The following is a 115,343-nucleotide window of genomic DNA, read 5'->3' on the forward strand; positions in this document are numbered from 1 at the left end:
GCTTTCAGGGACAGGGATTTGTCCCGCAGGTGGTGGTTGGACATGACGGTGTAATTTGTATTTTTCTTGACATGAAATATTGCCATTTCCGCTCCTTTCAGCGTGTAAAGCGACGTCTCCGGCCAGATTGGGGCAGGGAACGCCACTTTTTGTTTCGTACATACCATGCTTGCCCGCCGTCCATACCCATTGATTTTCTTGTGTTTTGAGAAGTATCGTTATCTAACGCCGTCTTTCGACCGGCCTATGTTCAATCAGATGATTGCCGATGCCAAAGCTGGGAAAATCAATCTGATACTATGCAAAGACCTCAGTCGCCTCGGCAGAGACTACATCGAGGCCGGACGGTTTACGGACATCGTGTTTCCCAGCATGGGCTGCCGGTTCATCGCACTCAATGACGGCGTGGACACCATCCACAAAAACAATGAGATGCTGGTCATTTTGAAAAACGTCATGAACGATCTCTATGCACGCGACACCAGCAGCAAAATCCGCGCTGTCAAGCAGTCCACCTTCAGGACGGGGAAGTATGTCGGGTGCTACGCTCCTATCGGCTACCGAAAATCCCCGGCGGACAAGCACATTCTTGAAATCGACCCTGTGACCGCCCCTGTCGTTCTCCGCATTTTCGATATGCGCTTGCAGGGGGACAGCTTTCGGAAAATCGCCCGGACACTGAATGAGGAGGGCGTACCCTCGCCCCGTAGCTTCTACTACATGGCGGAGGGCAGGCCGAACCTGCGGTGCGAGACGTCCTACTGGAACGATGTGACGGTCAAGACCATTCTGCGGAATGAGGTCTACCTGGGCCACATGGTGCAGAACAAAACCGGTACCGTTTCCTACAAGGTCCACAAGCAGGTCAGCAAGCCGAAAGAGGACTGGATCAAGGTGGAGCATACCCATGAGCCGCTCATCTCCCAGGAAGTCTGGGACGCCGTTCAGAGGCTGGACAATCATCCGTCAAAGGGGCGCTCCGGCAGTGATGGGGTGATCTCCCTGTTTGCTGGTGTCCTTTACTGTGTGGACTGCGGAGGCTCCATGCGGTATCAAAGGGACTACCGCAGCCGAAAGCGCCACGCCGATGGGCATTTTGGCGGGTTTCAAGCCTACTCATGTAACCGCTATATGAGCGGTGGCAAAGCGGCCTGTACCTCGCACTACATCAACTGTAAGGTGCTGACGAAGCTGCTTTTGCTGGACATCCACGCCAAGGCGATGCTGGCGCAGAACAGCCCCGCCACCCTTAAGGAGAAAATCCTCGCTCAGAAAAACGTTGCCAGCATGGAGCAGACAAAGGCACTCCGGGCAACGCTGGCGCTGCTGGACAAGCGGCTGGCCGAGTTGGAAAAGCTGGTGGTGTCGCCCTACGAGGACAAGGTGAAGGGCATCATGCCGGAGGCGCTGAGTGTCCAGCTGATAAACCGCTATGAGGACGAACGCCGGGGCAAGCTGGAACAGCGGACGCAGCTCACCGCCCAACTGGAGGCCACCCAGGAGGACGAGCAGGCCACCGACGAATGGCTGGCCGTCATCCGCGATTATACCCAGCTTGAGGAACTGGATCGCCCCACGCTCCTGCGGCTGGTGAAGCGCATCGAGGTGGGCGAGAAGTATGAAATCACCGGGGAGACCCACCGCGACATCAAAATCTATTACAACTTTGTCGGTTATGTGGAACTCTGAAATTTATCATTCTTTATGCGAGGTTATCTAAAATAGCCTTTTGATTCTGGATGCTGCTGGAGATACCTTCTTTCTCATCGTCACGGGACAATCTGGCGTATAATGCAGTAATTCGCTGATTATTTGGCTGCTGCATCTTCAAAATGCGCTCCTTTCCGCAGCCGGGTGTGATATGAATTGCAGGGTAACCTTATCATACCACAACCGGCACAAAGCTTCAATGCTTTACAGTGCGATATTTTGATTGAGAATGCGGCTGACCTTTCCTTCCGCGGTTTCGGCGGCGTCCTTGTTGAAATAAGCGTTGACGGTATAGATCGTCCCGTCAATCTCCCGCACGGGGGAATTGGTGCTTTTTCAGCCAGTCCAGCCGGTCAGCGTGGGACAGTCCGGCGAGAAAAATCGCCGTTACATTAACCTTTTTCATCGCTTCATCATATATTTTTGCATCCTTTTTGGTCGATTTAAGTATTATCGGGTTCATCTGGCAACGCTCCTTCCCCCTGTGCTTATATTGAGTTCGGTCCATGCGCTGGGCCTGCATTTCCTGAAAAGCAGTGTCCTGGTTGCAGTTTACGCCGGTGACGAACATGGCCCGTTCCTCTCCCTCAACGGTCTTTCCCTCGTTGGCAGTGTTAATGGAGAACATTTTGTAAATCTGAGTAAATAGTCTTATCCGGGTTTTGGGCGTAGTCCACTACGCGGGCCAGACTGTCCTTAACAGGCCAGATTTTAGTTGTTGCCATCGTTTGTTCCCTCACTGGTATAAGCTGTCAGGATCAGCCACGCCAGCTCGTTTAGTTGGGCCGCTGTCCGCTACATGGCTGGGTGGTGAGGTTATCCCGCAGGACATTGACCTGCTGATAGAGGGTCTGGAATCGCTGGCGGAGGAATGTCGTAGCGGGTTTCCCTGCGCCCACCCGCCGGAGATACCTGGACAAGGGCAGGCCGCACCGTCTGGCCAGATGCTCCAGCTTCCGCTTTTCCTGCTCAGTCACCCGCACCTGGATAGCTGTCGTTCTCTTTCTGTCGGTCATTTGACGCTCCTTCCTGGCCGGGGTGATAGGGGTGGAACCCCTCTCAGCGCAAAGCGCCGCCCGTTTTTGGGGTGCCCCCGGCAACACAAAAGCTATGCTCGCTACCCCACAAGACAGGGCAGCGGGGCTGTCGTTTAGCGGCCACTTTTTCACGGAGCGACGAGGACAATGTTTCCATATTTTTATAGAGTTTGTTACATACAAATTTTCAGCGTGTTCACCGTTGCGGCATCATCGGTGATACCATTACTTGAACAGACAAAATGGCATCATGTATGATGCCACATGAAAGTGACGGCACATGACACCAATTTTGGCATCATTCGTCAGGGGCAAAAAAGAAGCTGGTACATAGACGCACCAACCCCAGCGGGAGTGTTCCTCTCGCTGGGGTTCTTGTGTGGTTGTCTATGTACCGGCTCAAAAGCCGCATTCAGTTCGCCCATCAAATGGGTGTTTGTCAATACACATCGAGATAATTTTCAAGAGAAAGTAATGATTTGTACTATTCTGCGTCTACGTAAGGCTCCCTTTATTTATCATTTTTTCTTCACTCATATAAGGTGTCCCTTTTCAATGGCAATCAATAGTAGACAAGAAGTAAAAAGAGACAAAAAGCAAGATGAGAAAAGATAAGAAAAAAAGCCCTGAAAGAAAACGAACGCCGGAAGCGGATTGGATGGCGGATTTAATCTGGAGCTAATTGAAAAAAGACTCGATAGGTCGTCTGGAAGAAGCAACAGAGGAGTTAAAGCAATCACCAGAAGATAAAGTATCCGTCGGCTTTTTCTTTCTGGGCGTAATAAGTTCGATTGCCTGGTTATCTCGAAGTGCAGCTTTCCAGGCAGAGTCGGTGTAGGCGCGGTCAGCAAAGAGTTTTCCGTTGGCAACAGGCGCACAATCCAAATCAACCTGTTTGGCAGCCCGGAGGTCACAAAGAGAGGTTTGGCTGATTTGGAACGCATACGGAATGGGTAGTTTTCCTGGCCAAAGCATCACAAAGGCGTGGAGCTTAACTCCATGATACCACTCTTTTCGTGTGGCATGTAGCACTTGTTGCACAACGGTTTTCCGACCTTGACTCCAGTGCTGTTGGAACGTCTTGCCAGCATGATTGGACAGGAATCCACCGCATAGCAATGGGAATCCTCGCTGCGAGCTTGAATTGCCTCCAGCCAAATTTCCGATAAAGCCCAAAACGCTCCAGCAATACGGTTCAATCTGCGGCAAAATGCCTGGTAGCTGGGCAGAGCCGGAAACCACACGAAAAGATGACTTTTCGTGTAGTTATAGATCGCTTTCCGTGTCAACAATTGCTGTCCTTTGTCCCACAGGTAGACCGTAATCAACTCCTCATCTGTAAATTGGGGACAATTGTTGTTGCTTTGGCGTTGTAATTCTTCTCTAAATCTGCTACCATTGCATCGGCAAATGGTGCAGTATAATTCGATGAGGTTGTTTTCCACAAATCCAGTCTCATCCTTTTTGTACCATTCGTCTTTATCTTTTTGATTTCTACTATTGATTCACACTTTTCATATAGGTAACAGAGGAAACATACTATTCGATATACTTCCTCTGATGTCGAAAATATTAAATCAGCCTCAACAGGATTTGTTTTATCAGAATAGATCCTTTAGTTGTGGTCTTTTTTTGAAAATAGTTTCGTCAACAATGTTGTATTTAGACCAAGAATCGTCACTCGTATGATAAACAATAAAGTCGTTTTCGCCACAATCAACCACAGGTATTAAGCCCAAATCTTTGAAGTCAACGTGAAGGTCAGCTTGGGCATCGAGAATTTCTGCAAGTGAAAGCGTCCTAAATTCGTCATCGAAAAAGACGCTTTCCTTTGAGAAAGATAACATCTGCTTCACCATTGTCGGTAGTGTAAGACCACACATGGCCTCCACACAATGCACAACATCATTATTGATAGATACGCTCTCTAGCTTTACGAGATATTCCTTTCGTGTCACGAACCAGCACCTCCAAGCATTTTATCCATCTTAGTATATGGACTATCCGGAGAATGAACACCCTGCTTATCATAATGAACCTCTGCGTTAAGCGGTGTGATATTCTTAACTTCGTTTTTTCCACCCATTCCAAGCGGTTGAATATGATGTGCGTCATAATCGCTTCCGGCTTTTCTGATGAGTCTTCCATTGGCAGAATATACGTCATGTTCGTATTTGGGCCATGGCCGTCCGTGTTCTCCTTCCCATTGTTTTTTCAAATCTGCTTTTACATCATCAAATTCATCCCTCCGCTTGGCAACCTCATCTGGCGGCAATTTTTCCAAGTCAGCCACCTCAAATGGGCGATCAGGGATGGTTTCGGGACATTCAGACTTGTTTTTCAAGTCCTTAAAATACTCATCAAGCGTTTGTTCTAAGTCTTTTTCAGCACCATCGGTTTCTTCCGTTTCTGGAGTATCACACGCTTCGTCGGGTGCTTCAGAGTAGAATAGGTTATCCCAAAAGGTTTTGCACGTTTGGAAATCCACTGTGCCCTCCGGCTTGATTTCTTTATATTTGTTGACCTCTGGCCGTTGCGTTAAATCCTTAATTTCTCCGCCAGCAGCATCATTAAACATCACACAACGCCCCCTTTTTCCCAATACAGCTCTGTAAACCTACAAAAAAGATCCTGATAAGAAATATCCCGTTCGGCTTGTTCATACACAATCAGCGCAAGAACGAGGTTAATCTGCCGTTGTGTATATCCCTTTAAGGATGGCTCCAGCAACTCAACGACTCGGTTTGACCAATTTCCAATATCTTTACATTCTTTAGAAGCTTGAATGGCTTTTTCTGCCCGAAAGAAGTCATATACCAGCGTTCTTAGAGATTCAACCGCTTTTTTACCCTCGGCGGTGATATACTTGATAAAATCACACTTCACCGTTGTGTCCAATCGAGATTGGACAATTCTTTCCCAAAGTTGCTGTATATCAACTCTATCGCCCCTTCGGTAGAGTTCCTTGTTCATTATGAAATCAAGCAAGGTTTCCTCCATAGGCTCACCTTGCGGATCAGAGGCTAAAGACTGTGCTTTTGGTTCTACCCAGCCGACACTCTCGTACTTGTCTACTTTACATAGAACGGGTTCCAGCCAGTCACTCTGCGTAATGGCAGCTATGCCCTTTTCCAATCTACCCAGTTCAATGATTTGTTTGTCATCCAAGCCAGAAGCCCTTCCAACCAGTTCTCTGTCAGAAAAATCAGGCAATCTCAGGATAATTTTTGTATTGGTGTTGCGAATTACTGACATATCTAACAGCCCTGGAGATTGATCAGCAATAATGAATCCCTCGCCATATGTCCGCATCTCAGCAATAGAATTTGCCAACAACTCAACGGATTTTCCAAGCAGGTTAGCTCCTTCTGTTGTTTGCTCTGTAGCCGTCCGTTTTAACTGATTTCTCCATTTTCAGAGATTGCCTTTTGTACTGCTGCCATGAAAGAGTCTCTCTGCTGCTCCAGAAGTTTTTGGCGAAACGAACGGAAATTATCAGTGAAATCTTTGAAAACACTATCTATTATAGAACGAACCGCTTTTTTATCTTTATCCTTAACCTCGACTCTACCCAGGCCGAAGAACCATCCCTTCAGCCTGCGTTTGAGAGCATCCTTTGTATGGCCAACGATGGTTCCGTTCAGTGTTTCTGGGTCAAGTTTCAACTCTTTGAGAGTGCTAATCGGTATAGCATCGGAAGACATACGCATGGCCCCATATGCCTCGGCAATGGCAGCTGTAATTGTATCGTTTAGCTGATCTATATTCCTTTGAATGCCAGAAATTTGCTCCTGATTGCTGTCTTTCAAAGATTTTGCACGATTGGCCAATTTAGCCAAGGCCCGGTCAACGCTATCAATAATCGCAAAGGCTTTAACTGCTGTGGCATATTTCTCGCCGTATTGCATAATCTCCTGCTCAAGAGCGTATAAACCAGCACAAATAGAAAGTGCCACAGGTTCATCGCCATTCCCTTTTGCCTCTGCCAATGCGCTATCACACTTTTCTAGCATTTTACCAGTGGCGTTTTCGGAAGTTGCACAGCGATTTTGGCGATAGCAAAAGCTCGTAGGAACTACATCCATTTCCAGTGTAACTTTTCCAGCCTCAAAAAAGCCTCTGTCTTCGTCAGTTGCAATTCCATTTGTAACGGCCTTTGCGGCATACCCATATCTTGCGGATATAAAAAACAGCTTTTTATCCGATAGCTTGATACTTAGAGTATCATCATCCTTACTTTTGATTGTCTGTTGTTGCAAGATGCACCGCGCATCGGCAGTCTGCGTGTTGGCCTTGTTAATTACGAAAAGTGAGCGACCAAGGTCAATACTTGTCTTGCTGCTGTTTTCTTCAGCTTTCCTTAGATGATCTAACAAGACGTTATTTCCTTCGCCCTCCAAACCATCTGGCTTCACAACAAAAATAAGGATGGATTGACTCTGTTCTTCAAGTGCTTCACCTAATATTTGTTGATGTTCACGATAATTGCTGTCCGTTCCCGGTGTATCATAAATTACAAACTGCACCTTCTCGCTATCCAACGGAATTGGGAACAGGATAGTTATCTCCGAGGCAATTTCTCCGTCTTGGTGTCCATTCAGATGTTGAAGGATTTTATAGATTTGCTCATGTTGCTTGCTTCTGGATTCCTTAACATCATTCATTACTTGCTGAATTTCTGTCCTAACAGTGCTTTCAGCGGGACCCTTAGAGAATTCGAAGCACTGTGCAGCTGAATTCCATTCGATTTCAGAAGTAATTCCGAAAATTGAGAACCCAATTTTGACATTCTCCCCCGGTTTTGGACTGCATATCTTGAACATCTTGGCGGTTTCTGATTTGATGCTCTCTGGTAGTATGCGATAACCCAAAATTGCATTGATGAGGGCAGACTTACCTGCACTGTAAACTCCAGCAAAACAAAGGCTGACGCGATTATCAGAGAGACTATCAATTTTACTCTTAATATTCTGGATTTCCTCATGGATTTGACGTGCGAAACTGTCTGCGCTCTGTTTTACCTGATTATTTTCCAGATCGACTTCATACAATTTCTGTCGGTGACTTGCCAAAATAGATGCGGCCTGTTCGCCATATTTCTTAACCTCTGAATATGTTGTTGCCATATCAGGCAGTTCAGTAAGCGAGGTCAAATTGATTTTACATTTCTTAGACTGAGCATTATACAGATCAACCATCTGAACCAGGTCCTCATAATCAAGTTTCGTTGTAACCACCTGTATATCCACAGACTTCAGCCCATCAAAGGCATTAGCAATATCATCAAAAAAGGCGTTGCCATGATCTTGAAGAACAAATTTCCCTTTTTGATTCATATACTGCATTAGGCGGCTATCGGGCCTGATTGGAATATTGTGTCTATTTTGAAACCGCTGGAACTCAACTTCCTTTTTGCGGGATGATATTTCATCACCAGTATCTGCTTATTCATGCCCTACCTCCAAGCCTACTTTCTATCCTTAATTTCTTGCCATAGCTCCGTTGCTGTGTCCGCAATGAGCAGGGAATCTGCTACAATGAACGGCAGTTTTAGCCACTTGCTTCGCCTGCTTTGCGTAGCCATGAACGCTCCTAAAGATGTCAATAGTAGTAAAGCGTTCTTACGATCCAAGCGATCCAGCCGTTCTTCAATAGTTTTTGGACTCACTGAAATAGCCTCCTTTGTTTTTAACTGATAACTTCAATCAAGTTGCCATGACTTCGTAACCATACATCTATTCCGGTGCCGAATACTTCCAGATCAACGGTATAAACACCACATTCTTCCGACAAAATAGTTGCGGTTGGTAATCTATCTAAGACAGCATCTATGTCATAGTCACAGTATTTGAATTGAACCTTTCTCAACTGACCACTATACATGAATTGAACTCTCTTTCGGAACGCTCCTTCTTCAAAGCGGCTTTTATATGGTAAGGAAAACCTATCTTCCAATACTTTGGATTCTTAATTCTATCAATTTGATAGATGGCAGGGACATGGATCATTTGCAATCGTAAACTTTTTTTTACATTTTCATCTTTAATGAAAGCTGAAAAATAAAAGTAATATTTCGAGAACATGATAGAAACAGGTTTTATTCTGCGCATCACTGCGGTGTGATCCTTAATACGCTCATACCATTCTTCGACACTATCTCCCATGATACAACATATTATATTCTGCTAGGATTTGTTTGTCAATCTTGATAAAATCCGCAGAATGTATAACACTTGCTCCCGCAAATATCTTCTGTGCCGCTGGCCCCAGATACCAATAGGAACACTTTCCGGCACCGTGAGATTCGGGAGAGGATAATCTCCCTCTTGGCGGTAAGTCCCATCAATTTGTTCAAATGTAGACTTCTCCATAAATTTCCCTCCGATATGCTGAATATCCCTGCAATTTAATCACATTCGGTTGTCTACAAATAGTAAGGGAGAGGTAACTTCCTTACATTACCTCTCCCTGCCGGGGGTTCCTATTTATGGTCACCGCAGTTGAAAAGAAGCATCAGTTTCTTTTCAACAAGCGCGGCGATGATTCACCGCGCAGGCCGCGAAAGGGCCTTGCGGTGTCAGCACAGGTTTTTTTACCTCACCCGCCGGCCTTGGCGGATGGCGCAGTTCGGGTCAGGTGTTGGCCAGCCGGTAGAGGAAGGTGACGATCTGGCCCCGGGTGCAGATATTATTGGGGGAGAAGGTGGTGGCGCTGGTGCCGGAGGTGACGCCCTTGGCCACCGCCCAGGCCACCGCGTCGGCATAATAGGAGGGGCTGGCGGGGACGTCGGTGAAGGACACGCTGGCCTTGGAGCCGTCGCCCATCAGCTCGGCCATCAGCGTCACCGCCAGGATGCGGGTGCAGGGCTGGTCCGGCGTCAGGTTCGGAATTTCCAGGAAACTGGAGAACTCCTGGCAGATAGCGCTGATGGTTTCCCGGTCGGGGTTCTCTCCCAGGCCGCGGAGGAGGAAGGTCAGGATGTGGGAGACGGTGCAGGTCTGGCCGGGGCCGAAGGTGGTGGCGGTGGTGCCCTTGGTGATGCCCTTTTCCACGGCCCAGGCGATGGCGTCCCTGTAGGGGGAATCGGCGGCCACGTCGGTGAATCCGGCAGGCGCGGAAGGAGTGGAAGGAGCGGCGGGGGCGGTGCTGTAGTGGAGGTTGACCCGGAAGAGAATATCGTTTTTGCTGCTGATCTGGATTTCCTTCCACTGGGCTTCGGTGCCGCCGTAATACACATCGCTCAGAAGGTCGCACCGCTCAAAGATGTCATTTCCAATCTTTTGGACGCTGGCGGGAATGGTGACGCTGGTCAGGTTTTTGCAGTTTGTAAATGCCCGGTTGTTGATTGCGGTGACACTGTTGGGGAGAACGAGGCTGGTGAGGCCGGTTGAGCCAAGCGCGGTGCTTCCGATGGTTTCGACGCTGTCCGGAAGCGTCAGGGCGGTGAGGCTGGTGCAGCCGCCGAAGGCCTCGCTGCCAAGGGTTTTGATTCCTTTCGAGAGGGTCACGTTGGTCAGACTGGTGCAGAGATTGAAGGCCATTTGGTCGATGTAGGCGGCGCTGCCGGGGATGGTGACGCTGGTCAGATTCCGGCAGCTGTTGAACATGGCGTATCCAACGTAGGGCACGCCGGGGGAGAGGACCGCGGTGGTCAGGCTGTCGCAGCTCTCGAACACGGACATTCCAATCTCGGTGACAGTGGAGGGAACGGTGATGCTGGTCAGGCTCTCGCAGTCCCTGAATGCACTGTCTCCCAGGTAGGTGACGCCCTCCGGAATGGTGATGCTGGCCAGATTCTGGCACTTCCAGAAGGCCTGGGCCTCTATACGGGTGAGACCGCTGGGGAGCGTGACGCTGGTGAGGCCCTGGCATCTGGAGAAGGCGCTGTCCCCAATGGCGGTAACCTCATTGGGAATGACCACGTCGCCGCCCTCGCCGTGGTAGGCGGTCAGCACGCCGTTATTGATGGCGAAGTCGCTGAGGGCAGAGGCGGTGGGAGGGGGGAGCAGGCCCAGACACAGCGCCAGGGCCAGCGCAAGGGACAACCAGTGTTTCTTCATGTCGTTTTCCTCTTTTCTCTGAAATTTGGACACAAAAAAAGCCCGCCTTACCCCGCCAAAGGAAGGGTAAAACGCGCCTGTTCCCGAAAATATGGAATTTGGGGCATGACAAATCAGGTATAACAAGACCTGCATAGCCGCGGCGCTGTGGCTATGCCTGCGTGTTTCCTTTGTCTGATAGTGTGGCACAAAATCGCAGATTTGTCAACCCCCTTTTTCAAAAGAAGGGGTGTCCATCTGCACATTTTACAGCGGGGGTGCCATGTAGGAGAGGGGCTCTGTCCCCTCCCCTCCTTCCGGGCTCTCCATGCGCTCGGGGGCGGGACAGGCCCCTGCATAAAGATGTATCGACGGGCCGCCGGGGGCGGCGGCCCCATACCGCCAGCGTCCGCCCGTGGCGGACCGCCCAGCCGCCGACAAGCACACACCACTTTGTTAACAATAATAAAAAAACCGCTTGCGTAAGTGGTCGAAATAGTGTAAAATATGCTTACGAGACAGCAGAAGCATATAAGGCAGGGCGTGAGGGAGTACCAGTCCCCCACACCCCTATGCAGGAGGCCGTGTTAAGTCCAGTCCCACACAGCAGAAATTATCTGCGCCTAAAGTCCATTATAACGGTTTTCCCGGCAATAATCAATGGGGAAATCAGGTGGACGTGTGCGTAGCTTCGGCGGTGTAGGGCTTTATACCCCTGCGCCGCTTTTGTTGTCTTGATGGGAACGCCTGCGGGGGCCGGGAAGTCCCACCTCCAAGGGCAAGTACCATTAAGACACGGGGAGAAAACCCCTATTAAAAACAAAGGAGAGGACAATATGAGTAAAAAAATGCTATCCCTTACATTGGCCTTGGTTCTATGTCTTGGCCTGACACTTCCAGCCTGTGCCGCTGAAAAAACAGATAGCTCCGTAAACGCCGCCGGAAGTACCACCGTGACGGACACCGGAGGTAAGACCCACACGCTGAGTAGCCCTGTTTTGTACACCATGTCCGGCTCGGACATTGAAAAGGTTAGAGCTCTATGGGTCGGGGGCTTGATGTATGCCGAGGAATATTTGAGCGGTATAGACGTGATTTATGCCGTTGCGCCCGGCACAGTGGTGACCGCCCCGGAAGGCATGGGATATCAATATGGAGCGGCTGTAACTGCGGCCTGGACAGGCGGCCGTTTTATTCCCGGCGGGGTTGGGGACGGCCCCCTGGGCTATCGGGCTTACGACCTTGGAGGGACAGAAACTTCCGAATATATGGAAGAAGTATTTAGCGATTTTACCATACTTGGCTGCACCCCGGAGAGCGAATTGAGCGAGGAAGTTCTTGCAAACGGTTATGACTTCGATACCGATAAAATCGCATTCTATGTTGTGACAGAAGACACAAAAACAAACCCGTTTGCTTCTGCTACTACCCCCAGCACCCCCGAAACACCTGAAACGCCCACCAAAACCGCCTTTACCGATGTGGCGGCGGGGGCATATTATGAGGAGGCGGTAGCGTGGGCCGTAGCCGAGGGTATCACCAGCGGCACGACCGCCACCACCTTTTCCCCCAATGATACCTGTACATTTTCCCAAATTTTGACCTTCCTGTGGCGTGCCAACGGTTCCCCGGAACCCACTATTCAAAATCCGTTTTCCAACATTAAGGAGACAGTCTATTTTTATAAACCCCTGCTTTGGGCGGTGGAGCAAAAGTTGATAGGCTCTGACACTTATGAGGATGGCTGGCCGTGTACCCGTGGAATGACAGTCTTTTTCATGTGGAAAGCATCCGGTGCTGAGTTCGACCAAGGTGCATTTGAGAAACAGCTCTTTGATGATGTGCCGCTTGAAGATAGCAATACATTTGTTCAGCCTGTATACTGGGCTGTGAAAAATGGCGTTACTTCGGGCACAAGCGCAACCACGTTCAGCCCAGAGGCTATCTGTACCCGAGGGCAGATCGTGACCTTCCTCTATCGAGGACTGGCAAAGTAAGAAAACATCGAAACAGCGGAGCGGCCATGTCTGTTACAGGCATGGCCGCTCCGGATTTTTGTTAAGGGTGGACAGACCGTGAACTATATGAGGCCCCGCCGAAACCGGCGGAGCCCCTGCGCAATCCTCACAGCCGGGTCACAACGGGAATGACCATGGGGCTGCGGCGGGTGGTTTTGTAAAGGTAGCTGCTGACGGCGGATTTCACCGTGCCCCGGAGCTCGCCGTCGTCCCGGGCCCGGCGGCGGGATACGGATTCCGCCGCGTCCAGAGCGACAGACTGGAGCTCCTTCATCAGGTCCCCGGACTCCTTCACATAGATGAAGCCCCGGGTGATGATCTCCGGCTCGCTGAGGAGGCCGCCGTCGTGGGCGGAGATGGGCAGAACCACCACCACCATGCCGTCCTCGGCCAGACGCTTGCGGTCCCGCATGACCACGGCGCCCACGTCGCCCACGCCGGAGCCGTCCACATACACCTCGCCGGCGGGGACGGAGCCCCCCAGCTTCAGGGTCTTGGGCATGATCTCAATGACGGAGCCGTTTTCCGCGATGGCGATGTGATTCCGCTCCAGTCCCATCTGCTGAGCCAGCTTGCTGTGAATCTGGAGCATTCTCTGTTCGCCGTGAAGGGGGATGAAGAAACGGGGCTTCGTCAGGGCGTGGATGATTTTCAGCTCCTCCTGGCAGGCGTGGCCGGAGACGTGGAGCATGTCGGCCTTGTCATAGACCACATGGACGCCCTTGCGGAACAGCTCGTTGATGACCCGGCTCACCGTCACCTCGTTTCCGGGGATGGCGGAGGCGGAGATGATGACCTTGTCCCCGGGGCCCACCTCCACCTGCTTGTGGGTGGAGAAGGCCATGCGGTAGAGGGCGCTCATCTCCTCGCCCTGGGAGCCTGTGGTGACAATGACCTGTTTGTTTTTGGGCAGGCCCTTGATTTTGCTGATATCCATGAGGGTATTTTTGGGCACCTTCATATAGCCCAGCTCGGTGGAGACCTTCATGATGTTCTCCATGGACCGGCCCGTCACGGCCACCTTCCGCCCGCAGGCGGCGGCGGCGTCCAGCACCTGCTGGATGCGGTGGACGTTGGAGGCGAAGGTGGTGACGATGATGCGCTCGTCGCAGCCCTGGAACTGGCGCTGGAAGGTCTGGCCCACCATGCGCTCGCTCATGGTGTAGCCGGGGCGCTCCACGTTAGTGGAGTCGGCACACAGCGCCAGGACGCCCTGCTTGCCCAGCTCGCCCAGCCGGGCCAGGTCAATCACCTCTCCGTCGATGGGCGTGGAGTCAATTTTGAAGTCGCCTGTGTGGACCACGGTGCCCATGTGGGTGTGGATGGCAAAGGCAACGGAGTCGGCAATGGAGTGATTCACATGGATGAACTCCACAGTGAACTTGCCGGCCCGGACGGATTTGCCCGGCTCCACGGTGATGAGCTTGGTGCTCTTTGCAAGGCCGTGCTCCTCCAGCTTGAGCTGAATGAGACCGGCTGTGAAACGGGTGCAGTAAAGGGGCATGTTCACCTGCTTGAGGACGTAGGGAATGGCTCCCACATGGTCCTCGTGGCCGTGGGTGATGAAGAGTCCCCGGATGCGGGCGCGGTTTTTAATCAGGTAGGTCACATCGGGGATGATGCAGTCGATGCCGTACAGGTCTTCGTCCGGGAAGGCCATGCCGCAGTCCACCACGATGATTTCCCCGCCGTACTCGTAGGCGGTCATGTTTTTTCCAATCTCGTTGAGACCGCCCAGGGGAATGATTTTCAGTTTTTCTGCCATAGATGATAAAACTCCTATTCTGTTCAAGATGTACCGGCGGCAGTCTCCCTGTATGTACAGCCCCTGCCCGGCGGCGGAAAAATCCCCTGCCGGGCTTTTCAGGCTGCGGACACAGGCACGGAAACGAAGACGCGTGAGCGGAAAAAAGAGCGCACGCAAAGAAGAGACGCCCGCTGTCTGCCTGGCCCCGTTTCGCCGGCAGACGTTTGGTTGCGTCACGCGAATCGACCGTATCCGTATTGTGAGAAACTGTCCGTCATTTATTTGACCGCAGGGGGAAACGCGCCCCGCAGCGGAAAAATACAAAAAAAGAAATGAATCATAGAGAAGAACGGGAAGCCGGGCGGTCCGGAAGGAAAAAACCGGACACAAAAGGAGGCTCCCGTCTGAAAAAAGGGGGTCCGTCCGCAATCAGAGACGGTCCATCCCCTATGAAGCACGATATAGTATAGCACAGGATTTTGAGTTTGTATACATCTATTTTTTCGAATTGGGAAAAGTTTCCTGATTTTTCCTGTACCTGGCAGACGGCGGGAGGCCAAACGGCCCGGGGACCCGCTGCCGGCAAGGAGACGGTTGCCTGAAGCCCGTATGGATGGTATACTGGGCTTACAGTGGACTGAAACCACTGAAATGAGCGGGAAAGGAAATTGGAACCATGTTTACGGTGTTTTTGTATGGCGCGGCCATTCTCTGGCTGACGGCCTCCTTCTTCAGGGACAGGGAGAGGACCAGGCTGGCGCTGAGGAAGGCGTGGAAGTCCTTTGAGAACATTCTGCCCTCTGTGCTGGCGATTCTGCTGTTAATCGGACTCATTCTCACGCTGCTGGACGCGGACACCATCTCCAGGCTGCTCGGCTCCGATTCCGGCGTATTGGGAATGGGGATTGCCGCCGCCGTCGGCTGCGTCACGCTGATTCCGGGCTTCGTCGCCTTCCCCCTGGCGGCCTCTCTGCTTGCCGCCGGAGCCGGATACGCCCAGATCGCTCTGTTTATCTCCACCCTCATGATGGTCGGCATCGCCACGCTGCCGCTGGAAATCCGGTATTTCGGCAGACGGGCCGCCCTGAAGAGGAATGTGCTGTCGCTAATATGCGCGGTTATCACATCCTGCCTGGTGGGCGCGGCGATGGGAGGGTGAACATGAAAAAAACACTGTCGAGATACCGGCTGTTTCTCATCATGCTGCTGGCGGACCTGCTGCTGCTGTGTATGAGCCCCGAGCTTGGACGGAAGGCCGTTTCCCTCTCCGGGAATCATCTTCTGCAAATGCTGTCCGTCATACCGCCGATTTTCCTGCTCCTGGGTCTGATGGACGTGTGGGTTCCCAAGGAGACCATGACAAAGTACATGGGGAGGGGGGCGGGAGCCAGAGGCGGCGTCCTGGCCTTTCTTCTGGGCTCCCTGTCGGCGGGGCCGCTGTACGCGTCCTTTCCGGTGGCGGCGGTATTCCTGAAAAAGGGTGTTTCCCTGACAAACGTCTTCATTTTCATCGGCGCGTGGTCCACCACCAAGGTTCCCATGATGCTGTTTGAGATCACGCAGCTGGGAATGAAGTTCGCCCTCATCCGCTTCGGCCTGAATCTGGCGGCCATCGCCGCGATGGCCGTCATCATGGAAAAGACGGCCTCGAAGGAGGAAGCGGCGTCCATCTGTGAAACGGCCATCCGCCGGGCGGATGGAGATTAGCGCCTGAAAGAGGCCGGATCCTTCCGGCATGGACCCCTGAACCTGACCGGCGGGACCTCCCACAGGAGGCCCCGCCGGTTGATTATGTCAGATAGCGCGCAGTGAGGCTGCCTCCGGCTCCAATCGAAAAGACAAGGGCCCGGTGAGGGGGCAGAGCGAGGCCGGGAAGCTGGGGACAGTCGGAGAACCATAGGGACGTGCCGCTGTCACGAAGCTCCTGGAGCAGCGCCGGGGCGGCGCTGTGGTAGCGCCGGTCGCTGGAGGCGCAGCAGACGGCGTGCCTGGGGCGGACGGCGCGGATCAGGGCGGCGTCCGCTCCGTCCCTCTGTCCGTGGTGCCCGACCTTGAAGAGGTCCGCGGCAAGGTCCTCCCGGGCAATCCCGCCATAACCCAGGCGGTTGGCGTCCCCCGGCAGAAGGATGCGGGAGCCCCGGAAATCCAGAAGCAGGACGGCGCTGTAGTTGTTCATGGCCCCGTCCAGGGCGGTGAGTCTCCGGCGGAACACCTCCGGGCTGCAGGGCCGGTACAGGGCCTTGTAGCCCTCTGCCAGCTCCTCCGAGCCGGTCCGGGACGGACCCAGACAGCGGATGGTCAGGCCGGGACAGGGCCGGGCCTCCCAGCCGGCGGAGAGGGTACGCAGAACGCCGCCCCCGGCCTCCACCCGGCCGCAGAGGGTCCGGTAATCATTGATGGACTGAAGAAATTTCCGCTGGGAGGCGTCGGCCTCCGGCAGAGGCGGCAGAGGGCGGAGAGACCGGTGAAGGTCCGCCGGCAGAGTCTGCCAGAGCTCCCCGGGGACCCACCGGTCCAGCAGGGGGAGGAGCCCGCAGAGATGATCCTCATGGATGTGGGTGGCGGTGATGACGTCGATGCGGTCCAGCTCCCGGCCGGCCAGATAGTCCGCCAGGGGGACGCGGCCTGTGGAGCGGTCCCGGTATTCCTCCGCCTCGCCGCTGCCGCCGTCGATAACCATGACGAAGACGCCGCCAGGCCGGGCCGGGTCCGGGCACTCCAGCACAATGGCCTCGCCGTAGCCCACGTTTACAAAGGTCAGCTTCATATCTTCCATCGGCTCAGCCCATCGCCCGTTTGATATAGAGGCTGGAGAGGAGCAGCACCAGGATGGTCATGACAATGGCGCCTGCGCTGCCAAATCCGAAATCCAGCGATTTGATGCCGTAATTATAGAGGTACTGCGTAATGGTGGAGGTGGTGTTGGCCGGTCCGCCGCCGGTGAGGAGGTTTACCTTGTCGAAGAGGCGGAAGCTGTCGATGGTGCGCAGCAGGGCGCACAGGGCCAGACTGTTTTTGATGTTGGGGATGGTGACGTAAAAGAGGGATTTCACCGCGTTGGCCCCATCAATCCGGGCGGCCTCATACTGGGCCTGAGGCACGGACTGAAGGGCGGCGTAGAGCAGGAGAAAGACAAAGGGGGCGCTCTGCCAGATGTCAATCAGAAGCAGCATCCCAAAGGCGGTGCGCATGTCGGAGAACCAGTTGAACACCGGCAGATTCAGCGCCGTCAGGGCCTGGTTGACGATGCCGTAGTTGGGGGAGAGCATCATCCGCCAGCTCAGGGCCACCGTCACCGTGGGCAGCAGATAGGGAAGCAGCAAGAGGGTCCGCATGGTTTTCTGTCCCCGGGTCAGACTGTTCACCAGCAGCGCCATGGCAAAGCCGATGAGCATTTCAAAGATCACGGCCAGGATGGTGAACTTGACGGTGTTGAAAATGGCCTGGCGGAAATAGGCGTCCCTGAGCAGCTTTGTGTAATTCCCAAGGGCGATGAAGGAGGCGGGCTTTTGGAGATTCCGCAGAAGGTTGTAGTCCGTGAAGCTGTAAAAAAGAGTGAACAGCAGGGGATAGGCCGTCATGACCAGCAGCACCGCCAGGGTGGGGCTGATCATTTTCATGCCGAAGCGTCTGGTGGAGCCGCCGGCGGCATGGGGGTTCGCGATTTGATTTTTTTTCATAGGCGCCTCGCTTTTCAAGAGGTTGCGGCGCCGGAGAGGCGCCCCTGGGGAGACTGTCAGTGAGTGCGTTATCTCTTTTTCGGAAGCCGGAAAGGGGGATAGCTCGAAAGGCTGCGCCCGCAGGCGCGTTTCTGAGGCCAACCGCCCGCAGGGCGGCGCTCAGGCCGGAGGTCAGGGGGCCCTTTCGTTTTGAATCAATCGGTCTGCCGAAAAGATTTTTCGGCAGGCTGGGCCGGGACGCCGCGAGGGCGTCCCGGCGGGGTTCATGCTCAGCCGGCGGTCCGGCGGCCTGTTTCCGGGAATGGTCAGCCCATCAGGGCCTCCAGAGCGGTCTGGGCGTCGGCAAGACCCTGGTCCACAGTCTTGACGCCGTTGACGATGTTATCCATCTCAGTGCCCAGGGTGGTGTAGAACTGGGTCCACTCGGCAATCACGGGGCGGTACATGCCGCTCTCCAAAGCCTGGCAGACCACCTCATACTGCGGATAGGCGGCCAGGACCTCGGGGTCCTGGAGGCTGGAGTACCGGCAGGGCACGCCGCCGGAGGGCACGGTGGACTTCTGGACGTCGGCGTCCATCAGATAGGCCAGGAGCTTGGCGGCCAGGTCCTTGTTTTGGCTGTTGTTGGGGATGCCGATGGTCCAGACGCCGTAAACATTGGCGTTGTAAGTCTGCGCACCGGCGGAGGCGGCCCCGTTCAGAGCGGTGTAGTCCGCGGCGGAGTCGGCGGTGGGGGTGTACCAGCCGGGCCAGCCGATGCCCATGGTGCCTGCGCCGGTGTCCACGGAGGCAATGAGGTCATCCTTGACCTGGGCCTCGCCGGTGGCGATGAGCTTCAGATAGTATTCCATGGCGGCCTTGAATTCGGGGGTATTGACAGTGGGCTTGTTGGCGTCGTCGATGACCCAGCCGCCGAAGGACAGCAGGATGGGCAGGAAGTCCACCACCAGGTTGTTCGGATTGTCGCCCCGGTAAATGAAGCCCTTCTTGCCGGCGGCCTGGGCGCTCTCGCAGATGGCCAGCAGGTCGTCCAGGCTCTGGATTTGGCCGGCGGTGTAGCCGGCGTTGGACACGTTTTCCTTGTTGTACATCAGCACCGTGACGTTGCCGTAGTAGGGCGCCAGATACAGCTGGCCGTCCACATAGCAGATGGCTGTGGTGGCGGGAATGATGTCCTCGTCCAGGGCATAGCCCAGGTCGCCCAGATTGGCCAGCACGCCGCTTTCGGTAAACTCGGCCATCCAGGAGCCGTCCACCATGCACAGATCATAGGTGCCGGCGCTGTTGATGGCGTCCAGGGCGATGCCGGAATACAGGTCGGACTCAGAAAGCTCCTGCACCTCGCAGGTGACATTGTTCTCGGACTCAAAGGCGGGGAGACATTCCTTGATGACGTCGGCGTAAGTGCCGGCCCGCAGAATCAGGGTCAGCTTGGCGGGAGCGGCGGAGCTGCCGGAATCTCCGGAACCGCCGGCTGTGCCGGAGCTGCCGGAATCTCCGGAGGCGCCGGAGCCGCCGGAGGTCCCGCCGCAGGCTGCAAGAGACAGGACCAGAGCCAGGGACAGTATCAGCGCACATAGCTTCTTCATTTCTTTTCCTCCTAATCTTGATGACATGTTTTTGGGGGGAATATTTTGTTACTCTTTGACAGCGCCGCTTGAAAGACCGGAAATCAAGTAGTTCTGTGCAAAGATCACAAACAGGGTAATGGGGATGACAGAGATCACGCCGCCGGCGGCCACCAGACCGAAGTTGGTGAGATTGTCCTCCGTGTTCAGCAGGGCCAGAGCCAGGGGAACGGTGTTGTTGGCGGGACTGCGGGTGAAAATAACGGTGTAGGTATATTCGTTCCAGGCGTACATGAAGGACAGCATGGCAACCGCCGCGATGCCCGGGGCCACCAGGGGAAGAACAATCCTCACAAAAAGCTGCCATTCCGTGGCTCCGTCCACTTTGGCGCTCTCCTCCACCTCCTCGGGCAGGTCCTGGAAGAAGCTGATGAGGAACCAGATAATCAGCGGCACATTGATGAGCACACAGGCCAGGGTTACAGGGAGCTTGGTATTCAGGATGCCCGCCTTGTTGAACATGATATACAGCGGGATGGTGAAGGCCACCGGCGGCAAAACCCGTACCAGCAGCACCCAGTAGGTCAGGGGCCTTTTCAGGCCGAAGCGGAACCGCTTCCGGGCCAGCACATAGGCTGCGCAGATGCCCACCAGCAGCGAAATCACCAAGGAGCTGAAGGTGGTCTGAAGGCTGTTGGCAATGGCCTGGCCGAAGCCCTCGCCGGTAAAGAGCTGGGCGAAGTGCCCGGCAGTCAGCGTCTGGGGCAGGAGGGAGATGTGGCCCCGCATTTCGTCCGTGGGCCGGATGGCCATGGCCAGCAGCCAGTAGATGGGGAACAGGGAAATCAGCAGCAGAACGCCGCAGGCTGCCGCTTTGGCGAAGGAGATGAGTTTTTTCCTGGTTTTCATGGAGCGCCTCCTTGTGACATTTGACCGCGGACTCCTCGCGTCCTCGGGACCGGCGGAGCTATGGATCAAAAATAGTATGCATGTTTTTCCCGAAAAAATTTCCGTGCACCCTTCCGCCGCAGCTGGAAGAGGCAGACGGCCCGTAAGGGCCGGAAAAGGAAAGCGTTTTCCAATCCGGGCCGGTTTATGTGGAGCCCCGGACCCGAAGTCCGGCGGGGACGACGGTGACCTGGGGACAGTCCTCGCCGTTTAAAAGGGCGTGGAGCCGGTCCACACCCAGCTCACCGATGCGGCGGCAGTCGATGTGGACGGAGGTCAGCTCCGGTTCCACCATGCCGCAGACGGTGGAGTCGTCAAAGCCCACCACGGACAGTTCCTCCGGAACCCGCAGCCCCAGACGGTGGGCGGCCTTCAGCACGCCGGCGGCCACCACGTCGTTGCCGCCCAGTATGGCGGCGGGGCGGTCCTTCCGGCTCAGCAGCTCCAGGGCGGTCTGGGCGGCGCTTTCAACGGTGGGGTCGCACATGCGTATGTGCCGCGCGTCGGTTTCCAGGCCGTATTCCCCCATGACCCGCAGGAAGGCGTTGTAACGCTCCCCGGTGATGTATGGGGAGATGCGCCCGGCAATCATGGCGATGTCCCTGCGGCCCCGCTGGAGCAGGTGGCCCACCGCCAGGCGCATACCGCCGTACTCGTCGGACACCACGCAGGGGATGTCAAAGCCGGGCATCCGATGGTTGACCAGCACCACGGCGATGTGCTTGCGCTGAAACTCGGACACCATGTCCGCCTGGGCGCTGCCCCCCAGGATGACCCCCTCCACCTGCTTGTTCTGGGCGGTGCCTGCCGCCTGGGCCCAGTCGGCGGCGGTGGAAATGACCAGCTGCCGGTCCGAACGGATGGCGCGGCGCATAATGCTTTCACAGATGCGGGCATAGAATTCGTCCAGAATGGTGGCGTCCCGCTTGCAGATCAGAAAGGCAATCTTGTCCGTCCGCTGCCGGGCCATGGCCCGGGCGATGGCGTTGGGGGAGTAGTGGAGAATTTCCGCCGCCTCGAAAACCTTCTGCCGGGTGGCGTCCCGGACCCGGTCCGGGTTGGAAAAGGTGCGGGAGACCGTGGCGATGGAGACGCCGGAGAGGCGGGAAACGTCGTAAATCGTGGCATTCATCAGGACACGCCCCCCTTTCTCCGAAAGAATGTAAGCCTTTTCATTTTTGCTGAAACCGTCCCTGAAATGAGGGATTCCGTTTCGCTGTCCACCTGTTTGTTAAATCGAGTCTACCATATTGCCAAAAAGAACGCAAGCATATAGCGGATTTTTTGGATAAAGCTCCATGTTTTTTCTTGAATTCTGTGCAAAACGCCTCAAAATGTAATCGCTTACAGAAAATAGGGGCATTTGCCTGCTTTTTCGGGGGGATCACACTCTTGGCCGTAGCCCCGGCGCAATAGAGAGAATGACCGCCTTTTGTGTCTGCCCGGTCTGCCGGTGCACAGGGGAAAGCCGCCGCGCGGCCTCACCGAATCCTTCAGGACGGATAGGCGTGGATATGCAGTTATAGTCAGCACAGTTGAAAATCGGTAGATACCGATTTTCAAACAGCGGTGGAGCCGCTGACGGGTAAGGTAAAAACCCTCTGTGCTGACTATGAAGTTCACCGCAAGGCCGTTTTGCGGCCTGTGCGGCGAATCATCGCCGCACTTGTTGAAAAGAAGCAAAGGCTTCTTTTCAACTGCGGTGACTATAGAACCTGTATTCACAGCCGTGGGATACTGGACGGGAATTTTTCCTGTCAGACAAGAAAATCTTTCGCACCCGCAGCAATCCTGACGGATTGTAAGGGAAACCGACGCGGTATGGCGGGAAAAAGACCATCCGGACAGCGTTCGGCGGGTGTGAATACAGGTTCTTAAAGGCTGGTCCGCCGGACGGATATTCCTTTGGCGCTGGGGGAGGCCCTGATTGGCAGCAGGGGCCGCGATATAAGGCTTGTATCGGCGGCCCCTGTACACCTCTGCAGGAGCCGGCCCGTTTGTCGGGAATTTTGACGCTTGCTATCATTGGGACTGCAGGACACATCAAATGCCAGCTTCCGCTTTCCGACAGCTTCCTTGGGCAGACAGTGAAACAGGGTCAGCCGTGACTTTACGCCGTCCTGCTGGTACGGCTGTGTATGTGACCGGTTTCTTTACAGGCAGCCCAAAGGGAGGCACTTCCTTACGGAGCGCCCCCCTTCGGCGCAGGATTTTTGCGCGCAAAAGCGGATTCTTTCAAAAAACGCGGCCCCCAAAGCTCCATTCCGGCAGTACGCCCCTCCGCCAGGTCCCACTGGAAGGCCCCCAGACGGATATACCGGCTGTCGTCCCGCTTGTCCAGATGGTCGTAATAGGACTGGCTGTTGAACCGGCCCACCTCATCCCCGCTGTAGATGACCAGGATGCCGCTCTGGGACAGCATTCAGGCGTGGAGGGGGCAGGCCGCGCCAGACGGCCCTGAAATCCCATCGCCATGTTTCTGCCTCCTCCGGCAAAGTTTTGGCTACTATATCACACGGGAATGCCGGACGCAAGAGGGGAATTGCCGCCGGACCTGCGGCCCCTGTCCGCAGAGGGCGAAATCTCGTATATTGCCATATTGTTTTCGGGCCTTTCCTCAAGGCGCAGTCTCAAAAAAGCACCTTTTTATGTTTTGTACAAAATAAAACCGTGCAAATTAGGCGTAAAGTCGAAATTTCGAAAGAATATACCAAGATGTTGCACGGCCTGCACGAAAAGCGCCTTATCTTGCATCTGGGTATATTTTGCGAAATAGAATCTATTTACAGGCAGGCGGGGGCGGGATTATCATAAATTTACAGTTACGTAACAAGACCTGAGCGCGACAAACAAGCAGAGGAGTGGAGTTATGAGAAAGATTCCCCGTATCACAGCGCTGGTTCTGACCGCGGCGCTGCTGCTGGCCCTGTGCGGCTGCGGCGCTTCAGACGGAAAGACCCACCTTAAATTCCAGATCTGGGACATCGCCCAGCGGGACAGCATGCAGGCCATCTGCGATGCCTATACCGCGAAAAACCCCGATGTGACCATCGAGGTCCAGGTCACCAGCTGGAATGAGTACTGGACCAAGCTGGAGGCCGCCGCCGAGTCCAACACCATGCCCGACATCTTCTGGATGCACACCAATCAGATCCTGTATTACTCCGATTTTGGCATGCTGGCCGACGTCACCGACCTGTATGCCGGTGAGGAACCCGGCTATTATCAGAATCACTTTTCCGAAATCTCCATCGGCAACGCCCAGGGCAGCGACGGACGGATGTACGGAGTGCCCAAGGACAAGGACAACATTTTCCTGGTGTACAACAAGGAGATGTTCGACCAGGCCGGCGTGGCCTACCCCGATGAAAACTGGACCTGGGACGATCTGGTCAGCGCCTCCGATCAGATTTACAAAAAAACCGGAAAGTATGGCTTCATGGCCTACAATGATGACCAGATGGGCTATTGGAGCTTTGTCTATCAGGCGGGAGGCTATATCCTCAACGAGGACAAAACCAAGGCCGGCTTCGACCAGCCGGGGACCCGAAAAGGCATGGAGTTCTATGTGGGCATTCAGGATTACGACTGGTGTCCCAACCAGGCCTATTTTGCCGAGACCGCTCCTGGCACCGCCTTTTTCTCCGAGATTGGTTCCATGTACATCGAGGGCAACTGGGAGCTGATGAACAAATGCATCAACTTCCCCAACATGGAGGGCAAATGGGATATCGCCCCCCTGCCCAAGTGTCCCGACCCCGTCAGCGGCGACGGACGGGCCACCATCTCCAACGGCCTGTGCTACTCCACTGCCGCCCACGGCAAGACCCGGGATATTGCCCTGGACGTCATCAAATTCTTCGGCACCGAGGAAGCCCAGCTGCTGGCCAGCTCCTACGGTGCGGCCATCTCCGCCTACAACGGCACCGAGCAGCCCTATTTTGACGCCTTTGAAAAAGCGGGCTATGACCTCAATGTGGAAATGGTCATGGACCAGTTTGAATATGGCGTGCAGAATGTAAACAACTCCGCAAAGCCCAAGTGGAAGAGCCCGGTGCTGGATGAGCTGACCAAGGTCTACAACGGCCAGCAGAGCCTGGAGTCCGCCCTGGCCAACATGCAGCAGATTGTAGATACCGAAACCGCCAAGAAACTGGCGGGAGACTGAGAGGAGGGCGCCTGTGAATAACAAACTGTCCCCCGCCGCCCGGCGGGAAGAAAACTGGGGCTGGATCATGGTAGCCCCCACCATCATCGGCCTGGTGGTGCTGAATCTGTGGCCCTTTGTCCAGACGGTTTACACCAGCTTCTGCGAACATTTGGGCTTCGGACATTACAAGTTTATCGGCCTGGGAAACTACGCCGAGATCTTCCAGAGCGCCGAGTTCTGGAAGGCCACCTGGAACACCGTTCTGTTCTGCATCCTCACCGTGCCGGTGGGCCTGTTCCTGTCCCTGCTGGTGGCCATGCTGCTGAACGCCAAGATCAAATTCAAGGGCGGCTTCCGGACCATCTTCTTCCTGCCCATGGTCTGCGCCCCCGCCGCCGTCACCATGGTTTGGCGCTGGATTTTCAACGGCCAGTACGGCATCCTCAACCAGCTCTTCGGCGCCGAGATAGGCTGGATCACCGACCCCAGATTCGTCATGATTTCCTGCGCCGTGGTGGCCATCTGGAGCAATATCGGCTATGATGCGGTGCTGCTTCTGGCGGGCCTGCAAAATATCCCCAAGACCCTCTATGAGGCCAACAGCATCGACGGAGCGGGGAAGGTGAAGCAGTTCTTCACCATCACCCTGCCCATGGTTTCCCCCACGCTGTTCGTGGTCATGATTATGCGGCTGATGTCCGCCGTAAAGGTCTATGATCTGATTTACATGATGGTGGAGGAGACCAACCCTGCCGTCACCAGCGTGCAGAGCCTGATGTATCTCTTCTATCGGGAGTCCTTTATCGCGGGCAGCCGCGGCACCGGTTCCGCCATTGTCATTTGGACCGTCCTGCTGATTGGCCTGGTCACCGTGATTCAGTTCTACGGTCAGAAGAAGTGGGTCAACTACGACGTGTAAGGAGGGAGCGAGATGAATAAACGTTCTTTAGAGGCCTCCCGGAAGCGGATGACCGTTTACACCTACATTGCGCTGATCCTCGGGGCGCTCATTATGGTTTTCCCCTTTGTATGGATGATTCTCACCAGCCTCAAGACGGTTCCTGAGAGCATGAAGGTGCCCCCCACCATTTTCCCTCAGGAGATGATCGTCACCAACTTCGGGGACGCGATGAAAAGCCTGCCCTTCCTGAAGCTGTATCTGAACACCGGACTGATGATTTTCTTCCGGGTCATCTGCGCCGTGGCCTTCAGCTCCATGGCGGGCTATGCCTTCGCCATGCTGGAGTTCCGGGGCAAGAAGCTGCTCTTCGGCGTCGTCCTAGTGCAGATGTCCCTGCCCTCACAGATTTTCATTATTCCTCAATACCAGATGGTGGCCAAGATGGGCCTGGCCAACAGCATCTTCGCCCTGGTGTTCCCCGGCATCGTCAGCGCCTTCGGTGTGTTCTTCCTGCGCCAGACCTATATGGGTATTCCCAAGGAAATTGGCGAGGCCGCCTATCTGGACGGCTGCACCCAGTGGCAGACCTTCTATAAGGTGATGTTCCCCCTCACCGGCACCTCCGTGGCCGCTCTGACCATCTTCACCGCCGTGTTTGCCTACAGCGACCTGATGTGGCCTCTGGTGGTCAACTCCGACCTGAACATGATGACCCTCAGCTCCGGCCTGGCCACTCTGCGGGGCCAGTTTACCACCAACTTCCCCGTGCTGATGGCGGGCTCCCTGCTGGCGATGCTGCCCATGGTGATTCTGTATCTGATTTTCCAGCGCCAGTTTATCGAGGGCATCGCCTCTACCGGCGGAAAGTAAACGCCTTCAATCTTTTGAATCAAAAAACGGAGGAACTGAACTATGGCTGCCTTGAATTTGAAAGGAATTACCAAGATTTATCCCCACAGCGCCGGTCAGAAAAAAGCAAAGAGGAAAAAGGGCGAACCGGAGAAGAAAACCAACCTTCAGGTGACGGACCAGGGCGTCATCGCGGTGCAGAAGTTCGACCTGAATATTGCCGACAAGGAATTCATCGTCCTCGTGGGTCCCTCCGGCTGCGGCAAGTCCACCACCCTGCGGATGGTGGCCGGTCTGGAGGAAATCTCCGGCGGCGAGCTGTACATCGACGGCCAGCTCGTGAACGACGTGGAGCCCAAGAACCGGGACATTGCCATGGTCTTCCAGAGCTACGCCCTGTATCCCCATATGAGCGTCTATGAGAACATGGCCTTCCCCCTGAAGCTGCGGAAGATGGACAAGGCGGAGATTGACCGCCGGGTGAAGGAGGCCGCCGAGATTCTGGACATCACCCAGTATCTGGACCGGAAGCCCAAGGCCCTGTCCGGCGGCCAGCGCCAGCGTGTTGCCATCGGCCGGGCCATTGTCCGGGAGCCCAAGGTGCTGCTGATGGACGAACCCCTGTCCAACCTGGACGCCAAGCTCCGCAACCAGATGCGGGCGGAGATTATCAAGCTCCGGCAGAAAATCAATACCACCTTCATCTATGTCACCCATGACCAGACCGAGGCCATGACCCTGGGCGACCGGATTGTCATTATGAAGGACGGCTTCATCCAGCAGATCGGCACCCCTCAGGAGGTCTTCGACCACCCTGCCAACATCTTCGTGGCCGGCTTCATCGGCATGCCTCAGATGAACTTCTTCGACGCCCAGCTGGAAGTCAGCGGCGGGAAATACGCCGTGTCCGTAGGCGGCTGCAGGGTGGAGCTGTCCGCCGACAAGCAGGCGAACCTGACGGCCCATAAGGTCCCGGCCCAGAGCATCACCCTGGGCGTCCGGCCCAGCCATATGGTGCTGTCTAAGGAATCCGGAAACACCCTGACCGCCTCTGTGGAGGTGGCGGAGATGATGGGCAGCGAGGTCCATTTCCACGCCAACGCCAACGGGCGGGACGTGGTGGTGATTGTGCCCACCATGGACGCCAAGGGGGAGCACATCGACACCTTCCATACCGGAGACAAGCTGAATCTGACCTTCAGCGGAAGCGTCTGCCACGTCTTCGGCAAAGACGGAAAGAATCTGGAATTCTAATCATCATCCCATATGTCCGCCGTCCCGCGCCGCTTCAGGGGCTGGGCGGCGGGCTCCATGTATGAACAGAAGACCGTGCTTCCGCGCCCTGCCGCGGAAACGGCAGAGGAGTGAGGGCGTTTTATGATTATTTTGGATCAGGAAAACCGGGTGTTCACCCTGCACACCCAACACACCACCTATCAGATGAAGGCGGACCGGCACAATATCCTGCTGCACACCTACTATGGCCCCCGTGTCCGCGGCGGCGACCTGTCCTGCCTCATTCAATATGCCGACCGGGGCTTTTCCCCCAACCCCAACGAGGTGGGCGACGAGCGGGACTATTCCCTGGACACCCTGCCCCAGGAGTATTCCTCCTGCGGCGTGGGGGACTTCCGCCTCCCCAGCGTGGAGTTTGAGCCGGAGGACGGCAGCCGCCTGGCGGACCTGCGCTATGAGAGCTGCGAGCTCCGCCGGGGCAAATATGGTCTGGAGGGCCTGCCCGCCTTCTGGGGCGGGGACGAGTGGGAGACCCTGGTCATCCGCATGAGGGACGCCGCCGCCAAAATGCTGGTCGAGCTGTACTATGGCGTGCTGGAGGAGCGGGACCTGATTACCCGGGCCGTCCGGGTGGTCAACCAGGGGACGGGCGCCGTCCGCCTGCGCCGCTGCGCCTCCCTGTGCCTGGACTTTCAGCAGGGCGATCTGGACCTCATCACCTTTGACGGCTGCCACACTATGGAGCGCTGCCCCAGCCGGGCCCCCCTGCGTCCGGGCATTCAGTGCGTGAACAGCATACGGGGCACCTCCAGCCACCACCACAACCCCTTTGTGGTCCTCTGTGAGCGCGGCGCCAGCGAGGATTACGGGCTGTGCTACGGGGCCATGCTGGTGTACAGCGGAAACTTCCAGGCGGCGGCGGAGCGGACATGGCTGGAAAACAACCGTCTGATTCTGGGCATTGATCCCTATAATTTCTGCTTCACCCTGGCCCCGGGAGAGGCCTTCACGGCCCCGGAGGCCGCCCTGGTCTGCTCCCCCGCAGGCCTCGGCCAGATGAGCCGCCAGTTCCACCGCGGCCTGCGGGAGAACCTGATTCGGGACCCCTTCCAGGGAAAGCGCCGCCCGGTGCTGATGAACAACTGGGAAGCCACCTATTTCGACTTCACCGCCGACAGGCTGGTGGAAATCGCCGGGGGCGCGGCGGGCCTGGGCATTGATCTGTTCGTTATGGACGACGGCTGGTTTGGCTCCCGGGACACGGACCTCAGCGGTCTGGGGGACTGGGAGGTGAATCAGGAGAAGCTGCCCGGCGGCCTGGAGGCCCTGGTTCCCCGCATCCGGGCCCTGGGGATGGACTTCGGGCTGTGGCTGGAGCCGGAGATGGTCAGCGAAAACAGCCGGCTTTACCGGGAGCATCCCGACTGGGCCCTGGGCGTCCCGGGACGGCCCCAGGCCCGGGGGCGGAGCCAGCTGGTGCTGGATTTCTCCCGGCGGGAGGTCCGGGACTGCATCTATGAGGCCATCCGGAGCATTCTGGACAGCGCCGGCATCACCTATATCAAGTGGGACATGAACCGGAGCCTGTCCGATGTCTGGTCCGCCGCCCTGCCGGCAAGCCGGCAGGGCGAGGTCTGCCACCGCTATGTCCTGGGCGTCTACGACCTGCTGGAGCGGCTGCGCCGGGACTATCCCGAACTGCTGATTGAGAGCTGCTCCGGCGGCGGCGGCCGCTTCGACGCCGGGATGCTTTACTACACGCCTCAGATCTGGTGCAGCGACAACACCGACGCCGTCGACCGCCTGCGCATCCAATACGGCACGTCCTTCTGCTACCCCGTCAGCGCCGTGGGGGCCCACGTCTCCGTCTCCCCCAACGAGCAGAACGGACGGGTCACCTCCCTGGAGACCCGGGGCACGGCGGCCATGTCCGGAACTTTCGGCTATGAGATGGACCTGGGCCGGTGCACGCCGGAGGAACGGGCGGTTATCAAGCAGCAGACGGCCTTTTTCAAGGAGCACTATGACCTGATTCAGAATGGGGATTACTACCGTCTCAGCGACCCCTTCACCGACCCCTATGCCGCCTGGGAGCAGGCCGCCCCCGACGGCCATGAGGCCCTGGTCTCTCTGGTTGCCGGACCCGCCCAGGCCGCCGTGCCCTTCCGCCGCCTGCGGCTCAGGGGGCTGGACCCGGCCCTGCGCTACACGGTTAACGGCCAGGGGGACTATCCCGGCGACGTGCTGATGGAAGCCGGTTATCCCCTGCCCTTGTTCCAGGGGGATTACCAGTCCCTCCAGCTGTACCTGTCCGCCGTTTCAGAGGACTGAGGCCCCGGAAAGCCGGACCGGCCCCTTCCCCGCAGTCCTCCGGATTGACGGCAGATGAATGCCCGTCCCCGAAAAACGGGGACGGGCATGCTTTTTGTTCAGGGCGCATATCTCCTCCGCTACTGTTCCGTCTCCGGGTCTTTCGCCCCCCGATTCTTCGCCCCCCGGTTCTCTGCCCTCCGGTTCTCCGCCCTCCGGTTCTCCGCCCGCCACTGCCGGGGCGGCACGCCGTAGCGCTTTTTAAAGGCCCGGGAGAAATGGAGCTGGTTGGGATAGCCGCACCCGGCGGAGATGTCCCGGATGGAGTTGTCGGTGAGCTTCATCATCTCCGCGGCCTTGGACAGCCGCAGGCGAATCAGGAACTCCTGGGGCGGGCAACCCATGCTCTCCCCGAACAGCTTGCTGAAGTAGCTGCGGTTCAGCCTGCACACGTCGGCAATCTCCTCCACCGTCAGGTCCCGCTGGTAGTTGTGCTCCATGAAATTGATGGCCTCCTGGATATAGAAATCCTTGAGCTTTCCGCCGTGAAGGGGCTTTCGGGCGGAGGAGGACAGAATCAGCCTGTCCAAAAAGAGGCACAGATGTCCGATGAGATGGAGAGGGGAGGCGTCGGTCTGCCGGGCGATGTACAGCATGGTGTCCTTCAGCTCGTCCCCCTGGGCCGGAAACCGGGGACGGTAGACGGGCTGGAGGACGCTCAGCCCCGCGCAGTCCAGATACTCCTCCACCCGCAGACCGTCGAACTCCAGCCAGGTGTATTCCCAGGGGTCCGTTTTGCTGGCGGCGTAGGTGTTGATCTGGCCGGGAGAGATGAGAAAGCCCTGGCCGGGCCCCAGCTCATACCTGCGGTCCGCGCCGTCGGGGCCGGCGGAGTCCAGGGTCCCGTGCCCGGAAATGATGTAATGGAACAGATAGTGATTCCGGGCAAAGGGGCCGAAGGAATGCAGGGGCATGCACTGCTCCCAGCCGTATTGATACAGCCTGAAGTCCAGAAAATTCTCGTTGGGAAAAACAGAGAAGGAATAATTGGCCATATCGGGTCCCCCTTTGGGGCGGAATGTCCGCCCTGAGATCGGTCCTTATGTTACGAAAGATTATATAGGACTTCCCCGGCCATGTCAAACGTCCCCGCCTGTTTTCGGTAAATTCCGCCCCGCCTTTGCCGGGGCTGTAGGTTTGTCAGTGATGAGTTACAAAAATGAGAGGAGAAAGAGGATAAAACCCGTCTAGTGGAACGCCAGTTGAGGAGACGCACAAAGAAAACATGATGCTGACGCTGTCTAACAGCGAGCGGCCTTTTTCTGTTCTTGTTACACCCCTTTATAATACCTATACAAAAGGCCCCTTCCATCCCTCGATAATCCTTGACATTTCCCGGAAAAAAAGGGATAATAAAAAAGTATTGTCTGAAGCGCACAGAGAAAACAGATCGCCGGCGGCGGCCGCCGGGCGTATAAACATCGGGAGGTTTTTATGGCAACTGACAGCCGTTTTTTTGAGGAGATGGAGGCCCGCATTCCCAAGGGGAAGGTCCGGACCCGGTTTGCTCCGTCCCCCACGGGCTACATGCACGTGGGAAACCTGCGCACCGCCCTCTATACCTGGCTCATTGCCCGCCACGCCGGGGGCGCCTTCATCCTCCGCATTGAGGATACGGACCAGGGCCGTCTGGTGGAGGGCGCCACCGACGTCATTTACCGCACCATGGCCCAGTGCGGCCTGACCCACGACGAGGGCCCCGACGTGGGCGGCCCCGTGGGACCCTATATCCAGTCGGAGCGGCGGGACCTTTACGGGAAGTACGCCAGGCGGCTGGTGGAGCTGGGGGCGGCCTATTACTGCTTCTGCGAAAAGACCGAGTCCGAAGAGGAGGCCGGGGACTGGGAGCGGGGGGAGGACCCCTGCCGGAACCTCAGCCAAGAGGAGATTGACGCCAATCTCATGGCCGGAGCCCCCTATGTCATCCGCCAAAGGGTCCCCAAGGAGGGGACCACCACCTTCCACGACGCCAGCTTTGGTGACATCACCGTGGAGAACAAAACGCTGGACGATCAGGTGCTGCTGAAGCGGGACGGCCTGCCCACCTACAACTTCGCCAACGTCATCGACGACCACCTGATGGGCATTACCCACGTGGTCCGGGGCAGCGAGTATCTCTCTTCCGCTCCCAAATATAACCTGCTCTATGAGGCCTTCGGCTGGGAGATTCCCACCTATGTCCACTGCTCTCCCGTCATGCGGGACCAGCACAATAAAATGAGCAAGCGCCACGGCGACCCCTCCTATGAGGACCTGATTGCCCAGGGTTACCTGACTCCCGCCGTGCTGAACTATGTGGCTCTGCTGGGCTGGGCCCCCAAGGGGGACCTGAGCGAGCAGGAGATTTTCTCCCTGGAGGAGCTGGTGGACGCCTTCGACATCGGGGGCATTTCCAGGTCCCCCGCCATTTTTGATATGGAGAAGCTCACCTATTTCAATGCCCAGTACCTCCGCGCCATGTCCCCGGAGGACTTCGCCAGAACGGCGGAGCCCTATATCCGTCAGGGGGTCAAAAACCCCGCCATTGATGCCGCCGCCGTGGCCGCCCTGCTTCAGGCCCGGTGTGAGAAGCTGACGGACATCCCGGAGAAGGTGGACTTCTTCGACCAGCTTCCCGACTATGATCCGGCGCTGTTCACCAATAAGAAATCCAAGACCGACCCGGAGGTCTCCAGGCGGATGCTGGAGGCGGCGGTTCCAGCGCTGGAGGCCCTTCCGGACTGGACCCAGGAGGCCGTCCACGACTGCCTGATTGCCCTGGCGGAGTCCCTGGGCGTGAAGAACGCCACGCTGATGTGGCCGGTCCGCATCGCGGCGGCGGGCAAGCAGGTGACCCCCGGCGGCGCCGTGGAGATCTGCCACATCCTGGGAAGGGACGAGGCTCTCCGCCGTCTGAAGGCGGGCCTGGAGCGTCTGCGGGTATGATACGATATCTGAGCGGCGTATACGGCGGTCTCTGGCGGAGGGCCGGGAGTCTGGACTATGAGCTCCGCCGCACCGCCGCGGCCTTCGCCTTTCTGGCGGCGCTGGCCTTCGGCGTCTGCGCGGCCTGTCCCTCTCTGGGGCAGAGGCTGGCGGATTATCTGGCGGCGCTGCTGGGAGGTATGGGCGCGGAGGAGGAGCGTCTGTCCGCGCCTCTGCTGTTCGCTGGCAGCCTGCGGGCCTGCGTGGTGGTGATGCTGTACGGACTGCTGCCCTTTCTGTACCTGCCTGCCCTGGCACTGGGCATGAACGCCCTGGCGTTGGGGGGACTGGGGGCCTGGTATCTCCATCAGGGACATTCCGCCGCCGCCTGGCTGGCGGGGCTGCTGCCCCATGGGGTGTTCGAGCTGCCGGCCCTGGTGCTCTCCATGGCCACGGGGCTCTGCGTCTGCGGCCACCTGAGCCGCCGGCTCCTGGGGGACAAAAGCGCCCTGAGCCTGTGGGAGTGTTTGGCCCTGATCTCCCGGATGCTGTTTCTGGCGGCCGCCCCGCTGATGGCCGCTGCCGCCCTGATGGAGGTCTATGTCACGCCGGCCGCGGCCTCCTTCTTCAATTGAGCCCCGATTTTTAAATTCAACATAAAGGACTGGTTTTTCCTATGAGCAAGCTGACGATCCCCTCCGGCTACCGGATGCCCCTGACCAATAATGAGCTCCAGCGGGCCATTGAGCTGATTCACGCCGATTTTCAGCACAATCTTACCGTCCGGCTGAATCTCCACCGGGTGTCCGCGCCCCTTTTTGTGGACGGACGCACCGGCCTCAACGACGACCTCAACGGCGTGGAGCGCCCTGTCTCCTTTGACATACCGGATGTGGGCGCACAGGGACAGGTGGTCCACTCCCTGGCCAAGTGGAAGCGGCTGGCCCTGAAGCGCTATGAATTCAAGCTGGGTACCGGCCTTTATACCGATATGAACGCCATCCGCCGGGACGAGACCGTGGACAATCTTCACTCTATTTATGTGGATCAGTGGGACTGGGAGAAGCACATCGACGTCCGGAACCGCACCGTCCAGTATTTAAAGGACACCGTACAGGATATCGTAGGGGCCATCTGCGACACCGCGTCCGCCCTGCGGAACCATTTCCCGGCCCTGTCCTTCCGCCCGGAGCGGGACGTCTTCTTTATCACGACTCAGGAGCTGGAGGACCGCTGGCCGGAGCTGTCTCCCGCCGAGCGGGAGACGGAAATCTGCCGGGAGCATCCCACTGTGTTCCTCATGCAGATCGGCGGGGTTCTGCATTCCGGTGCGCGCCATGACGGCCGGGCCCCGGACTATGATGACTGGACGCTGAACGGCGATATCCTGATGTGGAATCCTGTGCTGGAACGGGCCTTTGAGGTATCCTCCATGGGTGTCCGGGTGGACGCCGCTGCACTGAAGAGGCAGCTGAAGGCAGCAGGCTGTGAGGAGCGCCGGGAGCTGCCCTTCCATCAGATGTTGCTGAAGGGGGAACTGCCCCAGTCCATCGGCGGGGGCATCGGCATGTCCCGCCTGTGCATGCTGTTGCTGGGGGCCTGCCACATTGGCGAGGTTCAGGCCAGCCTCTGGGACGAGGAAACCGTAAAGGGCTGTGAGGCGGCAGGAATTACGCTGCTGTAAACAAACCGGTCCTGACGCTGGAGCTCCAGCCGTCAGGACCGGTTTTCTTGTGCGGGCCGCCGTCCGCCCTGCCATGTCCCGGCGGCGGGGAAGAGGGGGGACCGGCCCGGTTTTCTCCGGATGCCTGTCAGGGAATCGGAAGGCCGCCGGGAATCCGTCCCGCCAGCGCAGCCAGGATGGTGAGGCGGTCCGGCGGCACCGGTTGGCTCCCGGCGTTCAGCATCCCCAGGGGGATGGACTTGTTCTCTCCGTGGCAGTCGCTGCCGCCGGAGACCAGCAGGCCCCGGGCCGAGGCAGTTTCCGCCAGCCGCCCGCAGAGGGACGGGGGATATTTGGAGTACCAGCATTCCAGCCCCATCAGGCCATAGCCGGTGAGCTCGTCCAGCATACTGGCGAACTGCTCCGGTCCAATCTCCCGCTCCCCCTCGCCGCCCAGAGGGTGGGCCCACACCGGAATGCCGCCGGAGGCCAGAACCGCCTGGACGGCGGTTTTCGCATCGATGCGGCTGCTCCCTGTGGGACAGCGGTTGATGATCTGGGTGATGGCCCTCTGGAGGTCCGGGGCGTAGCCGTATCGGACCAGCAGATTCCCCAGGTGGGGCTTTCCGGCGCTGGGGATTTGCCGCAGCCGCTCCAGTTCCTCCTCCGGAAACGTCATGCCCTGTTGGCTGAGAAAGGCAAGCCTCTTTTCCAGCTTGGCCCCCCGCAGCGCGGCGCCCCGGGCCAGGGCCTGCTGAAACGCCGGATGCGCGGCGTCGCAGGCATAGCCCAGGATGTGGCAGTTCCCGGAGTCCATGCGGCAGGAAAACTCAATGCCCGGAATGAAGGCCACGCCCTCCGGCGGCTGTTTCCTCAGCTGTTCCGCCCCGGCCACCGTGTCGTGGTCGGTCAGGGAGAACACGCGGATGCCGGCGGCCTCTGCCTGTTCCGCCAGGCGGAGGGGGCTGTCTGTTCCATCCGAGGCGGTGGAATGCGTATGGAGATCCACCCGGCAGGCGCGCTCCAAAGAGTCCGCGCCGCCGTCCAGCACCTGGACCCGGTCTGTGCACATGTCTGTTCCTCCTTCTCCAGTGTTTTTTGGGGGCGGTCAGCCCGGGAGGACAAACCGCCGGAAAAAAGCATTCGGGAGGCGTGAAAACGCCCCCCGGATGCTTTTCTGCTTCCTGGGTTTTATCGGTCATCTTCTCCGGCGGCCGCCCCGTTTTCCGTCCATGCTGCGGTTCAGGTCCGCCATTTTGCCCTCGGAGGAGGAGAGGAACTGCTTGAGCTTGTCCTCAAAGGCCTGATCTCCGGAGGGCGGCGGAGGGGGGACCGCCCGGACCCGGCCGCCCCTGGGCTGAGGGGCCGGCCTGGGCGCCGCCGCGGGCCTCGGGGCTCTGGGAGCCCGCCGCTCTCCCTCCGGCTGCGCCTTTTTGATGGATAAGTTGACCTTTCCATTCTCTGCCGACAGGACCAGGACCTTGACGGCCTGACCCGCCTGGAGAAAATCGTGTACGTCTTCAACGAATGTGTGGGCGATCTCCGAGATATGTACCAGCCCGGACCCGCCGCCCTCCAGCGCCACGAAAGCGCCGAACTTGGTGATGGTGGTGACTTTGCCTTCCAGAATACTCCCAACCTGAGGCTCCATAAGGTTTCTTGTTTCTCCTTCCGATGATTTGCGGTTACGACGGTCAGCTGCCAATAGGGAAGACGTACTCTCCGGGGAGGACCCAGCCAAGCTCCCGCCGGGCGATCTCCTGCATTTTCTCCTGGGTGGCGCCCTCGGCGATATCCGCCGCCAGGGCATCATTCTTCTGGCGCTGGATTTCCACCTCCGCGGCGACGGCGTCCCGCTCCTGCCGGGCGCTTTCTAATTGGTCCTGAAGCACATACAGACGCCAGCCTGCGGCGGTCAGCAGCGCCAGAATAACCAGCTTGACCGTCAGACCGGTGCGAATCCGCTGTCCTGCCCTTCGGGCCTTTGCCGGTTTTGCCAGCTTTTGCGGCCTTTCCCGCCTTGTTATGTCCGCCGCCTCCCCTCGTAAGCACGTTCCTGTGTCCGTCTATTTCTATTGTAAAGCATTTGCGCCAAAAATAAAAGAGATTTTTTCCGCAGAAGGCAATTTTTTTGCAGAGCTGCCTGGTCCACAGCACCGGCAGGGCCAGCAGCCGGGCCAGCCAGGCCAGCGTTTCCGTCCAAAAGGCCCACAGCGGGCGCAGCGGCTGGGAAAAGGCGCTGAAAAACAGCGCGCAGCCTCCCGCGATTCCCAGCAGCACAAAACCCCGCAGCTCCCCCGAGCTCCGGCGCAGCAGAAAGAGAAACACGCTCCCCCCCGCGGCCAGACAATACAGGGCGTCCAGCCAGCTGGTGATGCGGGGAAGCCGCAGCCGGAAGGCCCGGAGCAGATCATAAAAAAGTCCCACAGACAGCCCCAGCAGGATGGACTGCCCGAAAATCAGCAGCTGGCGGAGGGCCGCCCCGTTTCCCGCCCCCATCCTATCCAAACAGACGGCTGAAGAAGCCGCCCCGGGCCGGGCCCTGGTCCTCGTAGGTCACAGAGTCGATCCGTCCGTCCACATGCAGCTCTCCCCCGTCCAGGGACAGCTGCCCGATATGCAGGTCCTCCCCCGTGATCACCAGCGTTCCCACGGAGGTGGACATGACAATTCCCGTCTCGTCGAAGCGCTCCACGTCCTCCACTCCGGAGACCGTCAGGCGCTCCCGCCCGTCCAGTTCCAACCGGTGGGCGGCCTGGGGCATGGTATAGTCGTTCATGTCTTCGTCCCTCCCTGTCCACAGGATATGTCCCGGGGGGCGAAATCATGACTGCTATATTTCTTTATACAGGACTTCGCCCTGCCGGGGGCTCTCCGGCACGGAGAGGACCTCCACCGTCACCGCCCGGCTCCCCAGCCGCAGGGCAATCCGGTCCCCGGGCTTCACCTCGTAGGAGGCCCGGACCGGCCGGCCGTTGACGCTGACCAGGCCGTTGTCACAGGCCTCGTTGGCGATGGTCCGCCGCTTGATGAGGCGGGAGACCTTGAGATACTTGTCCAGACGCATGGTTATCCCTTCCCTTGCTGGTTCCCCTGTGCCAAAACTGCCGGCATGTCTGCCGGCAGCTGTCTGTCTATGGCGCAATGGGGGAACCTTATTTGCCGACGGTATCCTTCAGGACCTTGCCGGCCTTAAATACGGGCACCGTGGAGGCGGGAATCTCGATGGGCTCCTTGGTCTTGGGATTCCGGCCCAGCCGTGCGGCCCGGGGTTTTACCTCAAAAGAGCCGAAGCCGACCAGCTGCACTTTTTCGCCCTCTTTCAAAGCGTCGGTAATGGCGTCAAAGGTGGCGGTGATCACCAGTTCGGCATCCTTTTTGGAGACCTCCGCAGCAGCGGCAACGACGTTGATCAGTTCAGCTTTGTTCATAGTGTGCGATCCTCCTGATAATTCTTTTGTTTTATTTCTTATACGCGGATGCGTTTAAGACAGGTTTGTGGGCGCTGGATACATCTGACATCAGATGAGAAGCAGAGGCGCGAATCTCCCGGAACCTCAGCGCGGCATGGGACGGTGTGAAAGCGCTCCGGGGCCCAGCCGTCAGGCTCCGTCGCCCGGCGCACTCCCCGCAGCCTCCTTGGCCTGCTGCCACAGGGCAATCAGTTCCGCCTCGGCGTACTGGGAAAGGGGCTTGTCCGCCAGGGCTTCCACCCGGCGGAACCGGGCGTTGTATTTGTCACAGGATCGGTGGAGGGCGTCCTCCGGGTCCACGCCGGTCATCTGGCCGATTTTGGCGGCGATGAACAGCAGGTCTCCCAGCTCCTCCCGGACGCCGTGAGGCCTGTCCGGCGCGCCGCCGGCCTCCAGGGCCGTCCGCAGCTCCCGGACCTCCTCCTCCAGCTTGCCCAAGGCGCTGAGGGCGCTGTCCCAGTCGAAGCCGGCCTTGGCGGTTTTGGAGCCGATTTTCTCCGCCCGCCACAGGGCGGGCAGGGTGTGGGGCACGGATTCCACGGCGTCGGCGGTGGAGTCCTGGCGCTTTTCCTTCCGCTTCAGAATCTCCCAGTTTACCAGCACCTCGGCGCTGTCCGCCGCCGTTGCCGTGCCGAAGACGTGGGGGTGGCGGTATACCAGCTTTTGGGTCACGCCGTCCACCACGTCGTCCATGGTGAAGCGGCCCCGCTCCGTCTCAATCTGGCTGTGGAAGGCCACCTGCATCAGAACGTCCCCCAGCTCCTCGCACATGGCGGCGGGGTCGTCCCGGTCCAGGGCGTCCAGCGCCTCGTAAGTCTCTTCCAGGAAATTCCTGCGGATGGAGCCGTGGGTCTGCTCCGCGTCCCAGGGACAGCCCCCCGGAGCCCGCAGCAGACGCATGACCTCCAGAAAGTCCTGCCAGCCGTAATGGCTCTTACATTGAAAATCTACCATAGATTGTCCGCCTTTTCAAGAAATTTCAGCAAAAAACTTCTAAAACAACAAATTTTTATTTTAGACGCAGAATCTTTGTGATTTTTTGTCCATGGGGGATGGACCGCAGATCCTCCGCACGGAGAATCCGCAGGGCAATGACCAGCACCCCGTAGACCAGGACTCCGGCCAGAATGCCGCAGAAAACCGCCGCCGCGTTGGCCCCATAGGCGGAATGCCCCTTCGACAGGGCCCGGCTCACAAAGCCGCAGACCGCCCAGGCCGCTCCGCCCATGAGGATGGAGGCAATAACCGGCTTGGCGAAGATTTGGAGATACCGGGGCTTTTGAGGCGAGTACTTCCACACAAAAAACAGGTTCAGCCCCACGACAACCAGATAGCAGCAGAGGGTAGAGATAGGCGCGCCGTGGATGTTGACGTCTGGGTTTCCCACAAGAATGTAGTTCATGACGATTTTGGTGACGCCGCCGGCCACAACGGTGAAAATGGGCAGCTTTTCCCTGCCGTAGGTTTGCAGGATGGCGTTGGTCAGAATCATCAGGCAGATGAAGATGGTGGCCAGGCCCAGAATCTGGAGATGGGGCCCTGCCGCCAGGGCCGCCTCCCGCCGCCTGGGCAGCATCAGCACCATGATGGGCGTGGAGAGCACGGAGAGGCCGATTCCCGCCGGAATGGCCAGCACGGCAATCAGCCGGAAGGCGGAGGAGATGATGCGGTCCGCCTTGGCGTGGTCCCGCTGGGCCATGGCCGCCGCCGCGAAGGGGATCAGGCTCATGGTGACGGGGTAGACGAAGGAGGACACCATATTGGGCATATCCATGGCCATGCGGTACTGGCCGTTCAGCGCCGCCGCCTCCACCTCGCTCAGCAGCAGGGCGCTCTGGAGCCGTCCCATGACAATCTTCGTGTCGATGAGGTTGATGATGCCCAGGGCGGAGTTCCCCAGGGTGATGGGGATGCCGATGGCCAGCACCTGCCGCAGGATGGTCCCGCCGCCGGGGGGCACGTCCAGGGATCTGCTCCGGTTCCGGTGGCTCAGCATATACAGCACCAGGAAGCACACCGACAGAATGGTGCCGGCGGAGACGCCGAAAATGGCTCCGGCGGCCACGTTGGCCATGTCCCCTCCGGTGCGCTTCAGGAGATACCAGGCCAGAGGCAGTCCGATGCCCACCTTGCAGAGGGCCTCCAGCACCTGGGAGACGGCGGTGGGGGTCATGTTCCCCTGGCCCTGGGTATAGCCCCGCATACAGGCCAGCAGACACACGCAGAACACCGCCGGAGCCAGAGCCCGGATGGCCTGGGCGGCCATGGGGTTGGACTCGAAGGCGGCCAGCCGCGCCGCGCCGAAGAACATCAGCCCGGAGCCCGCCAGACCCAGGAAAAAGAACAGCCAGATGGCCGTGCGGAAGATTTTCCGCTTCTCGTTCTCCCGGCCCTGGGTGTGGGCCTGGCTGGTGAGCTTGGAAATGGCCAGGGGCAGACCCGCCGTGGCCAGAATGTTCAGGAAATTGTAAATCAGATAGGCGGTGTCGAAATAGGTCTTGCCCACCTCGCCCAGGATGTTGTTCAGCGGCACCTTGTAAACCGCGCCGATGAGCTTGACAATGACCACCGCGGACGCCAGAACGGCGGTGCCGCCCAGGAAAGACTGCTTTTTCTTACTTGACATGGAAAGCTTACCTCATATTATCAAAAAAATGCGCCGTCCTCTTCCTCTGGGGAAGACCGCCCCGAAACGCGGACGCCTCCACGGCCTGTCTCCAGTCTATGCGGCGGGAAAAACAGGCATGACAGGCGTGCCCGGCTCACAGCCTGCGGCCGCAGGCGCGGCAGAAGCGGTCCCCCTCCGGGATCACCGCGCCGCAGGCGGCGCAGCGTCCGTCCTCCCGCCGCAGCGAAGCCAGCTCGGCCTTCAGCACGTCGATCTCCCGGAGCTTTTCCAGCAGGGCGTCCGTGGGGGTGGGGGTGCCGGTGTGGGTGGCGTAGACCATCCGGCCCGCCTCCGCCAGGCGCGCCTCCTCCTCCCGCTCCAGCTCCGCAATCCGCTGCCGCAGCCGGACAGCGGAGACCAGCTCCCCCGTTTTCCGGCAGACGCCGCAGGCCGCGCCGGCAGCGGTCCGCCGGACCGTGTGCAGCAGCTCGTTCAGCTTCTCATCCATCCAGTTCTGCCTCCTTTTCCGAATCCCCCCGGCGCTCCCGGGCTCCGGCGGGTTCTCCCTGTCTGTTATGCCCGGTTTTCCCCGCTTTCACCCCGGTCATAAAAGGCGGCGAAGGCCGCCTGATTGGCCTCCTTTTTTTCGGGCCGCTCCATGTACTCCTTGGGATACTTGGGGTTGAAAACCCGCTGGATGCGGCGGCTCTTCAGCACCGGGTCCACCATTTTGGTGGACCCTCCCGCGCCGAAGGAGAGGATGGAGCACAGTTCCGACATGATATAGATGTTGTACAGGCAGGCGCCCCCGGGCAGGCTCCAGCCGATGTTCTCGAAGCTGCCGGACATGTATTTCTGCCTGTAGAGATAATAGGGGGCGTAACCGGCCCGGCGCAGGACGGACCCGGCGTAATCCAGCATCTCCCCCACAGCCTGAGGGCCGGGGATGGAGAGCCCCTCGGTGAGGATACGGCTGCCCTTTTTCAGGGACAGGGTGTGAACGGTGATGTTGTCCGTGCCGAACCGGAGGCAGCGGTCCAGGGAACGGCGGAAGCCCTCCGCCGTGTCCTCGGGGAGCCCGGCGATCAGGTCCATGTTCACGTGGCGGAAGCCGGTTTTCGCCACCAGCTCCATGGCGGCCTCGATGTCCCCGGGGCTGTGCCGCCGCCCGATGGCCCGGAGGACGTGGTCCTCCATGGTCTGGGGGTTCACGGAGACCCGGGTGGCGCCGTGGTCCTTCAGGACGGCCAGCTTTTCTGCCGTGATGGTGTCGGGCCGCCCCGCCTCCACGGTGATTTCACCGCCGGGGTCCAGGGCGGGGCCGAAGGCCTCTTCGCATGCCGTCAGTACCCGGTCCAGCTGCGCCGCCGACAGGGTGGTGGGGGTGCCGCCGCCCATATACAGGGCCCGGACCCGGAACCCATGGCGCCGGACCATGCTCCCGCCGGCGGCGAGCTCCGCCGTCAGAGCGTCCACATAGGGCTCCACCAGAGAAAGGCTCTTCTCCACCGACTGGCTGACAAAGGAGCAGTAGGCGCACCGGGTGGGGCAGAAGGGGACGCCGATATAGACAGCGATGTCCCGGGGCCCCAGATCTCCCCCGGCCTCAAAGGCCGCAAGGCCGGTCTCCGCCGCCAGGGCGGCCCGCTCCGGCGTCACGTAATAATTCCGTTCCAGCAGCGCCCGGGCCTCCTCCGGAGTCTTCCCCTCCGCCAGGGCCTGGGTCGTCAGCTTGTCGGGGCGCACGCCGGTGAGCATCCCCCAGGGGGGCGTGTTTCCGGTAAGGCTCTGGTATGCCTGGAAGAAGCAGGCCCCAATGGCGTGCCGCCGCTGGCCCTCCCGGTCATAGTCCGTGCCGGAGAGGGAAGCGGTGTGAAAGGCCGCCGCCTTCCCGCCAAGATGGCAGAGGTCCGTGGTGACCAGCAGCCGTCCCGCTTCCTCCCGGCAGGAGACCACGGCCCAGCTCTCGTCTCCGGGCTGAATGGGCTCATAGACCGGCAGCTCCCCGGGGAACAGGTTCAGCAGACTCTGCTCCACGGTGTAGCGCTCGTCGTGGCCCTCAAAAATCAGTTTCATGGCGTCTCCTGAAGGGCCTGGCGGAGGTAGGGGTTGTTCTTCCGCTCCTCCTCCAGGGTGGTGGGCTCCATGTGGCCGGGATAGACGGCGGCGTCCCCGTTCATCATCCCAAACACCCGCAGACTGCTCATCATTTTGCCCACATTCCCGCCGGGGAAGTCCGTCCGGCCGCAGGAGCCCTGAAACAGGGTGTCGCCGCAGAACAGGGGCCCGCCGCTGACACGCAGGGTTACGCTGCCCTCGGAGTGGCCGGGGGTGTGGATGGGGTGGATATTCAGACAGCCAAAGGGCAGGTCTTTCGCCTTATGTGTTTCCACATCCCAATCATTGAACGCCTTGTAATAATGAAGCTGCTTCACCGGGCATTTGGGGTCCTTCAGCATGGCCGGGACGGGGAAAAGCTGCGGATCCACGCCCTGGACGTCTTTTTTGTGGATATGGATTTTGGCCTCCGGGAACGCCGCCGCCAGCTCCGGCAGGGCGTCCACGTGGTCATAGTGTCCGTGGGTCAGCAGGATATACTGGAGCTTCACGCCCTGCCGCTGGATTTCCCGGATAATCCGCGGCGCATCCCCGCCGGGGTCAATGACCGCTGCCAGGCCGGCGTGCTTCTCAGTCAAAATGTAGCAGTTTGTCTCCAGCGGCCCAACTTCCATCCGGCAGATTTGCAAAACCGACTGTCTCTGGTTCGCCGGAAGCTCATAGGACAGGTCCTGGAAACCGGTAAAATCCACCGTCCCGGTCTCCCAGACCTGCCGGAACTTCTCCACCGCCCCGGCATAATCGCCGTACCACTCCACCAGGGCAATGCCGCCGGGGGTGGAGGGGCCTTGGGCTCCGGACCAGCCGCAGCCCACGATATACTGCCCCGCGTGAGGTCCTTTCAGGGCCACGGCGCTCTGGATATACCAATAGTCCGTTTCGCCCTCCTGCTCCAGGACCAGGAAGCTGTCGGGATCGGAGGGATGCAGGCGGTCCAGCTCCTGTTCAATGTGCTCCCAGGCGGCGGGGCGTATTTCCCCCCTTACTGTGCGAAGGGTCCAGGTCAGGCCCTTCTCAGGCTGCTTTTGCGGAATCGTTTCCATGTCAGGTCCTCCTTTCAGGTCAGGGATGCTCCGTGTCAAACCAGATGGTCACCGGCCCGTCGTTCCGGGAGTCCACCTGCATGTCGGCTCCGAACTCGCCGTGCTCTACGGTGAAGCCCCGTTCCCGGCAGCGGGCCATGAACCACTCATAGCCCTGGACCCCCAGCTCCGGCCTGGCCGCGCCGGAAAAGCCCGGACGGCGGGAGGAGGTGTCGGCGTACAGGGTGAACTGGGACACCACCAGCAACGCGCCGCCCACCTGCTCCAAACTCAGGTTCATTTTGCCGTTTTCGTCCTCGAAGACACGGAGATTGCAGATTTTGTCCGCCAGCTTCCGGGCGGTCTCCTCTGTATCGCCGGGGCCCACCCCCAGCAGAACCAGAAAGCCCCGGCCAATCCGGCCGTTGACTCGCTCCTCAATGGTGACAGACGCGTGCTTCACGCGGGTGACGACTGCGCGCATAGGCGGTCCCTCCTGATTTCATTTCAATTCTTGTTTTGCGCTGATGCACAGGCCGCTTTCGCGGGGATTCACTCCCATGAGGGCCGTTCCCACGGGGGCCGCCTCCCGGCGGGGTCCACGGCAGTGGGCCACTGCGGCAGCAGTTCTACGCAAAAGCGGCCCCACAGGGAGGTCTCCCGATAGAAGGTCTGTGGGGCCTGACCCCTTGGTCAGGCCATACCCCCACAGGCCCCGGCTCCTTCTATGGCCCGGTCAGGGGACCGGGCCCCACAGAGTTCATCCCATCCATGCGGCCCCCACGGCAGCGGGCCCCCACGGCAGCGGGCCCCTGCGGCAGCAGTTCCCCGCGAAAGCGGGCCCCCACGGGAGTGGAACTCATCCTGCCGGCCGTGTGACGCTGAGGACACCGGAAATCTGATGAAGCTTGTTCATGATGGCCTTCATCTGGGCTCCGTCCCGGACCCGAATCTCCAGGCGGATCAGGGCGAAGCCGTCCTCGGTGCTGCGGGACTGGAGGCCGCAGACGAAGGTATTTGTGGTGGACAGGGCGGCGGAGATGTCCAGAATCAGGTTCATCCGGTCCTTGCAGACCACCTCGATGGATGTGGGATAGCTCTCGTTGGTGTCGCTGCCCCAGGAAACCTTGAGCCAGCGGCCCTCCTGGCCCGCCCGGCGCTCCGGCGCGGCGTTGGGGCAGTCGCAGCGATGGACGGACACGCCGTAGCCCCGGGTGATGAAGCCCACAATCTCGTCTCCCGGCACGGGGGTGCAGCAGCGGGAGAACTTCACCAGGCAGTTGTCCAGCCCCTCCACGATGATGCCCTGCTCGCTCTTCAGGGGCCGGGGAGGGGGGGACTGGACGGGCTCCTCCAGCCTGGAGGCCTGTTCCTCCTCCGCCTGGTGCTGGCGCTGGATGCGCTGGAGCTCTCCCCTCATCCGGCTGACGGCCTTCTGGGCGGTGAAGCCGCCGTAGCCGATGGCGGCATACATCTCGTCCAGGGAGCCGTAGGACACCTTTTTCAGCAGAATGGGCAGGCTGTCCGCCGCGGTGACGTCCTTCATGGACAGGCCCGCGTGCTTCAGCTCCTGTTCAAAGGAGGCACGGCCATTGGCGATGTTTTCCTCTTTTTTCTCCTTTTTGAACCACTGGCGGATTTTGCTCCGGGCCTCGCTGGATTTGGCAATCTTCATCCAGTCCCGGCTGGGGCCCTTGGCGGCCTTGGAGGTCATGATTTCCACTATGTCGCCGTTTTTCAGCGTGTGGTCGAATGTGACAATGCGGTTGTTCACCTTGGCCCCCACCATCCGGTTGCCCACGGCGGAGTGGATGGCATAGGCGAAGTCGATGGGCGTGGCCCCGGCGGGCAGGTTCTGCACGTCTCCGTTGGGGGTGAAGACAAAGACCTCGTCGGCAAACATGTCGACCTTCAGAGAGTGGATATAATCCTCGGCGTCCGCGCCCTCCTGGTTCTCCAGCAGGCGGCGGACCCACTCATATTTTCCCTCGGTGCCGGCGCCCTGGCCGTTCTGCTTGTATTTCCAGTGGGCGGCCACGCCGTACTCGGCAATCTCGTGCATCTCCCGGGTCCTGATCTGCACCTCGAAGGGGATGCCGTCGGGGCCCATGACGGTGGTGTGGAGGGACTGGTAGCCATTGGGCTTTTTGGTGCCGATATAGTCCTTGAACCGCCCCGGAATGGGCTTGTAGATGTCGTGGATGACGCCCAGCACGTTATAGCAGTCCCCCACGTTCTCCACCAGAACCCGGAAGGCAAAGAGGTCGAAGATTTCGTCCAGGGATTTGTTCTGGCTGAACATTTTGCGGTAGATGGAATAGGGGTGCTTGATGCGGCCGTAGACCATGTGCTCAATGCCCAACTGGTCCAGCCGCTCGCCGATCTGAAGCTGAATGCGCCGGGTAAAGGCCTCGTATTCCTGGCTCTTGGCGTCCAGCCGGGAGACGATTTCCTCATAGCCCACCGGGTCCAGATATTTGAGAGACAGGTCCTCCAGCTCCCACTTCATCCGCTGCATGCCCAGCCGGTGGGCGATGGGGGCGTAAATCTCCATGGTCTCCAGAGATTTCTGCTTCTGCTTCTCCGGGGACTGGTATTCCATGGTCCGCATATTGTGGAGCCGGTCGGATATCTTGATGAGAATGACCCGGATGTCCTTGCTCATGGCGATGAGCATTTTCCGCAGATTCTCCATCTGCTCGTCTTCCTTGGTGGCATACTGGATGCGGGTCAGCTTGCTGACCCCCTCCACCAGGTCGGCAATGGTGGGGGAGAAGAGCCGGGCCACGTCGGCGTGCTCCGCCGGGGTGTCCTCAATGACGTCGTGAAGCAGGGCGGCCTCGATGGATTCCGAGTCCAGCTTCAATTCCTCCGCCACAATCTGGGCCACCGCCAGAGGATGGATGATATAGGGCTCGCCGCTCTTGCGCTTCTGACCCTGGTGGCACTGGTCGGCGTATTCAAACGCGGCGTGGATATGGCCCAGGTCGGCGGCGGGGTTGTATCCCCGTATGGTTTTTTCCAGCAGCTCATACTGTTCCTGAACAGTCATGCCGTCACACCTCCTGAGATCCGGCGGGGCGTCCCAGCCGGACGAGATAGGGACAGGCGTCCAGATTCACCTTTCCCTGAATGGGCATCAGGCAGAGGATGATCCGGTCGTCCTTCCGCGTCAGGGCAATCAGGCCCCGCTCCTGGAACACAGCCAGGGCCAGGGCGGCCCGGAGAAAGCTCTCGCTGCCTCCCATCCGGGCCGCCAGCGTCCGGAGATAGGGGAGGTAGTCCTCTTCCGCCTTTCCCTGGCGGAGCCGCCGTTCCAGAGCCACCCAGCAGGCGGCGTACTGGCTGCGGGAGGCCCGGAGCCGGACGGTCTCCTGGGGGGAGAGGGGTCCGGCGTCCTCCACCAGGCGGCGGACCAGGTCCAGGGAGTCCGCCTCGTTCCGGCTGGGGGCCAGGGAGGGACGGATGTCCACCAGCTGAAGCTGTAACGTCGTACAGCCCCGGAAGGTATTGGCCTGGAGGTAAAAGGCGGCGTCCACCCGGCTGCCGGGGACGACGCCGCACTCCTCTTCCGTCACGGAGAAAAAGATGGCGTCAAAGCGGCAGACCCCCTTGGAAAGCCGGAGCTTCAGGTGCCGCCCCTGGCCCACGGACTGGAGGCTTTCCACCGTGGCCCCCAGCAGGGCGAACACAGGCCGGGGATTGCCGGAGCCATAGGGCTCCAGGGGCTCCAGTGAGGCCTCCTGCTCCAGGGTCAGCTCACAGGGGGAGCCCACGGCGGCGTCCACCTCCAGGGAGCTCACCGGGGGCTCCCCGCCGGTGAGGGAACGGACATAGCGGTTCATCTTCTCCCGGAAGGGGCCGATGTTGGCCTCGGAAATGGTGAAGCCGGCGGCCAGCTCGTGGCCGCCGAAGCCGTCCAGAAGGTCGGAACAGGCCTCCAGCGCCGCGAAGAGGTTCAGCCCGCCGTAGGACCGGCAGGAGCCCCGGCCGGTGCCGTCCTTCAAATGAATCATGAAGCTGGGGCAGGAGTACTTTTCGCTGAGACGGGAGGCCACGATGCCCACTACGCCCTGGTGCCAGTGTTCACTGGCCAGAACCAGGGCGCTGCGCTCCTCCGTCCGCAGGTCCCCGATCTGGTTCACCGCGTCGGCGCAGATGGCCTGCTCCACCATCTGCCGCTCCCGGTTCAGCTCGCACAGGGCCCGGGCCAGCTCCTCCGCCCGGGCGGGGTCGCTGGTCTCCAGAAGGTCCGCCGCCAGGTCCGCCGCCCCCATGCGTCCGGCGGCGTTGATCCGGGGGGAGAGGACAAAGCCAATCTGAACGGAGGTGATGGGCCGGCCCAGCAGGCCCGCCTCCCGCAGAAGGGCGTGGACGCCCACGAAATCCGTGTGGGGCAGGGCCTCCAGCCCGCAGGAGACGATGGCCCGGTTTTCCCCCTCCATCCGCATCACGTCGGCTACGGTGCCGATAGCGGCCAGGGTGCAGTACCGGGCAAAGAGGGCGTCCTCCCGGCTCTCGCCCCCCAGGGCCAGCACCAGCTTCAGCGCCACGCCGCAGCCCGCCAGGTATTTGAAGGGATAGGGGCAGTCCGGCCTGTGGGGGTCCACCACCGCCGCGGCGTCCGGCAGGGCCTCCTTGCACTCGTGGTGGTCCGTCACCACCACGTCCAGGCCGATGGAGTTGGCAAAATCCACCTCCTCGTTGCCTGTGATGCCGCAGTCCACCGTAATCATCAGCGTGGCCCCCTGGTCCCGGAGACTCTGAATGGCGGGCTTGGAAAGGCCGTAGCCGTCCTCAATCCGCCGGGGGATATACCGCAGGCAGGGAACGCCGCAGCTTTTCAGATAGTCCAGCAGCAGCACCGTGGAGGTGATGCCGTCCACATCATAATCCCCGAAGACGGCCACGGTCTCCCCCCCGGTAATGGCCCGCTGAATCCGGGCCACGGCCCTGTCCATGTCCCGCATCAGCATGGGGGAGAGGGTCAGACGCCGCTCACACTCCAGAAAATCCGCCGCCGCCTCCGGAGAGGCGATGCCCCGGGACGCCAGCACCAGCGCCATCAGATACGAATATCCCGCGGCCCGCAGCCGGGAGACCTCCTCCTCCGCAGGGACGCCGATATTCCATTTTTTGTATTTCATTTTAAGGGGACCCCCTTTCCTGCATGGCCTTAAGAACCATGAGACTGCTGGATAACTTGTATAGTATAGCAGAAAAGGCGGAAAAGGTAAAGTAAAAATCGCTTGCTTTCCGGCGCTTCCCGGTGAATTTCCCCGGCTTTTTCAGGATTCGACAGGACCTGTTTGACGAAAGGGGAAAAATCTGTTAAAATGAGCTGGATTTTCCCGCCGGGCCGTGCCCCGCGGAAAAGGATTTGAAAGGAGCGATGGAACGATGAAGCGACAATTCCGGCGGCTGTCCGCCAGTCTGGCGGGCCTGGTTCTCTGCGCCCTGCTGGCCCCCGTTCTGACGGCCTCCGCCGCCGCCCCGTCCGACGTGCCCGCCGGGTTCTGGGCGGAGGAGGACATCCGCCGCTGTGTGGAACAGGGTTATTTCTATCTGGAAGGCGGCAGCCTCTTCGGCGTGGGCAAGGAGATGACCCGGGCCGAGTTTGTGGTGGTGCTGTGCCGGTTTTTCGGCTGGAAGCCCACCATCCCCCCCAGAGTGGTCTATGAGGACGTTTCCGACGACGCCTGGTATGCCGGCGCGGTGGAAATCGCCTACCGGGAGGGCGCCATCACCGACCAGAACGGCGGCTTCCGGCCAGACGATCTCATCACCCGCAGCGAGGCGGCCTCTATGCTGGTCCGGGCCCTGGGCTACGGCACTATTGCCGGACTGGTCCAGGATTTTCCCCATCCCTTCCAGGACGTGCGGGCCAACAGCGGCTATATCTCCATGGTCTACGGCCTGGGTCTGATGGACGGCACCTCCGTCACCGTGTTCTCGCCCAACGACACCATCACCCGGGAACACGCGGCGGTGATTCTCATGCGCCTCTATGACAAGATTCACTCCGGCGGGGGCAGCCGGACCGGCCTGATCTCCTCCGCCGAAGACCTGCCCGGCCTGAAGGGCTATGAGTCCGTGTCCATCTCCGCCGCCCGTCTGGTTTACAACGGGGCTCCCCAGATTTCCCCCAGCCTGGAGGACGAAGAGCTGGAGGAAATCCGGGACCTCGCCCGGACGTCCGGGGCCCGGCAGCTGCTCCATGTCTCCGGAGGGCCCTACCAGCTCCGGGAGGGCGGCGCCGGGGAAATGGCGGACGTGCTGCTGGAGGCCGTGAAGAACGGGAAGTACGACGGGCTGACCCTGGAGATTTCCGGCCTGACCACCACCCCCCAGCGGAAGGAGCTGACCGCTGTTGTGGAGGCGGTCCGGCAGGGACTGGGGGAAAAGCTCCTGTACATCATTGTGGAGGCCCCCGCCTGGAAGGGGACCATCTCCGGATATGACTACGCCGCCCTGGGAGAGGCGGCGGACAGGGTGATTCTCCGGGTGAGCTCCCCGGCGGGCAGCAGCGCCGGCGGCACGCCCACCTCGCCGCCGGAGCCTCTGGAAGAGGTCTATTACGCCCTGAGCCGGATGCGGGGCCTGGTGGACGCCGGGAAGCTGAGCCTGATGGTCAGCGCCTCCGGAACCGCCTGGGAGGACGATGAGGCGGCGGAGCCCCTCACCGGCACGGAGATTCAGAAGCTGCTGGAGGACCCGGATACCCGGACCTATTACTCCGGCCGCTATGCCAGCGCCTATTCCCAGCTGGAGTCCCCCCGGAGCACCCTCACCGTCTGGTATCTCAACGGCCCGGCCATTCAGGAGCGGGTCCGGCTGGCCCGGCTGTTTGGCGTGGAGCAGCTCTGCCTGTCGGAGCTCAGCGGCGTCATGGCCGAGACGGCGGAGGCCATGCCCTGAGCGGAGGGCAGAACAAGCGGGCCCCCATCGAACTGCGATGGGGGCCCGGCGCATAGATGACGCTCAGACGGTCAGATATTACAGAAACCGCTTCATCCCGTCGGTGGCCTCGGAGGGATCGGCGCTGATGGTAACGGTGAATTTGATGTTGTTTCGCTCACCGAACGTGTCCAGCCAATTCAGGAAGCCCTCGGTTTCGGCGTCCGCGCCGTGGCCGACGGTTTTGCACAGATTGTCAATAAACACGTGGGAGATATCGTAATTTCCGGCATAAAGGCCGCTGATAAAGCCGCGGAAGAGATCGTAGTTGTTCAGCTTGTATTCCTGCGCGTCTATGAGGCGGATGTGATAGTGGATATCATACGTCATATTCCGGTTGGCCTCAATACAGACCACATTTCCCGGTTCGTCCTTCGCCGCGTTGTTGATCAGTTCAATGAGCTGCTTCGTCTTGCCGGAACCCTTCATGCCCATAATCAGTCTGACCATGGTAAATCACTCCTGTCATTTTAGTATATTGCTGGGGGGAGACTTCTGCATTCAGGATACCACACTCCCGAGAAAAAAACAATGCAAAAACTGAAATTTGCCAAATCGTTCACAGTTTTCCGGCCAGCCTGGGTTCCCTGGCGGGATCCGGGGCGAAAAACCGCTCCCGTTCCGCCGCCTCCGGCGTCCGGAAGGGGTCCACGTCCAGCAGCCCGCAGGAGAGGCCGCAGGCGTATTGAAAGAAGCTGACCAGAGCCCCCAGCGTGCCGGCGGTTTTGCCGGGGGCGCTCAGAAGGACCAGGGGCACACCCTCCGGGCTGCGGCCCGGAAGGGACTCCTGGGACCGGAGCCTGTCCGCCTCGCCCAGGACCAGGACCGTCTCGAAGACCGGCAGCCGGCCGCCCCGGATGGCCTGTCCCAGAGTGGGGAGGTCCTGGGGATAGAGGGCCCAGGCGGGAAACAGGCCCTTGCCCTCTCTGGCCTCGCTGCCGGCGCACAGCCGCTGCCTCCACTCCAGCAGACCCCGGAGGGAGGGGTCCCCGTAGCCCGCCAGCACCTCCGCGGCCCGGCCAGAGCGGTAGAGCTGGTGGCGGATGGAGGCATAGCGCCAGGCGGGATTCTCGAAGGAGTCTGTCCCGCAGAGCTCCATCATCTCCGCCGCTCCCGCCAGCAGGGCATCCACGTCCGCCCCAGCGGCGGCGGCGGGCAGCAGCCCCGCCGTGCTCAAAAGCTCCCAGCCGCTCCAGGGCAGGGGCTCCGGCCCCTCCTCAAAGGAGAGGAAGCGCCGCCGGGCCTCCTCCGGCCCATAGCGCCGTTCCAGCAGGGAGCGGAGCGCCAGGGACAGACGGCACAGGGCCGGGTCCTCCTCCGCGCCGGGCATGACGGCGGCGGAGAAATCCGCTTCCTCCAGAGCCGGCAGGACCCGTTCCGGGGCGTCTCCGCTGTCCAGGAACAAAAGCTCCGGCCCCGCTCCGGGGACGCGGAGGCACTCCGCCAGCCCCCTGGGGCCGGGGCCCCCTCCCAGCACCGCCAGAACTCGGGACCCGGCCCGGAGCCTTGCGGCGGCGGCCCGGAGCCGGTCCGTCTCCTCCGCCTGCCGGGCCGGCAGGCGGACCCAGGGCTCCGACCGGAGCTTTTCCCGGACCCGCCTGAGCCGGGGGGCCAGAGCCGCCTCATAGGGCAGGGGCAGGAAGGTCTGCGCACGGAACAGCGTCACATCCAGCATCATATGTACATCCTTTCTTCCGGGGCGTGTTGTGTTCCGGCAAGTATATCACGCCGCCCCGTCCCGGACAAGCGAAACCCGTCGAAGCCGGTTTTCAGGCCGCGCCCAGAAAGGCGGTGCGCAGCAGCCGGGCCAGCATCTGCCCATAGGTAATCCGGGGAATCTCCTCCCCCGCCAGCAGGGGGAGCTCCGCCACGACCTCCTCTCCGGAGGTGACGGTCAGGGTTCCCAGCTGGTCCCCCAGGGCCACCGGGGCGGGGACCGAGGGCTCCAGCGTCACCGACTGGCCCAGGCTTCCGGCCCTGGACTTCTCCAGCAGCAGCGTGCCTCCCTCCGCCAGCACCGGCTGGACGGTGGCCTGGGTGCCCAGCTCCACCGGCACCGGCGGCAGCGGGGCGTCGGGGGTGATGTTCCGCAGAGCGTAGTTGGCGAAGCCGTAGCTTAGAAGGGTCTGGGCATCCTCGAAGCGCTGGGCGGAGGTGGCCCCCTTCATGACGGCGGCGATGAGCTCCATGCCCTCCCGCTCCGCCGTGGCGGAAAGGCAGTAGAGGGCGCTGTCGGTGGAGCCGGTTTTCAGACCCGTGGCCCCGTCGTAAAAGCGGATGAGGCGGTTGGTGTTCACCAGCTGGGATTCCCCGTTCCGCAGGCTGTCCATCCAGATGGTTGTGAACTGGCGGATGTCCGGGTGGTTCAGAATCAGCTCCCGGCTCATGAGGGCGATGTCGTGGGCGGAGGTGACATGGCCCTCCGCCGGGAGGCCCGTGGCGTTCCGAAAGGTGGTGTCCTTCATGCCCAGCTCCGCCGCCCGCTGGTTCATCCGCTCCACAAAGGCGTCCTCGCTGCCGGCCACGGTCTCCGCCAGGGCCACGGCGCAGTCGTTGGCGGAGACTACGCAGACGGCCTTGAGCATGTCATGGACGCTCATCTGCTCGTTTTCCTTCAGCCAGATCTGGGACCCGCCCATGGAACAGGCGTGGGCGGAGGCGGTAATCATATCGTCGTAGCTCAGCTGGCCGCCGTCGATGGCCTCCATGGTCAGCAGAAGGGTCATGACCTTGGTGACGCTGGCGGGCTCCAGTTTGACGTGCTCGTCCTTGGCGAAGAGGACCGTGCCCGTCTCCTTTTCCATCAGCAGGGCCGAGGGCGCCTGAACCTCCACGGCCCGGGCGGCGGTGGCCAGCAGCAGGGCGGCCGCGAGACAGCCCCCGAGTCTTTTCCCGATTCCTTTTTTCATGGTGATCCCCCTTTGCGGTTTTGCCGTTGCGACGCTGTATCCTATGAGAAAGGGGGGACATTCATGACAAGTCCGGTTGACCGGGCGGGCCGGCTGTGCTATGCTGAGGACGAACAGAGCCGGAACGCCCGGGTCCCGCTTCCCCGGAGGCGGGAGCCGGCGGCCGGAACAAACAGAAAGGATGAAATACATATGGCGGAAAAAACTTCCTTCGGCGTGACCCGGGACAACGTGCCCGTGGAACAGTACACCCTGCGGCAGGGGGCCCTCTCCTGCGACATTCTCACCTACGGCGCGGCCCTCCGGGCCCTGCGGGTCCCGGACCGGGCGGGCAGGCCTGTGGACGTGGCGCTGGGCTTTGACAGCATCGGGGACTACCAGACCCAGAACAAATTCATGGGGGCCGTTGTGGGCCGCTTTGCCAACCGCATCGGCGGGGCCCAATTCACCCTGAACGGGCGGGACTATCCCCTGGCTGCCAACAACAACGCCGTCAACCACTTCCACGGCGGCCTCCGGGGCTTTGACAAGCAGGTGTGGACCGTGGGAGACGCCGGAGAAACCCGGCTGGTTCTCAAGCTGTCCAGTCCGGACGGCCAGGAGGGCTACCCCGGCGCGCTGGACGTGTCGGTCACCTATGAGCTGACGGAGGAGGGCCTGTCCGTCCGTTATCTGGCCTCCTGTGACCAGGACACCCTCTGCAACCTCACCAACCACACCTATTTCAATCTGGCGGGACATGACAGCGGCCCGGTGACGGATCAGATCATTCAGCTGTTCGCCTCCTTCTACACCCCCGCCGACACCCTATCCATCCCCACCGGCGAGGTTCTGAGGGTGGAGGGCACCCCCATGGACCTTCGGGTTCCCGGGCCCATCGGACGCAGCATCGACGAGGATTTCCCCCAGCTGGCCTTCGCCGGGGGCTATGACCACAACTGGGCCATCGACGGCCAGGCCGGTTTCCTGCGGCCCGCCGCCCTGGCCTGGAGCGAGGCCACCGGCATTCAGCTGGAGGTTCTGACCACCCAGCCCGGCGTTCAGTTCTACACCGGGAATCACCTGGAGGGCTGCATCCCCGGCAAGGGCGGCGCGCCCTACGGAAATCGCTGGGGCTTCTGCCTGGAGACCCAGCGCTTCCCCGACGGGCCCCATTACGGGCATTTCCCCTCCTGCGTTCTCAAGGCCGGGGCGCTCTACAGCGAGGAGACGGTTTTCCGCTTTTCCGTGAGGGGACAGGGGATTTGACCGGAGACCTTTCCAGGCAGAGAGAAAGAGAGGAACATCAGATATGGAGAATAACAGGCCCAGAGGCCGGGAACGGCGGGTGACCGGCCCCGGCAAAACGGTCCGGAGACGGGGCGAGGGACTGGGAACCGGCCCGGTGGGCGGCGGCATACCGGGCGGCGGAACGGCAGGAGGGGAGGGCCGGCGGCAAAGCGGCGGCGGCTCCCGGAACGGCGGCGGGGGCGGCATGAGGCTGATTGTGCTGCTGCTGGCGCTGCTGCTGGGCGGAGGCGGCGGCGTGACCGCTCTGCTGGGAGGCGGGGCCTCCGGCGGCCAGACGTCCCAACCTCCCCAGACATCTCAGACGTCCCAGGGCGGCGGCACGGACTGGGCCTCGGTGCTGGGCGGTCTGGGGGGCGGCAGCGTCTCCGCCGGCTGGCAGAGCCAGCCCAACACCGGCCGCCTGGACGAGACGGTGCACCCGGAGGCCCGGCCCCGGTATACCTCCCTGGCGGGGGAGGGCAGGGACACCGCCCTGGAATCCCGCAGCGGCATGGGCACCGCCGACCTTCAGGAGATGCTGGACGCCCGGTTCGGGAGGGATATCAACCTGCTGGTGTACACCGGCGGCTGCAAGGCCTGGAAGAACCAGGCGGTCAGCAGCGCCGTCAATCAGATCTGGCAGGTGCGGGACGGGAAGCTGGTCAGCCTCCGGAAGGACCTGGGCAGCGTCTCCATGACCGACCCGGCGACGCTGTCCGAATATATCCGCTGGTGTGCCGGGAATTACCCGGCCAGCCGGTACGCGCTCATTTTGTGGGACCACGGCGGGGGCTCCGTCAGCGGCTACGGCTATGACGAGAAATTTGCCTCCACCGGCTCCATGAGCCTGGCGGGTCTGGACGAGGCCCTGGAGGACGCCGGGGTGAAGTTCGACTTCATCGGCTTCGACGCCTGCCTGATGGCCACAGCGGAGACCGCCCTGACCCTCACCCGCTATGCGGACTACCTCATTGCCTCCGAGGAGACGGAGCCGGGGGTGGGCTGGTACTATACCGACTGGCTCACGGACTTCGGACAAAACGTTTCCCAGCCCACCGTCCAGGTGGGGAAGAGCATTGTGGACAGCTTTGTGGACACCTGCGCCGCCAAATGCCCCGGACAGCTCACCACCCTCTCCGTCATCGACCTGGCGGAGCTGGAGGCCACGGTTCCCCAGGCTCTGGCGGACTTTTCCAGCTCCACCTTCGGCCTGATCCGGGACCGGGACTACCAGACTGTCTCCAATGCCCGGAGCGGAGCCAGGGAGTTTGCCCGCTCCAGCAAAATCGACCAGGTGGACCTGGTGCACCTGGCCCGCAATCTGGGGACTAGAGAGGGCGCAGCCCTGGCGGAGGCCCTTCTGGGGGCGGTGAAGTACAACCGCACCTCCTCCAACATGACCAATGCCTACGGCGTGTCCGTCTATTTCCCCTACCGCTCGTCCTCCGCCGTGGACCGGGCCGCCTCCACCTACCGGGAAATCGGCCTGGACGACGGCTATATCCAGTGCATCCGGGCCTTTGCCAGTCTGGAGGTCAGCGGTCAGGCCGCCTCCGGCGGCACGGCCTCGCCTCTGCCTGCCCTGATGGGGCAGCTGCTGGGGGCCTCCGGCGGCGGGGAGGACATCGCCAATCTGCTGGCCGGTTTCCTGGGCGGCGGCTTTGACCGGGTCTCCGGCCTGGACAGCGGCAATACCGATTTCCTGAGCGCCGGGGCGCTGAGCACGGAAGAGACTGCCCAATACCTGGCGGACCACCGCTTCCCGGCGGACGCCCTGCTGTGGCAGGAGGGAGCGGAGGGCGCGCCTGTGCTCCGCCTGGAGGAAGCCCAGTGGTCCCTGGTCCAGGACCTGGAGCTGAATTTGTTCTACGACGACGGCCAGGGCTATATCGACCTGGGGCTGGACAATGTCTTCCGGTTTGACGGGGACGGCGGCCTGCTGGGGGACGTGGAGCAGGCCTGGCTGGCCATTGAGGGACAGCCGGTGGCCTATTACCATACCGCCACCGTGGACGACGGGACCAGTTACGCCATCACCGGCCGGGCGCCCGTGCTGCTGAACGGGGAGCGGGCGGAGCTGCTTCTGACCTTCGACAACGACCGCCCCGATGGATATGTGGCCGGCGTGCGGGCCGTGTACGCCGCGGGGGAGACGGAGACCGTGGCCAAGAGCGAAACGGAGCTCCGCCCCGGGGACACCCTGGAGTTCCTCTGCGATTACTACAGCTATGACGGGGACTACCAGGACAGCTATCTCCTGGGCGAGCCTCTGACGGTGACGGAGGCCCCCCTGACGGTGAGCGACGTGCCCCTGGAGGGCTCCGTCCGGGCCTGCTACCGCTTCACCGACCTGTACAATCAGCACTACTGGACGCCGCCCGTGCCCTCCGCCGGCTGAGAGCCTGTTTAAAATCTCCCCCCACACGTCTTGACAGCGTATTTTCCGCCCTGACTGCGTTAAAAATCCTTGCCATCCGTCAGGATGCCTGCGGATTTTTGCCTTGCAGGACAAAAAATCCCCTCGCCAATACGCACACGTTGAGATTTTAAACAGGCTCTGAGAGACGGAGAGCCCCGGTGCGGAACGGAAAACGCCGCAGACGGAAGAGAACCGTCTGCGGCGTTTTTCAAGAGGGCTGTTCGGGGGACTTCAGCTGCCTGTCCAGATAGTCCTGACGGTATCTGCGGGGCGGCATTCCCACGATTTTGGAAAACTGGGCGTTGAAGTAATTCTGCGTCTCAAAGCCCACCTGCTCCGCAATCTGGGCCATGGAGAGGTCCGTGGTCAGCAGCAGGTTCTGCGCCTCGCCAATCCGGCGGCGGAGGAGATACTGCATGGGGGCGTAGCCGCTGGCCTCCTTGAAGACATGGGACAGATAATAGGTGCTGAGGTGCAGGGCCTTCCCGATATCCTGGAGGGTGACGGCCTCCCGGAAGTGCCGGTCCATGTACTCCTGAATCTCCCGGCCCAGAGCGCCCGCCTCCGGCTGGGGCTGCTGAGGCGGCGCGTCCCCGAACCGCTGGAGCACCCGGCTGAGGAGCGCCAACAAAAGATGATGGCAAAGGGCCTCGCAGCCGGGGCGGTCGGCGGCAAGATAGCGGTACATCATGTCGTAAATCAGCCCCAGGTCCTCCGCCTCGTCGCCCATGGGGCAGACGGGCGGGACGCCGTCGGGAATCAGGGCGTTTTCCCGCAGACCGGGCATCCGAAGCCCGCCGATTCCCACGCAGTAGCTGTCCAGGGCGTTTTCCTGTCCGGAGCGTTCGTCGTGGACCACGCCGCTGTTGTAAACCAGCAGGTCCCCGGCATGGACCTCATAAGCGGTCTCGCCAATCCGGAACCTCGCGCTTCCGGCGCGGATTAAAACGACCTCCGCCAGATCCTCGTGGGCGTGAATGATACGGGGACAGACCTGGTCCAGGGTGCGGACGTGGGTGACATACAGCAGCTGCGGCACGTTTTCCCCGGTGAAGAGAGAGCGGAAATCCCGCTTGATCAGACAGCGCGGCGGTGTGTTGGGCATACAGTCCTCCTGAAAAAGTCGGGGCATACAAAGGGAACGCCCCTTAGAACCTGTATTCATAGCTGGGGGATGCTGGATGGGCGGGAATTTTTCCTGCCAGACAAGGAGATCTTTTGCGCCCTTGCAATCCTGACGGATTGCAAGGGAAATCGACGCAGTATGGCAGAAAAAAGACCGTTCAGACATCGTTCAGCGGTTGTGAATACAGGTTCTTAAAGCGGTTCTGCGGATACGTTTGGGAGCGAGGGGAATGGGCGGCAAGCCTGCCGGACTGACGGCAGCCCCCCTCGGCGTGCCTCCATTGTCCGCCAGTATAAAGGAAATCCTTTCAAATATCAAATGAAATTTTCAAATTTGCAGAAAGAGCTTTCAGAAAACCGGAGGCGTCTGAAGGGCCTCCTCACCGGCAGTCCGCAGGAGGCCGTCTCATTTTGAGCGCCGCCTGTGTACGTCGCGGCCTGCCCCGGCGCTGAACAGAAGCGGCTGCATCTGTTTCATAGGGCGGCGCTAAGGCCCCTGAGCCGCAGGAGCATGAGAGAAACCCGGGGAGAGCCGCCCCCATACGCCAGCAAAACCCCCGCGCAGGTCCCGGCGAAAAATGCTCGCCAGGATGTGCGCGGGGGTTTTATCCGCAAGTCTGCGGAACACCAGCCCTTCTAAAAGGGATACCATCCGGCGAACCACTTAATCAGGCCGGGCATAAAGGCCATGACACACAGGTAGCGCACCAGCTGAAGCACGGCCACCTTGGGGGCCTCCCCGCCCTGTTCCAGGGAGACCAGAGCCATGTCCGACATGCCTGCCGGTACGGAGGCGAACAGGCTGGTAGCCAGATCCAGGCCGCCGGTCTTGTACAGCAGCAGCCCCAGGACATAGTTGACCGCCACGCAGTTGACGGCAACCAGCGCCGCGGGGATTCCCAGCTCCCGGAAGCGCAGGATATCCCCCAGGGTGATGGTCACGCCTATGCTGATGCCCGCCAGCCACTGGGCCGCCAGCTTCATGGGCTTTGGCAGATAGGCCTCCGCGGTGCGGATGTTATAGGCCGCCACAGCCAGCATGGAAAACACCATGGCCCCGGCGGGAAAACCGCTCAGCTTCCCCAGGGCTCCAGCCAGGGCCGTAATGGCCAACGTAACGGCGGTCTGCCGCCTGCCCCGGCGCGTTTGGCCGCCCTGGGGGACCTCCTTGGCGGATGGGCTCCCGCCGGAGGGGGCCCAGCGGGCGCAGATGCGTGCGTCTGCCTGGGGGAGAATCAAAATCGCAATCAGGTAACGGACCAGCTGCAGCGCGGTGGACTGGGCCGGGTCCGCTCCCACGTCGGCGGAAATCAGGGCCACATCGGTGATGCCCCCGGGCATGGAGGACAAAAGCGCCGTGGCGGTGTCCACCGGCGACGTGTGGTGAATCAGCAGGCCCGTGCAGAAGGACAGGCAGACGATGCCGGTAAAGAGCTGAAGGGAGGGCCTGACAATTTTTCGCAGCTCCTTCAGGTCGCTCCGGCCGATGCGCTGGCCCACAAAGCCGCCTGCCACGGCCTGGACGCAGGGCTTGACGACCTTTGGAAAATAACCGCAGCCGGTGGCAATCTGAAACACGCCCACCAGCAGAATGGCGCCCACCATGGCCCCGGCGGGCACCCGGAACTTATACAGCGCCCAGGCGCCCGCCGCGCCGAGGGCCGCCGTAATCAACAGGCGCAGCAGCAACCCACATGCCTCCTCACCTCAGCCGCCCTCGGCTGTTTTTTGTTTCAGTGATGCTTCAAATACTCCAGAGGGGCGTTGTCATAAACGTGGTCCTTGGCGGCCAGCACCGTCACCGGCGCTTCGGAGTGCCTGATAAACAGGGAGTCATGGCCCACGCAAAGACCCAGCACAATATTGAGCTGGGTCTTTTCCCGGTTCAGCAGCTCCGCCTGTGCAATGGGATTACACATGGCGTTGCAGCTGCCGCCGACTCCCAGAACCTCCTGCCGGGACACGTGGCCCACCTTGCAGATGATGCTGGAGACCTGAAAGCCCTCCTGCCGGAGAATTCTGTCCACCTGGGCCGCCTCGTCCTTCAGCGTGATGCAGAAGGCCAGCCCCAGCTTTTGAAACCCGCAGAGCTTTGCGAAGCGAATTGTCTTCGGCAGCCGGCTTTCGCCGTGGTCCGGGGACGTCACGGCGGACTGCCGTGCCATCAGGCGCTCCTCCGGGTCCCGGTATTTCTCCAGCGCCTCCGAAAGCACAGGGTCCAGGGAGGGACAGCCACCGGGATAGTCCCCTTCCGCTCCCATGGGCCTGCCGCAGTTCTTCACGGCGCAGGACGCGCAAAACAGCATGGCGCACACTCCTTTTCTTTATAAACGTCCGGCCGGTCTCCCCATGCCGAAAAGGGCGCGTCTCTCCCTCAGGCCAGATCCGGCAGGCGCTCCAGGCGCTCCAGCCGGGCGAGGTCCCCTAAAAGCGCCTCCGCCCGCTCCCGGCCCAGAGACGGAACCGCCAGGTCCAGGAACTTGTCCCGCTCCCGCTCCGGGGACAGCGGCGCAGCCACGCTGCCGGACATATCATCTATCTGGCAGGTCAGAATGTCCCCGCTCTCCAGGGTGACGGTCATCCGGCTCCCCCAGCGCTCGGGATAGCGCCGGGTGAAGTCCTCGCAGGCCATGACGCTTGTGGCCTCTGCCACGCGGCGGACCTGGGGGTCCTCCAGCAGCTCCCGGCTGAACTCCCCTCGAGTCACCCGGCCCCGGGCGAAGGCGGCGGCGCAGGTAAAGGGAATGCTGAATTTCGCCTCCACGGGGCTCTCCGGGTACTTGGAAAAGCCGCACTGAAGGACGCCCACCTCATAGGTCTCCACCAGCACGGAGCGAATCTGCTCCAGGCGAAGGCCCCGCTCCTCCCGCAGGCGCAGGGCGGCGTCAATGGCATGGTGGGTGGTTCGGCAGCAGGGGTAGGGCTTTTTGTCAATCCTTGTGATTTCATAGCCCTGGCCCAGTCCGGCGGTCAGGCGGGCCATGTCGAAGCGGTCGCTGACAGCGGGGTAGAGCCCCCCGTCCTCCGCGTCCAGAATGTGGACCGGACCGGTCATGCCGGCCCTGGCCAGGAGACAGGCGGACACGCCGTTGACGGCGGCCCGGGCGGGGTGCAGCTTTTTGCAGGTGGCCCCCTCCGCCAAGAAGGCCCACAGGCCGCAGGCCTGCGTTCCCGCCATGCCGAAGGCGCTCAGGGTCCGGTCCTCGTCCAGGTTCAGCAGACGGGCGGCGGCGGCAGCGGCGCCAAAGGCGCCGATGACCCCTGTGGTGTGCCAGCCCCGTTTGCGGTTGCTGGCCACGTCCATCCCCAGGCCCACGCGGCCCATGACCTCATAGCCCGCGACGACGGCCTCCAGAAACCTCCGGCCGTCTGCATTCAGTGCGTCGGCCAGAGTCCAGGCCGCGGGAATCACCACCGCGCCCACGTGGGACTTGGACCCGGTGTGGACGTCGTCCAGCTCCAGTTCGTGGGACAGCAGCCCGTTTATCATCAGCGCGCTGAAAAAGCCGGTCCGATGGCCCTGGCCCCAGGCGGCGGCGGTTTCCCCGCCTGTTCCCGTCCAGCGTTGAAACTCCTGTCCGATGGCCCGGATTTCGCCGGACTCCGCCGCCCCCAGGGCTGCGCCCAGATTATCTACCACGCAGCGGCGGGCGGCGTCCAACGCCGGTTCCGGCAGGTCCTCCAGCCGGAACCGGCAGGCAAACCGGGCAAGCGCTCTCAGTTCCTCCGCCATATCTCAGATATCCAGGGAGTTGTACTTCTCAATGTAGTTGAGAAGGCCGCCCTCATTGATGATTTTTACTTCCTTCTCCGAGAGGGTGAAGGGCATTTCAAAATCGGGGTCGCCGGTCTTCCGGATGACCCGGCCCTTTACGTCTACAACCAGCTCGTCGCCCTCGGCAATCCGGTCGGTGTCGCATTCGATGAGCAGCATGCCGTTGTTAATGGCGTTCCGGTAGAAGATACGGCCAAAGGACTTGGACAGCACCGCGCCCACGCCGGCCAGCTTGATGATGATGGGGGCAATCTCCCGGCTGGAGCCGCAGCCGAAGTTGCGGTCCGCAACGATGAAATCATCCGCCTTCACACCCTGGACAAAGTCGGGCCGGGCGTCCTCCAGCACGTGCTTGGCGTATTCCTGGGGGTTGGCCCGCAGGGAGATGAGGCGTCCGGGGGCGATGGAGTCCGTACTGACGTTGGAGCCGAATTTCCAGGCCCTGCCCTGAATGGAATCTCTAATCATAATCAATTACTCCTTCCGAATCGTTCAAGCCATGACTTCCCGGGGGTCGGTGATATAACCCGTCAGGGCGGTGGCGGCGGCGGTGGCGGGGCTGGAGAGGTAAATGCTGGCGGTGGGGTTGCCCATGCGGCCCTTGAAGTTGCGGTTCTGGGTGGCGACCACCACCTCGTTGTCCGCGGGGATGCCCTGGTGCACGCCCATGCAGGGCCCGCAGTTGGGGGCCTCGATCATGGCGCCGGCCTCCGCCAGGGTCAGCAGGGTGCCGTCCCGCAGGCACTCCTTGAAGACATAGGAGGAGTTGGGGATGACCAGAAGGCGGGTGCCCCTGGCTACTTTTTTCCCCCTGAGAATCTCCGCGGCCACGTGCAGGTCCTCCACACGGCCGTTGGTGCAGCTGCCGATGTAAATCAGGTCCACGTGCTCGCGGCTGCAATTTTTAGCCAGGTCCACGTTTTCCACATAGTGGGGCTTGGACACCAGGGGCTCCAGAGCGGCGGCGTCGATGTCAATGACCCGCTCAAAGGCGGCGTCCTCGTCGCCGCGAATCTCCACATAGTCCTCTTCCCGGCCGAATTTCCTCAGATATTCCCGGGTGTGCTCGTCCGTTTCCATGATGGCGTTTTTCGCCCCCACGTCCACGCCCATGCTGGTGATGGTCAGGCGGCCCTCCATGGACAGGGAGGAGATGGTGTCCCCCCGGAATTCCAGGGATTTGTAAATCGCCTGGTCGGACTTGATGATGCCGGCCAGCTTCAGCATGATATCCTTGGCGTACACGCCTTTGGGCAGCGCGCCGGTGACGTTGATTCGGAAGGTCTCCGGAACCTTGATCCAGGTCTGCCCGAACCGGGTCACCGCCACCATGTCCGTGGAGCCGCAGCCTGTGGCAAAGCAGCCGTAGGCCCCGTGGACCGTGGTGTGGGAGTCGCCCACGATGCAGACCGTGCCGCATTTCAGGAAGTTTTCGTAAACGTGGGCGTGGACGTGGCCCGTGCCGCCCTCCTCCCAGTGGCAGCCGTGGCCCAGGGCGTACTGCCGGCACAGGGCGTGCTCGTTGGCCACCTCTTTGGTGGACTCCGGGCCGAATTCGTTGGCGAAGAGCACCCGTTCCGGGTCGAATACCGGGTCCTTGTCATAGCCCCGTTCCTGCATCAGCCGGACCAGCAGGGGGCCGGACCCGTCGTGGAGGGCGGCGAAGTCCACGTTGACCACAACGGTTTCCCCCGCTTTTACGGGGTAGCCCATGTTTTTGCTGATAATCTTTTCAACAAGTGTCTGTCCCATCGTTCATATCTCCTATCATAAAAATTTGCCGGTTTTTCCGATTTGCTTATGGCTGCTTATTGCAGGGGCTTTCAGCGGCGCAGGGCAGCTGTCAGCTCCCCGGCTCCGGACAGAGTTTCAAAGCGCCCGATCAGCTCCGCGAGGCGCTGGATTTGCCCGGCGCTGTACAGGGGGGCCAGGTTGTCCATGAATTTCCTGCGGACGGCGGCGGGGTCCAGGGGATTCTGGGGGGTGCCCATTTCATAGCGCTGGTCTCGGACGAAGCGCCGCCCGTCCTTCAGCGTCACGGTGAGGAAGCCGGGGAAGTAGCCGGGGTTGCGCTTGGAATCGTCGTCCACGCACTGAATCCGGTCCATCAGGCTCTGAATGCCAGGGTCCCGGGCATAGCTCAAATCTATCTCCCAGGGACTGACGCGGCCCTTTTTCGCCGCCATGGCCACCACATAGGGCAGGCTGAACCGCATGATATAATCGGTATTGGGCCGGGTCTTGGCCTCTCTGGGGGTGCAGACAATGGGGTAGCAGCGGCTTTCAATGCGGCACTCCGCGGAGTCGATTTCCTCCGCCGTGAAGCCCTCCTCCCGCTGCAAGGACAGCATGCAGTCGATGAAGGAATGGGTCATGTGGCAGACGGGATACAGCTTGACGGTGATCTCCGTGGTGCGCCAGACCTCTCCCAGGTCGGCGCCGGCCAAAAACTCTTCCAGGCCGTCCGTGCCGCCGCAGTGGGTGTTCCAGAGGCCGAACTCCCCCTCAAACACCTCCCGGGGGCCGGTGAATCCGTTCCGGGCCAGGCCCAGGGCGTAGACGGCGCTGTGGGCGGCCCAGCCGGGGTGGATCTTTTTCACCCAGCTGCCGTCCCGCAGGAACTCCTGCAAGGCCGCCGCCTGGCTGCCGCAGATGCCCAGGGCGTTAACCAGCGTCTCTTCGCTGTCTCCCAGCAGGCGGGCCGCCGTGCAGGCCGCGGCGAAGGGCGCGACGATGCCGGTGCCGTGGAAGCCCACGTCGTGAAACCGGCCCTTTGCCGCCAGAGCCAGGCGGATGATGATTTCCCAGCCCGCGACGATGGCTTCCATCATCTGCCGCCCGGTGGCCCCACACTCCTCGCCCACGGTCAGCGCCGTGCTCACCACCGCCGCGCTGGGATGAACGATGCCCCCCACGTGGGTGTCGTCATAGTCGGCGCCGTGAATCAGGGCGCTGTTGTACAAAACCGCATCCGCCAGGCGGACCTTTTCCTCCGTGCCCCACAGCGTGCAGCGGGGCGCGAAGCCCATTTCCGCCAGCGCGCCGCGGATGGCCTTCACGTGGTCCATGTCCTGGCAGGACATGGCGACGCCGAAGGTATCCATCAAAAGCAGCTTCCCGTACTCCACCACGGCATCCGGTATCTCCGAGAGTCTGGAGGACAGCGCGAACTTTGCGATTCTCTGTGAAATGGCCGCCTGATTCTGGGTCCCCATATATACCCGCCTTTCCTGATTCGGTCCGTTTCGTTCCTCGAACCGTCTTCAATTCAATAGAGGATAAGATAAGGGTAATATAAGGGTAAATGAAAGTCCAATATTGTTTCTGCGTGCCTGCTATTGCTTTTTTGCACAGGCGAAAAAAAGCGCCCCGGCAGGGCGCTTTCAATTCTCATCCTCATTTCTCCTGATTCTCTTTTGATTCCGCCCGGTCGTCCAGGGCCTTCAGCATCAGCCGTTTCAGCTGCTCCGCCGCGTGGGACAGGCTCTTTCCTCTCAGGGTGGCAATGCCGATGGCCCAGCTGGCCTCCAGCTCCGGGTCCATTTGATAGTGCTCGATGGGGCCCTGCTCCGTCCGGGTGCAGCTCTCCGGCACCAGGGCATAGGCCAGACCGTCATAGGCCAGCATAGCCGCCGTGTAGTTGTTCCGGGTCTGAAAAATTACCTGGGGCTCATAGCCGGCCCGGCGGAACACCTGGTCGCAGACCGCCCGGCTCTTCTGGCCGGGAAAGCCCAGGATGAAGCGCCTGTCCCGGAATTTCTCCAGATGGACATAGCGCTTGCCGTCCTTCTGATAGCAGTACAGGCGGGCAAAGGCGTCTTCCCGGGGGGCCACCAGCACCAGCCGTTCCGTCATCATCGGCTCGAAGACGATGCCCCGGCTCAGGGCCGGCTGGCTGATGACGGCGAAGTCCAGACGCTGGCTCAGAAGCCCGATGGAGAGATCTGCCGTGCTGATTTCATGGAGCTGGACGGAGATGTTGGGATAGCGGCGGTGAAACTCCGGCAGGACGAAGGGCAGCACCTGCTGAGACCGGTTGGATCCCATGCCGATGTCGATGGAACCGCTGTAGACCCCGTCGCCGGCGAAGTCGAACCGCAGGTTCTCCTCCTCCTTCAGGATTTCGCGGGCGTAGCGCAGGCAGATTTCCCCGAAGTTGGTGGGCACCGGGCCGTCCCCGGTGGTGATGAACAGCTGCGCGCCAAGCTCCTCTTCCAGCCGCTTGATGTTGCGGGTGACGGAGGAACGGTTGACTCCCAGGCGTGCCGCCGTCTTCTGGGCGGAGCCGCAGGCGGCATATTCCACGGCGTATCGAAGCAGTGTGGTGTTCATGGGCATACCTCCGGCATAGACGCGATGCATTCCTGCATGATTCTGGCCAGCTCCAGACAGGGCTGGGACAGCGGCAGATTGGGGGCGTAGGCCGCCACCAGCTCCCAGCTGGCGTTCCAGGCGGGGGGAAAGCGAAAGAACGCCGGACGGTACTGCCTGGCGTAGTGGCGGGCGAAGCTCCTGGGGGCGAAGGCCGCTCCGATTCCGTCCGCCGTCAGGGCCAGCGACGTGGCGAAGCTGGTGGTGGAAAAGAGAATTTTGGGGACGATTCCGGCGGCGGTGCAGATGTTGTCCGCCACCTGGCGGCTGCGCTGGTTGGGGGTCAGCATATTGAAGGATTTGCGGGACATAATTTCCGCTGTGACGACGGGAAGGGGGTCCCCCCTTGCGGAGGCGGCCAGGTAATCCGGGTCGTCCGGGGGAACGGCCAGATAGATTTCTTCCCGGCAGAGGGAGATATACTCCAGGTCATAGTCCCGGAAGGGCCTGTGAAGTACCGCCAGATCCAGGCGGCCCTCCCAGGCCAGCTGCTCCAGCTGGGCGGAGGAGTTCTCCAGAAGCCGCAGGTCCATCATGGGGAAGCGCTGGCGGTACAGCCGGATCAGGCCCGGCAGAATCATTCTGCTCTGAAAGGGGGTGATGCCCAGGGTCACGCGCCCCTGCCGGGTGCCGGCGGCCTCTCCAATCTCATACTCCATCCGCTGATAGGTCTGCTTCATCCGCTCTGCGGCGTTCAAATAGGCCTGTCCGGCCTCCGTCAGGCTCAGTCCGCCCTGGCCCCGGCGGAAAAATACGGTTCCGTATTCCGCCTCAATCCGGTGCAGGGCCTGGGTCAGGGACGGCTGTGCGATGAACAGCTGTTCCGCCGCCCTGGTGATGCTTCCACACCGCGCGATGGTGGATACATACGATATTTCCCGGTCTGTCATCCATATTCCCCCGTTTCAAAAGCCGCCGGACGGCCCCTGTGTCTGCCGTTTATTATAGCATCTGCACGCTTTGCTTGCAAGCAGGGTCCCGTCCTTTGTGCAAAAAAGCTATGACCCCTGTGAAATATAAGTATTTGAGTCGAAAAAACAATCCCTTTATAATGGGACTATCAAAATCCCCAGGGTACCGGCGGGCGGCAGGATTTCAAAGGGGCTTCCGCCCTCTCACGCTCGGCATAAACAGAACAAAAGGATAAGGAGTAAAGGCATGAAATACGATTTTGACGAAATCATCGACCGCCGCGGAACAAGCTCTTCCAAGTGGGACAATGTGGGCCCCCGGGTGGGAAACCCCGACGCCCTGCCCATGTGGGTGGCCGACACCGACTTCCGCTGTCCGCAGCCCATTGTGGACGCCGTGCTTCAGCGGGCGGCGCATCCTGTCTATGGCTATCCCTTTGTCACGCCGGACTTCAAGCAGGCCACTGTGGACTGGGTGGAAAAGCGCCACGGCTGGAAAATGGACCCGGAATGGCTGGTATTTGCCACCGGTATTGTGCCCGTCTTCAACACCATGATTCAGGCGCTGTCCCAGGAGGGGGACCGGATTATCATCTCCCGCCCCGTTTACCATCCCTTCGGCTTTGCCATTGAGGACAACCACCGGGAAATCAGCGACAACAGCTTGATTTACCGGGACGGGCGCTATACCATCGACTTCGACGATCTGCGCCGCCGGGCCGCGGACCCCAGGGCCAAGCTCATGATTATCTCCAATCCCCACAACCCCGTGGGCCGGGTCTGGACGCCGGAGGAGCTGACGGAAATGTCCTCCATCTGCGCGGAAAACGGCGTGACGGTTATCTGCGACGAGATTCATTCCGACCTGATGCTGTACGGCCACAGGCACACCCCCATGGGCATGCTGGGCAGCGAGGAAATGCGCCGGAACATCATCACCTGCTATGCGCCTTCCAAGACCTTCAACTGCGCAGGGCTCCGGGGCTCCGCCGTGGCCGTGCCCGACCCGGCCCTGAGGAAGCTGTTGAACGACCGCTTCAAGATGAACCGCAGCATTCAGCAGAATATCTTTGCCGTTCCCGCTCTGACGGCGGCCTATACTCAGTGTGAGGACTATCTGGAGCAGCTTCTGCCCTATCTGGAGAAAAACGTGGATTTCCTGCGGAGCTATCTGAAGGAGAAGATGCCCAGAATCAAGCTGGTGGAACCGGAATCCACCTACCTGATGTGGCTGGACTGCACGGACCTGGGCATCAGCGGCGACGAGCTGGCCCGCTTCATCATTCACGAGTGCCGGGTGGCGGTGAGCCGGGGCGATGGCTTCGGCCAGGAGGGGAGAAACTTCATCCGCCTGAATATTGGCTGCCCCACCGCAGTTTTGAAGCAGGGGCTGGATCAGATTTACCAGCAGTATCAAACCCGTTTTTAAAGGAGGTCTTTCCCATGCCCAGAGTTACAGCCGGAGAGCTCTTTCCCGACCTGAGCTTTGAGACCTACGCCGGGGAGTCATGCACCGCCAAACAGGCGGTCAAGCGCAGAAAGCACACGATTTTCTGGGTCATGCGCTTCATCGGCTGCCGGTTCTGCCAGTACGACATCGACCTGCTGGCCGGGCAGTATGCCCGCTTTGCCAACAAGGACGCCCAGGTCTATGTGGTGCTGCAAAGCAGCCGGGCGTCCATCACCGGTCTGAAGGGGGAGCTTCAGGTCCCCTTCGACGTGATCTGCGACACGAAGCACGCTTTTTACAAGGCGCTGGATATCCGCGCCACCGCCACCAAGGAGGACCGGATGCCCTCCACGCCGGAGGGCCTGGCCCAATTGAAGGCCAAGCAGGAGGCGGTATCCGCCCGGAATTACCGGCGCAAGGCCGGAGAGGGGGAGGCCCAGCAGCTGCCCGCCCTCTTCATCGTGGACGCGGAGGGCCGGGTGGAATACGCCCACTACGCCGTCCACAGCATCGACATTCCCGGCGCGGACGAGCTGCTGGAGCTGCTGGAGGGCCTCGACGCCCGCTGAGCAGGGTCTGTTTTCCCATGCGCAAAAGAGGGCTTCCTCTTTTCACAAACAAATTTTATGGAGGTATCACAATGAAGAAGTTTCTTGCAATCGCGCTCAGCCTCGTTCTGCTCCTGGCTCTGACAGCCTGCGGCGGCGGAAAAGACACCCAGCAGTCCGGCGGCGGCAGCGCCGGAACCGGCAGCTCCGACGCCGCCGGAGACCAGGGCGCCCAGCTGGCCTTCCCCGAGAAGGACATCACCCTGATCGTCCCCTTCGACGCCGGCGGAGGCAACGACATCTATGGCCGGATTATTGCGAAAATTGCCATGGAAAACGGGTATTTTAACGGGAAGAATGTTATTGTGGAGAACCAGCCCGGCGGCGGAGGCGCCATCGGACAGGCCTATGTGGCCAACACCGCCGCCCCCGACGGCTATACCCTGCTGACCTTCACGGCCTCCGGCATCAGCAATCCCATTCTGAAGGACGTCCCCTTTACCGTGGACGATTTCAAAACCATTATCTGCGCCAACGCGGACCCCGCCGTCCTGGTGGCCCGGGCCGACGCCCCCTTTGACGACGTGGCCGGACTGCTGGAATACGCCAAGAGCAACACCCTGATTGCCAACGACTCCGGCTTCGGAACCTCCAGCCACGTCCGCACGCTGGACTGGACCTCCAAGCTGGAGGAGGCCGCCGGCGTGAAGATTAACTACGACTGCATCCATGTGGACTCCGGTAGCGTCCAGATTTCCGAGCTCATGGGCGGACACGCCGACCTCACCTGCCTGACCGCCGGCGAGTGCGCCGACGCCATTCTGGAGGGGAACATCAAGGGCATCGCCATCATGGCTGACGAGCGCTTCGAGGGCCTGCCCGACGTCCCCACCTTCAAGGAACTGGGCTATGAGGGCTTCATCGACGGCGCGGACCGCGCCATCTCCTGCTCCTCCAATGTGCCCGACGACGTCTATGACTACCTGGTGGACGAGTTTACCAAGCTGTGCAGCAGCGAGGAATTCATCAACGCCATGAAGGAAGCCAACCTGACCCCCGCCTGCCGGTCCGCCGCCGAGTATCAGGACTTTATCGACATGAAGACCGACCTCTTCATGAGCCTGAAGGATTATCTCCAGGCCGGCGAATAATTTCCTCTCACATAATCCCTACCATACCATAAGAGCCGGGGCGGGCGCTTCCGTCCGCCCCTTCCTGTCACAGAGAGGTACTCAAATGACGAAAAACAAACTGGTCTCCCTGCTGAGTCCTGCCGCCTTTCTTCTCTTCGGCATCTGGATTAAGGTCTCCACGCTGTCCATGAGCAAGCGGGACGCCACCTTTCCCTCCCTGGTCTCCTATGTCATCATCGTCATCTCCGTCATCGACCTGATTTCCGAGCTCAGGAAGGCGGAGCACAAGGACCGTTTCAAGGACACCAACCTCCTCCGGGTGCTGGCCTGTGTGGCCGCCATGTTTCTCTACGTGTTTCTGCTGAAGAAAATCGGCTTCTTCCTGGACACGGTTCTGCTGGGCGCCTTCATCATGTGGGTGCTGGGCTATCAGCGGTACAAGATCCTGGCGGCCTGCGCCGTGGGGATCGCCGCCGTGGTCTTCGGCGTGTTCTACGGGCTGCTGCATGTCCCCCTGCCCACTCTGTTTCTGTAAGGAGGATTGCATATGGAAAATATCTTATTGGGTTTCCAGCAGCTGGCCGATCCCATTGTGCTCCTGACGCTGTTTCTGGGCGTCCTTCTGGGTCTGACGGTGGGCGCGCTGCCCGGGCTGAACGACAGCATCACCATCGCCGTGCTGATTCCCGTCACCTTCGGCATGGAACCCACCCTGGCCTTTGCCCTGCTGGTGGGCATTTACTGCTCTTCCGCCTGCGGCGGCTCCATTCCGGCGGTGCTGCTGGAAATCCCCGGCACCGCCTCCGCCGTGGTGACGGCCTATGACGGCTATCCCCTCAAGCAAAAGGGCCACGGCCTCCAGGCGCTGAGCGTGTGCATGACCAGTTCCGTCTTCGGCGGCATCTCCAGCGCCCTGGTGCTGATGTTCCTCTCTCCTGTGCTGGCCTCCGTGGCCCTGAAATTCGGCCCGCCGGAGTACTTCATGCTGGGCATGCTGGGCATCGCCACCGTCATCGGCATGGCGGGCAAGGACTGCTGGAAGCACTTTTTGTCCATGGGCTTCGGCCTGTGGCTCAGCTGCGTGGGCGTCAGCACCTCCACCGGCATGACCCGTTTTACCTTCGGCTCCATGAGCCTGATGGACGGCATCCCCCTGGTGCCCCGTATGATCGGCCTGTTCGGCATCCTCTCGGTGCTGAAGATTGCGGAAAAGGTGGGCCGGAAGTCGGACGACTGGAACAGCGAAATGGTGGAGGAGGCGGAGCACCAGGTCCACGCCAATTCCGGCGACAGGGTTTCCTTCCCCGACCGGGCCATGTGCAGACGGCTGCTGCCCACGTGGCTGCGGGCCTCCGCCATCGGCAACATCCTGGGCTGCCTGCCCGGCGCGGGCATGACCATGGCTATTTTCACCGCCTATGACGTGGAGAAGCGGGTCCACCCGGAGAAGAAATTCGGCACCGGAGAATGGGAAGGCATTGCCGCCCCAGAGGCCGCCAACAACGCCGTGGTAGCCAGCTCCATGGTGCCCCTGCTGTCCCTGGGCATCCCCGGCAACTCCACCGCCGCCCTGTTCATCGGCGCGCTGACCATCCACGGCATGGTGGCGGGCCCCACCCTGTTCACCAAGAATCCGGACATGGCCTATCTCATCATTGTGGCCTTCCTGGTGGGCAACATCATGATGCTGCCCCTGGCGCTGCTGTACTGCAAGTACCTGGCCGCCCAGGTTCTGAAGCTGAACCCCAATGTCCTTTCCGCGGGCATTCTGGGGCTGTGCATGGCCGGAGCCTATGCCTATAAGAACAACCCCTTCCACGTGGGCGTGGCCATCGCCTTCGGCATCGTGGGCTATGTGTTCTATAAGTTTAACATCCCCACAGCCCCCTTCATCCTGGCCAGCATTCTGGGCGGCATGATGGAGTCCAATTTTATCAACAGCCTGGTGTATACCGGCTCGCCCATGATTTTCCTTCAGCGCCCCATCAGCTGCGCGCTGGTGATTGTCTCCGCGGCCTTTATCCTCTGGCCCTGGGTCGGTCCCCTCGTCAAAAAGCTGCTGGGCAGGAACAAATCTGCCGCCTGACTCCCGTCCGGCGTCTCAGACGGCTTTCCCTCCCGCCAGGCGAGAGGGAAAGTCGTTCCTGCGTTCCGACCAATTGAAATGAAGCCGGCGGCGCTGCCGCCGCAGGAGGTACTTGATATGATTCAACTGATAAAGCAGCCGGTCTGTCTGGGGCCGGAGGGACCCCAGGTTCTCTCCGAACCCGCCGCCCTGCCGGAGGGACGGGAGAAAACCATCTCCTATGGCATCCTGAAGGCCCACAACACCGCCGCCGGCGGAACCATGAAGCTGAAATTCGACTCCCTGATTTCCCACGACATCACCTATGTGGGCATCATTCAGACCGCCCGGGCCAGCGGACTGAAGGAGTTCCCCCTCCCCTATGTGCTGACCAACTGCCATAACTCCCTCTGCGCCGTGGGCGGCACCATCAACCGGGACGACCACATGTTCGGCATGTCCGCCTGCGAGAAATACGGCGGAATTTTCGTCCCCGCCAACCAGTCCGTCATCCACTCCTACGCCAGGGAGACCCTCAGCGGCTGCGGACGGATGGTGCTGGGCTCCGACTCCCACACCCGTTACGGCGCTCTGGGCACGCTGGGCGTGGGCGAGGGCGGAGGCGAGCTGGTGAAGCAGCTGCTGAGCCGTACATACGACATCGCCCCGCCGGAGGTGATCGCCGTATGGCTGAAGGGCCGTCCCCGCCACGGCGTGGGCCCCCAGGACGTGGCGCTGGCCCTGGTGGGCGCGGTTTTTGAAAGCGGATTTGTGAAAAACAAGATTCTGGAATTCGTGGGCCCCGGCGTGAGCAGCCTGTCCGTGGACTTCCGGAACGGCGTGGACGTGATGACCACGGAGACCACCTGCCTGAGCTCTGTCTGGAGGACGGACGCCGCGGTGGAGGAATTTTTCCGCATTCACGGCCGGCCCGGGGACTATCAGACACTGGACCCGGAGCCCGGAGCGTGTTATGATGGAGCTGTGGTCATCGACCTGGACGCGGTGGAGCCCATGATTGCCTTCCCCTTCCATCCCAGCAACGTCTATTCCATCCGCACCTTCCTGGAGAACCCCGAGGACATCCTGGCGGAGGTGGAGCGGAACGCCCAGACCCAGATTGCCAATCCCAGGCTGCGCCTGGACCTGCGGAGCAAGCTCCGGAACGGCCGGTTCCGGGTGGACCAGGCGGACATTGCCGGCTGCTCAGGCGGCAGCTTTGAAAACCTCGTTTCCGCCGCCCGCATTATGGAGGGCAAAGCCATTCCCAACGAGTTTTTCACCATGAGCGCCTATCCCGCCAGCGGCCCGGTGCTGATGGAGCTGCTGAAGACCGGCGTGGCCGGAACCCTCATCTCCGCCGGCGTCATTTTGAAGCCATCCTTCTGCGGGCCCTGCTTCGGGGCCGGGGACGTGCCCTCCAACGGGTCCATCGCCATCCGGCACACCACCCGGAACTTCCCCAACCGGGAGGGCTCCAAGCCCAAGGAGGAGCAGATGGCCTCCGTGGCCCTAATGGATGCCCGGTCCATCGCCGCCACCGCCGTCAACGGCGGCTGGCTCACTCCGGCCACGGAAGCGGAGTATGACGACGTCATGCCGGAATATCACTACGATGAAACGCTGTACGCCAAAACGGTCTACAACGGCTTCGGCCGTCCCAAGCCGGATGTAGAGCTGCGCCTGGGCCCCAATATTACCGACTGGCCGGAGATGATTGCCCTTCAGGAGAACGCCCTGCTGGAGGTGGCCTCCGTCATTCCCGACAGCGTCACCACCACCGACGAGCTGATTCCCTCCGGGGACACCTCCTCGTACCGCTCCAACCCCATACGCATGGCAGACTTCACCCTCTCCCGCCGGGACCCGGCCTATGTGGCCCGGGCCAAGGCCGTTCAGGCTCTGGAGCGCTGCCGGCAGAGCGGCAGTCCCTCCCGGGAGCTGGAGGACCTGGCCCAGAGGGTTCTGACAAAGGTGGATTATCAGGGCGGCAGCGGCGCGTTCCTCCGGGACACCTGCCTGGGCAGCGTGGTCTGCTCCAACCGGCCCGGGGACGGCTCCGCCAGAGAGCAGGCCGCCTCCTGTCAGCGGGTGCTGGGAGGACTGGCCAACATCTGTGTGGAATACGCCACCAAGCGATACCGCTCCAATCTGGTGAACTGGGGCATGCTCCCCTTCACCTGGGAGGGGGAGCCGGCGGAGCGCTTTGCCCCCGGCGATCTGGTGTTCCTCCCGGGCATTCGGGAGGCGGTGCGGTCCCGGGCGCCTCAAATCCAGGGATGGCTCATTCCGGCGGACGGCCCCGCGGAGCCCATCACCCTGAGCCTGAAATCCCTGACGCCGGAGGAGTCCGGCATCATCCTGGCGGGAAGCCTCATCAACTACTATAGTCACTGCAGTTGAAAAGAAGCCTTTGCTTTTTTTCAACAAGTGCGGCGATGGTTCGCCGCACAGGCCGCAAAACGGCCTTGCGGTGGACTTCATAGTCAGCGCAAGGGGTTTTTACCTTACCCGTCAGCGGCTCTGCCGCTGGTTGAAAATCGGTATCTGTCGATTTTCAACTGTGCTGACTATACGCCGGGGAATCCGGCTGTCCCTGACGCCAACGAGAGAACAGAAAGGAGATACGATGAAGGTAGTAAAAGCCGCCGTCTCCGGCACCATGGAGTCCAGCGATATCATGGTGACCGTTGCACCCAACGAGGGGGGAGGCCTGGCAATCGACCTGAACAGCACGGTGGAAAAGCAGTTTGGAGCGGCCATCCGCGCCGCCATTGCCGAAACCCTGGAGCAACTGGGCATCCGGGACGCCCGGGTCACCGCCGTGGACAAGGGCGCTCTGGACTGCGTGATTCGGGCCCGGGTGAAGGCCAGCGCCTTCCGGGCCTGTGAACGGGAGGACTATGTGTGGGAGGTGCGGACATGAAGCGGCTCAGACGCACCATGCTCTTTGTCCCGGGCAACAACCCCGGCATGATTAAGGACGCCGGAATCTACGCCCAGGACGCCATCATGTTCGACCTGGAGGACTCCGTCTCCCTGGCTGAGAAGGACGCCGCCCGGTTCCTGGTCTATCAGGCTCTGATGACCATGGACTACGGAGACAAGGAGCTGGTGGTTCGAATCAACGACCCCTCCGCCAAGGGCGGACGGGAGGACCTGGAGGCCATAGTCCGCACCCGGCGGGCCGTCATCCGCCTGCCCAAGACCGAGACGGCGGAGGACGTACTGCTCTGTGAGAAGGAGATTGCCCGCATCGAGGGCGAATGCGGCATTGAAGAGGGCTCCACCCCCATGATGGCCGCCATTGAAAGCGCCGCCGGCGTGCTGAACGCCAGGGAAATCGCCTTTTCCAGCAAGCGCCTCATTGGCATCGCCCTGGGAGCCGAGGATTATGTCACCGATTTGAAGACGAACCGGTCTCCCGGCGGCATCGAGCTGCTGTTTGGCCGGAGCATGATTCTCCTGGCCGCCCGGGCTGCGGGCATCGACGCGATTGACACCGTATACAGTGATGTCAACAACGAAGAGGGCTTCCGGGCCGAGGTGGAACTCATCCACCAGCTGGGTTTCGATGGAAAGTCCATCATCAATCCCAGACAGATCAAAACAGTCCACGAGATCTATACGCCTTCGGAAAAGGAAATTGCAAAGGCCCAGGCAGTTATGGAGGCCATTGAGGAGGCCCGCCGGAAGGGCTCCGGCGTGATTTCCCTGAACGGAAAAATGGTGGACCGGCCCATTGTGCTGCGGGCCCAGCGCGTGCTGGCCCTGGCCAGGGCGGCGGGCGTATTGCGGGAGGAGGCTGAAAACGATGCATGAACCTTCTATTTCGCGTGAACCTTCTATTTCGCGTGAACCTTCTATTTCGTGTCTGGAGGGACTGGGACTCCCCGGCGGGCAGTTCTCTGACGAAAACCTGGGCAAGAGCTATTCCACCCTGGCCGAGCGGAAGGCCTCCTACAGCAAAATCATCCCCTCCCTGGAGGAGGCCGTCACCCTCTCTGGCCTGCGGGACGGGATGACCGTCTCCTTCCACCATCATTTCCGCAACGGCGACTATATTGTCAACCTGGTCATGGACAAGCTGGCGGAAATGGGCTTTAAAAACCTCACCCTGGCCGCCTCATCCCTGTCGGACTGCCACGCACCCTTGATTCGCCATATTCAAAGCGGCGTCATCCGCCGGATTGAAACCTCCGGTCTCCGGGGCAGTCTGGCAGACGCCATTTCCAACGGCCTGATGGAGACCCCTGTGGTCTTCCGCAGCCACGGCGGAAGGGCCCGGGCCATTGAGAGCGGAGAGCTTCCCATCGACGTGGCCTTCCTGGGAGCGCCCTCCTGCGACCCCTATGGAAACGCCAACGGCTACAGCCGGGACGTGGACGGCGGCGTCATGTGCGGCTCCATGGGATACGCCAAGTGCGACGCCCAGCACGCCGCCAGAACCATCATCCTGACCAATCATATCGTTCAGTATCCCAACGCCCCCTTCGGCATTCCCTCCACCGATGTGGACTACATTGTGGAGGTCCCCAACATCGGGGACCCCGCCGGCATCATGTCCGGGGCCACCCGCTTCACGAAAAACCCCAAGGAGCTGACCATTGCGGAGTCCGCCGCCAACGTCATCGCCGCCAGCGGCGTCTTTGAGGACGGTTTTTCCATTCAGATGGGCTCCGGCGGCGCGTCCCTGGCCGTGGCCCGGTTCCTCCGGGAAAAGATGCTGGCCAAGGGCATCACCGCCAGCTTCGCGCTGGGCGGCATCACCGGCTCCATCGTGGACCTCCACGAGGAGGGCCTGGTGAAAAAGATTCTGGATGTGCAGTCCTTCGACCTGCGGGCGGCGGAGTCCCTGAAAAACAACCGCTTCCACCAGCAGATTTCCGCGTCCTATTACGCCAGCCCCGCCGACCCCGGCTGTGCCGTGAACCTGCTGGACGCCGTGGTCCTCTCCGCACTGGAGGTGGACACGAATTTCGACGTCAACGTGCTCACCGGCTCCGACGGCGTCATCCGGGGCGCCATCGGCGGACACCCGGACACCGCCTATGGCGCGGCGCTGGCCATCGTCGTCTGTCCCCTGGTCCGGGGCCGCATTCCCTGCGTGGTGGAAAAGGTCAACACCGTGGTGACCCCCGGGAAAACGGTGGATGTCATTGTCACGGACTACGGCATCGCCGTCAATCCCCGGCGCTACAAGCTGCGCCAGCGTCTCGTGGATGCGGGCATCGCCGTCTCCACAATTGAGGAGCTCCAGCAGAAGGCCCAGCGCATTGTAGGCGTCCCCGCGCCCATCGCCTACAAGGACACGGTGGTCGGCGTCGTCACCTACCGGGACGGCTCCGTCATGGATTTAATCCGCCAGGTGCGGGACTGACCCTGCAGGGCGGCTCCCGCAGGGGGCCGCCCCGCCGCCGTGTATCACATTTCTCGAAAAGGAGGCCTGCGTATGGAGCTGGAGCTGGGACCCCTCCGGGGACGCCGTTTTCAGGCCGTGCAGGAATTTTTGGCTCAAAACGGCCTCACGCCGCCGGAAGCCCCGCCTGCCTTCACCGTGACGCTTCTGGAGGAGGGGAGGCCCCTGGCCACCGGCTCCCTGGACGGCGGCGTGATTCAGTACGTGGCCGTGGACTCCGGCTGCCAGGGCGGCGGCCTCTGCGCTGCGGTGGTCAGCCACCTGACCCGGCAGGCCCTTCAGGAGGGGCGGGAACACCTGATGCTGTGCACCAAGCCGGAGAACCGCGCCCTATTCGTGGGCCTGGGCTTTTACCCTGTGACGGAAACCGCCGGTATGCTGCTGATGGAAAACCGCCGGAACGGCGCGGCGGACTTTGTTGCCGCCCTGCCCAAGCCGCCCCCGGGGGCGGGGCCTGCCGGCGCGGTGGTGGCCAACTGCAACCCCTTTACCCGGGGACACCTCTGGCTTGCGGAGCAGGCGGCGGCGCGGTGCGGCTTTCTGTACTTCTTCCTGGTGTCCGAGGACCGGAGCTTTTTCCCGGCGGACGTCCGGCTGGAGCTGGCCCGGCAGAACCTGGCGGACCTGCCCCATACGGCGGTCTGCCCCACCGGGGACTACCTGATTTCCGCCGCCACATTCCCCACGTACTTCCTGAAGGACCAGGCCAACGCCGCCTTCCACAGCGCCGAACTGGACCTGAAGCTCTTCGCGGAGCGCTTCGCCGCCCCGCTGGGCATCACGCTCCGCTTTGTGGGAGAAGAACCCCTGTGCCCCGTCACCCGGGCCTATAACCGGCAGATGATGGACCTGCTCCCCGGCTGGGGCGTCCGGACGGTGGTCCTGCCCCGGCTGGAGGAGGGCGGCGCGGTCATCAGCGCCAGCCGGGTCCGGGCGCTCTTCCAGAGGGGAGAGCTGGAGACCCTGCGGCCCCTGGTGCCCGGGCCGACGTATCAATACCTGTTGGAGGAGTACCGCCATGGAGCTTCAGGACATTCTGGGAACTGAACAGACGCCGCTGGAAGACATGCTGGCCGAGCGGGAGCGGCGGGCGGAAACCCAGCGCCGCCTGCTGGCCGCTTACGGCGGCCCTCTGCTGTGCCTGAGCCTGAATATGGCGGGGCCCGTGAAGGATTTTCCCCTGCTCCGCCGGGGATACCGGGAGGGCCGGAGGCTGGCCGAGGCCGCCCTGACCCGGGCCGGAGGCTCTGCGCGCCTTCTGGAGGAGCGTCTGGAGAAGGCCGGGCCCTGTGCCTTTTATCAGGTGGAGGGAATTTCGCCCCTGGACGCCAAGCGGGCCCTGTGCTCGGTGGAGGACGGCGTGTTCCTGGGACGGCTGCTGGACCTGGATTTGCTGCTGGAAAGCGGCGAAAAGTTCTCCCGGCAGGAAATCGGCCGCCCGCCCCGCCGCTGTCTGCTCTGCGGCGGGGACGCGGCTGTCTGCGGCAGAAGCCGCCGCCACCCCGTGGAACAGCTCCAGCGGGAGACCGTCCGGCTGCTGACAGAGTTTTTTTCCGCCCAGTGGGCGGAGCATGTCTCCGTTCAGGCCCTGCGGGCCATGCTCTATGAGGTTTCCGTCACGCCTAAGCCAGGTTTGGTGGACCGCCGGAACAGAGGGGCCCACCAGGACATGGACTTTTTCACCTTTCTGGACAGCGCGGCGGCTTTGACCCCCTGGTTCCGGCGGCTGTGCCAGCTGGGCCTTCAATCCCCGGAGGGGGAGGACCAGGCCCTGTTCGACGCCGCCCGGAGTCTGGGCCTGGAGGCGGAGGCGGCCATGCGCTCCGCCACCGGAGGCGTGAATACCCATCAGGGTCTGATCTTCTCCCTGGGCCTTCTCTGCGCCGCCGCCGGACAGCTGTATGCCCGACTTCTTCCCAGGGAGGGCGGGGACGCTTTGGAGCCGGAGGCCCTCTGCCAGCGGGCGGCGGCGCTGGCCCGCTGCCATGGGCACAAGGGCGGCGCCTCCTCCGGAGGGGCCCGGGGGGAGGCCGTCAGGGGCTTTCCCTCCGTGAGGCGCTGGGTTCTCCCTGCCCTCCGGCAGGCGGAGTCCCCGGAGGACGGCGGCAGGCGGGCCCTGCTGGCCCTGATTGGACAGGTGGAGGATACCAACCTCCTCCGCCGGGGAGGCCGGGCCGCCCTGGAGCAAGCCGCCCGGCGGGCCCGGCAGGTGCTCTCCGCGCCGCCGGAGGAGCTTTCCGGCCTTTTGGAGGACTTTGACCAGGAGCTGATTCAGGCCGGGCTCAGTCCCGGAGGCTGCGCAGATTTGCTGGCGGTGGGATACTTCCTGACCTTTCTGTGAGGGGCCCGGCCCCAGCGGCGCAAAACCGTGCGCCCGGCTGCGCGGCAAAAGCGGCAGGCTGAAAAGCCTGCCGCTTTTGCTATGAAACCGCCTTGGGGTTGGTCCTTCTTAAACATCCCGGCCAGCATTTTTATGAAAAAACAGAATAGATGTTCCCGTTGGTGAGTTCTAAAGGAGCCGTTTCGCCAATATATTTTACGTTCAACCGTGCAGCCGCCTCCTTACCTTAGATATTACCTTTCCCACAGCCGATTCCTGAAACCAATGAGCCTCCGCCTCAGTTTTTCACCATCCTTTTGCGCCTGCCATTCTGCCGTTTGTACACGGGCGGCGGCTGAATGGTGCGAAGGCCTGTTCTTCAACGTGGCTATGTGGCATCCTCCCGCAGATAGCGGCTCTGCTTTTGGATGCGGCTCCGGATCAGATGGATAAATGCAGCCGGGGCCTTCACCTCCAGCACCGGGCCGAAGGACAGCACCCGTATGAGCAGCTCGGTTTCATCGTCCTTGTCATATCGGAGGCGAATCCGGTAAAGCCCGTCGTCCAGCTTCACGGTCTCCTTTTCAAAATGGGAGAAGTGCAGCAATACGCGCTCAAGCCCGTTGCGCTCATCGTGAAGCAGCAGAACAAGCTCCTCGGAATGGCCCTGCGGCGGGGCGGCGGATTTGGGGTCGAAGGGCTCCAGCAGCTCGCAGGAGCGCAACCGGGCCATGTTGACGGTGCCGAACCGCCCCGTGCCGGCAGTCAGAAGCCTGAATTTGTCATCCTTGGAGGAATATTCCAGACGGCAGGGAATGCAGACGATTGAATGCCGGCCGCCGGTACGGCCGTGAAAACGGACGCGCAGCTTTCTGTTCTCCCGGATGGCTTTCAGCGCCGTTTGAAAGCATTGAATGTAAACAGGGTCCTCATACGGGTCCCCGTCGGCATACCGGTCAAAGAACACGAAGCTATCCTGAGCATACAGCGGATCGACGTCCTCCAGGCCGGCGGCATCCGGAGCGAACAGGGCTATCCTGGGATCGGACAGCAGGGCCTTCAGCCATCTCCTCTGAAGTGTGGTCAGGGGCATGGTGGGCTTGTGCCGCAGTACGGAACGGTATTCCCCGTCCAGCAGCGGCCACGCCTCTGATTTCAGAGCGGAGGGAATGGTGAGGGCGCTTTCCGCAAAGGCCTTCTCCCGGACAAGCTCTGTCATGCGTCTCTCCGTCAGAGTCCCGTCGCAGGCCTCCGCCAGCACCTCCGCGACGGTCTGGAAATAGCTGCCGTAGATTTCACTGAACAGCATCGCCGCCACCTCCATACAGTGCTTCCATCCGGGCCAGGTCCTCCCGGAACAAATCCTCAACGGCCTGACTGGTGCAGCGGAGAGACACGATGCGGCCCATGAAGGTGCGCAGCCAGGGCAGCATTTCCGCCGCGTCGTAGACGTCGGCTGAAAACCTGCATGTCTCCGCGTCCAGACGTTCAACGTCGCCGTGGCGCTTCTCCCGCTGGAGACGCCGGAGGATGAATTCCTCCTCCGGACCAAAATGAACCGTCATTTCAATATGGTCCAGATTGTAGTCCGGGCCGGTGGAGACGCCCCATAGGTGCCGGTCGAACTTCTCCTGATACTCCAGGTATTTGCTGTAATGTTTTTCAACGTTTCCGGCCGTCACCTTTTGAATGGCATCCAGCCGGAAGAAGACCATATGGCGGCTGCTGTAATGATAGCCCAGAAGGTACTGCCGCCCGGACTGGGTGCTGATATAGATTTTCAGCGGGCAGACCGTCCTGCGGTAATCCCGCCCGCTCCGCAGGCTCTTGACGGCAAGCTCGACGGCCCTTTGCCCGTCGATGGCCAGCAGCAGATCGCACAGTATATCGCTGTCCAGGGCGTGGAGGATGTAGTGATGCTTGAAGCGGAAGGCGTCGGAGGGACTGCCCAGCTTGTCAATCAGGAACGAGCCAACCACTCCAAGTGGATTTTCCTCGGAGAAAAAGGCCAGGGCGTCCGCCCAGGCGTCCAGCCGGAAGGCGGGGTTGTCGGTTCTTTGGTAGAATACCTCGCGGCCTCTCTTCTCAGAGCGGAGCAGGCCCAGGGCCTCGTATTCCCTGAGCTTTTTGCGCACCGTAGATTCGTCCGGGAAAAAAGCGCCGCTGAACCGGGAGAGATACCTGTCATGGATGCCGCCGGCAATCTCCCTGGTGGAGAGGACGCCTCCGCCGTCCAGCAAATCCATGATATAGAAGTGGAGTGTGATGTCCTTATCCGTAAAGCTCTTGGCCTTGAAGGCCCTGTGGAGCGGATTGTGAGGAATGTGCCTGCTGTCAACGGAGAGGAATACAGTTTTGCCGGAGGCGTCCTGGCGGAAGGACATATAGCTGCCAATCCAGCTCTCAATTCTGCGCCGCTCGTTGTCATAGCTGCGGGCGCTTTTGAGTCTGTACTCCTCCCGGCTCTTCAGGCCGTAGACATAGAATTCACGCATGTAGTTCCGGATGCGCTGGAAGTTCTTAATCAGCTCGCTGTATGCCACAGTTTCCACCTCCCCCGGGCTTTGGACCATTCTACCACAAAGGGCGTCCAAATGGAAGGAGGCAATGGATTTTCCGGATTTCCGAGAGCCTGTCTGTGAGTTCGCAACTTTTTTTCCGTGATTTTCCTCCCGCCGGGCGGTATGCTTATACCATGAAAAGCGCAGACAGCAGCCCAGGAATATGGTTTGAGACCGTATACGCCGCTTTGCCGGGGCTCCGGCAGGGTGACACATGCGCTTTGTACCCCCAAAGGCACCCACAGCAGCCATTGAATCGCTAAGTTGGTATAGCAGGCGGCTCAGAGCCGCCGTTTCGTGGGTTCGAGTCCCACTTCAAACGGTGCCTTGTTAATTCTTTGCGGAGGAGTGATTTCATGCTGAAGTTTTTGAAAAGAGAATCGAATCTGACCTGTACCGAAAACGGGGCGCTTACATATCGGTCCACCCGGTCTGAGTGCCTGGACCTGTTTGCCGCCGTCGGCGGCCTGCGCCGGGAGAGCGAAGAGGAAATCACCGGCCGGTTCCTCCGCGCTTACGCCGAGGACGCGGACCTGGCGATGAAAATTCTGTTTTTCGCCAGGGATGTCAGAGGCGGCGCCGGTGAGCGCCGTGTCTTCCGGACGGTTCTCCGGTGGCTGGCGGAGAACGAGCCGCAGTCCCTGGAAAAGAATATTCCGTACATCGCGGAGTATGGGCGCTTCGACGATCTCCTGACCCTGATGGGAACGCCCTGCGAGGACGGGGTGCTGCGGCAGATTCAAAAACAGCTGGATGCCGACCGCGCCGCGCTGGCGTCCGGCGGCTCCGTTTCGCTGCTGGCCAAGTGGCTGCCCTCCGTCAACGCCTCCAATCAGGACACGGTCCGGACCGCCAAGCGCCTTGCCCGCAGAATGGGCATGAACGACGCGGAATACCGCAAAACCCTCAGCGCTCTGCGCGCCGGGACGGACCTCATCGAGAACCGTCTGCGGGAAAAGGACTACACCTTTGATTATGCAAAACAGCCCTCCAGGGCCATGTTCAAGTACCGCAGGGCCTTCATTCGGAATGACGGAGAGCGCTACGGCGCTTTTATGAGCAGAGCCGCCGAGGGAGCGGAGCGGCTCCACACCGGGGCGCTGACCCCCTACGAGATCATTCGGCCCCTCCTGGGCTATGGCTCCATCCCCGCCCAGGAGCGGCAGGCTATCAATGCCACATGGAACGCCCAGGAGGACTTCACCGGCGGCGAGAACGCCCTGGTGGTCATCGACGGTTCGGGCTCCATGTACGGAGGGGCGGACCCCCTTCCGGCGGCGGTGGCGCTGTCCCTGGGCATCTACTATGCCGAGCGCAGCACCGGCGCGTTTCATAACCACTTCATTACCTTTTCCGAGACCCCCAGGCTGGTGGAAATCAAGGGGAACGACATCTGCGAGAAGGTGCGCTACTGCCGCCGGTTCAACGAGATTGCAAACACCAATCTCCAGCGGGTGTTTGAACTGATTCTCAGCGCCGCCGTAAAAAACCGCGTGCCTCAGAGGGAGATGCCCGCTAAAATCTACATCATTTCCGACATGGAGTTTGACCGCTGCACGGCAGACCGCTCTGTGACGAACTTCGAGTACGCAAAGCGGCTGTTTGCCAAGAGGGGTTACCGGCTGCCCGAGGTGGTTTTCTGGAATGTGGCAAGCCGCAGCCGGCAGCAGCCCGTAAGGCTCGATGAAACAGGGACCGCCCTGGTGTCCGGCTGCAATCCCCGGATTTTCTCCATGCTGAAGCAGGGAATCCTATCCCCCTATGCCTTTATGATGAGCGTTCTGGGCTCCGGGCGTTACGCGGTGATCGAGGCATAGGAAAACCGCCGCCGGGCTCCGTCTCCGGCGCGCGGAGGGACGAAGCATTAGAAAACAGGAAACAGGAGGCCGTCATGATTACCATTCAGGGTTTATATAATACCGCCGTCTGCTACACCTCCGAGCTGGAGGAGGCCGCCCGCAGTCAAATTCAGGCGGTCTGCGACCGGCCGGAGTTCAGCGGCTGCAAGATTCGGATTATGCCCGACGTCCATGCCGGAAAGGGCTGCACCATCGGCACCACCATGACCATACGGGACAAAATCGTGCCCGGCATGGTGGGGGTCGATATCGGCTGCGGCATGGAAACCGTCGAGCTGGCGGAGCGGGAGATTGATTTTGAGAAGCTGGACCGGCTGATTCGCAAAAAGATTCCCTATGGCCGGGAGGTCCGGAAGGCTCCCCATAAGCTGAGCGCCGGAATAGACCTGACGCGGCTCCGCTGTGCCGGACAGGTCAACCTGGACCGGGCGGCCCTCAGCATCGGTTCCCTGGGGGGCGGCAACCACTTCATTGAGGTGGACCGCGCCGGGGACGGACGCCTCTTCCTGGTGGTCCACTCCGGTAGCCGGCATCTGGGTACGGAGGTTGCCGAATACTACCAGGACGAAGGCCGCCGGGCCCTCTGGGGCGGCGCGGACTTTCAGATTCAGGCGCTCATTGCCCGGCTGAAGGCCGAGGGCCGCCACCGGGAGATTCAGAAGACCATTACCGGGCTGAAAAAGGAACACGCCCTGAGCATCCCCAGGGACCTGGCCTATGTGGAAGGCAGGCTGTTTGAAGACTACATTCACGACATGAAGCTGACCCAGCAGTTTGCAGCGCTCAACCGGAAGGCCATGGTGGACGTCATCCTGTCCGGCCTGGGCCTCACCGCCGCGGAGACCTTTACCACGATTCACAACTATATTGACACCGACGCCATGATTCTGCGGAAGGGCTCTGTCTCCGCGAAGGCCGGGGAAAAGCTGCTGATTCCCATCAACATGCGGGACGGCAGCCTGATCTGCGCCGGGAAGGGGAATACGGACTGGAACTGTTCCGCGCCTCACGGCGCGGGCCGGCTGATGAGCCGCCGGGCGGCGTTTCACACGCTGTCCATGGAGACGTTCAAGAGGGAGATGGAAGGCATCTTTACCACCTGCGTGCTGCCCGACACCCTGGATGAAAGCCCCATGGCCTATAAGAGCATGGATGAAATCGTCGCTCAGATTGGCCCCACAGCGGAGATTCTTGAATCCATCCGGCCCGTCTATAATTTCAAGGCGGCGGACTAAACCGCGTTCATTTTTTTGAAGGGAGGCGTTGGCCGTGGAGGCATTGATTCAGGAAAAACTGCGTGAAATTGAGGGGCGGGAGGACTGCCGTATTCTGCTGGCGGTGGAATCCGGCAGCCGCGCCTGGGGCTTCGCCTCTCCGGACAGCGACTATGACGTGCGTTTCATCTACGTTCGCCCCAGGGAGAGCTATCTCAGGCTCAACCGGCTTCGTGATGTGATAGAACTGCCTGCTGACGATGTTTTGGACATCAACGGATGGGATTTGGATAAAACTTTGAGGCTGCTATATAAATCCAACCCCACTGTGTTTGAGTGGTTTTCCTCACCCCTGGTCTATCAGACCACGCCGTTTGCTGAAACCTTCAAATCGGTCATGCGCTGTTACTTTCTGTCAAAAAGCAGCCTTTGGCACTACCTGCATATGGCCGATGGTAACTACTGTGAATCCCTGCGGGGCGGCACAGTCAAGACCAAAAAGTACTTCTATGTGCTGCGCCCGGTCCTCGCCTGCCGCTGGATTCTGGAGCGGGAAACCCCGCCGCCGGTGCTGTTTTCGGAGCTGGCGGAAAGCCAGCTCCCGGAATATCTGGAGGACACCGTCAGGGAGCTGCTTGAGCTGAAAATAAACGCCCCTGAGATTCAAATGATCCCGAGAATTGATATCCTCAACGAGTATCTGGAGCAAAGCATCGTCGAAATCGGGGAGCTGGTCCGGCAGTACCCCAAGGAGAGTCCGCGGGATTGGGAGGAGCTGAACAGCCTGTTCCTCTCCGCGCTCTGACGCGTGTCTTCAGCGAAAACGCCGAGAACTGTCTGCGGCGGAAGGGGAGAGGCGTTTCATGCCTCTCCCCCTTGCCTGTCAATCAGAACGTTCAGTGACAGCTGCGGCAGCTTCCGCAGTCGCCGTTACAGCCGCCGCGGTCTCTGCGGGATTTTCGCAGGGACCGCACGGCCAGAAGCACGGCGGCGGCCAGAACGACGGTTACAATGACATTTCCCCATACGGCGTGCATTCTCAAAGCCTCCTTTCCAGACCGGTTACATCACGGCGGCAGCGGCGGAGCCCGCCCGCTTCTCACCCTGCCACCCCCTGCGGACCAGCAGGTGGACGACCGCGGCCAGCGCTGCCAGGGTGATTACCGTCCACAGGCCAAAGGTTACCGTTCCTGTGAGCAGACTGCCCAGCTGGTAGACCATCAGTGCGCACACGTAAGCAAAGACGCACATATAGCCGACAGCGGCCCAGGTCCATTGAGCACTGTTCATCTCCCGCCTGATGGCCCCTATGGCGGCGAAGCAGGGGGCACACAGCAGATTGAAGACCATGAAGGAATAAGCATAGGCGGCGGTAAAGGCCGTGCCGATGTTCAGCGTCAGATTTCCGGGATACAGGACACCCAGGGTGGAAACCACTTCCTCCTTGGCAATCAGGCCGGTGATCACAGCGACAGAGGCCTGCCAGGTGCCAAAGCCCAGAGGCGCGAATACCACCGCAATCATGCCGCCCACGGCGGCCAGGATGGAATCGGCGCTGTCCTCCACCATGCCGAAGCCCCCGGCGGTAAATCCGAAGCTCTGGAGGAACCAGAGGCTTATGGCAGAGAGCAGGATAACGGTTCCGGCCCGCCTGATGAAGGACCAGCCCCGTTCCCACGCGGAGCGCAGAACATTGCCGGGGGAGGGGACATGATAGGCGGGCAGCTCCATGATGAAGGGGGCGGGGTCCCCGGCGAACGCCCTGAACTTTTTGAGGATGATTCCGGACACCACCACGGCGGCCATGCCAATGAAGTAGGCGGAGGCGGCGGCCAGAGGGGAGCCGCCGAACAGCGCCCCGGCGAACAGGGCGATGATGGGCATTTTGGCCCCGCAGGGGATGAAACCGGCGGTCATGATGGTGATCCTCCGGTCCCGCTCCTGTTCAATGGTCCGGGAGGCCATAATGCCGGGCACGCCGCAGCCCGTGGACACCAGCATGGGGATGAAGCTCTTGCCGGAGAGGCCGAAGCGGCGGAAAATCCGGTCCATGATGAACGCAATCCGGGCCATATACCCCATATCCTCCAGAACGGCCAGCAGCAGAAACAGCACCAGCATTTGGGGCACAAAGCCCAGGACAGCGCCCACGCCGCCCACAATGCCGTCCAGGACCAGGGACGTCAGAGTTTCGCCGGCCCCTATGGTCTTCAGCAGCCTTTCAGCCAGCACAGGCAGGCCGGGGACCCAGGCTCCATAGGCGGCGGGGTCGGGCTCCTCTACCGTGAGGGCGCCGGCGTAGCTCTCCGCCGTAACGGTCAGGGCTCTGACCTCACCGGCATCGGCATCGTAGAGGTATGCCGTGGACGCCCCGCTCTCGTATGCCTCAATGATGGCGGAAGCTTCCTCAAAGGCCCCTGCGGCCTCGCCGTACCCGTCCGCGTCGGAGCCGGAGAAGGGCAGGAACCAGCCGTCTCCAAATAGACCGTCATTGGCCCAGCCGGTGGCGGCGGCGCCGATGGAGATGCCCCAGCTTCCCATAGCGACGGCATAGACCAGGAACATCACCGCCGCGAAGACAGGCAGTGCCAAAATGCGGTTGGTTACCACCCGGTCGATTTTGTCCGAGACGGACAGGCTGTGCCTGGGGGCTTTCTGCCGCACAGCCTGGGACACCACCTGGCTGATGTAGGCGTACCGCTGATTGGTGATGATGGAGGCCCCGTCGTCGTCCAGCTCCTGTTCACAGGCGGCAATCTGCTCCTCCAGGCGGGCCGTCAAACCGGCGGGGAGGTCCAGGTCCCGCATGGCCTTCTCGTCCCTCTCGAATATCTTGACGGCGTACCAGCGCAGACAGCCCTCCGCCGCCCTGCCCCCAAGGGATTCCTCAATGCCGCGCAGGGTGCGCTCCACGCTGCCGGTAAACACAGGGGGGCGTTTCCCGGCCTGACGGCGGCGGGCCAGGGATACGGCCTTTTCGGCGGCGGCCATGCCGCCCTCGCCCTTCAGGGCGCTCATCTCCACCACCTCACAGCCCAGGGCGTCGCCCAGTTTGGCGAGGTCGATGGTATCGCCGTTTTTCCGCACCAGGTCCATCATGTTCACCGCCGCCACCACGGGCAGGCCCAGCTCTATCAGCTGGGTGGTGAGGTAAAGGCCGCGCTCAATGCTGGTTCCGTCTATGACATTGAGAATGGCGTCCGGCCTCTCGTTCACCAGATAATCCCGGGCCACCACCTCCTCCAGGGTGTAGGGGGACAGGGAGTAGATGCCGGGCAGGTCCTGAATCACCACGTCCCTGCGGCCCTTCAGGCGGCCCTCCTTTTTCTCCACCGTGACCCCCGGCCAGTTGCCCACATACTGGCTGGAGCCGGTGAGGGCGTTGAACAGGGTGGTCTTGCCGCAGTTGGGATTGCCCGCCAGGGCAATTTTCATGTCCATGCTGAGTCTCTCCTTTTTTCTATATTAGTTCTGGCTAACTCACGGCGCAAATAACAGCGGCCTTCCGCCGCGCCGCTTTACCGTACTTCGATGCTCTCCGCGTCGCCCTTGCGGACAGACAGCTCATAGCCCCGGACGTTCAGCTCCATGGGGTCGCCCAGAGGGGCCACCTTGCGGACAAAAATCTCCACGCCCCTGGTGATGCCCATGTCCATAATCCGGCGCTTCACAGGGCCTTCCCCGTGGAGCCGCGCCACGGTTGCGGTTTCGCCCACATGGACGTCCTTCAGTGTTTTCATTTGCGTTCCTCCTTGTCAGTTTTTTGCGTCCCGCCTGTTCGTGACGGCTTGAAGACCTCCGCTAAATCATGATGCGGTTTGCCATGGTCCTGTCCAGCGCAATCCGGCTGTTCCTCACCTCTACGATCAGATTTCCCGCGATTTTGTTGACTACCGTCACATTGCCGTCCGCCGCAAAGCCCAGCTCCGCCAAATGCCGTCGCACCTCGTCCCTGCCGGAAATGCTGCGGATGATAAACGACTCTCCCGCCTTTGCCATTGTCAGCGGCATCATGTGTCTGCCTCCTTTCACAAGTGGTTAGCTTTATCTAACTCGTAAATCGGGCTCAGTTTAACATAACTAACCTCTGCTGTCAAGATTTTTCTGCTTTTTTCAAAAAATTTTTTGGACAGGAGGCGGGGACGCCGGCCGGCCTTTTTTTGGGGGGGAACAGCCCTGTTATGTGCGGGACGCGCCGTGAAGGGGCTGGGGGCATGTCTCTGCCGTGCTGGTCAATCGCTGCGGCTTTTGCCGTCACCCCAGGCCCGTTTTCGCAAAAATATAAAAACCTGCAACCACTGGGGTTACAGGTTTTTTCGTTCTGGTCCCGAATGAATTTCCGGAAAATCCGCCGCTCTGCGAAGCGCGGGGCCGCTTTTTCCGGTTTTTGTGAGCGGTGAAAGGATGGGGGCAGGCGCTCCGCCGGGCGTCCATCTAAAATAGGGAGGTATGACGAAACGCTGGTTTCCCGGGAATATGTCTTCACCTCCCGGGCAGCGGAGACCGTGCCCCCCGTTTGGCGGGTCATCCTGAAGCGAGCGGACGCCGTCGCCGGAGAGGAGCCGCCCGTCACGGACTAACCCCGCCGTCCAGGGGCAGGCAGGCCACCAGCTCAAAGCGCCCCGCCTGGGCCCGGGTCTCCAGGGACCCGCCCAGGCGCTCCGCAATCTCCCGTATCCCCGCCAGGCCGAAGCCGTGGGAAGCCTTGTCCGTCTTGGTGGTGGCCAGGTCCGGGGCCAGCTCCCCGGCGTAGGCGTTTTCCATCCGGAGCATGAAGAGGCCCTTCTCCGCCCGGCAGCGGAGGGTAACCGTCTTGTCCTCCGCCCGCTCCGCCGCCTCCATGGCGTTGTCCAGAGCGTTGCCCAGCAGGGCGCAGAGGTCCACCTCCGCCAGGGGCAGCGCCTTGGGCAGGGACACGGCAAAGTCCGCCGTGAGGCCCGAACGGCCCATGGCCTCCGCCTTGGCGGAGAGGACGGCGTTGGCGGCGTCGTTTTCGCACAGCCGTTTCCCGCCCCGGAGGGCGGAGGAGTCCGCCAGCTGGTCGATGTACTGAAGGGCCTTGTCCCCCTGACCCAGCTCCACCAGACCCCGGAGGGCCGTCAGGTGGTTCCGGAGGTCGTGGCGGAGAGTGCGGACCTGCCGTTCCTCCCGCCGGAGGCCCTGGTAATAGCTTTCTCGGAGGGAGGCCAGCTTGTCCGCCTCCTCCAGCCGCTCGTGTTCCTCCAGCACCCGGATGGCGTACAGCAGGGCCAGGGCGGTGAGGAAGATGAAGGGGAGCACCGCCACCCCCAGATTCATAATCAGGCTGTGGAGGAGGAAGTCGCTGTAGATGTAATCCGACTGGAGTAGGGGCAGCAGCACCACCGCCAGCAGGGAGCTGAAGGGCATGGCCGCCAGAAGCAGCACCAGTCTCCAGAACCGGGGGGAGAGCTGGGGCGGCTTCTCCGGCAGATGCTTCCGGGTTCCCAGGTACAAAAGGCCCCAGACGCCGGGGCGGATGAATTTGTCGGTGAGGTAGAATACGTTATCCAGCCCGAAGTGCGCCATGGCGGGGGCATAGTAGGTGTCCAGAACGGCGTTGACGGGCATAATCAGGCAGAAGAAAATAACCGTCACCGCCAGCCGTCCCACCCGGTTTCCTCTGGAGGCCAGCATGAGCAGCGGGACAAAGGCCAGCAGCGTGAAGAGCAGATTCGTGTCCCCCAGCCAGATAATCATCCCGGAAATGAAGGTCAGTGAGAAAACCAGCCCAATCCGCCAGCCCCGGCGGGGCTTCACCGGGAGAAAGGCGGAGAGAAGGCGGAAGAGGAAAAAGCCGCTGGCCAGCCCCGGGAGGAACCAGAACCAATTTGCGAGGCAGAGCATGACATACTCCGCCAGCCGTTCCAGAAAGTTCAGAATGCCCTCCACGGCCTAGCCCTCCAGGGCCGACCGGGCCAGGGCCGCCAGGGCGGCGGACCGGCAGGCCCGGCTGACGGGGATGGCCTCCTCCCCCACGAAGACCTGACTGCCCTCCAGCCGGTCCACGGCGGCGGTCCGGACCAGATAGCGCTGGTGGACCCGGACGAAGCCGTCTCCCACGTCCCGTTCCACGTCGTCCAGCTTGCCGTAAAAGGTATAGGTCCGGGCGACAGAGACGCAGGACACCTGCCGCCGGTCCGAGGCGAAATAAAGGATGGACTTCTTGGGAATCCGGTACAGGGTTTCGCCGCTGCGGCAGATGAATGCGGAGTCGAAGTCCCGCATAAGCGCCTCGGCGGCCCGCTCCAGCACGCCGTCCAGCTGCTCCGGCCTGGGGGGCTTCATCAGGTAGCCCAGGGCCCCCACGGAATAGCCGTCAAACACATGGTCCGTGTAGCCGGTGACGAAAACCAGCTGGAGACCCTCGTCGGCGGCGCGGAGGCGGCGGGCGGTCTCCATGCCGTCCACCTCTCCCATTTCAATATCCAGAAACACCAGGTCCAGCTCCCCGGCGTGGTTCTCCATCCAGCGGAGAAGCCCCTCACCGGAGGAGAACTCAAGAAAGCCCCCTTCGGACTGCCGCCGGTCCAGAGCCCGTTCCAGGGCGGCCCGAAGGGCCAGGCGGGCCTCGGCGCTGTCGTCGCAGATGCCAATCTGCACGGTAATCATCTCCTTATTGCTTGCTGCGGCTATTATAGCACATCCCCGGCTGTCCGCCAAACCAATTATGACGGTAAAACCGCCAAAAATGACATCGCTTCCCGCCGCGCCGCCAAACTTTACAAGAAAACCTCCAAAGAGAGCGGCCCCGTTTGCGGGGGCCGTTTTTTTGCGCTATTCTGGCAATGGAAACGGAAGTGAAGAATTGACTGCCAAACTTTCGTATCAATTGACATCACAGGAAAAAGGAAGTGCTTGTTATGAACTGGAAGTCCCTTCGTACCGCCCTGACCGTCCCCACAGAGCTCCCCCGGCAGGGGCCCCGGCTGCAGACGAATCTGGACACGGACCTTTTGAAGCTGGCCGCCATCGTCTCCATGCTCATCGACCATGTGGGCGGGGCCTTCTTCCCGGAGGCGGGGGCCTTCCGCTGGATTGGCCGGCTGGCCTTTCCCATCTTCTGCTACTGCATGACCGTGGGCCTGCTGTACACCCGGGATATCAAGCGGTATCTGGGCCGGCTGGCAGTGTTTGCCGTGGTCTCCCAGCCCTTCTATGTGCTGGCCTTCCATCCCCACGACTGGATGGTGGACCGGAACTGGAGCAACTGGAACATCTTCTTCACCCTGTTCCTGTCCCTGCTGGCCATGTATGGATTCAAGGAGCGGAAATGGTGGCTGTTCCTGGGGGCTCTCTTCGCGGTGAGCTGGTGGAACTTCGACTACTCCGGTATGGGGATTCAATTGATGCTGATTTTCTTCCTCTGCCGGAATCACCCCAAAATTGGCGCGGCCCTCTATGTGCTGAGCTACCTTCCGGCCCTGTGGAACGGCTATCCCGAGGACCCCCTCTGCCTGACCCTGGGAGGGCTGACGGCGGACTGGAGCATCTTTGCCGTCTTCGCCGCCCTGCTGATTTTCATTCCCACCCGCTCCGGCCTGAAAATCCCCAAGTGGTTTTTCTACGCCTTTTATCCCGTCCATCTTGCCGTCATCGCGGCAGTTCAATTCATGCTCTGAGAAAGGATGACCATTATGCTGACTGTTGAAAACCTGCGCAAATCCTATCAGGTGGGCAAAACCTCCTACGAAGTTCTGAAGGGGGTTTCCCTTCAGGTGGGCAAGGGGGAGTTTGTCGCCGTTATGGGGCCCTCCGGCTCCGGCAAAACCACCCTGCTGAACTGTATTTCCTGCTACATTCCCGCGGACTCCGGCAGCATCCGCCTGGGCAAAACCGAGCTGGCCCGTCTGAACGGAGACGCCCTGGCGGAGGTGCGGAACAAGCAGCTGGGCTTTGTCTTTCAGGACTTCCTCCTGCTGGACGGCCTGACGGTGCGGCAGAACATCCTCCTGCCCGCCATCATCGGCGGCATCGTCTCCGATATGACGGAACAGCGGGCGGACCAGCTCTGCGAGGTCTTCGGCATCGCCGCCATCCGGGACAAATACCCGGCGGAAATCTCCGGCGGCGAGAAGCAGCGCACCGCCGTGGCCCGGGCCCTCATCAACCATCCCCTGCTGATTCTGGCCGACGAGCCCACCGGCAATCTGGATAGCAAGTCCACCCGGGCGGTGATCCGCTCCTTTGAGCAGGCGAAAAGCGCCCTGGAGGCCACGATTTTTATGGTGACCCACGACTCCTATGCCGCGTCCTTCTGCGACCGGGTGGTGATTCTCCGGGACGGCGTGGTCTGGAGAACCCTGGAGAAGGGGAACACGGAGCGGGAGACATTTCAGGATGAGCTGCTGGACGCCATTCGGGAGATGGGACGCTCTGACAATTAGAAATCAGGAATGAAGAATTAGGAATTTTATATTCTCCCGGTAAATTCCTAACTCCTAATTCCTTATTTCTAATTGAAAAGAAAGGTGATTTTATGAGACATTTTTCCGAGGTTTACGCCCTGATGCGCCGGAAGAACAAACAGCAATACGCCCTTCTGGCGGGCTGCTGCTTCTTCTCCGTGCTGCTGATTACGGCCTACGTCTGCATGATGCGGGCCCCCACCATCCTGAACGTCCTCCCCGAGGGAGGCGACAGCCGCAAGCAGATCATGATGATTTTTGCCCTGGCGGTTCTTGGCTGCGCCGTGTTTACCACCTATGCCTCCGGTCTCTTCTTCCGGCAGAAGTCCCGGGAGACCGGCGTGTTCCTGGCCCTGGGGGCCTCCCGGTCTCAGGTCCGCAGGGAGCTGTACCGGGAGCTGGGGGTGATCTCCCTGGGCTCCTGCGCCGCCGGGGCCGCCCTGGGCGGGCCCCTGGCCTGGGGGCTGTGGCAGGTGTTCCGCCTCTGCGTGGTGGATACGGAGGAGATGCGCCTGGTGTTCAACCCTGCCGCCTATGTCTGGTCCCTGGCCTTTTCCGCCTTTGTGATTGTCATGATGTTCCTTCTGGGGAGCCGGTCCGTGAAGCGGACCAACATCATCGACATCGTTCAGGAGAGCCACACATCCGAGCCCATCCGGGATGTCCCCCGGTGGTATGGGCCTGTTGGCATCGGCCTGCTGGCCCTGGGTGGCTTTCTGGGCTATATGTCCTCCTTCTTCTTCATAGGCATTCTCCACTGGTATCCCCCGGAGGGCCTGACCGGCATTTTCTATCTCCCCGCCCTGATGGGCCTCTATATGATTCTGCTCCACACGGTGGTCAACGGCTGGAACGGGAAAAAGAAGCTCTACAAGGACCTCATTGCCACCAGTCAGATGCGCTTCCAGGGCCGCCAGACTGTGCGGAACATGCTGGTGATGACCCTGCTGATTGCCGGCGCGTACTTCGGCAGCTTCTACACCCCCATGCTGGGCACCGGGTCCATGATTGAATACGATACCCGGCCTGTGGACTATGTGTATAACTTCCGGGCAGACCAGGACATCCCCCTGGAGGAGGAGGTCCGGGCCCTGGCGGAGGAGTACGGCGTGACCGTCACGGACTTTGCCGCCGTCCCCATGATTCGTCTGGCGGTGGACGGTGACCACCACATCGAGGAGGAGGGCCCCATGGGCACCACCTGGCGTGCGGAATACGAGGAGGTCATGAGCACCGAGCTGTTTCTTTCCGCCTCCGGCTACGAGGCCCTGACGGGAGAGCGGGTGGACCTGGCCCCGGGCGAACTTCGCGGCGTCGTCGACGTGGAGGGGAGCAAGCTGGGCTTTGCCCCGGACAAGAGCCTCGTGACCAACTATCTGACCGGGGAACAGATCCCCGTCACGTCCCTGGAGCCCCTGCGCTATGACAGCCTCTTCGGGCGCTATGTGATGAACGACGCCGACTTTGCCGCCCTCAGCGCGGGCCTGCCGGAGGAGTGGCGGGAGACTCAGGTCTGTTTCAACGTGGAAAACTGCGAGGAAACCTATGACTTTGCCAAGGCGCTGTTCAACGAGATCGTGGACCGCTCCACCCTGGACGTGGCCCAGTTCAGCGGCTGGGACCCGGTGATCCGGGACCGGTACCTGGCGGAGGAGGGCGTTTACTTCCTGGACCGGGAGAACTGCGCAGAATACGGTTTTACAGTCATCGACTACGCTCAGCGGGACAGCTCTGCCTTCCGGATGAGCTGGCAGTACATGCCTGCGTTCCGGATTCTGGACAGGATGGACTTTGTGAAGACCATGGCGGTGTTCCTCATCCTTTTTGTCTTCGTGGCCGTGGTGTGTTTTTCCGCTGTGTTTGTGATTGCCTATACCCGGTGCATGACCATCGCCCTGACGAACCGGAAGGTCTACGACGACCTGCGGCATCTGGGGGCCTCCGACGCCTGGCTCCGCCGCTCCGTCCGGGGGCAGGTAAAGCGGGTGTTCCTGGTGCCCGCCCTGGCGGGCACGAGCCTGATCTACGCCTTCTACGTCATGATTATGTACTTCAACGGCAGTCCCGCAGGCATTACGCCCAGCGAGGCGGCGGGCCTTCTGGCCGCACTGGCGGTGGTGGCGGCGGTGTCTGCCCTGATCTACGGCGTGTACCGCCTGACCCTGGCCAGGGTCTGCCAGGCTCTCGGCCTGGAGCGGTCCGGGCGTCTTCCCGGCGGCCCTGCACTTCCAAAGTAAAAAGGGGAGTCTCCTGGAGCCGTCTGTTCCGAGGGTATCCAGTCCCGAAACAGGCGGCGTCAGGAAAGCCCTGGAGCAAACCGGCCTTCTCTCCGGCAGGCAGACACAGCGCATCCCAGAGGATACAGCAAAACGGGGCCGCTCTTCGAGGAAAGTCGAAAAGCGGCCCCGCTTGATGTTCAGCGGGCTGCGCGGATTGTGAAACAGGCTACGCGGTTCCCTCCCGGTCCGGTGTACGGAGGAAGGTATCCGCCGCGTCGTCCCGCCGCATGAACAGCAGGCCGAAGGACTCCGGGCCGCAGTTGCTGGAGATGGCGGAAGATGCCTTTTGCAGATACACCCGTTCAAAGGGGCAGTGCTGCTGCACCAGGCTCTCGATATACTGGAGCCGTTTTTCATCCATTCCGGAGTAGGTGATGAAGAGAATCCGCCGGTCGATGCTTCCGGTGTTCTGGAGCGTCTTCTTGATATACCGCTTCGCCACATGGGAAAAGTTCCCCATCTCCATGCTTCCCACCACCATCCGGCTCTTTTTCAGCACCAGAACCGGATGCAGGAGAAGGGCGTCGCAGAGAACCTGCACCCGCTTTGAAATGCGCCCGGACCGGCACATCATATGGGTGCTGTTGATGATGAACGCAGAGGAGATGAGCCGCTCTATCCGCCTCACCGCGTCCAGGATTTCCGTCTTCGAGGCATGATGCTCCGCCATATGGGCCGCGCACAGCACCGACAGGCCCATGCTGCTGGAGAGGTGTCCGGAATCGATCACCGTGACATTTTCAAAGGATTTTGCCGCCTCAAGGGCGTTTTGATAGCCCTCGCTGACGTGCTTTGCCATGCTGATGTGAATGATATTCTGGGCCTCTGTCAGCTTCCCCGCGAAAAACCGCTCGTAGTCCTCCACGTCGGGCGGCTGGGAATACCCTTTCCGCCCCGCGGCAAGGTGCATCAGCAGCTCGTCGGGCCGCAGCTCCTCCAGGTCCAGGAACCGCCCCTCTTCTGTGCAGACATAGTAGGGACAGACGGAGATGCCGAACTCCTTCCGGAGGGACTCCGGCAGATCGCACACGCTGTCCGTCGTAATCAGGATGGAGCGCCTCTGGGCCTGTTCAAAAATCAGGATGTCCTTTTCAATGTCCGCCTGCCGGGCCTCCTCATTCAGCCGCACCAGGCCCTTGGGCAGGATGCTCAGCACCGCCGCCTCCAGCAGCGCGCCGCTGACCGGCTTGGCCAGATATCCGCTGAAGCCCTCCTTCCGGTAGAGAAGCTGGTTGTCGCTGCCCGCATTGGCGGTCAGGGCCACCACAGGCACGTCCTGGCACAGGCCGCCCGGCTGGACCCGCAGGGCGTGGAGGCACTTGATTCCGTCCATCTCCGGCATGAGATGGTCCATCAGAATACAGTCGTAATGATGGTTCTGGGCCAGACGCAGGCACTCGGCTCCGCTGCGGGCAGTGTCAATTTGAATCTTGGTCTCCGACAGCAGCTTTTTCACCACCATCAGATTCATGTCATTGTCGTCTACCACCAGGATATGGGCGTCCGGCGCCTCGAAGCTCTGCCGGTACGCCTCACCCTCCCGCACTCTTGTCCGGGTGGCCAGCGTAAAGGTTCCCAGCTCCGTGTCGTCCACAATGTCCTGGTCCAGCACCACCACAAACTTGGAGCCCTTGGTGTAGACGCTGTTCACGCTGATCTCGCCGTCCATCAGCTCCACCAGCTGATGAACAATGCTCAGCCCCAGTCCGGTGCCCTCAATGTAGCGGTTCCGCTCCTCCTCCACCCGCCGGAAGGCGTTGAAGATGTAGGGAATGTTCTCCTTTTTCACGCCCTGGCCGGTGTCCTCCACGGAATACCAGACCCGGACCCGGTTGATTCCCTGACGCTCGCACCGGACGGAGAGGGTGACGGACCCCTCGCTGGTGTATTTCACCGCGTTGTTCAGCAGATTGATCAGAATTTGTTTGATGCGCACTTCATCGCCGCAGAGCATGCTGGGAATGGAGGAATCCACCTGGAGCTTGAATTCCAGGCCCTTTTCCTTGGCCTTGATCCAGATCATGTTGACAATTTCGGAGAAGAGGGCCCCGGTCTCATAGGAGACGTTTACAATCTCCATCTTCCCGGATTTGATTTTGGAGATGTCCAGAATGTCGTTAATCAGGGACAGCAGCATCTTGCTGGCCCCCTGGATATTCCGGGCATTCTCCGCCACTTCCTCCGAGATGTGCTCCCGGAGAATGATTTCATTCAGCCCGATGATGGTGTTGATGGGCGTGCGGATCTCATGGCTCATGCTGGAAAAGAAGTGGTTTTCCGCCCGGTTCAGCTCCTCAATCTCCTTTTTCTGCCGCTGGGAAAGGGCGTTTTCCTCCTCATACATCCGGTTCAGGAACATGAGCAGGATGCTGGTGAGCAGTCCCACCATAATCATGGAAAAGGCGGAATCAAACAGGGCGTCGTGCTGGGTGTTCGGCGCGGCCAGCGCCGGAACATAAAAGGCCGTGCCGTAGCAAAGCATGGTTTCCGCCGTGCACAAAATGAAAAACACGACTCTCCGCCGTCCCTGAAGGGTGATGCAGACATAGATGAAGCAGAGCACGAACCACTCCGGCACACCGCTGTAAAAGCCGCCTGCGGAGAAGAAGGTGATGGGAAACAGGGTCAGTAGCAGCATCGCAATGAGTGTAGCCCCCGTGTGGACGCGCTTTTTCTGAATGCTCAGCTTGACGATCAGCGCCATGGCGGCCAGGCTGGCCAGCATAATCAGAATATTCCAGATGTTCCTGCCCATGGGCAGGGTGAACGCAATCGCAATCATGCACACGCCCGTCACGATGCGGAACATCCGCTCCCGGAGGCTGATGCTGTGATCGCTGATGATTTCAAACCATTTTTTTATCACGAAGACTTCCACTCCTCAGAACACGGCATTTTCAATAAAGAAGGCCGGAATATCACATGCATAAACGAAGCGGGGATTCCCGGGCGGACGTCAGTGGTCCGGACGTCCGCATGGGGCAAGGGAAAGACACACGCTTTGGTTCGCCTCAGAGCCCGGCAATCCGTCCGCAGAGCTCCTCGTGAGCCCGCAGCAGGGCGTCGTGGTGCTCCCGGATAAACGCCACATCGCCCCGTTTTCCCGCAAGTTCCAGCTCCTTTGCCTGAGCAGAGAGGGTTTCCGCCCCGATGGTCAGAGACGTGCTTTTCAGCGCGTGGACCTTAACCGCATAGTCCGTCCAGTTGGCGCTTTCATACAAAGAGACAATCTCAGCCCGCTTTTCCTCCCCCTGGTCGTGGAACATCCGCAGCATCTCCCGGTAAAAGCTTTCATCCCCGGCGCAGTAGTCCATGCCCAGATCCACGTTGATGCCGGCCTCGACAAGCAGGCCGCAGGGAAGAGCAGAGCCGCTGCCTCCGGTCTCCGGCAAGCCGGCGGCCTCCGGGGCAGGGAGAACCTCCCCGGCAGAGGGCTCCGGGACCGCCGCCGGAGCGGCCCCTGCGGGGCCGGGCGGCACGTCCTTGCCCGCGGGCCGGGCGCTGTACTGAATGCAGCTCTTGGGCAGCACCTTCCGCAGGACCCGCTCCAGAACGGTGCGCTCAATGGGCTTGGGAACAAATTCGGTAAAGCCCTCGCTGCGGAACATCTCCCGGGCGCCGCTGACCGTGTTGGCGGTCAGTGCAATCACCGGCAGATCCTGATACATGCCGTCGCGCAGCTTGCGGATTTTTTTCAGCGTTTCCACGCCGTCGAATCCCGGCATCATATGGTCCAGGAAAATGATGTCGTAGGAAACGCTGCCGCACTGGGCAATTGCTTCCCTTCCGCTGAGGCAGGTGTCCACCTCGATCCCGTAGCTTCCAAGAACGCCCTTGGCCACTACGAGGTTCATCTCCTCGTCGTCCACCGCCAGAGCCCGGACGCCTACGCAGGTGAAGGGCTTCCGGCCTGCGGCCTGGTCCTCCGCAAAGCCCCGCTCGCCGGTCTCCCCGTTCAGCAGATTCGCGACGGAAAGGGCGGAGAAGGGCTTATGTATCACCAGGAGCCGGCTTCCGCTGTTCAGGTTAAACTCCCTGTCCGCGATAATCACCACCCGGAGGCTGTCCGCCAGCTCTTCATAATACGCCGGGTTCTCCTCATATTCCGATTGGACGATGAACACATGGGTCAGCTCGTGGCTGCGCCGCACCTTGAGCAGGCCTTCAAAGTTGTGCACCTGATAGCCCTTCACACCCAGTCCCCGCATCAGACTCAGAATCAGACCGTCGTAATATTCCCGGACCTCGTCGCAGCTGTATTTCTCCGGCCGGAAATAGCACGCGATGCAGAGCTGATCCGGCTGGTTCAGCACAATGCAGGGCTGTTCGTCCGCGACGCCCTGGGGCACCACAATATGGGCGGACAGACCCTGCCGGTCTCCTCCGTCAAAATGGAGAAAACCGCCCATGGCCTTCAGCAGTCCCTGGGCGATGGGCAGACCCAGTCCAAGCCCGCCTGCGAAGCGGCTGCTTCCGGAATCCGCCTGGTAAAACACGTCGCACATCTGCGTCAGCTGGTCGCTGGTCATGCCGATGCCGGTGTCCCGGATATCCACAATCAGGTTGATTCCGTAATGCTCCCGGCGGGATTTGATGCGGACGTTGATTCCGCCCTCTTCCGTGAATTTGATGGAGTTCTCCACCAGGGTTTTGAGCACATGGGAGATTTTCTCCGGGTCGCCCACCAGCACCGCCGGCATCTTGGGGTCAATGTCAAATACCAGCTCCAGATGCTGGCGGTTGCTTTGCAGAGCGGTCGTCGTGATGACGTCGTTGAGGACTGAGGTGATCGTATATTCCTTTTTGGCGGGCGTCAGTGTGCCCTCCACGATTTCCGTGTAGTCCAGCATATTGTTGATCTGGTTGGACAGCCGCTTTCCCGCCATTTTGATGGAGGTCATGTCCGCCCGGATGTCCGGGGGGAGTTCTTTCCCCAGGGCCACCTCGCTGATTCCGATGACCATATTGATGGGCGTGCGGAGCTCATGGGATACGTTGGACAAAAAGACCGCGTTCTGCTTCCCGGCGGATTCCAGCTCCGCGAATACGTGCTCATACCACTTTCCCTGAGCGGTCCGGCGGTTGATCCAATATGCCGCCAGCACCGCGCCGCCCAGGGTCACCAGGAACCCCAGCGCCAGACGGAAGGCATTCTGAAGCCCCATCTGATGGGAGATTGTGCGGAGAATCAGGCCGTGATACAGCAGGATCACCCCATACAGCAGCCCCAGCACATAGAGAATCCACTTTTTGTTCAGCATGAACAGGGACAGTATCAGAATGCAGGCGATGGCGGGCACATCAAAAAGACTGGATTCATGCACACCGAAAAAGAAGAATTCAATGAGCATCAGTCCAGCGCTTAAATTTTCATAGAACGTATTGGAACCGAGCCTTGCGATATGCAGAATCCATACGCTGAAGCAGCCCGCCGTCATCAGCGGGAGCATCCAGAGCTCCCAGTCCATGACCAGAGTCACCAGGCCCAGGACTCCGCTGAACACCGTAGCGACGACAGCCAGCAGCAGGTGCCGGCTGATCTGCTCCTCCGCCCTCATGCCTTCTCAAACTCCAGTGCGACCCGTCTGAGGAGCTCTTCCGGCCGGTAGGGCTTTTTCAAATAGTTCACTGCGCCCAGTTTGATGGCATTCTGGACGTCTTCCTCCAGACCGGATGCCGTCAGGAAGATGACGGGGACGTCCGCGGCGAATTCCTTCATGCGCTCAAAGGTCTCGATGCCGTTCATTCCCGGCATGTCAATATCCAAAAGGACCATATCGGCCTTCTCGCTTCTCAGCTTCTCCAGCGCGTCAATTCCGGAATCCGCCAGGAATACGTCATATTCCTTGCCCAGGATGATCCTGGTTCTGGCCAGGTTCATGTTGTCGTCGTCAACCACTAAAATCCGTTTTTTCATGTCCATATCATAGCCTCCCTGTTATGCTGCCGGGACCAAAGCCCTATCGCCTTGTATTTTAAATGAAACCCGCAGGAAAATCAAGCCCATAATTCACGAAAAATGTAAATGTTCCATCCCCGGGAAAACAGATGGCGGAGGGGGTTCAGCGCCGCCCCGCGTCCGGGGCCGGGGTGGTGACGATGATCTTCTCCGGGGTAATGACCAGCGCGCCCTTGGCGGTGGCAGAGCCTTTAAACAGGGTTTCCACCGATTTCTTGAAGGCGTCCACAATGGGGCCCTCCGTGATATACCCGGCGGAGCCCTTGATCTGATAGCCCTCCAGAGTAGCTCCGCTGCTGACGGAAACGGCGATTTTGCCATTCTTCCGGATGTTGCGCAGGGTGGTTTCCAGGAACACGTCGCCCACCAGCAGCCTGCCGTCATCGCTTACGTCCTTGAACGCCACAGGCACCACGTTGGGCTCCTGGTCATAGGTTGCCAGATACCACATCTGTTCCTTCAGCAGCTTTTTCACGTTTTCGTTCATATTTAACAGCCTCCTTCTGAATTTGCGGAATGGGAAGAATTCCCGCTGTCTGGAAGTGGCCTTATTGTAGCCCAGGGGATTGCGACCGTAAAGATATCAATAAATTTATGAGTTGCTTATAAATTTCATAGTAACTTGTAAGGGCCCGGCACAGACGCTATACTCAACATAAAGAGGTGACGAACATATATCAGGCAAAATTGGAAAAAGACATCCGCTGTCCCCTGGAATACGGCCTGGAGGTATTCGGCGGCAAATGGAAATCCCGAATCATCTGCGTCCTGGCGGTCAAGGAGGTTCTGCGGTACGGCGAGCTGCGGAGGGAAATGGGGAATATCACAGACGCCGTGCTGGCGTCGGCTCTGAAGGAGCTGATTGCCTCGCAGCTCGTGTCGCGAACCTCCTATGATGAGATTCCGCCCCGGGTGGAATATTCCCTGACGGACAGGGGGCGGTCGGTTGTTCCGATTTTGCGGAGCATCTGCCAGTGGGCGGGCTTTCATTATAAGGAGGATTACAGTAGCGCCATGGTCCACTGCCGGAAATGCGACTATAAGCCGCATTAAAAGCCGCCGGCGGCTTTCCTGTCAGCGCGGTGTCCTTGCGGTGCGCTCTGGCTGGCCGGTTTCGATGCCAGCCCCTCCGACAGTTCGGAACGACCCTCCGTTTCAGCGGAATCCCAATGTGCCAAGTGCTTTCCGGTTTATCATGAAAAAGCAACGGCCCCCGCTGGATACAGCGGGGGCTTAAACCATTGGTCAGCCAATTTGGCCGGTGGATTTGAATGGATAAATACAGACTTTATACTTTCCGCAAGCTTCAATCTCCCAGCCTGATAAAAGAAGCCGCTCAGTCAAGCCCTATTCGAGAGAGGAAATTCCGCAGCGGCAGAGAACTCAGATTTTTTTTCGCAGAATCATATGGCGGATAATGCGGTCAATCAGATATTCCTCCGAATAAAGCACCGGGCGGCCCCCGAAATCAAATCCCACCTCTCCCAAAAAAAGCAACGGCGAGCCAGGCTCCACCTGGAGAAAATCCGCAACCCTGGGCGGCGCCGGAAGGGCCCGGATCTCTGTCAGATTAAGATAAACCTCGATGTTTGCCTGCTTTTGAAGGAATGTAAAAATCGACGGCATAAAATCCCGCTTTGTAAACTTCCGCTTGGGCAGACCGGCCAGAGACACATAATCCTTGATATGCACGGCGGGACGGTCGCCAGCCCGGGTCACCCGCTCCACTACCAGCAGCGGCGAGCCGGGGGGCAGCTCCAAACTCTTCGCCACCTCACCTTCCGCCGGCTCCTGGGTTGCCTCAATGAAGTCCGTAGAGGGCTTATATCCTATTTTCTCCAGCGTAGAATCCAGGGACGCCACCAGATCCAGCCGGGTATCCGCACTGACAACCCGACGATTAATCAGCGTCCCCACACCCCGGCGGCGGTTGATCATCCCCTCCCGCTCAATCTGAGTCAGGCACTCACGCATCATATTGCGACTGACCCCAAAATGCTCCGCCAACTCGTTTTCCGGCGGAAGACGGGTGGCATGTAGGAAGGCTCCGCTCTGAATTTCTTCTAAAAGGCGCTGGCGAATACTGTCGGAAAGATAACGCGAGTCATTTTTCTTCTGCATAGACGCCCTCACATTCTGTCTCTCTGACGGTGGTACTCCCGCCAGAGAACTCATTTGGGATAGTTTTTGTCGATTTTGTTCATATCATATCATAAATACAAAAAAGGTCAACCCCTGTCAGGAAATATCTGTATGTTTCTCAAGGATCATCAGCCGGAATCAGCGGAAAAGCTCCTGCCACAGGACAGGTTATTTTTTTGTCCCTTATAAAAATTAGTCAAAAATCACAAAATTTTGAAAGTCAACTACTTTCCTACGGATTTGAATCGGTTCCAATTATTTGGCGAAATTGATTACAATTTGTAAAAAAAACAAATTTGTTCATCAAAAAGACATAAGTCTTTCCTGCGGGGACAAAGTATAACGTTCTTGACACAGGGAAGGAATTACAGTACATTTGTAGTACAAACCAATTTGACCTACATAGATGTAGAACATAATGGTAGGACATATATGTGTTATTATTTGAGCGGACCCAGCCGGTTCCCGGAGAGGAGGATGCACAGTTGGCAAAAATCTTTTATCTGACCTTTGACGGGGCGGTAAATCCCCCCAATACTCTGCGCATTTTGGAGCAGCTGGAAAAGCTGGACGTCCGGGCAACCTTTTTCGTGGAGGGCCACCGCATTGCGGGACACGAGAGGATTCTGCGGGACATGGCCTCTGCGGGGCACCACATCGGCAATCACTCCTTTCACCACCCGGAATTTGATAAAATTCCCATGGAGGACTGCATGGAGGAAATTCGCAGCACGGATGAAGCACTATACGCAGCCCTGGGCTTCCGGACGCGGCTGGTGCGCCCGCCCTGCGGCATTCTGCCGGAGGACCGGCGGAGACTGCTGGAACAGGCGGGATACCGGATCAACCTCTGGAGCATCAGCGTCAAGGACTGGCTGGGGCCGGATGCCGAGACCGTGGCGGAACGAACCCTTTCCCTGTCCTCCGGCAATGAGGTAACGGCGGTATTTCACGACCATCTGGATACCACGGCGGACACGGTGGCCCTTGTGATTCCCCGGCTTCGGGACAAAGGATATGAACTTATGCCAATCCCCTACTGAGGGTTGAGATAAGGGCCTGTATGCATAAGCGTCAAACGCCGCCAGGCGAGGCCGACAGATGGCAGGAAATTCCTTGCACTCCGGCGTTCCGCGCTTATACTACAGATTCTAAAACAACGAAAAGGAGCGGCTTAGCATGTTTAGTGTCAATCAATACGCGGCGCGGATCGTAAAGGAAGAAATCATCCCCTATGCCGAGAGAATGAACTGCAAGGTACACCAGCTGAAAAACGGCGCCACTGTTGTCGACATGGGTGTGGAAGCGCCCGGCGGTTACATGGCAGGTAAGCTGTTCGTGGACGCCACCATTGGAGGCATGGGCCATGTGGCCTTCAGCCGCTTCCAGTGCGGCGAGATCGATCTTCCCGCCATTGACGTTTACATCGACCAGCCTCCCACGGCCTGCCTGTCCACCCAGTTTTCCGGCTGGAAGATGCGGGGCAAGGACATCGAGGGCTATATCAATCCCATTGGCTCCGGTCCCGCCCGGGCGATTGCTGTCAACGACGTCTTCGCCCAGGCCTGGACCTATCAGGACACCCACCATGAGGCTGTCTTCGGCGCGCAGACCCAGGAGCTTCCCACCGAGGAGGACGCCCAGGACATCGCCGACAAGTGCCATATTTCTCCGGAAAATGTTTACATTCTGGCGGCGCGCACTGGCAGCCTTACCGGCTCCATTCAAATCTGCTCCCGCACGGTGGAGGCCACCATCTCCCGTCTTCAGAAGAAGGGCTTTGACATCAGCAAGGTCATCAGCGGCTATGGCACCTGCCCCATCGCGCCTCCTATCTTTGACGAGCTCCGGGCCATGGACCGGGTGAACACCGCCTTGATTTACGGCGCAACGGTGAAATATCTGGTGAACTGCGAGGACGCAGAAATCGAAGCCGTGCTGGATCAGCTGCCCTTCTCTGCCTCCCGCCGCTTCGGAGAGAGATTTTATGACCTCTTCGAGGAGGGAAAGCACGACTTCTACATCGTGGACAAGGATATCCACACCATTGCGTACTATGAAATCACCAACCTGGCCACTGGAAGAACCTTCCGTGCCGGTAAAATCCGGGAGGATATGCTGAAGGACTCCCTGTTTAATTAAGGGCTTAAAGGAGCTGGGCTATGAAAACCACGTATGACGCCATCGTCATCGGCGCCGGGGTCCTGGGCGCCTCCGCGGCGGCCCATCTGGCGGAGGCGGGACATTCCGTTCTGATTCTGGAACGGGGGGAAACGGTCAGCGGCGCTTCAGGCGGAAATCTGGGGCAGATTTCCATTTCCGACCGGACGGAGTCCTGGCATATGCCCCTGGCCCTGCGCTCCCAGGACTATTACAGGGAGGTGCTCTCCAAAGAGTACCCCATCGAATATGTCCCTTCCGGCGGCAGCGTAACCCTGACCGGCGAGGAGCAGATTGCCGCCGGTCAGGACGCTCAGAGACGGATGGCCGCCTTCGGCGTGGAATCTGTCATCTATTGGGGAGAGGACATCCGAAAGGCAGAGCCGGGTCTGAGTCTGAACGCGGCGGACGCGCTTCTCTTCTGCCCTGCGGAGGGGAAACTGAATCCTCTGCAAACCACGCTGGCATTTCTTGACAAGGCGCAGAAGAGCGGTGCGATCCTGCTCAGGCGTACGCCGGTAACGGCTTTTCAAAAGGAAGGGACCCACATCACCGGAGTGGAAACCCCGGCAAGCGTCTTTTCCGCCAAATGGGTGGTAAACTGTGCAGGTCCCCAGGCCGCTTTCATTGGAAAACTGGCAGGCGTCTCTCTTCCCATCCGTTTTCACAAGGGCACCGCCTTTGTGTCTGAGCCGGTGGGGCCAGTGATTCGGGGGCCCATTGTGGGCGGCGGCTTCTTCCTGGCACCTCCGAAGGTCCGGCCCAGGCGGTCCATCGGCTTCGGCTGCGTGCAGACCGCTGACGGCAGCATCCTCATCGCCCAGTCTACCGAGGAATGTGAGGCCGGGGACCGCTCGGTGAATATGCCGTCCCTGCAATTGGTGGCTCTGCGGTTTTTACAGTACTATCCTCAGATGCGGGACCTCCGGATCGTCCGGGCCTGGGCGGCAGCCACCACCTATACGGAGGATGACCTGCCGGTATTCGGATTCAGCGCAGGCGCGGACAACCTCTTTACCGCCGCCGGATTCAAGGGGGCCTTCACCACCGCGCCGGAGGTTGGCCGTGTCACCTTGGAGACCTTGGAGGGCCGTGCGGACCAGGTGTTTGCGGTCTGTTCGCCGGACCGCGCCGGAACATGAGAGGAACGCGCTATGAAAATCGACGTACATATGCACATCACCCAACCGCTGGAGCTTTTAACGGAGCAGCTGAGAAAAACCGGCTTTGATCGGGCCTATCTCTGTTCCTCTGCCGTGGCAAGAGGGGAGCTTATAGACTCCCTGGAAACCGCCAGGGAAGTTATGGGCCGTGTGGCCGGCGTCCAGAACCAGGCCGGAGACTGCACCGTCTCCCAGATCAACCGGGCGCTGGCGGAGGAAATCAGGCGATATCCCGCTCTTCTGCGGGGCTTCGGCAAAGTGGACCTGTTTCAGCCGGACATTGCCGCGGCAGTGGGGGAAATTGCAGAGCTAGGCCTTTCCGGCATTGGTGAAATCGTGGGCATCCATGGTAACACCGGCCGGCTGGCCCTGGTGCTGGAGGCGGCGGAAGCCCGTTCCCTGCCGGTATTTCTCCACACGGATTATCCGGTGGATCCCGGAGACCTGAAGGAAATCGCGGCTCAGGCGAAGAAATACCGGGGTACACAAATCATACTGGGCCACATGGGAGGCAACTTCTGGATGGATGCCGTCGCCATCGCCAGAGAGACGCCCAACGTCTGGTTGGACACCTCGGAGATTGTAAATCAGGTGGCCCTTCAGGTGGCGGTAAACACTGTGCCGGACCGGGTGCTGTTCTCCACGGACTTCCCCTGGGATGTGCCGGAGAGCATGGAGGCTCGTGTGGCGGCTCTGCGCGTCAGCGAGGCCGTAAAGGCGGCGGTGTTGGGCGGCAACGCGGCGCGGCTCTTTTCCAAGCAGGGATAGGAGGCGGTCTGAATGAGACGTATAACACAGCATCCCATTCTGGACATTCCGGAGAGAGGGAGGCTGACCTTTTTCTACAACGGCCAGCCTATGGAGGCCCGGGAGGGAGACACCATCGCCGCCGCCCTGACGGACCAGGGCATTCGGGTCTTTCGGGAGACCCATAAGCGCCATGAACCTCGGGGGCTGTTCTGCGCTGTCGGCCAATGTACGGACTGTATCATGGTGGTGAACGGACGGCCCAACGTACGCGCCTGCGTCACCCGCGTAGAGGCGGGGATGCGGGTGGAAACCCAGAGAGGACTGGGGGAGAACGCGGATGAAAACATATGATGTAATTGTGGTGGGCGCCGGGCCGGCGGGTCTGGGTGCGGCCATTGAGAGCGGGAAGGCCGGAGCCTCTGTCCTGCTGGCGGACGAAAACGACCAGCCCGGCGGGCAGCTGTTCAAGCAGATTCACAAGTTCTTCGGCTCCCATGACCACTATGCCGGGACCCGCGGCTTCCAAATCGGGCAGCAGCTTTTGGAGGAAGCCGCCCGGGCCCATGTGGAAATCAGGCTGAGCACACGGGTCTGGGGCATTTTCGAGGATGGAACCGTCTCTGCCTGTACGGAGGACGAGAGTTTTCGGTGCCGGGGAACATGGCTGATTCTGGCCACCGGCGCCACAGAAAACAGTCTGGTCTTTCCAGGAAATACTCTGCCGGGGGTCATCACCGCCGGCGCGGCTCAGACTATGGTCAACCTGCGGCATGTACGGCCCGGCTCCCGCGCCGTGGTGGTGGGATCGGGCAATGTGGGGCTCATTGTGAGCTACCAGTTGCTCCAGGCGGGCATGGACGTGGCCGCCATTCTGGAGGCCGCCCCCCAGGTTACCGGCTATGCGGTCCACGCCGGGAAGGTCCGGCGGGCGGGGGTGCCTGTTCTCTGTTCTCACACGGTGCTGGAGGCACGGGGAGAGCGGGAACTGGAAGAGGTGGTCGTCGCCCAGGTGGACGGGCAGTTCCGTCTCATTCCGGGAACGGAGGAGGTCATTCAGGCGGACACCCTGTGCATCTCTGTGGGGCTGACGCCCCGCTGGGAGCTGGCGGCTCTGTGCGGCTGCAAAATGGATTTCTGCGGCCCCCTGGGCGGGCGGCTTCCCCTCCACAGCGAAACGCTGGAAACCACCTGTCCCCATGTTCTGGTGGCCGGGGATCTCTCCGGCATCGAGGAAGCCAGCACCGCCCTGGACGAGGGCCGTCTGGCAGGGGTTCACGCGGCGGCAGCCCTGGGGCTTCTGAGCACCGCAGAAAGCGCGGAGCGGGAGCGGGAGATTCAGTCGCGGATCGCCGCCCTGCGGCAGGGGGCCTTCGGCCGGAAGCGGCAGACCAGCAAGGAGCAAATCTGGAGCCGCTATCACCAGCATCAGGGAGGCGGGCTTTGATGGAGAGGAAAAACGCTTATGTGTGCCGCTGCGAGGAGGTCACCCAGGAGGAAATCATTGCCGCCATCCGGGCGGGAGACACCACCCTGGACGCTGTGAAGCGGCGGACCCGGGCCGGCATGGGGTTCTGCCAGGGACGGACCTGCCGGCGGCTGGTGGCCCAGCTCATCAGCGCATACAGCGACGTTCCCTTTGACACCGCCCTGGAGGGCAGCGTCCGAATGCCGGTAGGCCCTCTAAGCCTGGGACTGATTGCCGATACCGCCGGCGGAACGGAGGAGTGAGCATGCTTCTGATCAAAGACGCTTCCTATGTCATCGTCTCAGCCGATCAGGTGCTGCGGAACACGGACGTCCTGATCGACGGCAGCCGCATTTTTCAGGTTGGGCAGAATCTGCCGGAGGCGGGCTGTGAAACCGTCATTGACGCACGGGGAAAGCTCCTCTCTCCCGGCTTTGTCAACGCCCATACCCATCTCTATCAGAACATGCTCAAGGGCATGGGAGACAGCCTGCGGCTGAAAGAATGGTGCGAACAGGTCACGTTCCCCTTTTCCAACGTCATCCACCGTTATGAACGCCAGTTGGGAGACGAGACCCTGGGCTATGCCTATGGGCTGTTGGGTGCGGTGGAGATGCTCCGCGGCGGCGTCACTGCCTTTATCAACATGGACAACAACATGACCACCCAGCTGGAGGCCTGGGAGGATGTGGGCATCCGGGGTGCGCTGGCCATTCAGTCCGTGAACAGATGGGTTCCCAAGGAGCTGATGATTCCCGACGGGAAGCGGCTGGAGAAGCTGGAGGAGACCATCTCGGCCTGGCATGGCCGGGGTCTTCAGGATGTGTATATCGCCCCCTCCACGCCCTTCACCTGCACGCCGGAGTTTATGAAAAAGCTTCAGGCCCTGGCCCGGAAATACGGGGTTAAAATCCAGACCCATGTCTCCGAAACCGAGTGGGAGATCCAACAGTCCCTGGAGGAAACAGGTATGACGCCCCTGCGGTATCTGGAGTCCATCGGCTTCCTGGACGATCCCATCATCGCCGTCCACTGTGTTCATTTAACGTCGGAGGAAATGGAGCTCTGCCGCCGCCGGAAGGTCACCGTTTGCTACAATCCCAAGTCCAACGCCAAGCTGGGCAGCGGCATTGCCCCCATTGCGGAACTGCGGGAAATGGGCGTGGACCTGTGTATCGCCACCGACGGCGCCGCCTCCAACGACCTGCTGAATATCTTCGAGGACATGCGTCTGGGCGCTATGCTGCAAAAGCTGCGCTACAACGACCCCGCCCGCTTCGGTGAAAAAGAGGTCTTCCGTATGGTCACCGAAGGCGGCGCCAAGGCCATGGGGCTGGATGCCGGGCGCATTGAGGCCGGAAAGCTGGCGGACCTGATTCTGATTGACTGTGCCTCCGCCTTCATTGCCCCGGTCCACGATCCTATTTCCACGCTGGTCTATTGCGGAAAGTGCGCGGATACGGTCATCATCAATGGCCGCATCGTCATGGAGGGCGGCGTCATCCAGACAGTTCCCGAGGCCGAGAAGGTACGGGAGGCCGTCCGGCTGGGTGAGAAACGGTTTGCAGAGACAGCCGGCAGCCCGCTGGCCTCCGAATTCTGAAAGGGGGAGCTTATGCGAATAATATTCATCGACTGCCCCCAGGAGATTCCCTGCAACCCCTGCCAGTCCGCCTGTGCCGCCGGAGCAATCCAGGTGCCCAGCCTGACGGAACGGCCAAGGATTCTGCCGGAAAAATGCGTCGCCTGCGGAAACTGCGTGGCTGCGTGTCCGGGGCAGGCCTGCTTTTTGATTGATGAGGAGTATTCTGAGACCGAAGCTACCATAGAATTCCCCTTTGAGTTTCTGCCCGTGCCGGAGCAGGGCGAGCTGCGGGAAGCCAGGGACAACGAGGGACAGACGGTCTGCCTGGGCCGGGTGGTGGAGGTCCTGCCCCGAAATCGCTGGCATGGGACCATGGTGGTCCGGCTGGCAGTGCCGAAAGAGCTGGTCCGGCAGGTCCGGGGCATGGCCCGGACGGCTGCGGAGGCGCAAGAAGAAGGGGGGATGTGATATGCCGCAGGAAATTCTGAGGTTTGAGCAGGTCAGTAAGTTCTTTCCCGGCGTTGTGGCCAACGACAAGGTGGACCTGACCATTTACAAGGGCGAGATTCACAGTCTGCTGGGGGAAAACGGAGCAGGAAAGTCCACGCTGATGAACATTCTCTACGGCTTGTATAAAGCCGACGGCGGCCAGATTTATTATGAGGGCCGTCCGGTCTCCATCCTCTCCCCTAACGACGCGCTGAAGCATGGCATCGGCATGATTCATCAGCACTTCATGCTCATTCCCAATTTCACCGTATGGGAAAACGTCACCCTGGGCCAGAAAATGGAGGGCTCCCCTGTCCTGCCGGTGACCCAGCTGAAGCAGAAAGTGCAGGAAATCGCCGGACAACTTCACATGAATATCGACGTCAACCAGCTGGTGGGCGAACTATCCGTAGGCGTGCAGCAAAAGGTTGAAATTTTGAAAGCCATTTACCGGGGCGCCCGGCTGTTGATTCTGGACGAGCCCACCTCGGTGCTGACGCCCCAGGAGAGCGAGGAGCTCTTCGTCACCCTGGACCGTCTGAAAGGAGACGGGTGCACCATCATCTTCATCTCCCACAAGCTCAACGAGGTCATGTCCATCAGCGACCGGGTCTCCGTTCTGCGGGACGGCCACCTCATCGAGACTAGGGACAAGGAAGGCTGCACCCCCGCCATGATGACGGCATTGATGGTGGGCCGGGACGTGAACCTGGCTATTGAGAAAAAGCCCTGCATCCCCGGGGAGGTGGCCCTAGAGGTCCGGGATCTCTGCGCCGCGGGAGAAACCCACGCCAGCACCCTGAAGCACATCAGCTTTCAGGTCCGGGCCGGCGAGATTGTGGGTATCGCCGGTGTGGACGGCAACGGTCAGGGGGCGCTGTCCAACGCCATCGCCGGCATCCAGAAGCCGGAGAGCGGCACGGTGCTGTTTCGGGGAGAGGACGTCACTGCCGAGAATGTCCGCCGCCGGAACGAGCGGAAATTTTCCTATATCCCGGCGGACCGCCGGGGCGAGGGCCTGACTCTGGACTTCAAGCTCTTTGAGAACATAGCCCTGACTCAGTATTATAAGGAGCCCTGTTCCAAAAAGGGACTGCTGAACTTCAGGGGCATGCGGGAGCGCGCCGCCGCCTATATGAAGGACTTTAACGTTAAGGCACCAAACACGGAGGCAGAGGCCCGGAACCTCTCCGGCGGCAATCAGCAGAAGCTGGTGCTGGCCCGGGAGATTCTGAAGCGGCCGGACATCCTGCTGGTGGTCCAGCCCACCTGGGGGCTGGATATTGGGGCATGTGAATTCGTTTATCAGAAGATTGTAGAGGAGCGGGACCGGGGCGCAGCCGTGCTGCTGATTTCCACGGACCTGGAGGAGGTGCGGAATCTTTCAGACCGGCTTCTTGTTCTCTTTGAGGGGCAGATCATGGGGGAGGTGGACCCCGCCGTGGCAAGGGTAGAGGACATCGGCCAGCTGATGGCCGGTTCCCAAATACAACAATAAGTGAAGGAGTTGGATCGTATGAAAAAGAAGTCGTTTTTTGCTGTGACCATGTCCATCACTCTGCTGCTCACGCTGCTGGCGGGATGCAGCGACCCCGGCGCCGGCAGCGGTGGCGGCCCCTCCGGCGGCGACAGCGCCGGGCAGACCGGCGGCGAGGCCTCCAGGCTGAAGGTGGCCTGGATCTGCGACGGCGTTCTGACCGACGGTGGCTGGAACACAAACGGTTACGAGGGCATGCAGAAGCTGGCTGAAGAGTACGATCTGGAAGTCAGCTATCAGGAGAACGTGCCCCAGACCGACGTGGGCGACGTGTTGCGGAACTACGCCAGCGAGGGCTATGATATGGTCCTCTCCAATGAACAGTATCACTGTGAGCCCATGGTAGAAGTGGCTGCGGACTTTCCCAACGTAACCTTCGGTTGCGTCAACGCCTATGTGTCCGCCGAAAATATGATTGCCTTCAGCGGCACCCTTTGGCAGCACAACTACCTGGCCGGCGTCATGAGCGGCATGGTGACCAAGTCTAACAAGCTGGGCCTGATCACCTTCTCAACCGACTCCGACTCCGCACTGACCTACCTGAGCAGTTTCAGGGCCGGCGCCCAGTCCGTAAATCCGGATATTGAGGTTGTCCATGTGGCCACCGGCAGCTTCAGCGACCTGGCTGCCGGCAAGGAAATGGCCACCAGTCTGATTGACCAGGGCTGCGATGTGGTCTACTGCAATTCCGGCGACTGCAACGCCACCGTAATGGAGCTTTGCATTGAGCGGGGGGTCTACACCATCAGTGCCATTGTGGACCGGAACGGCATGTCCGACGAATATGTTCTCGGAAGCACCGTCAACTTGCCCAGCACCCAGCTCCGCATGATGGTGGAGGGCAAGCTGAGCGGAACCCACACCGGCAATGTCACCCCCATTGTCGGCGGAATCGAGGATGGAATTGAGGCCTTCCTGGTGAATGAAAGCCTGCAAGACAAGCTGGACGCATCCGTCTTTGAGGCAATCGACGAGGCCACTGCCGAAATCATAGCTGGCAATGTCACCGTGGAGCTTCCCTGACCCCTGAGCGGCACAGGAG

At 60.5% G+C, this 115,343-nt stretch carries 102 protein-coding genes and 1 tRNA gene; 45 read left to right on the forward strand and 58 right to left on the reverse strand.

The window, feature by feature from the left end:
* The first annotated feature begins 246 nt into the window (after positions 1-246).
* Entirely contained in the window at positions 247-1,689 is a 1,443-nt protein-coding gene (locus Q0063_RS00645) for a recombinase family protein (protein WP_297870030.1), read from the forward strand.
* A gap of 225 nt (positions 1,690-1,914) precedes the next feature.
* Here the strand turns inward: Q0063_RS00645 and Q0063_RS14655 are convergent, their stop codons facing one another.
* The 10 genes from Q0063_RS14655 to Q0063_RS00690 all read right to left on the reverse strand — a co-directional run bounded on the left by Q0063_RS14655 (position 1,915) and on the right by Q0063_RS00690 (position 10,807).
* Positions 1,915-2,028, reverse strand: a complete 114-nt coding sequence (locus tag Q0063_RS14655; RefSeq protein WP_367180304.1) for a hypothetical protein — start codon at positions 2,026-2,028, stop codon at positions 1,915-1,917.
* Positions 2,015-2,281: a hypothetical protein gene (locus tag Q0063_RS00650; protein WP_297870031.1), complete on the reverse strand. Its 267-nt coding sequence runs from the start codon at positions 2,279-2,281 to the stop codon at positions 2,015-2,017. Before Q0063_RS00650 ends, Q0063_RS14655 begins: the two co-directional genes overlap by 14 nt.
* Before the next feature lie 205 nt (positions 2,282-2,486).
* The gene (locus tag Q0063_RS00655) at positions 2,487-2,726 is read right to left on the reverse strand and encodes a plasmid mobilization protein (protein WP_297870032.1); all 240 of its coding nucleotides are present in this window, start codon (positions 2,724-2,726) and stop codon (positions 2,487-2,489) included.
* A 995-nt stretch (positions 2,727-3,721) separates the two neighbouring features.
* Entirely contained in the window at positions 3,722-4,192 is a 471-nt protein-coding gene (locus Q0063_RS00660) for a hypothetical protein (RefSeq protein WP_297870033.1), read from the reverse strand.
* 156 nt (positions 4,193-4,348) lie between these two features.
* Positions 4,349-4,705, reverse strand: a complete 357-nt coding sequence (locus tag Q0063_RS00665) for a hypothetical protein (RefSeq protein WP_297870034.1) — start codon at positions 4,703-4,705, stop codon at positions 4,349-4,351.
* Positions 4,702-5,328, reverse strand: coding sequence for a hypothetical protein (locus Q0063_RS00670; protein ID WP_297870035.1), 627 nt, complete (start codon positions 5,326-5,328; stop codon positions 4,702-4,704). Before Q0063_RS00670 ends, Q0063_RS00665 begins: the two co-directional genes overlap by 4 nt.
* Positions 5,325-6,080, reverse strand: coding sequence for a hypothetical protein (locus tag Q0063_RS00675; RefSeq protein WP_297870036.1), 756 nt, complete (start codon positions 6,078-6,080; stop codon positions 5,325-5,327). Before Q0063_RS00675 ends, Q0063_RS00670 begins: the two co-directional genes overlap by 4 nt.
* Before the next feature lie 62 nt (positions 6,081-6,142).
* On the reverse strand, positions 6,143-8,092 hold the full coding sequence (locus Q0063_RS00680; RefSeq protein ID WP_297870037.1) for a dynamin family protein: 1,950 nt from the start codon (positions 8,090-8,092) through the stop codon (positions 6,143-6,145).
* 840 nt (positions 8,093-8,932) lie between these two features.
* On the reverse strand, positions 8,933-9,118 hold the full coding sequence (locus Q0063_RS00685; RefSeq protein ID WP_297870038.1) for a TnpV protein: 186 nt from the start codon (positions 9,116-9,118) through the stop codon (positions 8,933-8,935).
* Positions 9,119-9,379: 261 nt separating this feature from the next.
* Positions 9,380-10,807 carry a leucine-rich repeat protein gene (locus tag Q0063_RS00690; RefSeq protein WP_297870039.1) on the reverse strand — a complete coding sequence of 476 codons (1,428 nt, stop codon included), beginning with the start codon at positions 10,805-10,807 and terminating at the stop codon, positions 9,380-9,382.
* Between the two features lie 815 nt (positions 10,808-11,622).
* Here Q0063_RS00690 and Q0063_RS00695 point away from each other — a divergent pair.
* Positions 11,623-12,783 (forward strand): S-layer homology domain-containing protein, encoded by a 1,161-nt coding sequence (locus Q0063_RS00695; protein ID WP_297870040.1) that lies wholly within the window; start codon positions 11,623-11,625, stop codon positions 12,781-12,783.
* 127 nt (positions 12,784-12,910) lie between these two features.
* Here the strand turns inward: Q0063_RS00695 and Q0063_RS00700 are convergent, their stop codons facing one another.
* Positions 12,911-14,569: a ribonuclease J gene (locus Q0063_RS00700; protein ID WP_297870041.1), complete on the reverse strand. Its 1,659-nt coding sequence runs from the start codon at positions 14,567-14,569 to the stop codon at positions 12,911-12,913.
* A 658-nt stretch (positions 14,570-15,227) separates the two neighbouring features.
* Between Q0063_RS00700 and Q0063_RS00705 the strand changes: the two genes are divergently transcribed.
* Both Q0063_RS00705 and Q0063_RS00710 read left to right on the forward strand, forming a co-directional pair.
* Complete coding sequence (locus tag Q0063_RS00705) at positions 15,228-15,710, forward strand: permease (protein WP_297870042.1); 483 nt, start codon at positions 15,228-15,230, stop codon at positions 15,708-15,710.
* A gap of 2 nt (positions 15,711-15,712) precedes the next feature.
* Positions 15,713-16,258 carry a permease gene (locus Q0063_RS00710; RefSeq protein WP_297870043.1) on the forward strand — a complete coding sequence of 182 codons (546 nt, stop codon included), beginning with the start codon at positions 15,713-15,715 and terminating at the stop codon, positions 16,256-16,258.
* An 82-nt stretch (positions 16,259-16,340) separates the two neighbouring features.
* Here Q0063_RS00710 and Q0063_RS00715 read toward each other — a convergent pair whose 3' ends face one another.
* The 6 genes from Q0063_RS00715 to Q0063_RS00740 all read right to left on the reverse strand — a co-directional run bounded on the left by Q0063_RS00715 (position 16,341) and on the right by Q0063_RS00740 (position 23,169).
* Complete coding sequence (locus Q0063_RS00715; protein ID WP_297870044.1) at positions 16,341-17,318, reverse strand: ComEC/Rec2 family competence protein; 978 nt, start codon at positions 17,316-17,318, stop codon at positions 16,341-16,343.
* A 13-nt stretch (positions 17,319-17,331) separates the two neighbouring features.
* On the reverse strand, positions 17,332-18,231 hold the full coding sequence (locus tag Q0063_RS00720) for a carbohydrate ABC transporter permease (RefSeq protein ID WP_297870045.1): 900 nt from the start codon (positions 18,229-18,231) through the stop codon (positions 17,332-17,334).
* 305 nt (positions 18,232-18,536) lie between these two features.
* Positions 18,537-19,820 (reverse strand): extracellular solute-binding protein, encoded by a 1,284-nt coding sequence (locus tag Q0063_RS00725; RefSeq protein ID WP_297870046.1) that lies wholly within the window; start codon positions 19,818-19,820, stop codon positions 18,537-18,539.
* Between the two features lie 48 nt (positions 19,821-19,868).
* Positions 19,869-20,708, reverse strand: coding sequence for a carbohydrate ABC transporter permease (locus tag Q0063_RS00730; RefSeq protein ID WP_297870047.1), 840 nt, complete (start codon positions 20,706-20,708; stop codon positions 19,869-19,871).
* 184 nt (positions 20,709-20,892) lie between these two features.
* Positions 20,893-21,879, reverse strand: a complete 987-nt coding sequence (locus Q0063_RS00735; protein ID WP_297870048.1) for a LacI family DNA-binding transcriptional regulator — start codon at positions 21,877-21,879, stop codon at positions 20,893-20,895.
* A gap of 1,050 nt (positions 21,880-22,929) precedes the next feature.
* Complete coding sequence (locus Q0063_RS00740) at positions 22,930-23,169, reverse strand: hypothetical protein (protein ID WP_297870049.1); 240 nt, start codon at positions 23,167-23,169, stop codon at positions 22,930-22,932.
* A 447-nt stretch (positions 23,170-23,616) separates the two neighbouring features.
* Here Q0063_RS00740 and Q0063_RS00745 point away from each other — a divergent pair, with 447 nt between their 5' ends.
* The 5 genes from Q0063_RS00745 to Q0063_RS00765 all read left to right on the forward strand — a co-directional run bounded on the left by Q0063_RS00745 (position 23,617) and on the right by Q0063_RS00765 (position 30,214).
* On the forward strand, positions 23,617-24,915 hold the full coding sequence (locus Q0063_RS00745; RefSeq protein WP_297870050.1) for a sugar ABC transporter substrate-binding protein: 1,299 nt from the start codon (positions 23,617-23,619) through the stop codon (positions 24,913-24,915).
* A gap of 13 nt (positions 24,916-24,928) precedes the next feature.
* Positions 24,929-25,816: a carbohydrate ABC transporter permease gene (locus Q0063_RS00750; protein ID WP_367180305.1), complete on the forward strand. Its 888-nt coding sequence runs from the start codon at positions 24,929-24,931 to the stop codon at positions 25,814-25,816.
* Positions 25,817-25,828: 12 nt separating this feature from the next.
* Positions 25,829-26,668 (forward strand): carbohydrate ABC transporter permease, encoded by an 840-nt coding sequence (locus Q0063_RS00755; RefSeq protein ID WP_297870051.1) that lies wholly within the window; start codon positions 25,829-25,831, stop codon positions 26,666-26,668.
* Between the two features lie 42 nt (positions 26,669-26,710).
* Positions 26,711-27,901 carry an ABC transporter ATP-binding protein gene (locus tag Q0063_RS00760; protein WP_297870052.1) on the forward strand — a complete coding sequence of 397 codons (1,191 nt, stop codon included), beginning with the start codon at positions 26,711-26,713 and terminating at the stop codon, positions 27,899-27,901.
* A 123-nt stretch (positions 27,902-28,024) separates the two neighbouring features.
* Positions 28,025-30,214 carry an alpha-galactosidase gene (locus Q0063_RS00765; RefSeq protein WP_297870053.1) on the forward strand — a complete coding sequence of 730 codons (2,190 nt, stop codon included), beginning with the start codon at positions 28,025-28,027 and terminating at the stop codon, positions 30,212-30,214.
* A gap of 119 nt (positions 30,215-30,333) precedes the next feature.
* On the opposite strand, the gene Q0063_RS00770 is transcribed toward Q0063_RS00765, so the two are convergent.
* Positions 30,334-31,248: an AraC family transcriptional regulator gene (locus Q0063_RS00770; RefSeq protein ID WP_297870054.1), complete on the reverse strand. Its 915-nt coding sequence runs from the start codon at positions 31,246-31,248 to the stop codon at positions 30,334-30,336.
* Between the two features lie 439 nt (positions 31,249-31,687).
* On the opposite strand from Q0063_RS00770, the gene gltX reads away from it, so the two are divergent.
* From gltX to asnA, 3 genes are read left to right on the forward strand one after another with little or no spacing between them, the layout of a single operon-like run.
* Complete coding sequence (gltX, locus tag Q0063_RS00775; RefSeq protein ID WP_297870055.1) at positions 31,688-33,178, forward strand: glutamate--tRNA ligase; 1,491 nt, start codon at positions 31,688-31,690, stop codon at positions 33,176-33,178.
* Positions 33,175-33,792 (forward strand): stage II sporulation protein M, encoded by a 618-nt coding sequence (locus tag Q0063_RS00780; RefSeq protein WP_297870056.1) that lies wholly within the window; start codon positions 33,175-33,177, stop codon positions 33,790-33,792. Before gltX ends, Q0063_RS00780 begins: the two co-directional genes overlap by 4 nt.
* Before the next feature lie 41 nt (positions 33,793-33,833).
* Positions 33,834-34,841: an aspartate--ammonia ligase gene (asnA, locus tag Q0063_RS00785; protein WP_297870057.1), complete on the forward strand. Its 1,008-nt coding sequence runs from the start codon at positions 33,834-33,836 to the stop codon at positions 34,839-34,841.
* 127 nt (positions 34,842-34,968) lie between these two features.
* On the opposite strand, the gene Q0063_RS00790 is transcribed toward asnA, so the two are convergent.
* The 15 genes from Q0063_RS00790 to recJ form a co-directional block, all read right to left on the reverse strand.
* Positions 34,969-35,892: a PHP domain-containing protein gene (locus Q0063_RS00790; RefSeq protein WP_297870058.1), complete on the reverse strand. Its 924-nt coding sequence runs from the start codon at positions 35,890-35,892 to the stop codon at positions 34,969-34,971.
* A gap of 126 nt (positions 35,893-36,018) precedes the next feature.
* Positions 36,019-36,471, reverse strand: a complete 453-nt coding sequence (locus Q0063_RS00795) for a S1 RNA-binding domain-containing protein (protein ID WP_297870059.1) — start codon at positions 36,469-36,471, stop codon at positions 36,019-36,021.
* 43 nt (positions 36,472-36,514) lie between these two features.
* A complete protein-coding gene (locus tag Q0063_RS00800) occupies positions 36,515-36,739 on the reverse strand; it encodes a septum formation initiator family protein (RefSeq protein WP_297870154.1) in 225 nt (74 codons plus the stop codon).
* Positions 36,630-37,319: a spore cortex biosynthesis protein YabQ gene (gene yabQ / locus Q0063_RS14660; RefSeq protein ID WP_367180306.1), complete on the reverse strand. Its 690-nt coding sequence runs from the start codon at positions 37,317-37,319 to the stop codon at positions 36,630-36,632. Before yabQ ends, Q0063_RS00800 begins: the two co-directional genes overlap by 110 nt.
* Before the next feature lies 1 nt (position 37,320).
* A complete protein-coding gene (locus tag Q0063_RS00805) occupies positions 37,321-37,599 on the reverse strand; it encodes a YabP/YqfC family sporulation protein (protein WP_297870060.1) in 279 nt (92 codons plus the stop codon).
* Positions 37,600-37,653: 54 nt separating this feature from the next.
* Entirely contained in the window at positions 37,654-37,887 is a 234-nt protein-coding gene (locus Q0063_RS00810) for an RNA-binding S4 domain-containing protein (RefSeq protein WP_297870061.1), read from the reverse strand.
* Positions 37,888-37,975: 88 nt separating this feature from the next.
* On the reverse strand, positions 37,976-38,251 hold the full coding sequence (locus Q0063_RS00815; protein ID WP_297870062.1) for an HU family DNA-binding protein: 276 nt from the start codon (positions 38,249-38,251) through the stop codon (positions 37,976-37,978).
* 171 nt (positions 38,252-38,422) lie between these two features.
* Entirely contained in the window at positions 38,423-39,247 is an 825-nt protein-coding gene (gene mazG, locus Q0063_RS00820) for a nucleoside triphosphate pyrophosphohydrolase (RefSeq protein WP_297870063.1), read from the reverse strand.
* A gap of 55 nt (positions 39,248-39,302) precedes the next feature.
* Entirely contained in the window at positions 39,303-40,919 is a 1,617-nt protein-coding gene (locus Q0063_RS00825) for a polysaccharide biosynthesis protein (RefSeq protein WP_297870064.1), read from the reverse strand.
* A 136-nt stretch (positions 40,920-41,055) separates the two neighbouring features.
* Positions 41,056-41,409: a zinc ribbon domain-containing protein gene (locus Q0063_RS00830; protein WP_297870065.1), complete on the reverse strand. Its 354-nt coding sequence runs from the start codon at positions 41,407-41,409 to the stop codon at positions 41,056-41,058.
* Positions 41,410-41,474: 65 nt separating this feature from the next.
* The gene (gene hemZ, locus Q0063_RS00835) at positions 41,475-42,977 is read right to left on the reverse strand and encodes a coproporphyrinogen dehydrogenase HemZ (protein ID WP_297870066.1); all 1,503 of its coding nucleotides are present in this window, start codon (positions 42,975-42,977) and stop codon (positions 41,475-41,477) included.
* Positions 42,974-44,062 carry an MBL fold metallo-hydrolase gene (locus tag Q0063_RS00840; RefSeq protein WP_297870067.1) on the reverse strand — a complete coding sequence of 363 codons (1,089 nt, stop codon included), beginning with the start codon at positions 44,060-44,062 and terminating at the stop codon, positions 42,974-42,976. The genes hemZ and Q0063_RS00840 overlap by 4 nt, the downstream gene beginning before the upstream one ends.
* A gap of 19 nt (positions 44,063-44,081) precedes the next feature.
* Positions 44,082-44,525, reverse strand: a complete 444-nt coding sequence (dtd, locus tag Q0063_RS00845) for a D-aminoacyl-tRNA deacylase (RefSeq protein ID WP_297870068.1) — start codon at positions 44,523-44,525, stop codon at positions 44,082-44,084.
* A gap of 375 nt (positions 44,526-44,900) precedes the next feature.
* Entirely contained in the window at positions 44,901-47,093 is a 2,193-nt protein-coding gene (locus tag Q0063_RS00850) for a bifunctional (p)ppGpp synthetase/guanosine-3',5'-bis(diphosphate) 3'-pyrophosphohydrolase (protein ID WP_297870069.1), read from the reverse strand.
* 4 nt (positions 47,094-47,097) lie between these two features.
* A complete protein-coding gene (gene recJ / locus Q0063_RS00855) occupies positions 47,098-49,188 on the reverse strand; it encodes a single-stranded-DNA-specific exonuclease RecJ (RefSeq protein ID WP_297870070.1) in 2,091 nt (696 codons plus the stop codon).
* 253 nt (positions 49,189-49,441) lie between these two features.
* On the opposite strand from recJ, the gene Q0063_RS00860 reads away from it, so the two are divergent.
* A complete protein-coding gene (locus Q0063_RS00860; RefSeq protein ID WP_297870071.1) occupies positions 49,442-50,959 on the forward strand; it encodes an S-layer homology domain-containing protein in 1,518 nt (505 codons plus the stop codon).
* A 78-nt stretch (positions 50,960-51,037) separates the two neighbouring features.
* Here the strand turns inward: Q0063_RS00860 and Q0063_RS00865 are convergent, their stop codons facing one another.
* The 3 genes from Q0063_RS00865 to Q0063_RS00875 all read right to left on the reverse strand — a co-directional run bounded on the left by Q0063_RS00865 (position 51,038) and on the right by Q0063_RS00875 (position 53,907).
* The gene (locus Q0063_RS00865) at positions 51,038-51,448 is read right to left on the reverse strand and encodes a hypothetical protein (protein ID WP_297870072.1); all 411 of its coding nucleotides are present in this window, start codon (positions 51,446-51,448) and stop codon (positions 51,038-51,040) included.
* A 109-nt stretch (positions 51,449-51,557) separates the two neighbouring features.
* Positions 51,558-52,676: a hypothetical protein gene (locus Q0063_RS00870; RefSeq protein WP_297870073.1), complete on the reverse strand. Its 1,119-nt coding sequence runs from the start codon at positions 52,674-52,676 to the stop codon at positions 51,558-51,560.
* A 91-nt stretch (positions 52,677-52,767) separates the two neighbouring features.
* Positions 52,768-53,907 carry a D-alanyl-D-alanine carboxypeptidase family protein gene (locus Q0063_RS00875; RefSeq protein WP_297870074.1) on the reverse strand — a complete coding sequence of 380 codons (1,140 nt, stop codon included), beginning with the start codon at positions 53,905-53,907 and terminating at the stop codon, positions 52,768-52,770.
* A gap of 192 nt (positions 53,908-54,099) precedes the next feature.
* Between Q0063_RS00875 and Q0063_RS00880 the strand changes: the two genes are divergently transcribed.
* The gene (locus Q0063_RS00880) at positions 54,100-55,155 is read left to right on the forward strand and encodes an aldose epimerase family protein (protein ID WP_297870075.1); all 1,056 of its coding nucleotides are present in this window, start codon (positions 54,100-54,102) and stop codon (positions 55,153-55,155) included.
* A gap of 43 nt (positions 55,156-55,198) precedes the next feature.
* On the forward strand, positions 55,199-57,574 hold the full coding sequence (locus Q0063_RS00885; RefSeq protein ID WP_297870076.1) for a clostripain-related cysteine peptidase: 2,376 nt from the start codon (positions 55,199-55,201) through the stop codon (positions 57,572-57,574).
* A 229-nt stretch (positions 57,575-57,803) separates the two neighbouring features.
* Here the strand turns inward: Q0063_RS00885 and Q0063_RS00890 are convergent, their stop codons facing one another.
* From Q0063_RS00890 to Q0063_RS00930, 9 genes are all read right to left on the reverse strand, one after another.
* Positions 57,804-58,700 (reverse strand): AraC family transcriptional regulator, encoded by an 897-nt coding sequence (locus tag Q0063_RS00890; protein WP_297870077.1) that lies wholly within the window; start codon positions 58,698-58,700, stop codon positions 57,804-57,806.
* Between the two features lie 656 nt (positions 58,701-59,356).
* On the reverse strand, positions 59,357-60,409 hold the full coding sequence (locus tag Q0063_RS00895) for an AbrB family transcriptional regulator (protein WP_297870078.1): 1,053 nt from the start codon (positions 60,407-60,409) through the stop codon (positions 59,357-59,359).
* A gap of 44 nt (positions 60,410-60,453) precedes the next feature.
* Positions 60,454-61,026: a DUF1847 domain-containing protein gene (locus Q0063_RS00900; RefSeq protein WP_297870079.1), complete on the reverse strand. Its 573-nt coding sequence runs from the start codon at positions 61,024-61,026 to the stop codon at positions 60,454-60,456.
* Positions 61,027-61,094: 68 nt separating this feature from the next.
* On the reverse strand, positions 61,095-62,453 hold the full coding sequence (locus Q0063_RS00905) for an MmgE/PrpD family protein (RefSeq protein ID WP_297870080.1): 1,359 nt from the start codon (positions 62,451-62,453) through the stop codon (positions 61,095-61,097).
* A gap of 3 nt (positions 62,454-62,456) precedes the next feature.
* Entirely contained in the window at positions 62,457-62,963 is a 507-nt protein-coding gene (locus Q0063_RS00910) for a 3-isopropylmalate dehydratase (protein WP_297870081.1), read from the reverse strand.
* Positions 62,964-62,987: 24 nt separating this feature from the next.
* A complete protein-coding gene (locus Q0063_RS00915; protein ID WP_297870082.1) occupies positions 62,988-64,247 on the reverse strand; it encodes an aconitase/3-isopropylmalate dehydratase large subunit family protein in 1,260 nt (419 codons plus the stop codon).
* Positions 64,248-64,318: 71 nt separating this feature from the next.
* The gene (locus Q0063_RS00920) at positions 64,319-65,710 is read right to left on the reverse strand and encodes an MmgE/PrpD family protein (RefSeq protein WP_297870083.1); all 1,392 of its coding nucleotides are present in this window, start codon (positions 65,708-65,710) and stop codon (positions 64,319-64,321) included.
* A gap of 181 nt (positions 65,711-65,891) precedes the next feature.
* Complete coding sequence (locus Q0063_RS00925; protein WP_297870084.1) at positions 65,892-66,827, reverse strand: LysR family transcriptional regulator; 936 nt, start codon at positions 66,825-66,827, stop codon at positions 65,892-65,894.
* Positions 66,824-67,756 carry a LysR family transcriptional regulator gene (locus tag Q0063_RS00930; RefSeq protein ID WP_297870085.1) on the reverse strand — a complete coding sequence of 311 codons (933 nt, stop codon included), beginning with the start codon at positions 67,754-67,756 and terminating at the stop codon, positions 66,824-66,826. Before Q0063_RS00930 ends, Q0063_RS00925 begins: the two co-directional genes overlap by 4 nt.
* 268 nt (positions 67,757-68,024) lie before the next feature.
* Here Q0063_RS00930 and Q0063_RS00935 point away from each other — a divergent pair, with 268 nt between their 5' ends.
* The 11 genes from Q0063_RS00935 (at position 68,025) to citX (ending at position 80,733) form a co-directional block, all read left to right on the forward strand.
* A complete protein-coding gene (locus Q0063_RS00935) occupies positions 68,025-69,206 on the forward strand; it encodes a MalY/PatB family protein (RefSeq protein ID WP_297870086.1) in 1,182 nt (393 codons plus the stop codon).
* A gap of 14 nt (positions 69,207-69,220) precedes the next feature.
* A complete protein-coding gene (locus tag Q0063_RS00940; protein WP_297870087.1) occupies positions 69,221-69,796 on the forward strand; it encodes a redoxin domain-containing protein in 576 nt (191 codons plus the stop codon).
* Between the two features lie 71 nt (positions 69,797-69,867).
* Positions 69,868-70,926: a tripartite tricarboxylate transporter substrate binding protein gene (locus Q0063_RS00945; RefSeq protein ID WP_297870088.1), complete on the forward strand. Its 1,059-nt coding sequence runs from the start codon at positions 69,868-69,870 to the stop codon at positions 70,924-70,926.
* A gap of 85 nt (positions 70,927-71,011) precedes the next feature.
* On the forward strand, positions 71,012-71,443 hold the full coding sequence (locus Q0063_RS00950) for a tripartite tricarboxylate transporter TctB family protein (protein WP_297870089.1): 432 nt from the start codon (positions 71,012-71,014) through the stop codon (positions 71,441-71,443).
* Positions 71,444-71,455: 12 nt separating this feature from the next.
* A complete protein-coding gene (locus Q0063_RS00955; RefSeq protein WP_297870090.1) occupies positions 71,456-72,994 on the forward strand; it encodes a tripartite tricarboxylate transporter permease in 1,539 nt (512 codons plus the stop codon).
* A gap of 117 nt (positions 72,995-73,111) precedes the next feature.
* The gene (locus Q0063_RS00960; protein WP_297870091.1) at positions 73,112-75,376 is read left to right on the forward strand and encodes a hydratase; all 2,265 of its coding nucleotides are present in this window, start codon (positions 73,112-73,114) and stop codon (positions 75,374-75,376) included.
* 226 nt (positions 75,377-75,602) lie between these two features.
* The gene (citD, locus tag Q0063_RS00965; protein ID WP_297870092.1) at positions 75,603-75,899 is read left to right on the forward strand and encodes a citrate lyase acyl carrier protein; all 297 of its coding nucleotides are present in this window, start codon (positions 75,603-75,605) and stop codon (positions 75,897-75,899) included.
* Positions 75,896-76,795 carry a citrate (pro-3S)-lyase subunit beta gene (gene citE / locus Q0063_RS00970; RefSeq protein WP_297870093.1) on the forward strand — a complete coding sequence of 300 codons (900 nt, stop codon included), beginning with the start codon at positions 75,896-75,898 and terminating at the stop codon, positions 76,793-76,795. Before citD ends, citE begins: the two co-directional genes overlap by 4 nt.
* Positions 76,788-78,353, forward strand: a complete 1,566-nt coding sequence (citF, locus tag Q0063_RS00975; protein ID WP_297870094.1) for a citrate lyase subunit alpha — start codon at positions 76,788-76,790, stop codon at positions 78,351-78,353. The genes citE and citF overlap by 8 nt, the downstream gene beginning before the upstream one ends.
* A gap of 72 nt (positions 78,354-78,425) precedes the next feature.
* On the forward strand, positions 78,426-79,439 hold the full coding sequence (gene citC / locus Q0063_RS00980) for a [citrate (pro-3S)-lyase] ligase (RefSeq protein ID WP_297870095.1): 1,014 nt from the start codon (positions 78,426-78,428) through the stop codon (positions 79,437-79,439).
* Complete coding sequence (gene citX / locus Q0063_RS00985; protein WP_297870096.1) at positions 79,411-80,733, forward strand: citrate lyase holo-[acyl-carrier protein] synthase; 1,323 nt, start codon at positions 79,411-79,413, stop codon at positions 80,731-80,733. Before citC ends, citX begins: the two co-directional genes overlap by 29 nt.
* A gap of 367 nt (positions 80,734-81,100) precedes the next feature.
* Here the strand turns inward: citX and Q0063_RS00990 are convergent, their stop codons facing one another.
* A complete protein-coding gene (locus tag Q0063_RS00990; protein ID WP_297870097.1) occupies positions 81,101-82,021 on the reverse strand; it encodes a WYL domain-containing protein in 921 nt (306 codons plus the stop codon).
* Positions 82,008-83,255 (reverse strand): WYL domain-containing protein, encoded by a 1,248-nt coding sequence (locus tag Q0063_RS00995; protein WP_297870098.1) that lies wholly within the window; start codon positions 83,253-83,255, stop codon positions 82,008-82,010. The genes Q0063_RS00990 and Q0063_RS00995 overlap by 14 nt, the downstream gene beginning before the upstream one ends.
* 269 nt (positions 83,256-83,524) lie before the next feature.
* Here Q0063_RS00995 and Q0063_RS01000 point away from each other — a divergent pair.
* From Q0063_RS01000 to Q0063_RS01015, 4 genes are all read left to right on the forward strand, one after another.
* Positions 83,525-83,595 (forward strand) — tRNA-Leu (locus tag Q0063_RS01000).
* 34 nt (positions 83,596-83,629) lie between these two features.
* Positions 83,630-85,090 (forward strand): DUF2828 family protein, encoded by a 1,461-nt coding sequence (locus Q0063_RS01005; protein WP_297870099.1) that lies wholly within the window; start codon positions 83,630-83,632, stop codon positions 85,088-85,090.
* A gap of 74 nt (positions 85,091-85,164) precedes the next feature.
* Positions 85,165-86,367, forward strand: a complete 1,203-nt coding sequence (locus Q0063_RS01010) for an RtcB family protein (RefSeq protein ID WP_297870100.1) — start codon at positions 85,165-85,167, stop codon at positions 86,365-86,367.
* A 34-nt stretch (positions 86,368-86,401) separates the two neighbouring features.
* Complete coding sequence (locus Q0063_RS01015) at positions 86,402-87,151, forward strand: nucleotidyltransferase domain-containing protein (protein WP_297870101.1); 750 nt, start codon at positions 86,402-86,404, stop codon at positions 87,149-87,151.
* Between the two features lie 91 nt (positions 87,152-87,242).
* On the opposite strand, the gene Q0063_RS01020 is transcribed toward Q0063_RS01015, so the two are convergent.
* The 6 genes from Q0063_RS01020 to Q0063_RS01045 all read right to left on the reverse strand — a co-directional run bounded on the left by Q0063_RS01020 (position 87,243) and on the right by Q0063_RS01045 (position 92,976).
* Positions 87,243-87,383: a FeoB-associated Cys-rich membrane protein gene (locus tag Q0063_RS01020; protein WP_297870102.1), complete on the reverse strand. Its 141-nt coding sequence runs from the start codon at positions 87,381-87,383 to the stop codon at positions 87,243-87,245.
* Between the two features lie 25 nt (positions 87,384-87,408).
* Complete coding sequence (locus tag Q0063_RS01025; protein ID WP_297870103.1) at positions 87,409-89,787, reverse strand: ferrous iron transporter B; 2,379 nt, start codon at positions 89,785-89,787, stop codon at positions 87,409-87,411.
* Positions 89,788-89,864: 77 nt separating this feature from the next.
* A complete protein-coding gene (locus Q0063_RS01030) occupies positions 89,865-90,086 on the reverse strand; it encodes a FeoA family protein (RefSeq protein WP_297870104.1) in 222 nt (73 codons plus the stop codon).
* A 61-nt stretch (positions 90,087-90,147) separates the two neighbouring features.
* Positions 90,148-90,360 carry a FeoA family protein gene (locus Q0063_RS01035; protein ID WP_297870105.1) on the reverse strand — a complete coding sequence of 71 codons (213 nt, stop codon included), beginning with the start codon at positions 90,358-90,360 and terminating at the stop codon, positions 90,148-90,150.
* A gap of 555 nt (positions 90,361-90,915) precedes the next feature.
* Positions 90,916-92,256 (reverse strand): sensor histidine kinase, encoded by a 1,341-nt coding sequence (locus Q0063_RS01040; RefSeq protein WP_297870106.1) that lies wholly within the window; start codon positions 92,254-92,256, stop codon positions 90,916-90,918.
* Positions 92,257-92,259: 3 nt separating this feature from the next.
* Complete coding sequence (locus Q0063_RS01045; RefSeq protein WP_297870107.1) at positions 92,260-92,976, reverse strand: LytTR family DNA-binding domain-containing protein; 717 nt, start codon at positions 92,974-92,976, stop codon at positions 92,260-92,262.
* 251 nt (positions 92,977-93,227) lie between these two features.
* Between Q0063_RS01045 and Q0063_RS01050 the strand changes: the two genes are divergently transcribed.
* From Q0063_RS01050 to Q0063_RS01060, 3 genes are all read left to right on the forward strand, one after another.
* On the forward strand, positions 93,228-93,986 hold the full coding sequence (locus Q0063_RS01050) for a TraX family protein (RefSeq protein ID WP_297870108.1): 759 nt from the start codon (positions 93,228-93,230) through the stop codon (positions 93,984-93,986).
* Positions 93,987-94,001: 15 nt separating this feature from the next.
* The gene (locus Q0063_RS01055) at positions 94,002-94,751 is read left to right on the forward strand and encodes an ABC transporter ATP-binding protein (RefSeq protein WP_297870109.1); all 750 of its coding nucleotides are present in this window, start codon (positions 94,002-94,004) and stop codon (positions 94,749-94,751) included.
* A gap of 92 nt (positions 94,752-94,843) precedes the next feature.
* Complete coding sequence (locus Q0063_RS01060; protein ID WP_297870110.1) at positions 94,844-97,009, forward strand: ABC transporter permease; 2,166 nt, start codon at positions 94,844-94,846, stop codon at positions 97,007-97,009.
* Positions 97,010-97,217: 208 nt separating this feature from the next.
* Here Q0063_RS01060 and Q0063_RS01065 read toward each other — a convergent pair whose 3' ends face one another.
* The 4 genes from Q0063_RS01065 to Q0063_RS01080 all read right to left on the reverse strand — a co-directional run bounded on the left by Q0063_RS01065 (position 97,218) and on the right by Q0063_RS01080 (position 103,497).
* Positions 97,218-99,917 (reverse strand): DegV family protein, encoded by a 2,700-nt coding sequence (locus tag Q0063_RS01065; RefSeq protein WP_297870111.1) that lies wholly within the window; start codon positions 99,915-99,917, stop codon positions 97,218-97,220.
* 145 nt (positions 99,918-100,062) lie between these two features.
* Positions 100,063-102,609: a hybrid sensor histidine kinase/response regulator gene (locus Q0063_RS01070; protein WP_297870112.1), complete on the reverse strand. Its 2,547-nt coding sequence runs from the start codon at positions 102,607-102,609 to the stop codon at positions 100,063-100,065.
* The gene (locus tag Q0063_RS01075) at positions 102,606-102,974 is read right to left on the reverse strand and encodes a PleD family two-component system response regulator (protein ID WP_297870113.1); all 369 of its coding nucleotides are present in this window, start codon (positions 102,972-102,974) and stop codon (positions 102,606-102,608) included. The genes Q0063_RS01070 and Q0063_RS01075 overlap by 4 nt, the downstream gene beginning before the upstream one ends.
* A 139-nt stretch (positions 102,975-103,113) precedes the next feature.
* Positions 103,114-103,497: a pyridoxamine 5'-phosphate oxidase family protein gene (locus Q0063_RS01080; protein WP_297870114.1), complete on the reverse strand. Its 384-nt coding sequence runs from the start codon at positions 103,495-103,497 to the stop codon at positions 103,114-103,116.
* Positions 103,498-103,682: 185 nt separating this feature from the next.
* On the opposite strand from Q0063_RS01080, the gene Q0063_RS01085 reads away from it, so the two are divergent.
* A complete protein-coding gene (locus tag Q0063_RS01085; RefSeq protein ID WP_297870155.1) occupies positions 103,683-104,063 on the forward strand; it encodes a helix-turn-helix domain-containing protein in 381 nt (126 codons plus the stop codon).
* Between the two features lie 330 nt (positions 104,064-104,393).
* Here the strand turns inward: Q0063_RS01085 and Q0063_RS01090 are convergent, their stop codons facing one another.
* On the reverse strand, positions 104,394-105,185 hold the full coding sequence (locus Q0063_RS01090; protein WP_367180307.1) for a GntR family transcriptional regulator: 792 nt from the start codon (positions 105,183-105,185) through the stop codon (positions 104,394-104,396).
* Between the two features lie 452 nt (positions 105,186-105,637).
* Between Q0063_RS01090 and Q0063_RS01095 the strand changes: the two genes are divergently transcribed.
* The 11 genes from Q0063_RS01095 (at position 105,638) to Q0063_RS01145 (ending at position 115,324) form a co-directional block, all read left to right on the forward strand.
* A complete protein-coding gene (locus tag Q0063_RS01095; RefSeq protein ID WP_297870116.1) occupies positions 105,638-106,195 on the forward strand; it encodes a polysaccharide deacetylase family protein in 558 nt (185 codons plus the stop codon).
* A gap of 136 nt (positions 106,196-106,331) precedes the next feature.
* Positions 106,332-107,294, forward strand: coding sequence for a methenyltetrahydromethanopterin cyclohydrolase (gene mch / locus Q0063_RS01100; RefSeq protein ID WP_297870117.1), 963 nt, complete (start codon positions 106,332-106,334; stop codon positions 107,292-107,294).
* A gap of 20 nt (positions 107,295-107,314) precedes the next feature.
* Positions 107,315-108,454, forward strand: coding sequence for an FAD-binding oxidoreductase (locus tag Q0063_RS01105; protein ID WP_297870118.1), 1,140 nt, complete (start codon positions 107,315-107,317; stop codon positions 108,452-108,454).
* A 12-nt stretch (positions 108,455-108,466) separates the two neighbouring features.
* Complete coding sequence (locus Q0063_RS01110) at positions 108,467-109,243, forward strand: amidohydrolase family protein (RefSeq protein ID WP_297870119.1); 777 nt, start codon at positions 108,467-108,469, stop codon at positions 109,241-109,243.
* 12 nt (positions 109,244-109,255) lie between these two features.
* The gene (locus Q0063_RS01115; protein ID WP_297870120.1) at positions 109,256-109,576 is read left to right on the forward strand and encodes a (2Fe-2S)-binding protein; all 321 of its coding nucleotides are present in this window, start codon (positions 109,256-109,258) and stop codon (positions 109,574-109,576) included.
* Complete coding sequence (locus Q0063_RS01120; protein ID WP_297870121.1) at positions 109,563-110,669, forward strand: NAD(P)/FAD-dependent oxidoreductase; 1,107 nt, start codon at positions 109,563-109,565, stop codon at positions 110,667-110,669. Before Q0063_RS01115 ends, Q0063_RS01120 begins: the two co-directional genes overlap by 14 nt.
* Positions 110,669-110,953, forward strand: a complete 285-nt coding sequence (locus tag Q0063_RS01125; RefSeq protein WP_297870122.1) for a (2Fe-2S)-binding protein — start codon at positions 110,669-110,671, stop codon at positions 110,951-110,953. The genes Q0063_RS01120 and Q0063_RS01125 overlap by 1 nt, the downstream gene beginning before the upstream one ends.
* Before the next feature lie 2 nt (positions 110,954-110,955).
* Positions 110,956-112,293, forward strand: a complete 1,338-nt coding sequence (locus Q0063_RS01130) for an amidohydrolase (protein ID WP_297870123.1) — start codon at positions 110,956-110,958, stop codon at positions 112,291-112,293.
* Between the two features lie 12 nt (positions 112,294-112,305).
* A complete protein-coding gene (locus Q0063_RS01135) occupies positions 112,306-112,743 on the forward strand; it encodes a 4Fe-4S dicluster domain-containing protein (RefSeq protein WP_297870124.1) in 438 nt (145 codons plus the stop codon).
* A gap of 1 nt (position 112,744) precedes the next feature.
* Entirely contained in the window at positions 112,745-114,262 is a 1,518-nt protein-coding gene (locus tag Q0063_RS01140; RefSeq protein ID WP_297870125.1) for an ABC transporter ATP-binding protein, read from the forward strand.
* Positions 114,263-114,280: 18 nt separating this feature from the next.
* On the forward strand, positions 114,281-115,324 hold the full coding sequence (locus tag Q0063_RS01145; RefSeq protein WP_297870126.1) for a BMP family protein: 1,044 nt from the start codon (positions 114,281-114,283) through the stop codon (positions 115,322-115,324).
* Positions 115,325-115,343 lie beyond the last annotated feature (19 nt).

This window comes from uncultured Oscillibacter sp., assembly GCF_947654275.1.
GTDB lineage: Bacteria > Bacillota > Clostridia > Oscillospirales > Oscillospiraceae > Oscillibacter.

Bases quoted from the DNA above. Each gene is read 5' to 3' on its own strand.
- Q0063_RS00645 (WP_297870030.1), top strand. From the start codon at position 247: ATGTTCAATCAGATGATTGCCGATGCCAAAGCTGGGAAAATCAATCTG.
- Q0063_RS00650 (WP_297870031.1), bottom strand. From the start codon at position 2,281: ATGTTCGTCACCGGCGTAAACTGCAACCAGGACACTGCTTTTCAGGAA.
- Q0063_RS00655 (WP_297870032.1), bottom strand. From the start codon at position 2,726: ATGACCGACAGAAAGAGAACGACAGCTATCCAGGTGCGGGTGACTGAG.
- Q0063_RS00680 (WP_297870037.1), bottom strand. From the start codon at position 8,092: ATGCAGTATATGAATCAAAAAGGGAAATTTGTTCTTCAAGATCATGGC.
- Q0063_RS00685 (WP_297870038.1), bottom strand. From the start codon at position 9,118: ATGGAGAAGTCTACATTTGAACAAATTGATGGGACTTACCGCCAAGAG.
- Q0063_RS00690 (WP_297870039.1), bottom strand. From the start codon at position 10,807: ATGAAGAAACACTGGTTGTCCCTTGCGCTGGCCCTGGCGCTGTGTCTG.
- Q0063_RS00695 (WP_297870040.1), top strand. From the start codon at position 11,623: ATGAGTAAAAAAATGCTATCCCTTACATTGGCCTTGGTTCTATGTCTT.
- Q0063_RS00700 (WP_297870041.1), bottom strand. From the start codon at position 14,569: ATGGCAGAAAAACTGAAAATCATTCCCCTGGGCGGTCTCAACGAGATT.
- Q0063_RS00705 (WP_297870042.1), top strand. From the start codon at position 15,228: ATGTTTACGGTGTTTTTGTATGGCGCGGCCATTCTCTGGCTGACGGCC.
- Q0063_RS00710 (WP_297870043.1), top strand. From the start codon at position 15,713: ATGAAAAAAACACTGTCGAGATACCGGCTGTTTCTCATCATGCTGCTG.
- Q0063_RS00715 (WP_297870044.1), bottom strand. From the start codon at position 17,318: ATGAAGCTGACCTTTGTAAACGTGGGCTACGGCGAGGCCATTGTGCTG.
- Q0063_RS00720 (WP_297870045.1), bottom strand. From the start codon at position 18,231: ATGAAAAAAAATCAAATCGCGAACCCCCATGCCGCCGGCGGCTCCACC.
- Q0063_RS00725 (WP_297870046.1), bottom strand. From the start codon at position 19,820: ATGAAGAAGCTATGTGCGCTGATACTGTCCCTGGCTCTGGTCCTGTCT.
- Q0063_RS00730 (WP_297870047.1), bottom strand. From the start codon at position 20,708: ATGAAAACCAGGAAAAAACTCATCTCCTTCGCCAAAGCGGCAGCCTGC.
- Q0063_RS00735 (WP_297870048.1), bottom strand. From the start codon at position 21,879: ATGAATGCCACGATTTACGACGTTTCCCGCCTCTCCGGCGTCTCCATC.
- Q0063_RS00740 (WP_297870049.1), bottom strand. From the start codon at position 23,169: ATGCTGTCCCAGAGCGGCATCCTGGTCATCTACAGCGGGGATGAGGTG.
- Q0063_RS00745 (WP_297870050.1), top strand. From the start codon at position 23,617: ATGAGAAAGATTCCCCGTATCACAGCGCTGGTTCTGACCGCGGCGCTG.
- Q0063_RS00755 (WP_297870051.1), top strand. From the start codon at position 25,829: ATGAATAAACGTTCTTTAGAGGCCTCCCGGAAGCGGATGACCGTTTAC.
- Q0063_RS00760 (WP_297870052.1), top strand. From the start codon at position 26,711: ATGGCTGCCTTGAATTTGAAAGGAATTACCAAGATTTATCCCCACAGC.
- Q0063_RS00765 (WP_297870053.1), top strand. From the start codon at position 28,025: ATGATTATTTTGGATCAGGAAAACCGGGTGTTCACCCTGCACACCCAA.
- Q0063_RS00770 (WP_297870054.1), bottom strand. From the start codon at position 31,248: ATGGCCAATTATTCCTTCTCTGTTTTTCCCAACGAGAATTTTCTGGAC.
- gltX (WP_297870055.1), top strand. From the start codon at position 31,688: ATGGCAACTGACAGCCGTTTTTTTGAGGAGATGGAGGCCCGCATTCCC.
- Q0063_RS00780 (WP_297870056.1), top strand. From the start codon at position 33,175: ATGATACGATATCTGAGCGGCGTATACGGCGGTCTCTGGCGGAGGGCC.
- asnA (WP_297870057.1), top strand. From the start codon at position 33,834: ATGAGCAAGCTGACGATCCCCTCCGGCTACCGGATGCCCCTGACCAAT.
- Q0063_RS00790 (WP_297870058.1), bottom strand. From the start codon at position 35,892: ATGTGCACAGACCGGGTCCAGGTGCTGGACGGCGGCGCGGACTCTTTG.
- Q0063_RS00795 (WP_297870059.1), bottom strand. From the start codon at position 36,471: ATGGAGCCTCAGGTTGGGAGTATTCTGGAAGGCAAAGTCACCACCATC.
- yabQ (WP_367180306.1), bottom strand. From the start codon at position 37,319: ATGGGGGCGGGAAACGGGGCGGCCCTCCGCCAGCTGCTGATTTTCGGG.
- Q0063_RS00805 (WP_297870060.1), bottom strand. From the start codon at position 37,599: ATGAACGACTATACCATGCCCCAGGCCGCCCACCGGTTGGAACTGGAC.
- Q0063_RS00810 (WP_297870061.1), bottom strand. From the start codon at position 37,887: ATGCGTCTGGACAAGTATCTCAAGGTCTCCCGCCTCATCAAGCGGCGG.
- Q0063_RS00815 (WP_297870062.1), bottom strand. From the start codon at position 38,251: ATGAACAAAGCTGAACTGATCAACGTCGTTGCCGCTGCTGCGGAGGTC.
- mazG (WP_297870063.1), bottom strand. From the start codon at position 39,247: ATGGTAGATTTTCAATGTAAGAGCCATTACGGCTGGCAGGACTTTCTG.
- Q0063_RS00825 (WP_297870064.1), bottom strand. From the start codon at position 40,919: ATGTCAAGTAAGAAAAAGCAGTCTTTCCTGGGCGGCACCGCCGTTCTG.
- Q0063_RS00830 (WP_297870065.1), bottom strand. From the start codon at position 41,409: ATGGATGAGAAGCTGAACGAGCTGCTGCACACGGTCCGGCGGACCGCT.
- hemZ (WP_297870066.1), bottom strand. From the start codon at position 42,977: ATGAAACTGATTTTTGAGGGCCACGACGAGCGCTACACCGTGGAGCAG.
- Q0063_RS00840 (WP_297870067.1), bottom strand. From the start codon at position 44,062: ATGGAAACGATTCCGCAAAAGCAGCCTGAGAAGGGCCTGACCTGGACC.
- dtd (WP_297870068.1), bottom strand. From the start codon at position 44,525: ATGCGCGCAGTCGTCACCCGCGTGAAGCACGCGTCTGTCACCATTGAG.
- Q0063_RS00850 (WP_297870069.1), bottom strand. From the start codon at position 47,093: ATGACTGTTCAGGAACAGTATGAGCTGCTGGAAAAAACCATACGGGGA.
- recJ (WP_297870070.1), bottom strand. From the start codon at position 49,188: ATGAAATACAAAAAATGGAATATCGGCGTCCCTGCGGAGGAGGAGGTC.
- Q0063_RS00860 (WP_297870071.1), top strand. From the start codon at position 49,442: ATGAAGCGACAATTCCGGCGGCTGTCCGCCAGTCTGGCGGGCCTGGTT.
- Q0063_RS00865 (WP_297870072.1), bottom strand. From the start codon at position 51,448: ATGGTCAGACTGATTATGGGCATGAAGGGTTCCGGCAAGACGAAGCAG.
- Q0063_RS00870 (WP_297870073.1), bottom strand. From the start codon at position 52,676: ATGATGCTGGATGTGACGCTGTTCCGTGCGCAGACCTTCCTGCCCCTG.
- Q0063_RS00875 (WP_297870074.1), bottom strand. From the start codon at position 53,907: ATGAAAAAAGGAATCGGGAAAAGACTCGGGGGCTGTCTCGCGGCCGCC.
- Q0063_RS00880 (WP_297870075.1), top strand. From the start codon at position 54,100: ATGGCGGAAAAAACTTCCTTCGGCGTGACCCGGGACAACGTGCCCGTG.
- Q0063_RS00885 (WP_297870076.1), top strand. From the start codon at position 55,199: ATGGAGAATAACAGGCCCAGAGGCCGGGAACGGCGGGTGACCGGCCCC.
- Q0063_RS00890 (WP_297870077.1), bottom strand. From the start codon at position 58,700: ATGCCCAACACACCGCCGCGCTGTCTGATCAAGCGGGATTTCCGCTCT.
- Q0063_RS00900 (WP_297870079.1), bottom strand. From the start codon at position 61,026: ATGCTGTTTTGCGCGTCCTGCGCCGTGAAGAACTGCGGCAGGCCCATG.
- Q0063_RS00905 (WP_297870080.1), bottom strand. From the start codon at position 62,453: ATGGCGGAGGAACTGAGAGCGCTTGCCCGGTTTGCCTGCCGGTTCCGG.
- Q0063_RS00910 (WP_297870081.1), bottom strand. From the start codon at position 62,963: ATGATTAGAGATTCCATTCAGGGCAGGGCCTGGAAATTCGGCTCCAAC.
- Q0063_RS00915 (WP_297870082.1), bottom strand. From the start codon at position 64,247: ATGGGACAGACACTTGTTGAAAAGATTATCAGCAAAAACATGGGCTAC.
- Q0063_RS00920 (WP_297870083.1), bottom strand. From the start codon at position 65,710: ATGGGGACCCAGAATCAGGCGGCCATTTCACAGAGAATCGCAAAGTTC.
- Q0063_RS00925 (WP_297870084.1), bottom strand. From the start codon at position 66,827: ATGAACACCACACTGCTTCGATACGCCGTGGAATATGCCGCCTGCGGC.
- Q0063_RS00930 (WP_297870085.1), bottom strand. From the start codon at position 67,756: ATGACAGACCGGGAAATATCGTATGTATCCACCATCGCGCGGTGTGGA.
- Q0063_RS00935 (WP_297870086.1), top strand. From the start codon at position 68,025: ATGAAATACGATTTTGACGAAATCATCGACCGCCGCGGAACAAGCTCT.
- Q0063_RS00940 (WP_297870087.1), top strand. From the start codon at position 69,221: ATGCCCAGAGTTACAGCCGGAGAGCTCTTTCCCGACCTGAGCTTTGAG.
- Q0063_RS00945 (WP_297870088.1), top strand. From the start codon at position 69,868: ATGAAGAAGTTTCTTGCAATCGCGCTCAGCCTCGTTCTGCTCCTGGCT.
- Q0063_RS00950 (WP_297870089.1), top strand. From the start codon at position 71,012: ATGACGAAAAACAAACTGGTCTCCCTGCTGAGTCCTGCCGCCTTTCTT.
- Q0063_RS00955 (WP_297870090.1), top strand. From the start codon at position 71,456: ATGGAAAATATCTTATTGGGTTTCCAGCAGCTGGCCGATCCCATTGTG.
- Q0063_RS00960 (WP_297870091.1), top strand. From the start codon at position 73,112: ATGATTCAACTGATAAAGCAGCCGGTCTGTCTGGGGCCGGAGGGACCC.
- citD (WP_297870092.1), top strand. From the start codon at position 75,603: ATGAAGGTAGTAAAAGCCGCCGTCTCCGGCACCATGGAGTCCAGCGAT.
- citE (WP_297870093.1), top strand. From the start codon at position 75,896: ATGAAGCGGCTCAGACGCACCATGCTCTTTGTCCCGGGCAACAACCCC.
- citF (WP_297870094.1), top strand. From the start codon at position 76,788: ATGCATGAACCTTCTATTTCGCGTGAACCTTCTATTTCGCGTGAACCT.
- citC (WP_297870095.1), top strand. From the start codon at position 78,426: ATGGAGCTGGAGCTGGGACCCCTCCGGGGACGCCGTTTTCAGGCCGTG.
- citX (WP_297870096.1), top strand. From the start codon at position 79,411: ATGGAGCTTCAGGACATTCTGGGAACTGAACAGACGCCGCTGGAAGAC.
- Q0063_RS00990 (WP_297870097.1), bottom strand. From the start codon at position 82,021: ATGCTGTTCAGTGAAATCTACGGCAGCTATTTCCAGACCGTCGCGGAG.
- Q0063_RS01005 (WP_297870099.1), top strand. From the start codon at position 83,630: ATGCTGAAGTTTTTGAAAAGAGAATCGAATCTGACCTGTACCGAAAAC.
- Q0063_RS01010 (WP_297870100.1), top strand. From the start codon at position 85,165: ATGATTACCATTCAGGGTTTATATAATACCGCCGTCTGCTACACCTCC.
- Q0063_RS01020 (WP_297870102.1), bottom strand. From the start codon at position 87,383: ATGCACGCCGTATGGGGAAATGTCATTGTAACCGTCGTTCTGGCCGCC.
- Q0063_RS01025 (WP_297870103.1), bottom strand. From the start codon at position 89,787: ATGGACATGAAAATTGCCCTGGCGGGCAATCCCAACTGCGGCAAGACC.
- Q0063_RS01030 (WP_297870104.1), bottom strand. From the start codon at position 90,086: ATGAAAACACTGAAGGACGTCCATGTGGGCGAAACCGCAACCGTGGCG.
- Q0063_RS01035 (WP_297870105.1), bottom strand. From the start codon at position 90,360: ATGATGCCGCTGACAATGGCAAAGGCGGGAGAGTCGTTTATCATCCGC.
- Q0063_RS01045 (WP_297870107.1), bottom strand. From the start codon at position 92,976: ATGATTACCGTGCAGATTGGCATCTGCGACGACAGCGCCGAGGCCCGC.
- Q0063_RS01050 (WP_297870108.1), top strand. From the start codon at position 93,228: ATGAACTGGAAGTCCCTTCGTACCGCCCTGACCGTCCCCACAGAGCTC.
- Q0063_RS01055 (WP_297870109.1), top strand. From the start codon at position 94,002: ATGCTGACTGTTGAAAACCTGCGCAAATCCTATCAGGTGGGCAAAACC.
- Q0063_RS01060 (WP_297870110.1), top strand. From the start codon at position 94,844: ATGAGACATTTTTCCGAGGTTTACGCCCTGATGCGCCGGAAGAACAAA.
- Q0063_RS01070 (WP_297870112.1), bottom strand. From the start codon at position 102,609: ATGAGGGCGGAGGAGCAGATCAGCCGGCACCTGCTGCTGGCTGTCGTC.
- Q0063_RS01075 (WP_297870113.1), bottom strand. From the start codon at position 102,974: ATGGACATGAAAAAACGGATTTTAGTGGTTGACGACGACAACATGAAC.
- Q0063_RS01080 (WP_297870114.1), bottom strand. From the start codon at position 103,497: ATGAACGAAAACGTGAAAAAGCTGCTGAAGGAACAGATGTGGTATCTG.
- Q0063_RS01090 (WP_367180307.1), bottom strand. From the start codon at position 105,185: ATGAGTTCTCTGGCGGGAGTACCACCGTCAGAGAGACAGAATGTGAGG.
- mch (WP_297870117.1), top strand. From the start codon at position 106,332: ATGTTTAGTGTCAATCAATACGCGGCGCGGATCGTAAAGGAAGAAATC.
- Q0063_RS01105 (WP_297870118.1), top strand. From the start codon at position 107,315: ATGAAAACCACGTATGACGCCATCGTCATCGGCGCCGGGGTCCTGGGC.
- Q0063_RS01110 (WP_297870119.1), top strand. From the start codon at position 108,467: ATGAAAATCGACGTACATATGCACATCACCCAACCGCTGGAGCTTTTA.
- Q0063_RS01115 (WP_297870120.1), top strand. From the start codon at position 109,256: ATGAGACGTATAACACAGCATCCCATTCTGGACATTCCGGAGAGAGGG.
- Q0063_RS01120 (WP_297870121.1), top strand. From the start codon at position 109,563: ATGAAAACATATGATGTAATTGTGGTGGGCGCCGGGCCGGCGGGTCTG.
- Q0063_RS01125 (WP_297870122.1), top strand. From the start codon at position 110,669: ATGGAGAGGAAAAACGCTTATGTGTGCCGCTGCGAGGAGGTCACCCAG.
- Q0063_RS01130 (WP_297870123.1), top strand. From the start codon at position 110,956: ATGCTTCTGATCAAAGACGCTTCCTATGTCATCGTCTCAGCCGATCAG.
- Q0063_RS01135 (WP_297870124.1), top strand. From the start codon at position 112,306: ATGCGAATAATATTCATCGACTGCCCCCAGGAGATTCCCTGCAACCCC.
- Q0063_RS01140 (WP_297870125.1), top strand. From the start codon at position 112,745: ATGCCGCAGGAAATTCTGAGGTTTGAGCAGGTCAGTAAGTTCTTTCCC.
- Q0063_RS01145 (WP_297870126.1), top strand. From the start codon at position 114,281: ATGAAAAAGAAGTCGTTTTTTGCTGTGACCATGTCCATCACTCTGCTG.